Origin of the sequence: Serratia liquefaciens (assembly GCF_027594825.1) — a bacterium.
Classification (GTDB): Bacteria; Pseudomonadota; Gammaproteobacteria; order Enterobacterales; family Enterobacteriaceae; genus Serratia; species Serratia liquefaciens_A.
The window spans coordinates 115,343-230,685 of the sequence record NZ_CP088930.1; the positions used below are offsets into that span (position 1 = coordinate 115,343).

A 115,343-nucleotide genomic window follows, 5' to 3' on the forward strand; every position below is an offset into this window, starting at 1 on the left:
TGCGTTGCCATAAGGTGGCGTAGCCAATAGTGCTTGAGTAGGACAGGTGAAAATAATGGATTAACACGGCAGGCAAAGCGGGCAGCGCTTCGCCTGCTGATATTGACTCAGGGCAGTGGCCAATCGGTAGGAGTATTGCTGACGACCTCGACATACATGTCCCAGGCGTGGGACCAGAATTGCGTAAAGCCTTCCTGACTGAAGCTAATACCCATCAGGCCCATCACAAACCAGCAGGTGGTGAACAACCCGAGGCTGCTGAACATAAATGCCATGCCGTTGCGGCTGGTCTTACGGCAAACGACGTTTAGCTGGCTGGCCATAAACATCATAACGGCGCTAAGCAACTCCCAGCGCATCATAATAAAACCTGTGGCAATGGCACTCATCGAACGGGATCCTTGGTGATAAAGCTGCTCCCGGCGAGCGGCCGGAAGGTCAGGGCAATGGGTGAAAATAGTGTGATCTGCGTCACATTGTAGCACTGGGGTAAATCGCTGCTCAATCCCTGAGCGGGAGAAAAATCGCCATTTGGTAACATTCCAACATGCTGAAACATTTATGCCATTTCATTAGCAACCTTTTAATGGGGAGCGCAAACCAATAACGCTATGCTTGCCGACTTTTCACTGCCCTGATTTATCTTGGGAAAATGTGACGTCTGACAGGTAACTCGCCACGTATGGCCCTATTAAAAGATAAAATTCGCGACCATTCCGCCGAAGAAATGTTGTTTATACGCCGCGCCGGCGTGGCAATGGTGTTGGTCGTCGCCTGTTTCGGCGTGCTGATCCTCAACCTGTACCGCCTGCAGGTAAAACAGCATGCGTTCTACCAGACGCGTTCCAACCAGAACGACATCAAGATGGTGCCGATTGCCCCCAGTCGCGGGCTGATTTTCGACCGCAATGGCATCCCGCTGGTGCGTAACATTACGCTGTACCAGATCCAGATTATCCCCAGCAAAATCGACAATATGACCGCGCTGCTGCAGGCGCTGACGCCGATTGTCGATCTGACGCCCGAAGATATCGCCGCTTTTCGCGATGATATGCACCACAACGGCCGCTACAAGCCGGTCACCTTGAAAAGCGGGCTGACGGAAACCGAGGTGGCGCGCTTTGCGGTTAATCAATACCGCTTCGACGGGGTGACGATTGACACCTATCAGCAGCGGGAATATCCCTACGGTGCCGAACTGGCCCACGTGGTAGGTTACGTGTCGAAGATCAACGATAGCGATTTGAAGCGGCTGGACAAGGCGGGCCTCAGCGAGAACTATGCCGCCGACCACAATATTGGCAAACAGGGCATCGAGGCCTATTACGAGTCAGCGCTGCACGGCACCACCGGCTATCAGGAAGTGGAGGTGGATAACCACGGCCGCGTGATACGCCTGCTGAAAGAACAACCGCCACAGGCGGGCAAAAACATATACCTGACGCTCGATCTGCCGCTGCAGCAATATATCGAATCGGTGCTCAAAGGGCAGCGTGCGGCAGTGGTGGTGGAAGACCCGCGCGACGGCGGCATTTTGGCCATGGTCTCCAGCCCCAGTTACGATCCCAACCCTTTCGTCAAGGGCATCAGCTATCCCGCGTATAAAGCGCTGCTGAGCAACCCCGACCTGCCGCTGATCAACCGCGTCACGCAGGGGCTCTATCCGCCGGCATCCACGGTGAAGCCTTACATGGCCACTTCCGCGCTGTTTGCCGGGGTGATCACCCCCAACACCACCTTCTTTGGCGCCCCGACCTGGACCTTACCGGGCACCCAACGCCGTTATCGTGACTGGCTTAAAACCGGTCACGGCATGCTGAACGTGACCAAGGCAATCGAAGAGTCCGCCGATACCTTCTTTTATCAGGTGGCGTTTGAAATGGGCATTGACCGTATTCACAGCTGGCTGAGCCAGTTTGGTTACGGTCAGGCAACCGGGATTGACCTGAACGAAGAGTATCGCGGCGTGCTGCCAAGCCGCGAATGGAAACGGCGGGTGCATAAAAAAGCCTGGTATCAGGGGGACACCATCTCGGTAGGCATCGGCCAGGGATATTGGGTGGCTACGCCGATCCAGATGGTGAAGGCGCTAACAACGCTGATCAACAACGGCAAGGTGAAAACGCCCCATTTGTTGTACTCCATGCGGCAGGGCAACCTGGTGAGCCGCTACCAGCCACCGGCAGAGAGTGCGCAGATTGGCGATGCCAAATCGCCGTACTGGGGCATTGTCCGCAATGGCATGTACGGCATGGCCAATCTGCCAAACGGCACCGGTTATAAGCTGTTCCATACTGCGCCGTATCAGATTGCCGCCAAGTCCGGGACTTCACAGGTGTTCGGTCTGAAGGAGAATCAGACTTATAACGCCAAAATGATCCCGGTGCGGCTGCGCGACCATATTTTCTATACGTTGTTCGCGCCGTATAAAAATCCGCGGGTGGCGATGGCGCTAATTCTGGAAAACGGCGGTGGTGACGGCGTGGTAGCCGGGCCGACGGCCCGGGCGATCCTCGACCATATATTTGACCCGGCCAACGTCCCACAGCCCGAGGATAACCAGAAAGTTAAACCGGAGTTAAACGACAGCGCGGATGTGCAACAGTAAACGCGTTTGTTTTTACTTTCTTACAAACTGCAATCTTCTCACTATTTCTGTCAGGGTAGACTGAAATAATCGCATAACGTTAATAAAAACGCAGGGTTAACAGTGGCGCCATCAACAAAAAAAAGCGGTAAAAATTATTCAACCCTTCGCTTTGGCTGGATTTGCGGTGGGATACTGGTCTGCTTTTTCCTGCTGGCCTTTCGGGTCGGCTATTTGCAACTGCTGGAACATCAGCAGTTGGCGGACCAGGCGGATCAGCGTTCGATCCGCACTCAGGTGTTGCCCACCAACCGGGGGATGATCACCGACCGCAACGGCGAGGCCTTGGCCGTCAGCGTGTCTTCGAAAGATATCGTGCTGGATCCCAAGCACATTCTCGACACCCATACCGATATTGGCAATGAACGCTGGCAGAGCCTGGCTAACGTGCTGAAAATGCCGCTAACCGAGGTACAAAGGCTGATCCAGGCTAACGCCCACAAGCGTTTTGTCTATCTGGCCCGCAAGGTCGAGGATGATAATGCCAATTACATCAGCAAGCTGCATTTGACCGGGGTCAGTACCGAACAGGACTTCAGCCGCTTTTACCCGATGAGCCAGGATGCCGCCGGGCTGATCGGCATTGTCGGGCAGGACAATCAGGGGCTCGAAGGGATCGAATTGGGCTTTAACCACCTGTTGCAAGGCAAGAACGGCCTGCGGGTTTACCAGAAGGACGGCAGCGGGGCGGTGATTGGCGTGATCAAGAACGTCGATCCCGTGCCGCCGCCGAATGTCACGCTGAGTATTGATAAATTCATCCAGTACGTGCTGTACGCGCAAATTCGCGACGGCGTGGTGGCAAACCAGGCCGATTCCGGCTGTGCGGTGCTGGTAAAAGTGAATACCGGTGAAGTGCTGGGGATGGCCAGCTATCCGTCATTCAACCCGAACAACTACGCCAATACTCCGGCCAAAGATATCCGCAACGTGTGCAGCAGCGACAGTTTCGAACCGGGTTCTACCGTGAAGCCGGTGGTGGTGATGGTCGGGCTGGAGCACCGGCTGATTAAGCCGGATACCGTACTGGACACCACGCCTTACCGGGTCAATGGCCATTTGATCAAAGACGTTGGCCACTGGTCGAAATTGACCATTACCGGCGTGCTGCAAAAATCGAGCGACATCGCCGTTTCACATATTGCGCTGGCGCTGCCCGCCACCGTACTGCCTGCGGTTTACAAGAGCTTTGGATTGGGCCGGCCGACTGACCTGGGCATCGGCAACGAAAGCAGCGGTTATTTGCCGCAGCACCGTGAACGCTGGGCTGACATCGAACGCGCAACCTTCTCCTTTGGTTATGGTTTGCGTGTGACCCCGTTACAGATGGCACGCGAATACGCGGCCATCGGTTCCTATGGCGTTTATCGGCCATTGTCGATCACCCGAGTGACGCCACCGGTGATGGGGCAGCGCATTTTGCCGGAAGAAACGGTAAAAACCGTGGTGCATATGATGGAAAGCGATGCCTTGCCGGGGGGCAGTGGGGTCAGCGCGGCGGTGCCGGGTTACCGTTTGGCGATTAAAACCGGTACCGCAGAGAAAATGGGCACCAACGGCAAATACGACGGCGGTTACATTAACTACACCGCCGGCGTGGCACCGGCCAGCGATCCGCAGGTGGCGCTGGTGGTGATGGTCAACAACCCGAAAGCCGGCAAGCACTTCGGTGGTTCGGTGGCTGGCCCGGTGTTCGGCAAGATCATGGCGCAGGTATTGGAACATATGAATATCTTACCTGATGCCCAGCCGTTGAACGTCGTTTCGCAGGTTAAAGGCTAACCTGATGTTCCCCCCTCTGCGGAGGGGGAACCAGTCACTTTTTCAACGTCGCAAGGTGGGCCTGTACCCATTCGACATCACGAGTGAAGTTAAGATAAATCTGGCGGTTTTATTAAAAAGGGGAATGTTTTTTAAGCGTCGATACTTTGTATGGGCGGGAATATTTATAGATAAGACAATCTGATTAATTCGATAAAATAAAAATAATCCCAAGTGCCAATTCGTGGCGAATAAAATAAATTCGGCCGGGTATCTTCTACTGAAAACTACCCGGCCTGAAAATATTAACGGCTGGTTTGGTGGCCGATGATGCCGCCCAGCGCTGCGCCGCCCAAGGTACCCAGCGTACTGCCGTCGGTCAATACTGCACCACCCAGAGCGCCGACGCCGGCACCGATAGCGGTGTTGCGATCGCGGTGCGACATATTCCCACATGCGGTGACAGAAAGCGTTGCCATGATGATAACCATCACGCCTGCGGCACGTTTAAGGTTCATAAGAGTTTCCTGATAAATTGCCTAATTAACAGACAAAGAAAGCACTGATTAATCGGCCGGTAGAAGTTGAGATGAATGTATTCTGCCGAAAGAAAATAGAACAGGTAAATATTCTTAATTTTATGACATCGAATTTTATTTAATCGCCATTTTACTTTGGGATGATGATTAAATCGCCAGCCTGTTATCTCTTAGGGCAGGTTGGATAATCCTTAAAACGCGTTAAAAATCCTAAGGCCCAGGGGTATTGGCTAATACGTGTTCTGGCCTGAATTGGCGTACGGGTACTTCAGGGTATGGTCGCCATCGTGTTGTCCCTGACAGAGAGCATTTTTTTGCATTGCGGTAATGCAACTGTGTAAGTTACATTAGCGATATTGAGTTGTGATCTGCATCACAGATTGAAATCAAGCAAAAATAACCTTAAGAAATTCCAGGGAAATTTTCCTTTCTGGGCAGGCTTTTTGCTGCTTAAAAACCAGGAGACAACGATGTTAGAAATGCTAGAGAGTTTGGCCACCGTGGTGATCATGGTACCGGTAATGATAGCCCTGTTGCTTGGCTCGATTTATGGCTTGGGCGAGCTGTTTAACCTGTTTTCTGCCGTTGGCGGGAAAAAGAGCTGACGCGGAAATAATGTTCGAGGGGCGCAATGCCCCCCGATGCAGGTTTAAAGTACCGTTGCCAGGAAATCACGCGTTCTTTGATGTACCGGTTCATCCAGCACCTGTTTTGCCGTCCCCGTTTCGACCACTTTCCCTTGATCCATAAAGATGATTTGGTCCGCCACTTCGCGGGCAAACCCTATTTCATGCGTCACCACCACCATGGTCATGCCAGAGTGCGCCAGGCCTTTCATCACCTGCAGCACTTCGCCAACCAATTCGGGATCGAGCGCAGAAGTGGGCTCGTCGAACAGTAGCACCTCTGGCGTCATCGCCAGGGCACGGGCGATCGCCACTCGCTGTTGCTGTCCACCAGAAAGCTCGCGTGGCCAGGCGTGAATGCGATGTTCCAGCCCGACGCGGGCCAGCAGCGCTTTTGCCCGTTCCACCACTAGACTTTTTTTCTCCTTTTTGACCAGCAACGGGGCCTCAGTGACGTTCTCCAGCACGGTGCGGTGCGGGAATAAATTGAACTGTTGGAACACCATACCGATGCTTTTACGCTGTTCGGCCACTTCGCGTTCCTTCAGTTCATACAGCTGGTTGCCTTTTTGGCGGTACCCTATGAGTTGCTCGCCTACCCGAATGGTTCCGCCGTCTAGTTTTTCCAGGTGATTGATGCAGCGCAGCAAGGTCGACTTCCCCGAACCGGAAGGGCCGAGGATCACCGTTACCGAGCCTGCCGGGATCTGCAGGCTGATGTTTTTCAACACTTCGGTGCCGGAAAATGACTTGCGCACCTGGTTGATCTGAATGGCGGCGCTCATGACTCTGCCTCCTGTGCCGGGCTGGATGCGGCTTTGCGGGGACGGAACAGCCAGTTGCTGCGCGCCGCCTGGCTACCACGGCCAAAATAGCGCTCAACATAGTACTGGCCGATCGACAAAATCGAGGTCATCACCAGATACCACAACGTGGCGACCAACAGCAACGGGATCACCTCGTAGGTGCGCTGATAGATGATCTGCGCCGAATAGAGCACGTCCTGCAGGGCGATCACCGAGACCACCGCCGTGGTTTTAAGCTGCCCGATCACCTCATTGCCGGCAGGGGGCAAAATGGTGCGCATGGCCTGCGGCAAAACTACGCGCCACAGGATTTGTCCACGGCGATACCCCAAGGCCTTGGCGGCCTCAAACTGGCCACTGCCGACGCTTTGGATACCGGCGCGCACAATCTCCGCCGCATAAGCCGACTGATGCATCACCAGGGCGATCACCGCCGCGCTGAAGGTACTGATGAGGGTGTTGGTAGGGGCGCTGGCCACTTCACCCAGGAAGGGGATCCACAGGCTGATGCGCGGGTAGAGTGCCGCGATGTTGTACCACAGGAAAAGCTGTACCAGCATCGGCACCGCGCGGAAAAACCAGGTATAGAACCAGCTCACCGCCACCAGCACCGGGTTGGCCGACAGACGCATCAACGCCAGCAGCACGCCTCCGGCGAAGCCGAAGATCACCGAAATCACGGTGAGCTTCAGCGTCATGATCACGCCATTGATAATCGACGCTTCGGTAAAGTTTTCCGCCACCACCGCCCATTCGAAGCGCGGGTTATGCAGCATCGAATTGGCGATGATGCCGACGATCAGCAGCACCAACAGGGCGCTGAACCAGCGCCCATAATGCCGATGACCGACGATGCGCAGTTCGGCATCACCGGCCGCTTGTGGCCCACTCATTTTGCAATCTCTTCATTGATGCCGGCGGTTTTCACCGCGCCGAAGCCGATATCCCAGCCGTCGAGGATTTTTTGGTAACTGCCGTCGGCAATCAGCGAGTTAAGCGCCGCCTGCACCGGTTTCACCAGATCGGAACCTTTCGGCAAGGCGATGGCGACCGTGGTGCCCTCAATGTTGATGTCACCGGCCAGCGCCAGCGGTTTAACGTGGGTTGCCTGATAACGCAGGCCTTCATACGGACCAAAGAACATCGGTACTCGTCCGCTGATCACCGCCTGAACACCGGCTGGACGGTCGGGGAAAATCGGAATGGTGATCGCCGGTTTTCCGCCGCTGACGCAACTGTCGCTGGCCTGCTGCAAGCGGGTGATTTGTGAGGTGCCCGCCCCGGCGCCGACGGTTTGTCCGCAAAGCTGCGCCAGCTCGGTGTAAGGGCCGAGGGCGGCATCTTTACGGGCGATTAGCGCCAGTTTTGACGCGTTGTAATAGCCGACAAAATCGACCTGTTGGAAGCGCTTCTTGTTGGCATCGATATTGGCCAGGGCAACGTCATAACGGCCGGACTTCAGGCCGGGGATGATATTGTCGAAACCGCCGGTATCCTTCCAGTGGATTGCCACGCCGAGGCGATCGGCGATGGCGCTCATCACGTCAATTTCACGCCCGGCCAGCGTTTTGTTGTCCGCCTCATAGAAAGTGGTCGGTGGCGTATTGGGGTTGGTGCCCGCCACGATGTAACCGGCTTTTTTTATTGCTTCCGGCAGGCTGTCGTGCAGTGCGGGATCTGCGCTGGCTTTTACCGCGGCGCGGAAGGGCACATCGCCTTCGGCGGCATAGCCGACGGCCAGCGGAGCCAGGGTAGCGCTGGCCAGCAGCAGGGACAGTACGGTGCGTTTGAGGTTGGTTTTCATCATGTTTCCCTGCGAATTAAGCCGATTTTACGTTAGCGAAGTTGATTGCCGGTTGCGGCAGGCCCAGGTTTTCACGCAGGGTTGAATACTGATATTCCTCGCGGAACAGGCCGCGACGGCGCAGTTCCGGGATCACCAGTTCGACGAACAGTTCCAACTGATTCGGCAATACCGCAGGCATGATGTTAAAGCCATCGGCGCCTTGCTGTTCCAGCCACAGCTGGAAGTCATCGGCGATCTCTTCGGCGGTTCCCACCACCACGCGATGCCCGCGCGACCCGGCAGCCACCGCAGCCAGTTCACGTAACGTCAGGTTTTCGCGTGCCGCGAGATCGGTCAACAGCTTCACGCGGCTTTGGCCGCCTTCGGTCGTGCCGACGTCCGGTACCGGGCCATCAAGCGGGAATCCGCTAAGATCGAAACCGAAGCGTGCCGAAAGCTGCTCGATACCGTTGTCGATGTCCACCAATTGGTTGAGTTGATACCAGGTCTCTTGCGCCTCGGCCTTGGTGCGCCCAATGATCGGCATCACGCCAGGCAGGATCAGCAGGTGATTCGGGTTGCGGCCGGCATCGGCGACAAATTTCTTCTGGCTGCGATAGAAGGCCTGGCCTTCTTCCAGCGTGGCGGCGGCGGTAAACACCACCTCGGCGGTTTCTGCGGCCAGCTGTTGTCCGGCAGGCGAAGAACCGGCTTCGATGATCACCGGGCGGCCCTGCGGCGAACGAGAAATATTCAGCGGGCCCTGCACCGAGAAGTGTTTGCCTTTGTGGTTGGCGGCGTGAATTTTCTCATCGATGGCATACTTGCCGCTTTGCTTGTCGCGCACGATGGCGTCTTCTTCCCAGCCGTCCCACAGTTTGTAGCTGGCTTCGAGAAACTCGCGCGCCACTTCATAGCGCTCGGCGTGCGAAGGCAGATCGTCACGGCTGAAGTTGCGTGCTGCGTCGCTTGAGAACGACGTCACCACGTTCCAGGCCGCGCGGCCGTGGCTGATGTGATCGATAGAGGCCATGGCGCGTGCCAGGTGGAAAGGCTGATCGAAAGTGGTGGAAGCGGTGGCCGCCAGACCGATGTGTCGAGTTCTGACCGCCAGCGCCGCCAGCAGCGTCAACGGCTCCAGGCGGGACAGGGTGGAAGGCAAACGGTGCACGCTGGTCGCCAGCGCATCGCCGACGAAGAACATATCAAAGGTGCCTTCTTCGGCCTTTTGGGCAATCCAGGTGAACCAGTCAATGTCCGTAGGTGACCCGCTGGCCCCTTCGGCACGCCAGCCGCCGACGTGATGGCCCAACGCCTGAACAAACAGGCCGAGACGTAATTGACGCGATGGTGTTGAAGGTGAAGTACTCATAATTATTCCTATATTTATTATTGGTTTAATAATTCAATTAAGCGGCTCAGCGCGGCGGGCTGCGTTAGCGCGCAGTCCTCGATCACGCGCTCACCGTTCAAATGCGGCAGCAATAGCAGGATGCTGCGCAGTTTCGCGCCGACGTCGGTCTGTCGGGCGGCGGTTTGCTTTCTTGTGACGATGTCACTTAATTGGCGGCCGTCGTGCAGCGTTAGCGTGACGCGGTGGAAGCGTAATTCCGCATCCAGCTCGTCTGGCGGTGCCGTCAGGTCTGCATGGCGTTCAACCCGTGCCGCCAGGGCTGAAATGTTTGGGTCAACGAGGGCCTCACCGTAGTGCATCAAGGGTACGGTGCCGCTGTACAACGCATCGGCGATGACATATTCCAGGCTGAAACGCGCTTCAACTCCGTTTGACGGGCGGCGAATATAGGGCGCGGTATCGGCACCGGGGGGAAAACTGACCTGGATCTTGGCGATGGCAGCGGGAATATCCCCGACGGCAATGCCTTGTTCGAGCAGGCGCTCGCGCAGGATAAATGCGGCCTCCGCTGCGCTGTGGGTGCCGCCGCAGGTGGGATAGCGTTTAAATTCCAGCCCCGGTTGCAGGATACGCCACGGCGCCCCCCAATCGGCCGTCAACAGCTCGGGCCGCTGCCGTCCGTCGCCATGCGAGCTCAACAGGCTGTCTATCACGCCTTCCGGCTGACCGGCAAAACCCAGCTGAGCCAGCAGCACGGCATTGACTGCCGCCCGAGCGGCGATCCCTGCGTGCAACGGCTTGGCGGCCGATCCGAACTGGCTGCGCAGCCCGGCGGCCTGGGTGGCAGCCAGCCCAAGGGCGACCTGCGTTTGCTGCAAGGTGAGTTGTAAATAGCGTGACGCCGCCGCAGTGGCGGCAACGGCGCCCAGGGTGGCCGTGCTGTGAAATCCCAACTGATAGTGTTGAGTACCGGCAGCCAGTCCCAGTCGTCCGGCTGCCTCTACGCCAACGACATAGGCGGTCAGTAGCGCGTCAACGTCCGGGTTATCGCCGGTCAACGCCAGCAGTGCAGAGAGCACCACCGTGCTGGGGTGCCCGCGCAGCGCGGGGTGGTAATCGTCAAAATCCAACGAATGGCTGATATAGCCGAAATAGAGCGCACGGTTTTCGGCACCGACCGGCGGGAACACTGTTTTTACCGCTGTCAGGCCGCTGTCGGTGAGTGCGCCCTGGGCGATCGGTAATGCGCAGGCGAAATAATCTATCAGCCCAAGGCGGGCGGCCGACAGGGCTGATGCTTCGGGCAGGCTGTCCAGCACCCGACGGGCAAATTGAGCGGTTATGAGCGATGACAAGATAGAAAACCTGATTTTTTATGCGGTTATGTGCCGGCCTGCGATTCAGATTTCATTGTGTGGCGATTTCATTGACCCCGAAAGAACGAACGGAAATTTCATATTTCAAAATGGAATATCACGAACGCCGTTCCCGGCAATAAAGCTGGCCCAATGCCGCATGGCATCTGGCTTAGTCATTTTAAGGCAAAGCAAAGTCGCAATTTGGCGTAAGAAAAAAGGGCGCTAAAGCGGGAACAGTTGTTCACTCAGCAGATCGATAAACACCCGCAGTCGGTGCGTGAGATGTTTACTGGGGAGCCAAAGAATTTTAAAGCTGCCAATCTATGTTTGGCAGCAGGGCATCATGCTCTCCGGTGGGGTGTTCGCGGCGCTGGCGACGGCGACGATCGCGCTTAAAATCAGGCTCTACCATCGAATGGGCGCCGCAGTGACTCACGGCGTCACTTAATCATTGCCATAACCTGTTGGAACAGGGTGCTGTGGGGATTGGCCAACTCGTTAACCAGCGTGAAATGGTTGTTGTGCCGATCTTCCAACAGCGCCACATTCAGCCCTTTTTCCCGACAGGCGGCGAAGTAAGCCAGCGTCTGGTTTCTGAACCCCTGAGTTTCTTTGGCGCCGACGTCGAGCAGGATCTGAGGCGCATTCGCCTTTTCCGGCAGCATAAACAGTGGACTGAGGGTTGCCGCCTGTTCCGGCGTCAGGCGCATCCAGTCATTGATGTAGATATCACACAGCGGTCGGATGTCGTACAGGCCGCTCAGCGCCAGCGCCCCTTTGATCACGTTGACGGGCACCTGATACCGGTGCTGCCAGTCATCGGCAATCAGCATGCCGCACAGGTGGCCGCCGGCCGAGCTGCCGCTGACAAAGATGCGTTCTGGGTCGATGCCGTATTGGCCGGCATGGTGGTAAAGCCAGGCTATTGCGCTGCGAACCTCGCGGACGATTTCTGCCAGCGTGGCTTCAGGTTGCAAGGTGTATTCCAGCGTGGCGACCGCTACGCCATGCTGGGTGAAGTTTGCCGCCATCGAACAGGCTTCTTCCTTACGCTGGGAGTGCCAATAGCCGCCGTGAATAAACACCAACAGTGGGGAAGGCTGGCGGGGGGCAGGGAATAAATCTAGGCGCTCGGCGACGCCCATCCCGTAGTGGATATCGTAAATCCCCGGCGTCTGCGCTTTGGCCTGCGCGGCCAGTTGTTCATATTGCGCCATGCAGGCGTCAAAATTTTCTACCGAGGCGCGGGCGTTGTACTGCACGGCGCGCATGGACAGATCATCAAACAGCAGGTCGATTTTCATTGTCTATCTCTCCTTGAAGGGGTCCCTCATCATCTACCTGAAGCCGTTTTGGCGTTTGCTTGTTAATGCGGGTACGAGTCCACCGTGATAAGGCGTTTGATGCACTGATAAACTGCATTTGCTGCGCCTTCCGCCTTCTCTGCGGACGGCATAGGCTACTGACAGGTTCTTTCAGGAGTCAGCAACATGAAGTCAATAACCCAACATGCCAGCCCGCCGGCCAATTTGCGTGGGATCCTCGCCAGCCTTTCTTTGTCGATGCTGGTTTCCTCGCTGGGTGCCAGCATTGCCAACGTGGGCTTGCCGACGCTGGCGCAGGCGCTCAACAGCTCTTTTCAGGCGGTGCAATGGGTAGTTATCGTCTACCTGCTGGCCGTTACCACCTCGATTATTGCCATGGGCCGTTTGGGAGACAGGATGGGGCGCCGCCGTTTGTTGCTGACAGGGATTGCCCTGTTCACCCTGGCGTCCGGATTCTGTGCTGTTGCGCCCGGCATCTGGCTATTGCTGGCGGCGCGCGTTGCTCAAGGCTTGGGGGCGGCAATCATGATGGCGATGACCATGGCGCTGGTCGGTGAGACGGTGGGTAAAGAAAATACCGGCCGTGCCATGGGGTTGCTGGGCAGCATGTCGGCCATCGGCACGGCGCTTGGCCCCTCGCTGGGGGGCGCACTGATAGTGGGTTTCGGTTGGCGGGCGATGTTTCTGGTCAACATACCGGTGGGCATAGTGGCCTTTCTGCTGGTTTATTGCTCCCTGCCGCAGGGAGAACGGCAACGGCAAAAAGAACGCGGTCGGTTTGACTGGCCGGGGACCTTACTGCTTGGGGGGACGCTGGCCTGTTATGCGCTGTCGATGACGTTGGGGCGCGGTGACTTTGGCGTCGTCAACCTGGCGTTGTTGCTGGGCGCGGCGCTGGGGATGGGGTTATTTGTCCGGTGGCAAAAGCGTACGGCGCTCCCGTTGATCCAATTGGCGCTGTTCAGCCAACCGGGGCTGAGCGTCGGGTTGGCGATGAGTGCGCTGGTAATGACCATCATGATGACGACGCTGGTGGTAGGGCCATTTTATCTGACGCATGGGCTGGGTTTGGCGGTTGGACAAGCGGGGCTGGCGATGTCGGCGGGGCCGATAGTCGCCGCGTTGCTCGGGGTACCGGCCGGTCGGTGGGTAGATCGCTTCGGGGCGCAAAGGATCACTCTGGTGGGGCTGACGACCATGGCTCTCGGGGCAGGCATCATGGCGATGATGTCGCTGAATCAGGGCGTGATCGGCTATGTGGCTCCCCTGTGCCTGATGACGCTGGGCTATGCGCTCTTTCAGGTCGCCAACAATACGGCCTTGATGAAGCATGCCGCCCCCGAGCAGCGTGGGGTGATCTCCGGCATGATCAACCTCTCGCGCAACCTTGGCTTGATCACCGGCGCCTCGGCCATGGGGGCGTTGTTTCTGATGGCAACCCACACCGGCGATATCAAGTTGGCTTCGTCACATGCCGTTGCGAATGGCATGCAGATCACCTACCTGGTCGCCGGCGCGCTGGCGGCGTTTGCGCTGGTGATGGCGGCCAGAAACGGTGGTGTCCGCCCGCCCGAGGATGATTACAGCAGGTCGCCCCGGTAGGCGATATGAATTTTTCAGCCCAGATATTCAATGATCGACAAACCGCCGTTGTAATCCGTGCTGTAAATGATCCCCTGAGCGTCGACAAAGACGTCGCACGACTGAATAACCTGCGGACGATCAGGGCGTGTGTCCATCATCCTCTGCGGCGCAGCGGGAACCAAAGCGCCGGTTTCCTTCGGTTGATAAGGGTTGCTGATGTCGTAGGCGCGAACGCCGGCATTTTGGTAAGTGGCGAAAATCAGCGTCGAACTGATAAAGCTGCCGGGACGGTTCTCATGCAGATTATGGGGCCCGAAGTGCGCGCCTTTGCTGACGTAATCGCGTTCATCCGGCTGCGGGAAGGTCGCGATGCTCACCGGGTTGGTCGGTTGGCGGATATCAAACAGCCAGATCAACTTTTCGCCGTCCTGCTGGTTGTCGAGCACCGCCTCGTCCAACACCACCAGCAGATCCCGATCCGGTAGCGGCAGTGCGGTGTGGGTGCCGCCGCCAAACGGCGGGCTCCAGTTGCGATGGGCAATTAACTGCGGTTGACTGCGATCCTTGATGTCCAACAGGGTCAGCCCCCCGTCGCGCCAGCTGGCATAGGCGGTATCGCCGCTGATGATCGCATGGTGCAGAGCGTAGCGCTTGCCCTCCGGCCAGTTGGGCGTTTCACCCCCGGCGCTGTGCATGCCCGGCAGCCACCAACGCCCGGCAATTTGCGGATGGCGAGGGTCGGCCAGATCGACGGTCAAAAAAATGTAGTCGCTATAGCCGTCGATCAGCGCCGAAACGTAAGCCCAACGACCGCCCACGTACCAGATGCGGTGCACGCCGATGCCCTCCAGCGCCAGAAAACCAATCTCCCGTGGCCGGTCCGGGGTGGAAATGTCGAAAATACGCATCCCGGCGCTCCAGCCGCGGAGATCGCTGTTAGATACGGTCTGGCTGATGGCGCGGGTGTAATAGACTTTTTCATCGGCGAAGCGGACGTCGGCAAATAAATCCCGGGCGTTAATCACCAGCAGCAAATCGTCATGCGTCTGTAAATGCACATTCCAGGTGCCGGCAGGCGCAGGGATAAAGCCGGCGGGCCGTGGGTGCTTCGCATCGCGCACGTCGACGATGGAAAACCCCTGCGAAACCATATGGCCGATATAGGCATAGCCCCGATGGACCATCACTTGCACGCCGTCCGGCCTGCCGCCCTGATCGCTGTGGCCGATCAGCCGCATATTGCGGCTGTACTCGGGCTGCTCAAGGGGTTGCGTTGCCATCTCCGCTCCTTATTTTTTAGCCTGTTGCGCTTCAAGCGTGGCGAACCAGGGGGCGATGAAATCGTCCGATTTACCCCAGTCCGGGATCACTTTCGCCAGAGAAGCGACGTTGGTGGCCTGCGGATGGCTGAGCAACAGGGCTTGCGGGATCGCCGCAGCTTTAAATTCATAGGTCGCCGGGGTTTTCTCGCCGCCAATTTTATTGGCCACCAGACGCAGGTTAACGGCGCCGATCAGCTTGGGATCAACCGCCACGCTGAGCTTCCAGGCGCTGTCTTTAGCGCGCATCAGCGCCAGATCCTGGTTGGAGATATCGATACTGTAGAGTTTGATTTCGGTGCGGCCATTCTCCTGCAGGGCCTTATAGGCACCCTGGCTAAACGCATCCCAGGTGCCCCAGATGGCATCGATTTTGCCCTTCGGGTATTTGGCCAGGATCGCGCCAATCTTGTTGGCCGTATCGCCCTGAACGTCAGAGGACACCGCACCGATGGATTCAAGCTCTTTAATGCCGGGCTGTTGTTTGAGCAGTTTCTGGTACTGCGCCTGACGCCGCTCCATGGGTGGGAACCCCGCGACCCATAGCTTGATGATATTCGCCTGACCGTTGAAATCTTTTACCAGTTGGCCAAATGAAAGATCGGTTAATGAAGCGTCGTCCTGCTGGCTGAGGGTCACGCCCGGAATTTCGCCCTGCACGGCGGTATCAAAGGCGGCCACCGCAATGCCGCTGTCGGCGATGCGTTTGAGCAGGGCGGTTGAGTAGGGATCGCGCCCCTGTGACAGAATAATGCCGTCGTATTTCTGGCTGATGGCCTGGTTGACGAAGTCCTGGAATTTGGCGTCGTCACCGTTGGTCAGGAAGGTATTGACCTGAAAGCCCAGCTTGCGGCCTTCCTGCACTGCTCCGGATACGAACTGCGTAGTATTGTCGTCCGAGCCCAAATTGCGGATCACCGCAATGCGGATCGGCCCCTGATGATTCGCTATCGCTGCCGGGATCGGGGCGGCTGTGGAGGCGGACAATGCGGGAAACACGGCGAACAGGCTTAGCGCCAGAAGTGAGGTGTTGAACAATTTCATTGAGTTTTACCCTGCATGGTTAAGCATCATTAAAAAGCGAGAGGACAATTCATCGTCACCATTGGGATGGCTTTTTATTGAAAGGATGAATTGTGGCAGCCAGTTTCCATGGCGGGCCGGCGGATGACAATGAACGAAAAAACATAAGCTAATGCAAAAGAGTATTAGTGATTGGCGTCCTCGCCCCTATGATGGCAACAGCAGATAAAATAAGGACTTGAGCATGAGTGATAACTCCATCCGCGTGGTCGCCGGCCCCGCCAACTATTTCGCTTACCCCGGAGCCATTGACCAGCTGGCGCAATTTTATTCCCCGCAGCAGCTGAGAAATGCGCTCTGGGTGTATGGCGAGCGCGCATTGGCGGCGGCAAAACCCTGGTTACCGGCGATATTCGACGATGCCGAGGCTCGTCGGGTGCTGTTTAACAGCCACTGCAGTGAGAGTACCGTGCAGGATATCGTGCGCCAGGCCGGCGCGGATCGGCAGGTGGTGATCGGCGTTGGCGGCGGTGCCGTGTTGGACACCGCCAAAGTGGTGGCCCGTCGCTTAGGGCTGCCGCTGGTGGCGATCCCGACCATTGCCGCCACCTGTGCCGCCTGGACGCCGCTCTCGGTATGGTACAACGACCAGGGGCAGGCATTGCGCTACGAGATTTTCAATGACGCCAACCATCTGGTGTTGGTAGAACCGGAAATTATCCTGCGTGCCCCGCGGGAATACTTGCTGGCCGGTATCGGCGACACCCTGGCAAAATGGTATGAAGCGGTGGTGCTTAGCCCGCAGCTGGAACGTTTGCCGTTAACCGTACAACTGGGCCTCAACACCGCACTGACGCTGCGCGACGTATTGCTCAATCAAAGCGAGGCGGCGCTACAGGCTCAGGCAGAAGGGCAGTTGCGTCAGGACTTCCTTAATGTGCTGGAGGCGATTATCGCCGGCGGTGGTTTGGTGGGCGGGCTGGGCGATCGCTATACCCGCATTGCCGCCGCGCATTCGGTGCATAACGGCCTGACCGCGCTACCGCAAACCGATGCCTTCTTGCATGGCACCAAGGTGGCGTACGGTATTCTGGTGCAGAGCGCACTGTTGGGGCAGCCGGAAACCGTGGCGCAGCTGATAGCGCTTTACCGGCGGTTGGATTTGCCGGTCAGTCTGGCAGCGTTGCAGGTGGATATTCATGATGACACGCAAATCAAACGGCTGATCGAACGCACCCTGCAACAGGGCGAGTCGATTCACCTGCTGCCGATTGCGATCAACGATTCCAGCTTGCGCGCTGCGCTTAACTTTGTGGAGTCTCAGAGCGCGTAACTGACAGGCCTGGGGGAAGCGGAATTTCCCCCGACCTGGGTTGCTCTGCATAGCCTGCCGCCGCCGCTACCGGCAGAGCTGTCGTTTACGGTACGTAAATGATCTCGAAGCTGGAGGTTTTATCGTAGTAGGGCGTCATGCCGCCATCGACGTAGAAAACCTGCAGATCATAATGATAAACCAGCTTTTTATCTGGATTAAGGATCAGATCCAGGGCCGAAACCTTGATAGTGACGTCATGATTGGGGTGGTCTTTGTTCAGCTCCAGGGTCTGGTTGTCGATATTGACCAAAATGCGTTTAATCGGACGCGGTCCCGACGGGTCATAAGCCGCACTGTCGCTTCTGAATTCAAGGGTTTTGTCGATATCCACCGGGGCGGACTGTTTGATAAAGTCGCGCACCTTGTCCTGATATTTGGCCTCCAGCGCCAACATCACCGGCAGATGGTCCGGATTGAAACCGATGAATTGCACCGCCAGATACCCTTTAAGCAGCAGGTTTTGCGGTGAGCGGTCGAATAACGCGTCCCAGATCAGCGCAAATTGCTGGGCGGGTAGCGTGAAGGAATCGACAATGCCGCTTTGCAGATTGATCAGCGCATTTTTCTCCTCGGTTTTACCCTCGGGCAACGCCAGCTGCAACGTCAGCGTGTCGGCATTGGCGAACGGCACCAGCCTGGCGTCCGCTTGCATTTGCGAAAACTGTTCTGTGGCGTTGGCAATTCGCCCCTGATTGACCTTGGGTAACAGAAAGTAGTCGAAGGTCACCTGGACTTCCCCCAGCGAGGTAGCGTGTTCAGGGGCGGAGAAAGAAATCGACAGCATGGGTTTGCCGTAGCCATCGGTGGCCAGCAGGAAGGTATCGGGCAGGTAGTAAAGGTAATTCTTGCGCACATAATCCTGATAGTAGTTGTACCACAGCTGTTGGTACTCCAGCGGCGTCAGGATCAGTTGCAGGCGCGGCGGTGGCGGCAGGATGCCCTGATAGATATACGGGTAGTAGTTTTCGGCAAAGTAGAAAATCTTGGGATCGGTGACGGTATTGGTAATGCCGTGCTCGGTTTTAATCGCGACCACCAGCGTGGTTTGCGCATCGTAGTCGGACAAGGCCCGCAGCAGGGCGTCACGCTGCTCCAGCCGCTGCAGATCAAGCTGCGCCTGGTAGCGGTTTTCCTGTGACGTCAGCAGCACCTGATCGAAGATCATCTCTTCGGCGCTGCCGAAGGCAGTAAAACTCAGCACCACATAGGGTATTTGCGGCACCTGACGGCTGAGCGCGAAGTCCAGTTTCATGCTCCAACTGGTGCCGTCGGTGCTGGTGGCAATCTGGTAGCGGGTTTCGCCTGAAACAACCTCGGTACAGACCTCGGCGGTCAGATCCTCCGCAGCCATGGGCGCAGCCCGTCGATAACGCAGCTGCTTGGCGGTGACGTCAGGAAACTGTTCGCGCGCATTCTGCAGAATAATTTGGTTCAGTGCCACCAGGTCATTGAGAAAGGTATTCATGGTTATCCTCAGTAGATTCGGTTTGGGCCAGCGTTCTGAATTGGTTCAGGCAGGAAGAGGTCCAGAGGAAGCGCCCGTCGTGCCGACGGTATAGCGGGCTTTCCAAGGGTTCCGCGGGCCATTGCCAGCGGGCCAATGCGTCAATCACGGGCGAGAGTTGCGGGATCCCCGCCTGTTTGGCGTACTCCAGGGTGGTGCGCCATTCGCCGGGGTGGGCGTAATAGGGGGTTAGCGTACTGAGCCGATCGTAACGGCCGTCGCTCCATTGCACCGCCTGATTCAGCATCTGAATAATGCGTCGGTAGGCCGGCAATACGGCACCGTTTTCGCTCGTCAGCGTATGGAGCAGGATCAGCGCGTTGGTATTCACACAGCAATCCAGTTGGCGGATGTCGTTGTCGTCCTTCATCCAGGTATAAAAACTTTGGCATTGTGCCCATTGGTGCTGTTCGGCGACCAGCCGGGGATCGACCCGGCGTACCTGATAGCCGTTCATATGTGAAATCGTCTGGCTGACCCGTGACAATGAAATGCGGCCAAACTTGTACAGCAGCTCGGTGATGATGGCGGTGTCGTCAATATCTGCGCAGATGCTCTGGTTCTCCATCCATCGCGGATGGGCGGCGCTGGGCCAAAACCTGAAGTGGAACGGGCGGGCCTCGCAAGCCAGCAAAAAATCGAGCGCTTTCTCAATAAACGGCGCGGTCTGCGGGGTGTAATCCAGGGTGCGCAACACCTGCGCAGTGACAAAAGCGTTTTCATCCTGATGCCAGCGTCCGTCCGGCGTTCGGACATGGGCGGCAAAGGCGCCGCTGGCACACTGTTGCGCCAGCAGTGTCGCCAGACCCGGTCTTCCTGCCTTGAACGCCACAGGGGCAGTTTCCAGCGGCAACGCCTCAAAGCGGGTATTTTGCGGACTGAAGGTGCAACTGGTGGCGTGATGCCCTTGCAGATCAACCGAAAAGCCGACCACGTTGAACTGCAGGTCGATCTGCTTATCCACCAGCTGTTGCAACAAGGGCAATGCCTGACCGTTTTGCGTCAACAAGGCTTGCAGCGCCGGGAATACGCGCTGGTTATCACCAAAGAAACTGGCTGCCATGGTGAACAGGGTAAAACTTTCCAGCTTGCCGTCTGGAGCGTAGACCAGGCTAAAACCGTAGGTGGTGGGTGGAAAACCCTCGTGACTCAAGGTTTGCTGCAGGGCTTGGTCCAGCAAGGGTTCCAGCGCAGAGAACAGCGCCTCGCAGCCAAAAAAGGCCATTACCGTCGCAATATCTGCGTGGGTGATGAGCGCGCTGTGCCACTGAAAGTAGTATTCGCGCGGCGAGGCCGGCCGCTCGGGATAATAGCCGGCCATCAGTAAAGATAAACCGGCTTGCCGACAGTCTTTCGTCGGGAAATCTTCCGCGTCGCCAGGCCAGGCGCAATCTTCAGGCACCTCCGAGTACACCTTGGTTTTAACCGCCTCCGGGGTATATTTTCGACCTAACCAGGAGCCGAACCTCAGAGGGAGAGCGCTTTGGCGCTGCATATGGCCTATCTCGGCAAAGCAACGTTCAGTATCAGGTTCAACAGGCGAGGCAGTGATCTTTTGGCTGTGTCGATAAAAAGCCTCGATATCGCGGTTTTCCGCGTAGCGAGGTAAAAAAGGATCCAGCGTACAGGCAAGCGCCAGCGGCTTTGATGACGAAACGGTGAACTCTAGCGGGCAACCGTTATAACCCAGCAGGCTGGTGTTAAAGGCGGCGGACAGGCAACCGGAAGCCAGGCGAGCCTGGCTGAAACGGGCGATCTCGGGCGCCAGCGTGGTCCGTAAATAGGGTGCTTTTTGGCACAGGGCGCTTACCAGGGCGTTCCATGCCGCTGGTAATACTGCATTGCGTTCGACCATCGTCAGTCACCTATGCCACGGCCGGGATAACGATGGCCGGTGGGTTTTCGCTGCCGTCTCGCGTGACGCTGTCACCGCCGACCAGCAGATAGGTGATTTTGTAATTCACCGTCCAGGGTTTCTCGGTCAGGCAGCGATACTTGAAGGTTTGCTCTTCGGTCTTATCCGAATTAAACAGGTATTTCTTGGTTTTACGGCTCTGCTTGTCGTCCAGATAAGTCAGTTCGACAATCACCTGATTGCAATTTTCCCAGGAGAATTTTCGGTCGAGGAAAATCGAGATCTCGTTGAAGGTCAACACCGAACCGGGATCCAGGTTCAGCAGGGTCGAGGCCGAAATCGACCGTGGCTGATAGCTGCTGCTGCCTTCCCAACCGGTGGTAGCAGCAGACTTGAAGGCATATTCGCTGTCGATCACAAAGCGTTCATTCGGGTCTCTACTGCGGGACATGACCTTGCTCCATTTACCGTCATCGGCAGTAAAAGGCTCGGAAGTATAAACCTGCTGGTTGTAACTGATTTTGAAGGTGGCGGCTTTAATGCCGTACTCGGCAAAGCCGTCTGGCCCCAGCACGGTGAAGTCGATTTTTTGGTAGAAAGGGTCGTTGACGTTAACTTCAATAAAGTAAGGCGGCTCCTTTTTGGCGCGCAGGATATCGCTGCCGATAAAGTTTTGCGGCACGGCAGATTGGCTGAGGGCTTTCGAGGAAATGTAGTTGAAGTTGAGGCTCTTGGTTTCTTCGATCCGCACCAGTTTTATCTCCAGAGAGGCACTGGGGAACAGCCCGCCTTTACCGCCTTCTTCTCCCTCTTTATTGCTCGAAATCAGCGAGTCCAAAATGGAGTCGCTGGCCGATTTGGCCTGGGTATTGCTGTCGTCATTAGGTTTGAGCGAGGCGGTAAAGAAGCTTTTCAGGATCTCTTCCTTGACGAATTGCAGCGCCCATTCTTTTTCTTTGGCTGCCTCTTCACTCGGCATGCTTTCGGTCACTTTGATGATCAATTTCTGATCCTGCTGCAACTTCTTGATCACGCTGTCAAATCCCAGCCAGAAACTGGCGGGGGTTTCTACCGGGATTGGGATATTGGCGCCGAATTTAAGGTCAAACTCCTTGTAGAGGCTTTCAAACTTGGCCTCGACTTCGACTTTTAACGCCGGGGTGATACCGGTAAAACCGAGGTTATAGGCCACGGCGGCCGGGGCCTGTGCCTTATTAAACGCGGTCTCGAGGATCACCGCCTGTTGCGGCGTCAGTTTGGCGCTGAAAATGGCGCTGTTATTGCCAAACAGGCTGGGGCACTGCGCGCTGATCAACTCGCCGTTGGCACTGCCCACGTCGAGCACAAAAAAGTTTACCGTACCTTTGTCATAGGGGACCTGCGCCTTACGGGCGGTTTTCGGATCAACTTTCAGTTTCCGCAGGTATTCGTTGAAGGCACTGTCCAGTTCGGCGGAATCGATGGCGGTATTCACCTCGAAGTTGAGGTAACCCCCTTGCTGGCCGGTGCCGTCGCCGGTGTACTTAATCAATGAAAAAATCGGTTTACCGTCTTTCTCTGCGATATGGATATCACCGGGTAAATACCAGAACTGATTGTCATCAGAGTCATCGGCAAAGAAGGTGATATTTTTGATGGTGGCGGTTTTTGCTCTGAGTAATAACATGGCGGTTCCTTAATTGAGGTTGGCGATATCGATATCGTCTTGAACGGTTGAGGTTTGGACGTACTCGGGTTTATCCCCTTGCCGGCCCGGTTGGTAGGTGAACCAGATCTCCAGGTCGACGCTAAGGCGTTGCGGATCGATTTGGTCGGCGCTGAACCGCTGGGGGGCGGCATCGGATTCGGTAAACTGAAAGACCTGCTGCAAGATGTCGTCATCCCCGGGCAGGTAGGCATAGCTGGCTGAAACCAGCACCATTTCGACCTGTTGCCAATCCATGTCGGCGGACAGTGTCAAGACGCGTTGGTGGTACAGGCTGGAGAACAGATACACATCCTGGCTGGTGGGTTCGCTCAATACCGCAGGGATATGGGGCGAATTGGCGGCGCAGCTGTACTCTTTGGTGACTTCAAACAGATAGAGGTCGGGGTTGGGCAGCATGACCGGATAGTTATGCTGCTGCGATGTCTCGCTAATCTGAAAACTTTTCGACAGGCTGGATGCCGGCAGCTTCATATGACGGCAGCGCAGGGTGACCAACACCGACTGGTACCAGCGCCAGTCAAATTGGCTGGCTGCCTTGATGACGAAATCATAGCGGCCATACAGCGACTCAATGTCCAGATAAACGTCATTCAATTCGGTTGGCAGAGGGCCGGAATTGACCGATCTCACGCCGCCCACCGCCTGGTTGAGATAGACGGTGAAGTCGTATTCGACCGGCCACAGCATTTTTCCGGTTTTCGGATCGGTAATGCTGGGTGACCTGAAGGTTTTAGGGCCGGTATCGTCCTTACGGAAGGTGAACTGCTTGTTGTCCTTGCCGTAACGCAAACGCACCGTGACCAGTTGGACGTTCGCATCCCACTCATCCGACAGCAGATGGACCCGAACTTCGCGGTGGGCGAAGAAGTCATCCTGCAGATCGCTCTGACCGATCACCCGATCGGCCTGATAGTCGGTACCGGCGACCAACTCGGCAAACAGTGCCTGCGGATAGAGCGAGCGTTTCACTACGGTGGTTTCGCTCAGCTTGCCGCTTAAACGTCGTTGATCAATATCCTCTACCGACAGCCGCTGCAGATAAAAACCGGGCTTTGGCTTGGCTTGTTGCGGCACATCGGCAAACACCGGGGTAAAAAACTCGCTGATCAAGATCTGCGTCAGTTCAGCCGCCGCCTGCGCAAAGTGGCCGTCGGGATCGGTGTCTCTGACTTTAATGGTCACGACTTTTTCGCTGATTAACCGCGACGAGGTTTCTTCTATATCGACGGAGAATATCAACAGGTTGAAACCGAATGACTCCTGCAGAAACTGATAAACCTGGTCCCAGCGGGCCTCCAGTTCGAAAGTGGCCGGTGGCAGCTGCTGCAGGTAGTCAATTTTATAGCTGATGGCGATGGGCGCGGTCGCGGGGGTTGCCATCAGGCTCGCCAGCAGGGCGATATCCGCCTCCGGGGGGAGTTTGGCCAGCAGGTAGCAGTTCTGTTGGTCGCTCAATGAGGTTTTGCTGGTTTGGCCGGCGACAAAGCCGGGGATGTCCAGGGTGGCGCTGCAGGCTATGGCCTGTAATGGCATTAATATCGCATCGCGAGGTATCTCCGGGCTGGCCGCTGCTGCTGCCTGCGCGGCCTCGTAGCTACTGGCCAACTGGGTTTGCAGCGACAGCATGGCATAGTAAACCGTCGCCGGCTGGCTGCTGTTACGGAAAATCTGCAGCTGGACGGCGGGCTGGTTTCCATCGATAACGCTAATGCTCGGTGCAGCCGCGCAATAGTAATAAATGGGTCTGTCCGGATCGGCTCGGATAAAACAGATGTTTTGCACTACGATTTGGCTGTTCATAGCGACAATCCCATTTGATAAAGGTGAAGGCAGGGCAAAGTTGTTTCGCCCTGCGTTTTGTACCGATTAGAACGTCACCACTACGATGGTGCTGGTGCCCGTCACGGGTTTTTCAACGGTTTTCTCCTGGTTGTCCTCGCCGTAATACACCGTGGCGATGTATTTGATCTGCGGCACGTTGTCAGCTTCGACCTGCATCAGATCAAAGGTCAGATACTGGGTGAGGGATTTAGTATCGAACTCGGTCAGCGCCAGGGATTGGGACTGCGTGAAGTTCCATTTCTGATAAAACACCACCATTTCAAAGGTGATCAGCGTGATGTCTTTCTGGCTTGGCTTAAAGATAATGGTGTACTTCTGCGCCTTCGGCAGGGCGTTGGCGACCAGGATCTGATGACCGCGGATCAGCCCATATCCCGGCAGTTGCGGGTTGGTTTCAACCCCGCTGGGAATGTAGGTCAGGCTGTCGCCGTCCAGGGCATAGTAGTCGGTGGAGAAATAAATCGGTTTATCCACGTCGACGCCAATCGGATAGATAAAGGGTCTGGGTGGCGTAGATTCATTCACCACCTGATTATCTGTCTTGAGTTTGACCCCCTTGTCCGGATCGGAGTATTGCGTTTTGATCACCACCTGGCTAAAGACTTTCCAGCCCATAGGGTTAAGTAACGTAGAGATATCGGCATAAACGATGCCGCATTCGGCCACGTTAATGGAGATAATCAAATCCTGATCGCTCTGAATTTCGCCGGAATGGTAGGGTTTGGCCTGCAGACCGGTAAAGTTGACGGTGTAGGAATACTTAAATGCACGGCCCAGTTCGGGTTTGATAAACCACTTACCGGTTTTTTTCGGGGTGCTGTCGCTCGGGGAAAACTGCAGGGTGCTCTGGTTGTCTTTATCATAGATGGCAGTCACCACGATATTGGCGACGTTATATTGCGCCAAATCGTCGGTAACGAAAAATTCAGGCTGTATGTACTGGTAGAAAGGATCGTTGAGGTCGTACTCTTTAAAGTACTCTTTCAGATTGGGTTCGCCGACGATGGATCGGATAGACGGCAACTGAGTCTGTGGGGCGATAGCGAAGGAAACCACCGAGTTTTCATCATAGACGCGGGTAAAACTTTTGGTTTCTTTGAGGCTGGATTGGAATTTATCAAAGCCGTCGGCGTCATTGAGCAATTCGAGGCTCATATCCAGCCCGGTTTGGCTGCTTAAAATCTGCTCTACCTGTTTCTGCCCCCAGGCGGTCAGACCCTCTTTCCACTTGATGTACTGGGCATCATCCATTCCCATTTCCTTGGCGGTCAACCCGACCTGAACGTCGATTTTGATGGCGCCTTTCTCGATATATTCTCGCTCAATCTTTTTCTCATCGGCCGACCAGGTGTGGTAACTGATGCTTTGCGTCACCGACTTGGTGATCTCGCTGTCGTAGCTGACGGTGACCTTGGCCGCCGGCAAAGAGGCGTCCAGGTTAAAGTCGAAGCGAATGCCCACGCTGGAGTTTTTGTCGGTGCCTTGCAGCACCTGTTCGAACAAAGTAGCGCCTTCGCCGGTCAGCGACAGGCTGAAAACGGTATTGTTATCTCCCAGGCCGGAGGGTGACAGCGTGGTCGGGATCTGGCGGTAGAATTTGTCGTTGCTGTCGAGAATCAAAGCCGCCTGTGCCGAGGTGTATCGCGGTTGCATCAGCTTGATTTTTTCGGCATTTTCCGGCAGTAGCTGAGCAAGAAACTGGTCAGGGCCCTTGTTGGGATCGTACAGGGCGACAAACTTGCTGGCCTGTTCATCGTTCAGGCCGCAGTTGCGCAGCGCGGTGTCCATAGTCGCTTTTTTGGTCGCGTTCTCGGGATCTGCCGCGTAGTCCTGTTCCGCTTTGACATACTTGACGATCAGGGCTGATTTCGCCTCCAGCTGGCTTTGGATATTGCCAAACAGCTGGGCGCGAATTTTGGCCTGCAGGTCTACCGTTGGGAACGGCAGCATCACGGTAAACTGCGCGTAGCCGCCCTGGGTGTCTTCGCTGCGATACTTGTAGAACATAAAGCTTGGACTGTTCGTATCCCTGGCGACAAACACCGGCGTTTCAGGCACCACGTAAAAAATGTCCTTGTCGAGGCTGTCTCCGTAACAGGTATAGGCGCACTCTTTAATGCCCAGGTATTTATCCGTGGGGATTTTGACCGATTGCTGCAAAGCGGTGGTTAACATAGGGTGTTCCTCTTGTTTATGTGACTACTTGTATTGCAGTTTGATGGGGCTGGCGCTGGCCTGTTGAGGGCCAGAGTCGTAGGTTTTCGGGAAAATCGACGAGGTTTTTCCTTGCCAGCGGTACTCGATTCGGCCGTTCAGTCCGGCTGAATGAGCATTGATCCACCAGTTGGCCAACCAGGGCTGGGCAGGAAACGCAAAGCTGAAGTTCTGTTTTTTACCCTGGCCGGCAGGGGTGTAACTGGCACTGCCGGAAAGGGTTTTGAAATCAGCCTTCAGGTGTTCGGCTTCAAACAGCACGCTGTAAAAACCCAGGTCTTGCGGGGTGAGTGCGATAGCGTCTTGCCAGCCGAGCGATTTTTCATAGCTGGAGTAGTCGGAAAAGGTCACTTTGAGGGTGATTTCGCTCACCGGGCTTGGCGTTTTTAAAGTCACCGGCGGGAAGCTGGGCCACTGCATAGGCGTTTGTTCACCCGCATAGCGCAGTTCGATCGACATAATGTTGAAACCATTAGGGTTGAACCCCAGGCTGACCACGCACTGCCGGTGTTTGACCGGTTTATCCGGCCTGCTGGGCTCCGGCAACGGCGTTGCCGTAAAGGTGATGATGCTGTCGGCGGGCAGTTGGCCGAGCAGGGCGGCGATATCCTGCTGCTGCGCGAGCAAATAGCTTTGCAGTACGCTATTGCTGTATTTCACGTCATAGCTGAGCTGGTTGGGGATCTCATCTATGGAGTGGATATTTCGCAGCGTGTTGCTGACCAATTGCGATGCGGTTTTCACCAGCGCGTTTCTGACCAGTTCACGGGTCTGCTCCGACGGGGCATTGTCGAACTGCTCCAGCAGCATGACCACGCCGGCGTCGATCTGTTGGTTAAGCAGAATGGCAATGGCCTCTGGCTGGCGAGCCTGTTGGTTGAAGGCCAGGGTCAAAAAGGCCACCCAGTCCGTTTCCAGGCTGGCGGTGACGCGGCTGCTGACGGTGAACTTGCTGTGCGTCACCAGGTAAACCTGGTTTTTGGCCCCGCGAACGGCATTGTCCAACAACGCTGACTCGGCATGGGTCAGCGGCATTTTTGACTGTTCAAACTCGACGTTATAACTGTCAGATTCAGGCTGGTGAGCAAAACGCAGAAACAGCGTCTGGCGAATATCGCCTTGTTCCAGACGGATCGGTTTCGGCGCAGGAATGAAATGCTGGCGGATGTAAGCCTCAATTGCCGCGGTATCGACCGGCATATTGGGGGCGATGAAGGTCGCCAGGCCGCCGCCGGGGCTGGTCAGCAAATGCAATGCGCTGACCTTGCCACCCGGAGTGTCCATTATCACCTGCGGTATGAAACTGCCGTAGGTGTAGCACTCGGCGGGCAGGCTTTGGTCGTGGAAAGCAAAGGCCCTGCCAAGCAGGAAAAAATTCTGCAATGCTTGTTGCGGGTTCAACTCATCAGTGTTCATTTTTCACCTTTGACATCAATCGTTTGATCGCCGGTCACAATCTCGGACCATGGGCTATCGTCGGTTTTGTAACGAAATCCGGCTGCAAAAATAGAGGTAACGTTCCATCGATAATCGAAGCTGTTTTGCTGGTGGGTAAAGATGTGATCCGTCGTGCGGCTTTCGTTTTGCTGCTGGAATGTCACCTTGAAAGTGGGCAGGTTGTCCGGAAAATGGACGGTGATACGCGCCTGCTGCGCACCAAATTGCGGGAAGCTGTAAGCGCCGATAGTGGTGGCTTGAGTTATCGGCATGGGCAAAGCGACAACGCCGGTGTCGCCTAGCTGGTAGGCCGTCGCTTCGGCATAGGTTTCGTCGCCGAGAATAGGGCAACTGAAATAGGAGGCGGCCGCGGTTAACGCCAAATCCTGCAGCCAGCCGGCGGAATGATAAAGCCCGCTAATTCGGCTTTGCCGGGCAAACCCCGGATCAAGGCTGATGGTCAGAAATTGGCAGGGCAGCGCGGCGTAATCCAGTACCAGCGCAGGCTTGGCGCAGGAGCGCAGTTCGCTACTCAGCTTGCGCCAACTGCCATCCTGTGAATAGTTGACCCGAATTTGGTAGAAGAAAGGCACCACTTCCAGCGCGCTGGTTTTGAAGCGGAAAATCAATCGGCTTTGATCTGGCGTCAGCATCTTCGTTTGCGTCTGCTCCACCGGGTAAATATCGCCACCCGGCAGGGTTAGCTGAATATCGACAGACACGCTGCTTTTCAACCCAAGCGGATAGGCGTAAAAGACGTCGATCTCCCGCTCACCCGAGGGCAATGGTGGGGCCGTAGAACGGTGAATAATGGCATCGGGAGTGGTTTTGACGATTTGCTGCGCAGCGGCAAAGGGATCCAGTATGAAGCACAGAGGGCGTCGACTCAGCACCAGCGAATCGAGTTTGAAAATCACCCGGCCGCCTTGATCAGGCACCGTCAGGGCAATCATTGCCGTGTTGCTGGAGGCCGGACCGGCGTAGGGAGAACCCAGCAAATTGTAAAGCCGATCAAGCAACGCCTGACTGAAAAGCAGGTTTTGTTCAGGATCCTTTGTCGGCAAAGGCGGGCTGATTTGCAGCGGTAACAAAGCAATATTTTGATAGATATATTGCGTCAACAGGCCGTAATCAAAGGCCACCCGACTGTCGTCGAGAGTTTGTGAACCTTTGACCCCGTTGGCTAAATCAAGCATCAGCGCCCTGGGATCAAATTCGACGGAATAGGCCAGACGGGGCGAGACGCCCTCAACAAACCCGTCCATACGGGCATTAAAACCGAGTGTTTCATCCTGCAGGGTTTTCTCAATCAGCTCGGTGCTGGCCGAATTGAGCAAAATAATAAATTGAGTGCACTGCGCCGAATACCAGGTGGGGTCATAGCTTTGCCCGCTGAGGGCGCTGTGATACTCAATAGGGACGTTAAACCCCAGGCTGCCGGGCAACACGGGCAGCACCTTAATGGCTTTATCCGGGTGCTGTTGTTTGAACTCCGCCAGGCTTTGCTCGCCGGCATACTGCAGTTCGACAGTGAAATTCAACCAGCCGTAGACGCTGTCGGTACTGGGACTGCGGACAATATCCAACGAGAACGCCAGTGGATCAGCAACCAGAATACTGACGGATTCGGGGTATAAAAAATAGGCGTCGTTTTGCCGATAAGTGGCAATAAACCTTTGCCTGTCGGTGACGATAATCTGCTCAAAGTCCGGGTATCCCTCATACATGAGATTATTTCCCCGCTTTATCGAGATGATTTTGATAATCCTGATGCCATTCTTTCGGCAATTTGCTCAGCACGTTAGCGGGGCGCTGATGATATTCATCCTCATAGATCCTTTGCATCTGAATATCACCCACCAGTATGCCGTTGGCATACAGGCAGTTATCGGTGTAGTGCTCGTCGTGGGAGGAAAGTTGCAGGTTGTAGACTTTCAGAACGCCCTGCTGTTGAACAATGCTAATGATTTCGCTTTCGCCATCCAGGGTGATTAATTTACTGGATGGGGTTAATTCCCGAGCTATGACCACGCCTGACGGCGTGATGAAAGGGTGGCCCAAACTGGTGGTGATATTATTTTTCTTACCCGTGCTATTGCGCACGCTAATCTTGATATAATGGTGCTCCTGGCCGCTGGTAACCGCCTCAACGCGTAGCGGTTTATTATTTTTCGATAATACAGTCTCACCAATATCTATGGCGGAAATCGGTTTTTCACTGCCATTCTGCATTAGGATTTTGCTGTCACCCGCCAGGCACCCGTACACGATACGCATCGGTTTTAATTGTACGGTATTTAAAAAACGTTGGTCCGGTTCGATTTCTTTCGGAGCATTGGTAATAAACGCAACTATGCTTTTCCCCTCAACGTTAAGAATGACCTTGAAAACATAATAGATCCATTCGCCCGAATCAAAATTGACCTGATTAAACCTCAGCCAGTCCAGGTCCCAGGAAATATTGTTGCCATTGATTCGGGTGTTAGCGGAGTTGAAAATATTATAGTTACCAAAAGGAGTGACGGGATCGCCACCCGCCCGCGTGCGGATTAGATAAATAGTATTACTGGCTTTAACCGGCTGGCCACCGCTAAGTTCAATTTGACCCAGATAGGTGATATTTCCTTTGATGGGCACTCTGACCGAGCCGTCATAGGTATTACGGTAGTCGCAGTCGGGTTCATCACGGGTTAAACAAATCTTTATTTCGTTCGGGTTGATAATACTTCGAGGCGACTCATTGTAAATATCCTTGGGATAACTCTGCGTGGTGATAATTTCTGCGCCGTATATCGTCTCTCTGTCAATCGTTTGGGCAAAGGTATAAATCACCGTGACCGGATAATCGGTAGCGATCTGGCTGCCTGGATAAACCCCATTGGCGCTGAGGGTACAGTCTGCGGCATAGACATAAGCCTGGTTGTAGTTCACCGTGCCGACATTAACCGCTTCGCCGTCAAACAGTCCCAGGGTTTGCGTCACGTTGGCGGCGGATACCGGCAGGGAGCCAATGGCGTCAGCACGGTAATTGCTGCCGTCGGTAGAATCCAGCCGCACTATGCTGTAGACCGGTTGAGCCGACCCGTTATTGGCCTCGGTCAACCGGCCGCCGCTGCGTTTTAGCCGTTTTGTTTCTTGCCAGCATTGGGTGAACTGCGGGGAGTAGCCTGAGGTGAGGCCGGCAAGTTTGAGTTGAATGTCATAAAAACTGACCAGCAAGGGATCGCCGGGCTCAATAATAAACAGTCCGGTGTTGCTATATTTGCCGATGACATTTTTGACAATACTCTTTTCATCTGACGTATAACCTTGTGTGATCATAATATCAGCACCCAATAGTATTTAGATGTAAACGCAGGGAATAACCTATGAGATTAAAAAAGAATTTGAGCTTTGCGTTTATTTACAGGTTTCTTTGCAGTAAGAATAAATAGCGCTCAGACTGTCGGAACCAAGATATTGTTCAAATTCACCGTCGGTAGGGTCGATATCAGGATCCAGCGTCATGCCATACAGCTCTTGAGCAAACATCGCTTTGGTCGCTGAAGGCTTACTTTTAAAGTAAGTTTTTAACTTTCCTTTGCTGACTTTTCGTATCCAGGCAAATTCGCCCCCCAGGGCAACTTTGCCGGTGAAGATGAAGTCTTTACTGGTATAAAAACTGATGTCGTTAGGGTAAACCTGATAACGAACAACCTGTTGGACTTCAATATTATGCAAAGTCTCTTCCCAGGTTTCTCTTTTAATGACGTTTAACGCAAAATACTTACCGTCAACCGGGCCGTCTTTTGCATCTGCGGTACCCCCAAATAACATTGGGCAGCCTCTGGCGAAGCCGGTGTTTTTTAACCCTAAAAGAATAAAATCATTATTCCCAACGGCCGCAGGGTTACTGTCGAGAATGACGTATTTTTTAATGGGCATAGTCAGGTCCTTATGCATTTTTCAGTATAAAAATAAGGTTTATTGGTCGGTTCGGGAGCGATGAATGACTCATCATCAACAATAGCAATGGCGACTAAAAAATCAACCAACACATAAAAATAAATGAAGTGTTTTAAAGTGTTTTGACAGATAGTCAAATAAATCACTGCGTTAACCGGGGCAGGAAAAAAACGTTTAAACAATCAAATAAAGAGGAGGTTGTTGTTAATTTTTTCGTTAATAAATTCTTTACTCTTATTAAATCAATGCATTGTATTCCCATTGCGTCAATATGATTTTCTTGTTATTTAAATAATGGTGAACCGTTAGCTTTGAAATTAGTTCATTGTTAGGATTTTCTTTAATCATAATGGTTGTGAATACTTAAACAAACCGTTGAGAGTGGTGAGAAAATCCACGCATTGTTCATTAATTCAGTGTGGCGTTAATGCTAAAGCTTCCGCCGGATTAGGGCGGAAAGCGTCAGAAGCCGAACGAAGGGCCAACGTGATCCGGATCCGCCAGATGGTATTGTTGTGCGCCATCTGATGTCAGACGCTGTCCACCCGAGGATTGGAGTGGGTAGGCTGGCTGGGATACTCCACCTGGTGCTTGTGCAGATAGTCACGTATCAACTGACGGATCACCTGAGAGGGGGTCACGTCCTGTTGCAGACAGAGTTCTTCCAGGGCTTTTTTCTTGTCTGGGTCGATAAGGACGGTCAGACGCGCCGTTTTCTTTTCCATGGTGGTTGCTCCAGAGGATGATAATCAAATGATCATAGCAGGGCGGCAATACCGCCTCAGCTAAAGTGCAGCCGTTCAATTTTGCGCGACAGGTAGCGAAGATCGCAGCTAAAGCTTGGTCCTACCTCTGCGGAAAGGCGGCGCAGCAGGCTGAGCGGCGTTTCGGTACTGGCAAGCGCAGCGTAGATAATCACGTTGCCGCTGGGTGCCACGCAGTACAGAACCGTGTTAAACACCCGGTGTAAGCTGTGATACAGCAGCGAGCCCTCATCCGGCACTTCATGGTAGTTCAGCACTAGCCAGCCCGGATCCGAAAGCCGGTCGGCGCACTGTGCCAAAAAGGCCTGCGTGCCCTGTTGCGGATCCATGGTAAAGGCGCTGTAGAGGTCGGAAAAAATCAGGTCATAACGCTGCTCGGCGGGGGCCCGCAAGAAATCCGCGGCATCGGCGATATGCATAGTGATGTTTTGCTCGGCAGGCAAAGTGAAGTATCGGCGGGCGACAGACACCACCGCCTGGCGCAATTCCACCACTTCCAACAGCATATTGGGATCATAGGCGTGCAGCGCCCGCACCAGGCCACCGCCGCCCAGCCCCAGGATCAGTGCAGAGGCGGGGGGCTGCCAGGCGACTGCCATCAGCATGGTTTTGATGTAGTTGTGAACCGGCACCTGCGGCTCGCTGATGCACATTTTGCTCTGTTCGCAAATGCCGTCAAAACGCAGGGTACGGTAACCCTTGTGATCGGAGACGATAATTTCGCCGCAGTGATCCCACTCCCGTGCAATGACCTGACCGCGAGGGGAGAAATCCAGGCTATTTAGCAGCTTATCAACCAAAGACATAGTAATTTCTTCAAGCCTCCATCCTAAAAAGGCAGCCTTACTTACGGGCGCACATAAATTCTGCGGTACATATCCTGCGGCCATTGACCGACGCACGGCCAGAAAATCGGGCAATGCCGGAGCGCTGTCGGACAAATGTAACTTCCATACAGAGTTGGTCACCGGGACGTGCCGAACGATAGAAACGGGCGCGATGGATGGCCGCAAAATAGTAATGCTCGCCTGGCAGCAACGGGCTGAGAAAATAATGCGCCAACAGGCCGGTGGTCTGCGCCAGCGCTTCGACCATCAACACGCCGGGAAACACCGTCATCTGATGATGGCCGGTCCAGAATGTCGGTTCGTTGGCGGTGATATTTTTGATGGCGCTAAGGCGGCCTTCGGCAATGCAAGTGCCGGCAGGCAGGATGCGGTCAACCAGCAGACAGGGAAAACGGTGTGGCAGGATAGATTGAACATCCTGGTACTGCAGGGGATTACCATTTAGCGGCATGTGTGTTTCGGATCCTGTCAGCGGGACAAAGCTCAGCTTGCGTGGGCCTCTGTGCCGGTCGAAGTGTAATAACATTATAATGTTATTATCATCAGATGCACCAAATGAAAGCCGCCTGGGTTGAAAAACAGCGAATAACGTCAGCCGATTCAAACGCCAGTAAGCACAACTCGTTGAAGAAATTGCGTGTTTTGAGGGGGAGAGGGCTAACCGCCAGCAGGAGACTGGCGGCCAAGGGGGATCAGTTTTTGTAGCGCGTCAGCTTATCGAGGTAACCCATCACAAAAGCCGAAAGAACAAAGGTCAGGTGGATGATCACATACCACATCAGTTTGTTGTCCGGCACGTTTTTGGCGTCCATAAACACCCGCAGCAGGTGAATGGAGGAAATGGCGACAATTGACGCGGCAACCTTGTTTTTTAATGAGGTGGCATCCATCTTGCCCAGCCAGCTCAGTTTCTCTTTGTTTTCGCTGATATCCAGCTGCGAAACAAAATTTTCATAGCCCGAGAACATCACCATCACCAGCAGGCCACCCACCAGCGCCATATCGACCAGCGAGAGCAGCGTCAGAACCAGATCCGCTTCGGCTATGGAGAAAATGTTCGGCAGAACATGCAGTATCTCCTGGAAAAATTTAATCGACAGCGCCAGCAAGGCCAGGGACAGGCCGAAGTAAACCGGAGCAAGTAGCCAACGGGAGGCGTACATGGCATTTTCTAGAAAGCGTTCCATAGTCATCTGAGTTCGTTACAAAAAGTGGGGTACAGTATAACGCAAGAGGCCCGCCCAAAAGCAAGAGAGCCCGTGAGGATTGAAAGGGGACTTCGCAGAGCCATGTGAAAGAAATATGCCCCTTTAATGACTGCGTGTTTTTAAGCTATTTACTCCACGAAAAAATATTTTATCAATATATATTGAGCTATTTGAAAATCAGACTAGCCTTTAAATGCTGCATAGTGATATTGCAGTGGTTTTTTATATCGCGAGCGAATTATATATAACGGAAATGAATTAACCTAATGGAGATGGATATGGATAATTCCCTAAATGGAAAAACCAACGGTTGGGATAGTGTTAATGATTTGCTGAATTACCATAATAGAGGCAATGGTTCAACCATCAATAATAAGCCTTCTTTTGATATAGAAGCGGCAGGCGAGCAAATAGCGCGTAGTGAACAAACCTGGAATGGTACTCACGTCATCGGCCAAGGTGCCACGGTCACTTACTCCTTCCCGGATTGGGATTATAATAAGAGCAATTTAAATGGTCGCTTTGAAAGCCAGGATACCGGGCTTAGCGCCTTTACTGCCGCTCAAAAAGCACAGGCCAAGCTTTCCCTGCAGTCTTGGGCCGATGTGGCCAACCTTAATTTCGTCGAAGTAGCCCCGGGGCAGAAGTCCAACATTACCTTCGGCAATTATGAAGGCGACGGCCAGGCTTATGCGATTAAACCTTTTACCGGCGCAGGTAAAGATTATCGCGGGCACAATACCGACGGTCAAAGCTGGTTCAATATCAATTACGATTATGCAGATCCTCGTGACGGGGTTTATGCCAATTTGCACCCTGAACTGGGCAACTATGGCCGCCTGAGTATCACCCATGAATTGGGGCACACTTTGGGGTTGGATCACCCTGGGGTTTATAATGCCGGACAAAGCCCGAGCTACGCCAAGGCTACCTACGCCGAAGACACTCGCATGTTCAGCCTGATGAGCTATTGGGATGAATCTGTCACCGGCGGCGATCACGGCGGTTATTATGCCGCGGCTCCGCTGGTCGATGATATTGCTGCCATTCAGTATTTATATGGCGCCAATACCACCACGCGCACCGGTGACACGGTATATGGATTCAACTCTAATTCCGGCAGAGACTTCTACACCGCGACGGACAGCAGCCAGAAACTGATTTTCTCCGTCTGGGATGCGGGCGGTAACGACACCCTTGATTTTTCAGGGTATACGCAAGACCAACGCATTAATCTGACCGAAGGCTCTTTCTCTGACGTTGGCGGGTTGACGGGCAACATTTCCATCGCCGTAGGCGCCGTCATCGAAAACGCCATTGGCGGTTCGGGGAATGACGTCATTGTCGGCAACGACGCCGCCAATATTCTTCAGGGTGGCGCGGGGAACGACGTTATTTACGGTGGCGGCGGCCAGGATCAGTTATCCGGTGGCAGCGGCAGTGATATTTTTGTTTTCTCCGCCGTGAGCGATTCACCGTTCAAAGCACCGGATAAGATCCTCGACTTTGAAACCGGTATCGACAAGATTGACCTGTCTTTCTTTAATCAGGGCGAGAATGGCGCAGGATTTATTCATTTCGTTGACAGTTTCAGCGGTCAGGCTGGCGAGGCAACCCTGACTTACCATGCACAAAATGATTTTAGTGAATTGGCGTTGAATATAAGTGGCCATGCGACACCGGACTTCCTGGTGAATATCGTAGGCCAGGCAAATACCGCCACTGATTTTATTGTTTAATTCTGTCACGGTGGGCTATGCCCACCGCTTTATTACGGCTTTTATTCCCCCATGCTCCACAATGCCTCTGCGCCATGTCGGCTGCCGACGCCGCTTTGTAAGGATTTCGTAAGCGGTTTGGAAATATCTCATCAATGTATTTAATAAGGTTATAACGACGTTGCTTATGGTATGCATTGTCATTATTATCAATTTACTGAGTCTGCGAAGAAAGACCTTTATTTTACCATTATTAATTTCTCTTAATCCCTTTTGACTCGGTTAAACCCGAGTGGCGAAGCAACTGCGAGCAAATACTAATAATTAATGCAGGGCTAACACATGTGCAGAACTTTTAATTGCCGGGGAATTATCGGGCATTCCGCCTTATGGGGCGCGTTAATCGCCAGCGCCTTTAACGCCAATGCCGAAGTTAAGAAAACCTCATTAGAAAAGACCACGCAAAGTGAAGAGGAAATAACGGTGGTGGCGCCGGCTATTGAAAACAAATCCGGAACAATCACCACAATTACCGCGCAGGACATGCAGAAAAAAGGGGGTAATGATTTCGGTTCGATTATGCGTTACGAACCCTTGATCAGTGCCACCGGCGTCAGCGGGGGCTCATCATCGGGGAAAAGCGGTTTCGATCGCAGTGGGTATACCGGTTATAACATCCGTGGCCTGGAGAGCAATCGCGTCGGATTGGACGTCGACGGCATTCCACAGCCTGATGCCACTGGCCGCAGCTACGTCAGCCGCGCCGGGCTCAATACCTTTGGAATCGGCAGGGACTATATCGACCCTTACATGTACGGCCAGGTGGAGATCGAATCGGGCGCAACCTCGATTGAACGCAGTAATACCTCTATTGGCGGCGCCGTTTCATTTTTACCGAAATCAGCCGATCAGTACCTGTCCCCCACCAAACAGACCTACTTTGGTTATCAGAGCGATTACGATTCGTCTAATCGCAGCTGGCACAATGGCATTACCGCCGCTGCGGGCGATGAACAACTGCGCGGGGTGTTTGTTTACAGTCGCCGTGACGGCCAGGAAACGCGCAATAACAGCGGCACCCACCAGGCCTATCCGGCTAACTGGCACACCAATGCGCTGATGGCCTCCGGTATCTGGCAACCGAACGACGAGCACAAACTCACCGGCACGGTGGATTATTATGACAAAACCAACCATACCCATTACGACAGTTGGAACTCGGCCGGCAGTGCCATTCTGGGGACCGCCCAACAGCAAAGCAATACGCGCCGTTGGGGAGTGAGCCTGAAAGATGAATGGACGCCGTACAACGATTTTGTCGATACCCTGACCTCAAAAGTCTATTACCAACAGACTCAGGCGCATGACAACACCTATATGCCCACCAGCACTGGCAGCATGGAGCGGGTGTACTCCGACTACAACGTCAACACCTATGGTTTTGAAAGCCAGATAGCCAAAACATGGGGACGGCATACGCTGAGCGGGGGACTCAATGCAAGGTTGACCGATACCGAGCGACCGTTCCGTGAAGAGCCAGCACCCAGTGCATTTACCGCCATCATGCAGCCGGAATCCGACAGTCGCAGCTATGTGCTGGGCGGTTTTGTGCAGGACAGGATCCAGTTCGATCTCGACGGGCACGGTTTTGCCGTGGTACCGGGCGTACGCGTGGCTCACCAAAGCACCAAGCCGCAAAACCTGAGCAGCCTGACGACCGGCAGCACGGTGCTGACGGAGTCCGAGTTGGAAACGCTGTACGGCAAAAGCAACACCGATACCCAGGTCCTGCCGTCACTCAGCTTCCAGTACAATCTGACGCCGACGCTGATGACTTATCTCCAGTACAAACGCGGTGCGCAGTTCCCTAACGCCAGCCAACTTTATGGCTCATGGAACCTCGGCTCCAGCTACGCAGGCACCGCACAGTATGCGTTGATCGGCAACGCCGATCTGAATACCGAGACCAGCAATAACCTGGAATGGGGCGTGAAAGGAGATGTTGTCGAAGGCGTGACCCTGCGCACCTCGCTGTTCTACAACACCTATAAAAACTTCATTGCTTATACCCGCTACCAGCGTGCCAGCAGTCCGGACAAGTTTGCTAACGTGCCGTCCAATATCTACACCATCTATCAGGCAGAAAACCGCGACAAGGCCTATATCTACGGTGGTGAAATCAGCACCCGGCTGAATTTTGGCACCTGGTTTGAGCAGGTTAATGGCCTGAGCGCCAACTTTGCCCTGGGGTATAACCAGGGCAAGTCCAAGTCCAGTTACTCCGGCGATAAATATGTCGATATCGACAGCGTCGCGCCAATGAAGGCCATTGTCGGCGTGGCGTGGGACGATCCGGCAAAACGCTACGGCGCGGCGGTGACCGCGACCTTCGTTAAAGGCAAGCAGGCAACGGCCACCAACCGTGAAAGCTACAACAACGCCAGCGGCAGTACGCTCACCGACGCAACCACGGAATATTTGCGCGTGCCGGGTTATGGCCTGGTGGATATGTCCGCCTACTGGCAGGTGGCCCGTAATGTGAAGCTGAGCGGCGGTGTGTATAACATCACCGACAGAAAATACCGTGACTACCTGAGCAGCCGCGAACTCACGGACTCGACCCAACAGGATGCTTACGACAATGCGTTGGCCGTTATGCCGGGAAGAACTTTCCAGTTAGGCGTAAACGTGGATTTCTAAGCCCATCCTGCGGATGAACCCTTAACGTTCCTTATGCCGCCTTTCGTCAGCGAAGGGCGGCTATGTCATTCATCCCCCGTTGAAGGAGACACCCAATGAAACTGTGGATTATCGGCTTGCTGGCGCTGCCGTTTTCGGCCTTCGCCAACGAACGCGTGATTTCGATTGGCGGAGATATCACGGAGATTGTTTATGCGCTTGGCGCCCAGCAAAGCTTGGTCGCACGCGACAGCACCAGTCTGCAACCGCCGCAGGCCACGGAGCTGCCTAATGTCGGTTATATGCGGCTGCTCAACGCCGAAGGGATCCTGGCGATGAAACCCACGCTGGTGATCGCCAGCATGCTGTCGCAACCCTCGTTGGCATTGCAGCAGGTTGAGCAGGCCGGGGTAAAAGTCGTCACCGTGACAGGCAAACCCGAGCTGAGCGCGATCGACGAAAAAATAGCCGTGATCGCCGCCACCCTGGGCCGCGAAAAAGAGGGGAAAGCCCTGCAGGCAGAGTTGGATCGCCAGCTCGCCGCGATGCCGACGAACCCTTTGCCGGTCAAGGTGCTGTTTATCATGGCTCACACTGGGATCACGGCCATGGGTGCAGGCAGCGGCACCGCCGCCGATGGCGCCATTCGCAGCGCCGGGCTGCAAAATGCCATGGGCGGCGTAGCACGTTATCAATCGTTAACCCAGGAGGGCCTGGTGGCTGCTGCGCCGCAGTTGCTGGTGATAGGCAAAGGCAGTTTGCAACGAATGGGCGGAGAAGCGAACATCTGGGCGCTGCCCGGATTGGCTTTTACCCCGGCGGGTCAACAAAGACGTCTGTTGGTGATTGATGATAATGCACTGCTGAGTTTTGGCCTGGCCATGCCGGCGGCCATCGGCCAACTGCGGCAGGCGGCTCAAGCCGTAACCCCTTAACCTTTCTTACCTTTATTGTCTAGGTGCCCTAATGAGCGCTCGGGGAAACAATGGTCGCGCAAGCGCTGTTTCAATGCCGCCGCATCCGGAAAGCCGCCCTCGATTTTACGATCCCAAAGTACCACGTCGTCGACGGTGATTTCATAAATGCCACCGGTACCGGGCACCAGCGTGACGGCAGCTAAATCGGTGCTAAAGGTGTGGAGCAACTCTTGCGCCATCCACGCCGCACGTAGCAGCCAGTTGCACTGCGAACAATAGTGAATAGTAACAACAGGGGATGTTTTCATTGGCAGAACCTGAGCGGCGAGCGAGAACCTGCATCATCGAACGCCGCCGCAGTGCTGTCAAGCCGACATCCTTAGGGACGCAGCGAGGTCAAATCAATCTGCCACTTGTTGATTTTATTGTACAAGGTGGTGCGCGAAAGCCCGAGCAGACGAGCCGCCTGTCGCAGATTACCGTTACTGGACTCAATGATCTGAATGATATGGGCGCGTTCATTGTCCTCCAGACGGCTTGAGGGGATGGCTTCCTGTTCAGGAAAAGCTTGGGCGATCTCCCTGGGCAGATCATCCACGTCGATCAGCAACCCTTCGCACAGGTTCACCATCCGCTCCACCAGGTTTTCCAATTCACGCACGTTGCCGGGCCAGTGCCAGGCGTTAAGGCACACCATGGCCTGCGGCGAGACCTGCGGCGGGATCTTTTTCATCCGCGTACTCAGTTTGTGAATAAAGCCGTTGACCAGCCCGGCGATATCTTCCCGACGTTCACGCAGGGGCGGAACGGGGAGGGAAAGGACGTTCAGGCGGTAATAAAGGTCGCGACGAAATGCACCGTTCTCCACGGCCTGCAGCAAATCGCAGTGGGTAGCAGCAATAATTCGCACATTCACTTTGACCGGATGTGCCGCGCCAATCCGCAACACTTCGCCTTCCTGCAACACCCGCAGCAGGCTGGTTTGCGCATCCAACGGCATTTCACCGATTTCGTCGAGTAGCAGCGTGCCGCCGTCCGCCAGTTCGAATTTGCCTGCCGAACCGCCACGCCGCGATCCGGTAAAGGCGCCATCGACGTAGCCAAACAGCTCGCTTTGCACCAGATCGCGCGGCAAGGCGCCGCAGTTGACCGCGACAAAGGGTTCGTTGCAGCGCTCACCGCCGTTGTGGATTGCCTGAGCGAACAGCTCCTTGCCGGTGCCGCTTTCCCCCGTCAGCAAGACCGTACTGTCACTGCGGCTGCAGGTGCGCGCCTGTACGATCGCCTCCCGCATACGGCTGGAATGGCCGAAGATCATCTCGAAGGTGTAGCTGGCGCTCACGCCCATGACTCGTCGGGTGATGGCGCGGATACGCTGATTTTCACGCAGGGAGAGCACCCGGCCATTATCCGGCGCAGGCATCAGCGAAATCACGCAGCAGAGGGCCGGCTTGCCGACGGGCATAAAGACCATTTCGCGATCGTTGCAAAACGGCATGGTTAACAACGATCCGGATTGGGGACGCAACAGCTCATCAATCGGCGTATCGCCGGGCTCCAACCCGCCAAAAATTTGGCGAGCATAGCGGTTGACCGTTTTCAGCCGGCCGTGGCCATCGCAGACCATCACGCCTTCATTCAGGGTTTCCAAAATGGACTGTTGCTCGGCCAGCAGCCGGTGCAGCTTGAGCTGCTGACCGATGGCTTCCGCCGCCGCCTGCACGGTACCCAGAGTGTGGGCATTGAAATTATCCGGCGTGGCGGTGAGCGTCAGCACGCCAATCATGACGCCTTCGGCGTTGCGCACCGGCGCGGCGGCGCATTGGCGATGTCGTTGCCGCAGGCCCATTTTCCAGTTTTCACCGCTGAGCACATACACCAGCCGCTGTTCCAGCAGGCAGCGTGCGGTGCAGTTGGTGCCCTGAACCTCTTCACACAAGATGCTGCCGATCGGCGTCATGTCCGCGCCACAGTAGTGAAGGGTGACGCCATGGGCATCGGTCAGGTTGATGTGACCGTCGGGATTATAGGCCAGCAGGTTTTCCATAATGCTGCGCGCCACGGCAATCAGCTCGGCATTGTGCGCCAGGATCGCCAGCAGTTGGTCAGCCGGCGGGGCGTGATAGACAAATTCATCCGGGTCGATGCCGTATTCCCGCGAGCGCCGCCAGGATTGCAGAATCGACTTGCGTATCCAACCAGGCTGTCCGCCTTCATTAAACGCCTGCCATCCTTGCCAAAACAGGCTGTCCCATTCACCGGATTCCGCCCCTTCAGGCAGGCTGAATATCGGATCGCTCTCGTCTTTGATCGGCATCAGGCCGGCGGCTGTCTGCATGGTGCGCCCCGCTGTTTGGAATGTAATGTTCATTTTATTGACATGTGAAATTGACATGTCAATTTAGTTGTCACTTTGTTGTGCCTATCTGTGCAACGTCTCACAAATTCCGCGTGTTTTGAGCTGGCATCCCCTTTGCAATACCCAGGGTGAACCTCGTTGCCCAATAGGGCGTTACCTCACATAAGGAATCACTATGAGTCATTCATCCCAACCCCTGCGTGTTGGTTTGATCGGTGCCGGCAGAATGGGCACTTTCCATGCGGAGTCGCTGGCACGGCGCGTACCGGGGGCGGTGTTGGCGGCGGTGGCCGATCCTCTGCCGGGCGCAGCTCAACGGCTGGCTGAGCGCTTGGGCGTTGAAGCCTACAGCGATTTGCAGGCGATGCTGGACAACCCGGCAATTGATGCGGTGGTAATAGCTTCTCCGGCACGAACCCATGCGGAGTGGGTAATTGCAGCGGCAAAGGCCGGCAAGCATGTGTTCTGCGAAAAGCCGATGGCCATCACGCTGGATGAGGCAGACAGTGTCATTGCTGCCGCAAAACGGGCGGGGGTGGTTTTACAGGTCGGCTTTAATCGCCGTTTTGTCAGCGGATTTGCCGCCGCTATCTCCGCCGTGAAGGCGGGTGAGAATGGCACCACGCAGTTGTCCCGTTCGGTGACGCGCGACCCCTTGCTACGGGATCCGGCGCCTATCCCGGCGTGGACCATCTTTCTAGAAACCTTGATTCATGATTTCGATACCTTACTGCATTTCAACCCTGGCGCCAGGCCGGTAGAGGTTTATGCGTTGGCGGATGCCCTGGTGCGGCCGGACTTCAAAGACCAAGGGCTGCTGGACACCGCCGTGGTCACCCTTCGCTTTGACAACGGGGCTATCGCCACCGCCGAAGCCAATTTCCAGGCGGTGTACGGTTACGACGTGCGCGGCGAGGTGTTTGGCAGCAAAGGCATGTTGCAGGCGGGCAATATCAACCTGAACAACTGCGTGCGTTATCACGCCGGAGGCATCGCCATAGAAACGTCGCGGCAGGATACCGATCTGTTGCGTGACGCCTACGTGGCGGAGTTGACCGAATTCGCCCAGAGCATCCGGCAAGGTTGCAGTCCGCGTGCTACCGGACAAGATGCGCGCAATGCGCTGGCAATAGCCTTGGCCTGTATCGAGTCGGTGCAGCAGGGCAAACCGGTCAAGCTGGAGGGGCAATGATGGCGAGTTATCAGCTTTCCGCGTGTGCCGAAATGGTATTTCTCGATCTGCCCTTTGCCGAGCGCGTGGCGCGTATCGATGCGCTAGGGTTTGGCGTTGAAATGTGGAACTGGGCCAATAAAGACCTTGATGCTTTGGCCGCCAGCGGGGCGCGCTTCACGTCAATGACCGGTTATCTCAGCGGTAACCTGACCGACGACGAGGAGATTGCCCAATTGTTGCACACCGCCGAGCAGTCATTGGCCGTCGCACAACGTTTGAATTGCCCGAGCCTGAATCTTCACGGCACCGGGCTGGATCCCCAGGGGTTACCGGTGAAACCGGTGGCGGTGGTAACCGGTGCGATGTGGCTCAAGGCGGCCGACACGCTAAGCCGGTTGGCGTACATGGCGGAGCGGGCCGGGAAAGTCTTCACGCTGGAAAACCTCAATTTGCCGCGCGACCACCCCGGCACGCCCTTCGCCAAAGCCTGCGATACCCTGGCTCTGGTGGAGGCGGTAAACCGCCCAGGCCTGAAGATGAATCTCGATCTTTACCATGCGCAGATTGGCGAAGGGGATCTTATCGAACTGATCCGTCGCTGTGGCCCGGCAATAGGGGAAATCCAGGTGGCGGACGTGCCGGGGCGGCAACAGCCTGGTACCGGTGAAATCAATTACCGCGCCATCGCACGCACGTTAGAAGACATCGGTTATCAGGGCGTGGTGGCGATGGAAGGGTGGGCATCCGGTGACAGCACCGACGCGCTGTTACAGTTCCGCGACCATTTTACCCGATAGCCTGAACACATCCGGGCAGGGTCGGTGCCCGGCAGGCAAAAATGATGCGTTGATTTTAATAATAAATAAACCTCAACCTACAGGATGTCATCATGAAAACCAAAAGCTGGCTACTGATACTGCTGAGCATCGTCATGAGCTTCAGCGCCCAGGCGAAAACCTACAAGGTCGGCGTCGCGCTGGCCAATTTCGATCTTAACTTTGTCTCTATTTTGCGTTCACAGATGGTGAGTGAACTTAAGCAGTTGGGCATGGACGGCCAGTTTGTCGATGCCAAAGGGGACGTGGCGCTGCAGGTGCAGCAGGTGGACGATTTTATCAACCTCGGGGTGGACGCCATTATCCTCAATCCGGTTGATACCCAGGGGGTGAAGCCGATGATGGACGCGGCCGAAAGGGCCAATATTCCGCTGATTTTCGTCAACCGCAAACCGGAGGTAAAACTGGCCAAGGACATGGCGTACGTGGGGTCGGACTCTGCGGCCGGTGGAGAAATGCAGATGGAAGCCTTGGCGAAAAAGATGAACTACCGCGGTAACGTGGCGATCCTGATGGGGGCGCTGGCCAACGAAGAGGCGCGCGAGCGCACCCGCGCTGTGGAAGCGGTGATCGCCAAATATAAAGAGATGAAGGTGCTGGAGAAACAGACCGCCAAATGGCAGCGCAATGAGGCGGTGGATGTGGTGTCCGGTTGGCTGCTGAACGGTCGCCCGATTGACGCGATTGCCGCCAACAACGATGAAATGGCGATTGGGGCCATCATGGCGTTGAATCAGGCCAAAAACAAAACCATTCTGGTGGCGGGTATCGACGGCACGCCGGACGGTCAGCAGTTCATTAAAAACGGCGGCATGACGTTGACCATTTTCCAGGATGCCAAAGGGCAGGCCATCGGGGCCGTGCAGGTGACCAGGGCGCTGTTGGAAAAACAGCAGGTCGAGCCCTATAACTGGGTGCCTTACAAAACCATCACACAGCAGAATTTGGCGGAGTTCCAGGCGGTTAATCAGAAGTAGGCAGGGGACGGCGGCCGGAAAGTTGAATGGGAATTATTTTCAATTTCCGGTCGTTGTGCCATAGTGAAAACCCTGCTCCTCGTACACATCATGACAACCATGCCGATACCCCTAGAGCAACACCCGCAACCGGGACCTGAACGTCTGAAATTCGCGCCGCACATCATGCTGCACAGCGGCACCTGGCTGGAACAGCAATCACAATGGGAAGAGGATCCGTTGATCGACGGCATCAAGCTGGCGTTGGTCCACAGCGGCCAAATGCAATGCCGGGTTGCAGGACAGGCCATGCGGCATATTGCCGAGCCTTCGCTTTGCGCATTTGGCAACCTGGGTGACAACGGGGTAATACACCGTTTCCAGCGCGATATCCCGTTGCGCTACACCATTTTGCAACTGGAGAGCGACGGACAGGATCAGCATGCCGAAATGTTTCCCGCCGCGCTGAAATATCGGGCGGGACAGCCGCCGAAAATGCTGATAGGCCCTGCGCCAAAACGACTGCTGGCATTGTCCGCACAGATAGCGACCTGCCCATTGCATGGTGCCACGCGCGATCTGTATCTGGCCGGTAAGGCGATGGAACTGATCGCCATGAGCCTGCACCACTTGTCGGATGCTCCCGTGCAGGACATCACCGAACTGCGGCTCTCGCATGCCGATATTGAACGTCTCCACGCCGCGCGCGATCTGCTGATTGCCGACCTGCCAAATCCCCCCGGGCTGGACAGTCTGGCGGCGCAGGCGGGCATTAATACCCGCAAATTGACCCAGGGTTTCCGCCAGGTTTTTGGCGCCAGCGTGTACGCCTGGCTACAGGAGTATCGTTTACAGCAGGCGCACCGCATGCTCAGTGCCGAAGAGGCGAATGTTTCGACCATTGCCTACCGCGTGGGCTACAGTCCGGCGCATTTCTCCATCGCCTTTCGCAGACGCTTCGGCGTCTCCCCCAGCACTCTGGTGGCGCGCTGACCGGTGGCCTAAACAAAAAGTCGCGCTGGCGAAAGCATCCTTACCTGAGCCTCCCCGCAATTCCGTTATCGTAAGGCACGGAATTTTGTGGAGTGATAACGATGGAAGGGGCATTACACCTCTTGTTGCGGCCTTATTATCGCCCGCTGGGGGCGGCTGTGTTTTTGCAGGCGCTGGCGGGCATCTGTTCACTGGTGCCCTGGATCCTGCTGGGGTATATCGCCGCCAGAGATCAAACCCTGGGCGACATGAGGGTGCTGTGGCCCATCGCCATCAGCGGTTTGCTTTGGCTGCTGGGCCAGACACTGGCTTTGTATCTCACGCATCGGGTAGACGCCGGGCTTTGCCATCAACTGCGTTTGAAATTGGCAACCAAATTGCAGCGTCTGCCGCTGAACTGGTTTGTTCATCAGGGCGAGGACGGCGTAGCCCGTTACGTTGAACAGGACGTGCGGGCGCTGCATCAGTTGGTCGCCCATGCGCCGACGGATCTGGTGAATTTGCTGGTCGTCCCGCTGGTGGCGTTGGGTTATTTGTTGACGCTGAACCTGTCGCTGGCGCTGTTTGTCCTGTTGCCCCTTGGTGCCGCCGTGGGGTTGTTTATGGCTATGCGTGCTTCTCGTTTTCGTAGTGCTGTCGAACAGCGCGACCGTACGATGGAGCATATGCTGGAAAGCTATGGCTCGCTGGCCAGTCACCCGGTAGCGGTACGGCAGTATCCACAGGCCGGGGTGCAGGCTCAGGCTCAGGCGGCAAGCGAACTGTTTGCTGCCGCATTCAGCCATTGGGTGCAACGCATCGGCGGTTTCAGCGCCGGTACGCAACTGCTGCTGGGGGCACCGCTACTGGCTGTCTGGGCGATCGCCGGCGCGCTGGGGTTAGGTCACAGTCTGCTGCCTGCCGCGCAATTGTGCGTGTTTTTGTTGATGGTCAAAGCCATTGCCGCACCGTTGCAGGCGATGGGACACGGCGGCGATGCCCTGCGCAGCGCCAGGCAGGCAGCGGCTCGGCTGAATGCATTGTTGGCGATGCCAGAGATGACGGAAGGCACGCAGCAACCTGATCTGGCCGCACCGGCCAATATCGACGTGCGTGAACTCGACTTTTCTTACGCCGGTCAGCCCGTCCTGCGGAACATCAGCTTTGTGCTGCCCGCCGGCAGCGTCACCGCGATTGTTGGGCCATCAGGGGCGGGGAAAAGCAGTTTATTGCTGCTGTTGGCGCGCTTTATGGATCCGGATCGCGGGCAGATCCTCGTCGGTGGTCAACCTTTGGACAGCTTATCCGACGCCGGGCGGTTCCGGCTGATCACGCCGGTGTTGCAGCAAGGCTGTGCGCTGTCGCAGCCGCTGGATCAAAACATCGCGCTCTACCGCCCGGATGCCGAACCGGCCGCCATTCACGCCGCGGCCAGGGCCGCCTGTTTGCACGAGGAAATCATGGCGCGCCCGTTGGGTTACCAGAGCATACCCGGTAAAGACATTCAGCTATCTGGCGGGGAACTGCAACGCCTGTCCATTGCCCGCGCCTTGTTGTCTCCGGCGCCCATTCTGCTGCTGGATGAACCTACCTCGGCGCTCGATCCGCAAACCGCCGTTGCCTTGCTGGGGCGGTTACGCCAGCGCGCTGGGACCACCGTGATCGTCAGCCACCGACTGGCTGATGTCATCGATGCCGATTGCATTCTGGTGCTGGAGCGCGGGCAACTGGTCGCCCGCGGTAACCATCGGCAACTGCTTGCCGCCGGCGGGCTTTACCGCCGCCTGTGGGACAGTCAGGGAGACACCTATGGCTATTAAGCTGGCACGCCTGAGATTTCTTACGCCGCAGGATCGCGCGAGGTTGACGAAAACGCTGCTGTGGATGACGGCATGCGCGGTGCTGGACGGTATCGCCGGCCTGATGCTGTTGCCGCTGATTGTCGCCTGGTTTAGTGGCAACGCTGAACAGGTCTGGTCGGCGTTATGGCCGCTGTTGGCGACTACGGCGCTTTATGGCGTAGTGATGTTCGTGGCTACGCTAAAAGGGTATCTGGCGGGCAGCACCCTGGTACGGGTGCTGATCGGGGCACTGGTTCACCATATTCCCCGCATTCCCGCCAACTTGCTTGATCGGGTGCAACTGCCCGGCCTGGTGCGGGGACCGGTGCTGACCGCCATGGCGATCCCGGCGCATTTACTGGCGCCGCTGATTGCCGCGGTGGTGACCCCGGCAACGGTGATTGTCGGTTTGGCGTTTATTGATCTGCCGCTGGCCGGGTGTCTGTCGGGCGCAGCGGTGCTGTTGGGGTTGTGGCTGCGCTGGGGAGGGCGGCGCACCCTGGTGCTGGAAGAGCAGCACCATCAGTCTGAACGCAAAAGTGCCGCCCAGTTGGCGGAGTTTGGACAGCAGCAGGCCTTGTTGCGTACTGCGGGGTTGAATCAGCAGAGCGGGCAACGACTGGTGCAGGCGCTGGTCGCTCAATACCGTAACGTCATGCAGCTTCAGCGGCGCTCACTGCCTGTCGCATTGGCTTTTGCCGGTGCGGTTCAGGGAGTGTTTCTGTTGGTGCTGCTACTGGGAGCCTGGCGTGTGGGCAGTGGCGAACTGACGACACCGCTGTGGATCGCCGAAATGGTGCTGTTGGTGCGCTTTATCGAGCCTCTGTCGACCATGACGCATCTCGGCCAGTCGCTGCGCAATGCCTGGCAGGCGCTAACGCAGGTGCTGCGAGTCCTGGAAACGCCGGCGCTGCAGTTTACGCAACCGGGTGAAACCCCTGCGGACAGCCATGTGCTGGTGCGAAAGGTTGGCTATCGCCTGCCTGACGGTACAAGCCTGCTCAGCGAGATCGACCTGGATATTCCGCCGGGCCGATTACTGGCGATCGTTGGCCCCTCCGGCGCGGGTAAAAGTACCTTGTTGGGGCTGCTGGCGCGCAATGCCGACGCCACCGAGGGCCAGATCCTCATTGGCGGGGCAGACATCCGCCAGTTGGGCGAGCAGACGCTGGCGAACTGGCGCAACCTGCTGATGCAAGATACGCCCCTGTTTCAGGGCAGTATCCGCTGGAACCTGCAATTGGCCAGTCCGGCGTTAAAAGAATATGAAATGCAGGAGGCGCTGTCCGCAGTGGGCCTGCTACAGGAGATCGCCCGCTTGCCGCAAGGGCTGGATAGTCAGGTTGGCGTGGGGGGCGCGGCACTGTCCGGGGGGCAAAGGCTGCGTCTCTGCCTGGCGCGTAGCCTGTGCGCCAGAACGCCAATCTTGCTGTTGGATGAGCCGACTGCCAGCCTGGATTCGCTCAGCGCCAGCCGTGTCATGGCATTGTTGGCCCGTCAACGCGGGCGGACCAGCTGCATTTACGTCACGCATAATCCTCGGTTGGCGGCGCAGGCAGACTGCATCGCCATTGTGGCGGCAGGGCGGTTACGTCGCAGCGGCAGCCATGCGCAGTTGCTGGCGCAAGACAGCTGGTACCGTGAGTTCTGTGCTGAAAACAGCGTAGAAGCTTAAAAGGCTCTGGTCGCAGTTGCTGCGGCCAGAGCCTGCCGAAAGTCATTATCAGGCCGTCACGCGTGGGGCGGTTTTGGCGAACAACCTCATTGCCAGCCCGCCGGCTGCCGTCAGCGTGGCCAACGTTACTACGCCAGGCCAGCCGGCAGTTTCCAGGATCTTGCTGCCCAGAGCGGCACCGCTTGCCATGCCGATAAACACCAGCGTAAACATGATGGCGTTAAGGCGGCTGCGGGCGGCCGGATTGATGGCGTAAATAATGGTTTGATGGGCGACCAGCGTGGCCTGGATGCCGAGATCAAAACCTACCGCGCTTAGGGCAATCAACGCCAGTTGAGCGGGGAGCGGCAGCAATGGCAGCAGGAACATCAGCGCAAAAGAAACCACCACCATGGCAGCGCCGATCTTAGTGACATAGTCCGGCCCGTGACGATCGGCCAGCATGCCTGCCAGAGGTGCTGCCAGAGCGCCTGCCGCACCGGCCAAACCAAAAGCCCCGGCGACGGCGCTACCCAACTGATACCGTTCCGCCAGCATCACTGCCAGCGTAGACCAGAAAGCGCTGAACGCGATCGACAGCAAGCCTTGCGCCAGCGCAGCACGCCGCAGCTCCGGGTAATCTGCCCACAATTGGCCAAATGAACGCAACAACGCCGGGTAGCTGAGGGAAGTATTGGGTTTTAAACGGGGCAATACGGCCCCGATGGCAAAGCTGATGGCCAACACCGCCACGGCCGCCAGCAGATAAACGCTGCGCCAGCCGAAATATTCCGCCACCACGCCGCTGAACACGCGCGAAAGCAAAATACCCGCCAGCAGCCCGGTCATCACGGTCCCCACAGTTTTGCCCCGATTAGCGTCGGTTGCCAGCGTTGCGGCCGCCGGGATAATGTCCTGCGCCACCGTCGCAGCCAAGCCGATAGCCAGGCTGCTGAGCAGCAGCAGCGGGAATGAGGATGAAAAACCGCAAAACAGCAGGGTAAGGGCCAGCAGCATGCCTTTTATGCGGATGATCTGAAGACGATCGTGACGATCGCCCAGCGGAGCCAACAACAGGATCCCAAGTGCGTAGCCTGCCTGGGTCAGCGTAGGTACCCAGCCGGCGTCACTGACTCCGGCATGGAACGCATCTCCCATAATCCCCAGCATCGGCTGGCTATAGTAAATGGACGCTACGCTAAGACCGGCGCCGGTCGCCAGCAGAAAGACAACTTTGGCGGAAAGCGCATGGGCCGGTGTGGCGCCGGTATTATTGGCTGGTGAAATCAGGGTCATGGTGATTATCCCATAGAGGTAAAGTGCGCTTATTTTTGCCAGTATTTGCCGCAAACTGTAGCCCCCGAACGGGTAGAACTGTTATACGTAATGCGTATGAATAAAAACTCATTTCCCAATGGCGATCGCATAGCCATGATGCAAACCTTGGTACGCATCGTAGACAGCGGCAGTCTTTCTGCCGCTGCGGCGCAAATGCAGACCTCACAGCCCACCGTTAGCCGGCGCCTGCAGGTACTGGAACAACTGTTGGGCGTTAAATTAATCCAGCGCACCACCCACAGTATGAAACTGACGGATGACGGAGAACGTTGTTATCAGCATGCGCGCAAGCTGATAGAGCAGTGGCAAATCATGGAGGATGAGCTGCGCGGCGTACGCGATGAGCCGGTCGGTGTATTACGGGTGCGTGCACCGCATGCCTTCGGTCAGGATCAGCTGATTGGGCCGCTGGGTGACTATTTGCAACGTTATCGCCAGACCAGCGTGGAGTGGACGCTTAACGACCACTCGCCGGATTTTATCCCCGAAGGCGTGGACTGCGCGATCCACGTGGGTGCCGTGACCGATCCTTCGGTGGTGGCGGTATTGCTGGCGGAAGTGCCGCGCATTGTGGTGGCCGCGCCTGACTTATTGGCCAGCCAGCCCCCGCTGACGCAGGTGGGCGATTTAGCACGGTTGCCCTGGCTGGCGTTGAATAGCTTTTACCGTAACGAAGTCACCCTGACCCACAGGGATAGCGGTGAAGCCTATCGTTTTGACATTGCCCCAAGATTAAGCACCGACAGTCTCTATGCGGTACGTAAAGCCGCGTTGAACGGCGTAGGGGTGGCGATGTTGTCCTCCTGGGTGGTCAAACAGGATCTGGAGCAGGGCGCTCTTATTGCTTTAATGCCAACCTGGCGTGCCGCGCCCTTGCCGATTTATCTGCTTTATCCGTACGCCAGCTATTATCCCGCCCGGCTGCGTAAATTCCTCGAGCTGATGAAAGAGGTGATGCCGCGTATCACCGGCGCAAATGCGCCAACGACCTAAAAGCGCGTACAGCGGAATTTGTCGTTAGCGGAGCGATATACAGCGCAAATCTGGAGTGTCGGCGCGTGGATTCAACCTGATTGGCGGCGGTATCTGTTTGATAATCGAAGCAACAGTGACCGTCCCTTTCAATCGAGAGAATCGCCATGCACTTTACTCAAGCCATTGCCAGACTCCCTGCCGACAGCTGCGGCAGCGGACAAACTACCGCCCAATTGGGCGCGCCGGATATCGCGGCCACCGGCCGTCAGTTTTTGGCCTATGTGGACACCTTGCTCCGCCTGGGGCTAAAAGTGACAGTGTTACCGGCAGCCCCCGCATTCCCGGATGCACACTTTGTTGAAGACACGGCGGTGGTGATGCCTGAATTGGCGGTGATCACCCATCCGGGCGCGCCTAGCCGTCAGGGCGAGGTAGCGACCATTGCGCCATTGTTTGAAGGCGTGCGGCCAGTGGTGCGCATGAGCCAGCGCGGTCATCTGGACGGGGGGGATGTGCTGCTGGTCGATCGCCAGTTTTTCGTCGGTCTGACGGCCCGTACCGATGAAGCCGGCATCGGCGAATTCGCTGCGGCAGTGGAGCCCTACGGCTATCGGGTGACGGCGATTGAAGTCAGCGCCGGTCTGCACCTGAAGTCCATCGTTAATTACGTTGGCCGCAATACCTTGTTGCTGACCGAAGACTACCAACAGCATCCTGCTTTTAGCGGATTCAGTTCGATCGTGATCCCGGAAGAAGAGTCCTACGCCGGCAATACGCTGTGGATTAACGATACGCTGATTACCCCGCGCGGTTACCCGCACACGCTCGCACAAATTGAAAAATTGGCTATGCCGATTGTCCAGCTTGATACCAGTGAATTTAAAAAAATGGACGGCGGCCTGACCTGCCTGTCACTTCGTTTCTAATCTTTTCTTTTACCGGGGATCTCAGCCATGAAAAAAACATTAGCGGTTTTACTGACCAGCCTGGCGTTGGGCGGCCCTGCGGCGGCTCAGGCCTTCGACACCATCAGCTTTGGCGTTGACGGTGGCTACCCGCCGTTTGACGTGCTCGCGCCCAACGGCGAGATCACCGGTTTTGATATCGATATCGCCAATGCGCTCTGTACTCATCTGCATGCCAAATGCGTGTTCGTCAAACAACCCTTCGAAAGCATGATTGCCGCGCTCAATGCCCATAAGTTCGATGCCATTATCGCTTCGCTGACCATCACCGATGAGCGCAAAAAGGAAGTGGATTTCACCGATCGTTATTACCGCAGTTCCGCCCAGTTGGTGGCGCGTAAAGGCAGCGCTTTACTGCCTGACGTTGCCAGCCTGAAAGGCAAAACCGTCGGCGTGCAGACCGGCTCGATACACGAAGCCTACGCGAAACAACATTGGGGTGGAAAAGGGGTGAAAATTGTTTCTTACGCCAACCAGGATAATGTCTATCTGGATTTGATGTCCGGCCGCATTAATGCGTCGTTGCAGGACAATACTCAGGCCGCAAGCAGCTTTATCGATACCCCGCGCGGGCAGAAATTTGCCTTTGCCGGTCCGGTGATTGAGGACAGCAGCATTTCCTCCGACGTCGGCATCGCGGTGGGCAAAGACAACCCGGCGCTGCGTGACGCGCTTAACGGTGCGATCAAGGCCATTCGCGCCGACGGCACTTACGAAGCCATCCAGAAAAAATATTTCAGCTTCGATATTTACGGTAACTAAACCGGCTCGTTAATGCCGGCTGGCCCGGCAATCTGTCAAGTATGGGAGGCCAGGTATGGTCACAGAGTATTTGCCGTTGCTGGCGCAGGGGGCGGCGATGTCGCTGTGCGTCATGCTGGTATCACTGGCGGTGGCGCTGGCGCTTGGACTGGTCAATGCACTGATCAAACTCTTTGGTCCGCGCTGGCTGCGCTGGGTTTCAACCGGCTACACCACGCTGGTGCGCGGTATCCCCGAACTGGTGATTATGCTGCTGTTGTTCTTTGGCGGTGAGATGCTGGTCAACGGAGCCCTCGGTCTGCTTGGGCTGGGGCCGCTGCGGTTTAACACCTTTATCTCCGGGGTGTTGGCGATTGGCTTCGTGTTTGGCGCTTACTATACCGAAACCTTCCGTGGCGCGTTTCTTACCGTGGAGCGTGGCCAACTGGAGGCTGCGATGGCCTATGGTATGAGCCCAGGCCAGGTATTTAGCCGTGTTCTGTTACCCCAAATGCTGAGTTTTGCGATCCCCGGCATCAACAACAACTGGCTTGGGTTGATGAAGGCCTCGGCGCTGGTGTCGATCCTCGGTCTGGAGGACATGGTATGGCTGGCAGAGCAGGCCGGGCGCGCCACGCAAAAGCCATTCCTGTTTTATTTCCTGGTGGCGCTGATTTATATGGCGATCACGGCGATTTCCAGTTGGGGCTTTAGCCGGCTGTCGCGGCGATACGCCTTGGCTTCCTCCAATGCAGGAGCCCGCTGATGAACCTGCAAAATATGCTGGAAGCCGCACCGAGTTTTCTGTGGAGTGACGGCTCCGACGTCACTGGGTTAGCGATGACCGCCAAACTGTTTTTGTTGTCGGTCGTCCCCGGCTTATTGCTGGCGATGTTAATGGCGATAGGTCAGGTTTACGGCCCACGCCCGCTGTCTTATCTGATCCGCAGCGTGACCTACTTTTTCCGCAGTACGCCGCTGTACCTGCAATTGATGCTGATTTATTACGGCCTGTCGCAGTTTGACGTGGTGCAGCTGGGTTGGCAGGACGATCAGCCTTTCTGGCTGCTGTTTCGCGACGCGACCTTCTGCGCCACGCTGGCGTTGGTGCTCAATACCAGTGCCTACGTCGCGCAGCTGCTGGCCGGCATGATGGAAACCTTTCCGCGCCAGGAGTGGATTGCCGGTGAAGCCTATGGCATGAGCCAGCGGCAGATCATCCAGCGGTTGGTGCTGCCGGCCACGCTACGGCGCGGCATTCCTGCACTCAACAACGAGATGGTGTTCTTGCTGCATGCCACTTCGCTGGCCAGCACGGTCACGCTGCTGGATATCACCGGCGTGGCACGGGCACTTTATGCCGCCACCTATTCGCCATTTATTCCCTTTTTGATGGCGGCGGCGCTGTACCTGCTGTGCACCTTCCTGCTGATATTTCTGTTTTCGCGGGCGGAGCGGCGTTGGTTGGGGTTTGTCCGTCGAGATTAAGGGCGTTCAGGAGCGCTTAATGGATTGCAGTTCGGTCAGGGTGACGATTTTATCCACCCGGAATTTCTTGCTGGTCAGCCAGCTGTCGGCCAGCAACCGGTAGTTTTCCATGCTGCGGCAGCCAATGCGCACCAGAAAATCGAAGTTGCCGCTGACCAGCCAGCAATCCAGCACTTCCGGGGTATTACGCATCTCCTGCTCAAACGCCGGTTGGGAATGACCGTGGTCGGCCAGCGCGATCTGCGCCTGGATCACGAACGCATGCTCCGGCTCCGGCAGCTCGATGATGGCACTGTAGCCGCGGATAATGCCGTCGCGCTCCAGCCCACGAACCCGTTCCAGACAGGGGCGCGCGGTCAGGTTGACCTGCTCGGACAGCTTTTGATAGGAAATGCGGCCATCCCGGCACAGTATTTCAAGGATTTTTTTGTCGATGCGATCAAGCCGGGCTTTCTTTTCCACAGATAGGGCGTCCAATGAAAAGTAAACATCATAAGTTACCTGAACATGCCCTGGGGGGGCAGCGCCAATTCACCAGTTTTCATTTCGGCCAGCCGGGTAAAGGCGAAAAAATTTACCTGCAGGCCGGTCTGCATGCCGATGAACTGCCCGGCATGCTGGTGCTGCATTATCTTAAAAGATTACTCAGCCAGGCGGAACGGCGTGGTGAGCTGCAAAGCGAAATAATCCTGGTGCCGCTGGCCAACCCCCCGGGGCTGGCGCAGGTGCTGCTCAACGGTGGCGTGGGGCGCTTCGATCTGGTCAGCGGCCGCAACTTCAATCGCGATTTTCCCGATCTGGCGCGTCTGTTGCAAAACCACGATTTTAGCGCCTCGCAACCTCTTCAGCCGCAAGTCCGGGCCGCGATGCGTACCGTTTTGCAAGCCATGACCGAGGGCAGTGAAGTCACGGCACTGCGTCGCCAATTGCTGCTGTTGGCCTGTGATGCCGATGTGGTGCTGGATCTTCACTGTGACGATCGCGCCATCCTGCATATGTACGCCGATCCGGCTTGGGAACATCAGGCCGAAGTTCTGGCCCGTTTTATGGACATTGAGGCGGTACTGCTTTCGCAAGACAGCGGTGGCGGTTCATTTGATGAAGCCTGCGGTTTGCCCTGGCTTCGACTGGCGCAACAGCATCCTGCCCTAAGCCAGCTCAAACCGGGCTGCATGGCGGTTACGCTGGAGTTACGCGGACAACGGGATATCAGCCATGAATTGGCCAGCGGTGACGCAGAACGCCTGTACCGTTATTTACAGCACCGAGGCGCCGTTGCCGGACCCGCTCCGGCGATACCGCAACGCGAAGTGGCGATGCTGCCGTTTGCCGCCGGGGAGATTGTCCACGCCCCCGCCAGCGGCATTTTGCTGCTGTTGCGCCAGCCAGGAGAGTGGGTGGAGGCGGATGAAGCGGTGGCAGAAATCATCGACCCGATCACCGATACGGTAAAAGCGGTGCGAGCCAGCGCGGGCGGGCTGATTTATGCCTGCCGACAAGCGCCTTTTGTCACCCTGGGGGCCGAGGTGATGAAGATTGCCGGCAAGACCCTCTACCCGGGGGGCGGAGGCCTGGCGTTCTGAGGACGGTGCAGCTATCGCACTAACGTACGACTGATTTCTGGCCCGAAACCGGTAATCGAAAGGCTGTCGCCATCCAGTTCTACCACGGCGAACGGCAGCAGTTCATCGCCATCCACCATGCCCTTCAGGGTAATAAAGTCGGTATTCCCCATCCGCACATAATCGCCCAAATGGTAATGACCGGCAAAATAGGCGCGTACCTGATAACGGCACAACAGAGTGACCAGGGCGTCGCAGTTCCACAGGTTATGTTCATTGTCTGGCGCCAGCGGGTAATGGCCGAATACCAACACCTTTTCTCCCTGTTTCTGTGCGTCCGCCAGGCTGCACTCCAGCCAGCGAAGTTGCTCATCGCCGACGGCGCCGTTCCAGCTTTGCGCCTGCGGTTGATGCTCGGCGCGGATCCTGGCCAGCAGGTGCTGGGCCTGGGCATACTCGTCGCCGTTAGCCTGATTGCAATACAGGCTGAGATCATTGCCGTCGATCACGATGAAACGGTAGCCCTTCAGGCTGAACTGGTAGTAGTGCTTCGGCAACGCCAGCGCAGGAGAATGCGCCGCCAAATGGCAGGAAATGACATCCGCATCATGGTTACCCATAACCACGGCATGCGGGTGACGTAATTGCTGATACACCGGCAACAAATCGGCGTAGCTGTCCCAGTCCCGATCAACCAAATCACCCAGCGTGGCGACAAAGGCCAGCGGTAAGTCATTAAGCTGGGTGATGGCCTGGCTCAACTTGCGCAGGCTGTTACGGTAGTAACGGTTGTATTCGAAGTTGGGGTCGGCGTTGGCATACTGAGGATCCGCTATCAGCCCAAAGCGCAGCTTCTCTGGTTGCCCGGATTGTTCAGTAAATTGCGGCGCCCGATAAAGCGTACTGACGGCCCCCAGGGCCAGGGTTTGTGCAGCTGTGAGGTGTGAAGTCATGGGTTACCTGCTCAGCGCTAGCGAATGCCGGCGCGCATAAAGGATTGAACAAACTGACGTTGAAACACCAGAAACAAGATCAGCAAAGGCACGGACGTCATCAGCGTCGCCGCACCGATCAGCGCCCATTGCACGCCTTGCTCCGGCGCAGAGAACAGCTGCAGCCCAACGGTCAGTGGTCGTACATTGACCGAGTCGGTAATAACCAGCGGCCAGAGAAAGTCATTCCAGTGGAAGCTTATCGACACCAGCGCAAAAGCGACATACACCGGTTTCGCCAGCGGAATATAGATGCGGCGCAGAATGTAAAACCGACTGGCGCCTTCGACAATCGCCGCTTCTTCCAGCACCAGTGGGATGCTTTTGAAGGTTTGTCGCAACAGGAAAATAGCGAACGCCGAAGCAAAGTAAGGCAGGGCGATCCCCAATAGCGTATCGCGCAAGCCCAGCGAGCCAATGGTTTGATAATTGTTCAGAATGAGGACATCCGGGCTGATCATCAACTGCAGCAAGACCAGGGCAAACAGAATGCCGGCCCCTTTAAGCCTGAAACGCACCAGCGCATAGGCTGCCATGGTGGCCAGGATCAGTTGGCAAACCACGATCAGCAGCACCAGCAAAATGGTATTAAGAAAATAGCGGCCAAAGGGCGCTGCATGCCAGGCATTGATAAAGTTCTGCGTGGTCAAAGGGGCAAAGAGTGAAAAGCCTCCCTGTTCGCCTACCGGGTGAATGGCGATCCAGCCGGCCACCAGGATCGGCAAGATCCACAGCAGGGCAACGGCCCAGGTGAGCAAGCCCCAACCCATACGGCGTAGTGAAACTTTTTTCGGCGTTGACGCGGCGATGGAAAGGCTCATTGATAGTGGGCTCGCTTATCCAGCAGATTGAATTTAATTAACGCGATACTGGCTAAAATGACCAGCAGCACCACGGTCATTGCCGAAGCATAGGGCAGGTCCCAATAGCTGAACGCCGTCCTGTAGATGTAAAACAGCAGCAGGCTGGTGCTGTTGTCGGGGCCGCCGTTGGTCATGGCTATCACCTGATCGACAATGCGAAAGGCGTTCATTGAAGCGTTGATCAGAATAAACAGCGTGGTGGGCATCAGCAGCGGCCATTGGATGCGGCGGAAAAAATAGCCGCGTGATGCCCCTTCGATTTCGGCAGCTTCGGCAAGTTTGGGATCAATTTGCTGCAGTGCCGCCAGGTAAAAAATCATGAAGAAACCGGCCTCGCGCCACACCGATACCGCCATCAGGCAATAAAGCGCAGACTGCGGGTCACCCAGCCAGTTAACCGCAGGCAGCGAAAACAGCGCCAATAGCTGATTCAACAACCCCACCTGCGGGGTATAGAAAAACAACCACAGATTGGCGATCGCCACCATCGGCAGCAATGAAGGAATAAAAAAGGCGGCACGAACGAACGCGGTACCGCGCAGGCGTCGGTTGACCGCCAGGGCCATCAGCAGTGCCAAGCCCACCGCCAGCGGAATGGTGATGGCCGCATACAGCAGGTTATTGCGCAGCGACAGAATAAAGGTCTCGTCATCCAGCAATGCGAGGTAGTTATCCAGCCCGATGAACTGGGCCGGGCGGTTGTTGTGCGCCGCGCTGAATACGCTTTCCCATACCGTGGCCAACGCCGGATAATGGGTAAAGGTAATCAGAAAAATCAAAGCCGGCAGCACCAGCAAATAGCCATAAAGCTGCAAGGTAAAACGATGCCGGCGGGCGGTGTACAAGGCAGAATGCGATGGGGTCATGCCTGCCTCGATTATTGGTAGCGTTGCAATAAACGGTCAGCCTGTTTCTGCGCGTTTTCCAGCGCCTGCGACGGCGTTTTACTCTGCGTCACGGCGGCTTCCACGGCGCGGTTCAGCAATTCCTGAATTTGCACACTGTTATAGGTGGACAGCTCCGGCTGCGAGTATTTTAACTGCTCGCGAGCTACGGTCGCCTGTGGCACCTTGGCGGCATACTCTTTCATGGTCGCGGTTTCCCAGGCTGCCGGTGAAGTTGCAACATACCCGGTGGCGATGCTCCAGCGGGCCGCTTGCTCCGGTGCGGATAACCATTGCATAAAGGTCACGGCGGCTTTTTGCTGCGCCGGGCTGGTGCCGTTAAACAGATACAGGTTACCGCCGCCGGTCGGGCTGCCGCGCTGGGTTTTCTCCGGCAGCATGGCGACGCCGAACGGGAACTTGGCATTTTCGCGTACCGTGGTCAGGTTGCCGGTGGTGGTGACCATCATGGCGGTTTTACCGTCGATAAAGTCCTGCGGCGTGGTGCTCCAGGTAATGGCGCCTTTGGGCGAAACGCCATATTTTTGTGCCAGATCGGTCAGCCAGGTTAAGGCTTCAACGTTGGCCGGGGTGTTGAAGGTCACCGCCGTTCCCTTGCCGTTATCCAAATGGCTGCCGTTGGTGGCGGCAATGCCCTGGAAGGTCCAGTAGCCGATTGGGGTGGACGGGATCTCAATGCCCCACTGTTTAACTTCGTTGCCGCTGCGCACCACCAGTTTCTGGCCAAAATCAACCACCTGCTGCCAGTTGGCCGGTGGCGTATCACCCTCCAACCCGGCTTGCTGAAACGCCTGTTTATTCCAGTACAGCACCACGGTAGAACGCTGGAATGGGATCCCCCACACCTTATTCTGGATTTTGCGAATAAACGCCGGGTAGAAACCGTCGATCCAGGCCTTGCCGGCTTGATCGTCAGCCAGATCGCTGACCGGCAAGATAGCCCCGGCGTCGATCAGAGAATACGCTTCGATATCCCCGATGACGGCGATTTGCGGTGCATTTCCGCCGCGAAAGGCGGTTAATGCTTTGGTCACCGTGGTGGCATAGTCACCGGTATAGACCGGCTGAATGCTGATGTCCGGGTGCAGCTTTTCAAAATCTGCGACCAGCCCTTCAACGGTGTGGCTGATTTTGCCGCCGACGGCGATCGGATAGTACATTTGCAGCTTAACGGCATCCGCCGCCAGGACAGAAACGGAAACGCCGGCCAACAGCAGGGTGGCAGCGCTTAGTTTAAATAAACGGAGCGAGACAGACATGGAATTCCCCTGAAATAAAGTGATGTTTTTGATTATTGAATTGCGTATTGCTGTGTCACGGTTTGAAAAGTGTGTTCCCTGTGGTGGCAACGCTCACCATTGCTGGAGGAAAACAGGTACTGTGCGCGCTCATCCCATTGCAGGCCGACCAGGCTGCCTTCGGAAAAACGTTGCATTCCGGGCGTTTTCACCGTGATCGGTTCTTGCAGCGCAGGCAGATGGCAAACGACGAGCGTATCGGCACCCATATATTCGTAGCTGATGATTTGGCCGGTGAGATTGCCGCTGCCGGGCGCGCACAGACCGATCTCTTCGGCGCGAATGCCCAGGCTCAATACCGTCTCCTGGCGGTCTGACAGCACCGGAAGAGGGGCGTTGCCAATGTGATGACCATCGCCTTTGCGCGTTAAAGGCAAGATATTCATCGGCGGTGCGCCAATGAACTGTGCGGCAAAAATGCTGGCGGGATTGTTATAAAGGTTGTCTGGCGTATCGTGCTGCTCAATTCGACCATCGTTGAGCAGTATTATCTTGTCCGCCATGCTCATGGCTTCGGTTTGATCATGGGTGACATACAGCATGGTCAACCCCAGCTTGCGTTGCAGCGCGCGAATTTCACGGCGCATGCTCTGACGCAGTTTGGCGTCCAGATTGGATAACGGTTCATCCATCAGGCACAGTTTGTTTTGGGCTATCACCGCGCGCCCTAATGCCACGCGCTGTTGTTGCCCACCGGAAAGCTGGGACGGCAGGCGATCCAGCAAGGGTTCGAGCTCCATCAGCTTACTGATGTCCGCCAGGCGCGAGGCAAAGTGCTGTTTGTCCTCTCCACGGGCCCGCAGGCCAAACAGCAAATTCTCCCGCACGCTGAGGTGGGGAAATAGCGCGTAAGACTGGAAAACCATCGAGAGTTTGCGCTGCGAAGGCGGCAGGGCGGTCACATCACGTTGCTGGATGGCAATCGTACCGCTGTCGGCGGACTCAAGGCCGGCCAGGGTACGCAGCAGGGTAGATTTTCCACAGCCGGATGGCCCCAGTAGCGCGACAAAATCGCCTTCCTGCACTTCAAAACTGATGTTATCCAGTGCGGTTTTATCGCCCCAGGTTTTCGTGATGTTGCTCAGTGATAAATAGCTCATAGCGCTTCTTGAATTGGCATGTTGTGCCCACCCTAGCTGCTGAGTATTTATCTGGTATGAATAATTGATGACAGTTAAGTGTCGACGGATCGTCCTCCGGAGGGGAAAGATGGCTTGCGGACCGCGGTCCATGTTAAATTTGTGCCAGGTAACTCTGTATCCCTGATCACAAAGAGAATTTAACATGAAGATCGGTCATTTATATCCCATCACGAAGGATGTTGCCTCCAAGCCCAGCAACGTGGTTATGCGACTGCGGGCTATTGAATATCAGCGATAACCGTTCCGCCCCGAAGAAGCCAGACGCTATGCGTACAGCCAAACCGCGCCGCCCGCACGGGCGATGGGTTTACTACATCCTGCATGAAGATATTCTGTGGCCCTGCCCGGTAAAGTGGGAATGGGAAAGCAGTTACCATGCCTGGTTGCCTTTTTACTATTCGCCAACGTTGGAATTCGTTGCCGGTAACCCCGCCAAGGCCACAAAAATCACTAAAACCAAACGTTAATCATTATTTCCGTTTCAGAACCGCAATCGCGCTGGCTGATATTAAATATTTGTTTTTAAAGAAAACCCCGCATTTCTTGCCCTCAGGGTTATGAGTAACTACATTAACAACTGTACTTCAACTCACCTGAGGAGAGATATCCTATGAAAGCAGCCGTAGTGACTAAAAACCACAGTGTCGATATTCAGGATAAACAGCTTCGCCCACTGAAATACGGTGAGGCGGCGCTGAAAATGGAGTGTTGCGGCGTTTGCCATACCGATCTTCACGTCAAAAATGGCGATTTTGGCGAAGTGCCCGGTATCACCCTGGGGCATGAAGGGATTGGGGTCGTCACCGCCGTAGGTGAAGGTGTCACCTCGTTGAAAGTCGGGGATCGTACCAGCGTCGCCTGGTTCTATCAGGGATGCGGCCATTGCGAATATTGCGTCAATGGTAACGAAACGCTGTGCCGCTCGGTGAAAAATGCCGGTTACAGCGTTGACGGCGGCATGGCGGAAGAGTGCATCGTAGTGGCGGATTATGCGGTCAAGGTGCCGGATGGCCTGGACTCCTTTGCAGCCAGCAGCATTACCTGTGCCGGCGTCACTACCTATAAGGCGGTGAAAATTTCCGACATCAAACCGGGACAGTGGATCGCGATTTACGGCCTGGGCGGTTTGGGGAATCTGGCATTGCAGTATGCCAAGAACGTGTTCAACGCCAAAGTGATCGCCATTGACGTCAATCAGGGCCAGTTGGATTTCGCCAAAGAAATTGGCGCCGATCTGGTCATCAACTCCAAAACTGAAAACGCCGAAGAAATCATTCAGCAAAAAGTCGGTGGCGCGCATGCTGCCGTGGTCACCGCAGTGGCGCGTTCAGCCTTTAATTCCGCGGTCAATGCGGTTCGCGCAGGGGGCAAAGTGGTCGCCGTGGGGCTACCGCCAGAAAGTATGGACCTGAGCATTCCGCGCCTGGTGCTAGACGGTATTCAGGTGGTGGGATCGCTGGTAGGGACCCGTGAAGACCTTAAAGAAGCTTTCCAGTTTGCCGCCGAAGGCAAAGTGACGCCGAAAGTGACCAAGCGTCCGTTGGGCGACATCAACGCGATCTTCGAAGAGATGAAGTCGGGCACTATTCGTGGCCGCATGGTTATCGATCTTTCCGCATCATAATCCCGCGCAAATAACTAAGGCCACCTCGGTGGCCTTAGTGGTTGTGACAAGTGCTCTGTTGTTTAATGGTAGGGGCGCTGCATGCTACGCCCAAAGCATAATCAATGAGTTAAATCGGGTCGAACATGTCCGACCCCTACCGGATTAACCTTTTCACGATTTGTCAGCACGCAGAAAGGCCATCCAGCTTTCAGTAACGCGAAAGAATCAAAACAGCCCGAGCGGTTTACTGTCGTAACTGACCAACAGGTTTTTGACCTGCTGGTAATGCGACAGCGCTACCTTGTGGGTCTCGCGGCCGACGCCGGAGTTTTTGTAACCGCCGAAGGCAGCATGCGCCGGATAGAGGTGATAACAGTTGGTCCACACGCGGCCGGCCTTGATGGCGCGCCCCATGCGATAGGCGCGATTAACGTCGCGGGTCCACAAACCGGCACCCAGCCCGAACTCACTGTCGTTGGCCAATGCCAGGGCTTCGGCTTCGTCTTTAAAAGTGGTCACGCCGATCACCGGTCCGAAGATCTCTTCACGGAAGAAACGCATGCTGTTATTGCCGGTAATCAAGGTGGGTTGCAGATAAAAACCGCTCTGCAAGGTTTGCTCATGACTGGCGCGCTCGCCGCCGGCAATGATTTTCCCGCCTTCGTTTTTAGCGATCTCGATGTAAGACAGGATCTTGTCGAACTGCTGCTGAGACGCCTGGGCACCGATCATGGTGTCGGTGTCAAAGGGGTCACCCTGGCGAATGGTAGTGATGCGCGCCAGCACTTTTTCCATAAATTGCGGGTAAATCGACTCCTGAATCAGGGCGCGCGAAGGGCAGGTACAGACTTCACCCTGGTTGAAGAAGCCAAGAATGAGCCCCTCAACCGCCTTGTCGATGAATTCTGGTTCCGCCTGCATGATGTCTTCAAAGAAGATGTTCGGCGATTTGCCGCCCAGCTCCACGGTGCTGGGAATGATATTTTCCGCCGCGCAGGCCAGAATATGGCGGCCTACCGGGGTTGAGCCGGTAAAGGCAATTTTGTCGATACGCTTGCTGGTTGCCAATGCCTCACCGGCTTCTTTACCGAAACCGTGAACCACATTGAGCACGCCCGGCGGCAGCAAGTCACCTATCATTTCCAGCAGCACGCAGATGCTGAGCGGGGTTTGCTCCGCCGGTTTAAGCACCACGCAGTTGCCGGCGGCCAGCGCCGGGGCCAGTTTCCAGGCGGCCATCAGCAGCGGGAAGTTCCAGGGAATAATCTGCCCAACCACGCCAAGCGGTTCATAAATATGGTAGGCCACGGTGTTTTGATCGATCTCTGCGGCGGTGCCTTCCTGCGCACGCAAACAGCCGGCGAAATAGCGGAAGTGGTCGATCGCCAGCGGAATGTCCGCGTTCAGCGTTTCACGGATCGGTTTGCCGTTGTCCCAGCTTTCGGTCAGTGCCAGCAATTCGAGCTTTGACTCCATACGATCGGCGATCGCCAGCAGCACATTAGACCTTTCCTGAACGCTGGCTTTCCCCCAGGTTTCGGCTGCAGCATGCGCCGCATCCAGCGCTTGTTCGATATCTTTCGCGTCGGAACGCGGGAATTCGGCGACAGTCTGACCTGTCATCGGGGAGGTGTCGGTGAAGTAGTTGCCTGAAACGGGTTCGACAAATTTGCCGCCAATGTAGTTGCCGTAGCGCTGTTTGAAAGAGACCAACGAGCCTGGCAAACCGGGATGAACGTATTTCATGTAACACCTCTCATGGGAACGGAGACTGTAAGGGTGGTGCCTGATTGCCGGCACTCTACAGACACCTAAGCATTGCCCATGCCACATTGATGAAAAGCTGCGTCACACAAATAAATAATATAACTATATCAATATATTAAAGATTAATAATAACTACCAATGCCAATAAAGCCACTGGCTTACTATTCATTTCTATTGTTTTTTGTGTTCCATGTCGCAACGCATGGGACACATTCATGATACAAAAATGCAACACTTTAATTGGCGGGAGTTGGGTATGCTGCATAAAGACCAGACCACCCAGACCGGGTGTCTCTCTGACGACGATCGCCTGTCACTCTCCGGCCCCCTGTCCGAATCCTGGTCACGCAGCCGGCACTATGGCCTCAAGCGAAGCGACGATCATGTTCCTTTTATCCGGCCGACGCTATTGAAAGAAGTGCGCGGGCAAAACGGTTGGGTTGCGCAGCTCGCGCGGCCGCTGCTCGAGCGCTTGGGCAGTGAAATCAACCGCCAACCCTCCATTGTGGTGGTGTCCGACGCCGGTGGTCTGGTACTGGAAACCTGCGGAAACACGCACTTTTTGCGTAAGGCATCGCGGGTCTCTCTGGCACCAGGCAATCTGTGGGGCGAGCAGGAGCGTGGCACCAATGCCATCGGTACCGCTTTGGCAATGGGGGCACTGTGCGAAGTCAATGGCGACGAGCATTTTCTCAATCAGAATGCCGGGCTTTACTGCTCCGCCGCGCCGATATATCGCCCCGACGGCCTGATCGCCGGCGTATTGGATATCTCTACGCCAGCCCAACACCCTTACAGCGAAGCAGGTTCGTTGATTCTGCAGGCTGTCCGGCACATTGAACATCAATGGGTGAAAAGTTGTGTCACCGACCGTCATTGGACACTGCGCCTGCACAGCGATGCGCGGGTTCTCGGCAGCGCTCATGAGATGATATTGGTGTTTCGCGATGAAATTCTCACCGCGGCCAACCGATTAGCGATGCAGGAATTCAATCTCAGCGCGGCGGCCTTTGGGGCGATGGACTTTGCCACGCTGTTTCCGGAAATGTCCCTTCAGACCCTGAATGCGCCACGACAGACTTTGGCAGTGAATAATCGTCACTATTATTCACTGTTGCAGATGCCGGAGCGCCCAACGCAGTACGTCAGGCCGCTGCTGCAGCCTTATGATCGTGACGGTGCCGACCGGCAGAAAGCCCTGCGTATTCTTAATGCCGGGCTGGCGCTATGCATTAGCGGGGAAACCGGGTGCGGCAAAGAATATTTCAGCCAGCGTTTGTTCGAGGAAAGCCACCGGCGGCAGGGCAACTTTGTGGCAATCAACTGTGCAGCCCTGCCGGAAAGCCTGATCGAGTCCGAGCTTTTTGGCTATGCGCCAGGAGCTTTTACCGGCGCCAGCAGCAAAGGCTACGTCGGCAAGATCAGAGAGGCCGACGGTGGCGTGTTGTTCCTCGATGAGATTGGCGATATGCCATTGAGTTTGCAGACCCGGTTATTGCGGGTACTGCAGGAAAAGACGGTCACGCCGCTCGGCAGCCGCGTCAGCTATGCGGTTGATTTCTCACTTATCTGTGCCACCCACCAGGATCTGGAACAGCGGGTGACGGCAGGGGCATTCCGCGAAGACTTGCTGTACCGCATACAGGAATTCAGCCTGCGCATATTGCCGCTGCGGCAGCGCGCTCACGTTGATCGTTTCATCCTCAATCTCTGGCGCGAATTGGGTGGTGATGCGCGGGGTATCAGACTGGCGCCGGACGCTATCGCGGCCTTGGCCGGTTATTCCTGGCCCGGTAATGTGCGGCAGCTGTTGAGCTCTTTGAAAGTGCTGCTGGCTTTGACCGATGACGGCAACCTGATCAGGCTTGAGGATCTGCCGGAGCAGTTTCATCTGCTTGCTCGCCCCGTAGCGCCGCAGAGCGTATCGGTGGACATGTTGGAGGCCATTCGAAACGCCAGGGGCAATATCAGCCTGGCGGCGAAACGCCTGGGGATCTCGCGCAGTACGCTTTACCGCAAGATGGAGAAACATCGCACCGAGAACTGACAAAACGGGGCCCATTCAGGGCCCCGCCAGACTGCTGACAAACACTCTAAAAGGCTAACCGGTAGGGGGCCGACCCGATTTAACTCATTGATTATGCTATTGGGTGCAGCATGCTGCGCCCCTACCATTAACCACAGAGCACTTTGTCTGCGGCCTCTCGGGGCCCATTCAGGACCCCGCGTGGTGATTATTTATCGCCCAATCCCTGTGGGTTGATTTCGGATTGTTCGATTTTCTCGTCGCTTTCCGCCCAGCGATCCAACACCTTCAGGTAACTGCCGTTGGCAATAGCGCTATTGAGCGAAGCCTGCACCGCATCTACCAAACCATTGCCTTTCTTCAGCGTGACGGCAATGTTGGCGCTGCGCGGCCAACCCCCCGGCACGATGCCGACCAACCGGGTTTTACCGGTCAGTTTCGCCTGATAAGCACCGGACACATTCGGCCCGAAGGTCGCATCCGCACGACCGGACTGGATGGCCAGCGTCGACGCCGCCTTGTCGGTGACATAAATCGGCTGAAGGGCAGGTAACCCCTTGGCCTGATTCTCTTTATCCCAGGCCAGCAGCACGGCTTCCTGATTGGTGCCGGAGTCTACGATAATCTTTTTGCCGGCAATGTCCGGTGCCGATTTTATCGAGGTGATCTTACTGTCGGATTTCACGTAGAAGCCCAATGTATCCTGGCGATAGGTGGCGAAGTCGAATTTGGTTTTACGTTCCTGAGTGACGGTAATGTTGTAAACCGCGGCGTCGTATTTACCTGAGGTGACGCCTAACGGCCAGTCTTCCCATGAAGTCGGCACCAGTTTCAGTTTCAACCCCAGCCCGTCGGCAACCAGCCTGGCAATATCCGACTCGCTGCCAATCACCGTTTTATTGTCGCGGGCGTACAGACCGAACGGTGGGCCGCTGCCCAGGATCGCGACGGCTACGGTCAGGGTTCCCGGTTCAACAAATTTGAACCCGGCGGGGATCTTGGCCGCAGCCTCCGGATCCTTCTGGGTATGAATAGGGGTTTCGTTGGCGATCAGGTCCAGACCCGGTGCGGCATGTGCCAGCGCGGAAAGGCTCAGGAGTGCCGCCGCTGCGGTGAGTTTTGCGCTATGTATCATTATTATTACCTGCATTATTATGTTGTTGAGGCGGTCAACTCACTATCCTTCAAGCCGCTAAATCTGTGAACGAACAAAATTGGCTAACTAATTTTAGAAACGGTCAGGTTACAAAGGAGGGGGAGTACTCGGTGAGCGTGAAGGGCTTAAACGTCGAGATTTTTGCGCATGAAAGCATTTTGCAGCACTACGCCACGCAAGACCGGACTTTTCCGTTCAACGACCTCAAATCCCTGGCGGATAAAGAAGGGTTCTGCGGTTTTGCTGACGTTCGAGGTCAGCTCATTTAGCCCCAGCCGTCTGGCTTCTTCGTGAATACGCTTCATCAATAAAGTCCCAACGCCTTGTCGGGCATAGGCGCCGGATACAAAGAAATGATCGATATAGCCGTCAGGTTGGAGATCGGCATAGCCAACGATTTCTTTATCAATCTCAACGACAAAGGGGCGTAAATTTCTCATGTGTGCCGCCCAAAGCTGTTGATCAATATCGGCGGGAGCCCAGGCATTGACCTGTTCAGCGGTGTAGTCGCGTGATGCGATCTTATGTACCGCAGAGAAAAAAACGCGAAACAGCGCAATTTCGTCACCCGTTATGAACTGTCGAATCATCATTATTTCCCTAAAAAGTACCGGAAAGTATTGTACCTGCTCAGGAGTTTGAAAGGATATTTTCTCGTAGCATATTGATTACTTTGGCTGCTTCGACGGCCTGGCTGAACAGAAATCCTTGCCCCAGGTGATAGCCGGAATCACGCAGCGTTTGCCGCTGTAGCTCGGTTTCAATGCCTTCCGCAATAATATCAATGGATAATTTCTGCCCCAAAATACCCATGCTTTCCACGATGCCCAAAATCGCCGGTTCGTTATTCATGCGGCGGATGAAATCCCGATCCAACTTGATGCAGTCCAGAGGGTAGTCCATCAGGTGTGTAAAGGAGGAATGCCCGGTGCCAAAGTCATCAAGCGCGATCCTGATCCCCATTTCCTTAAGCATTTGCAAAGCGCGCAGCACATACTTCGAACCGTGCTTGTTGAATGCATGTTCAGTGACCTCCAGCTCGATAAGATGGTGGGGGATGCGAAACATTTGCAGACGCCGCAGGAAAGTTTCAGCGTAGTTATCACGTAAAAACTCGATAGGTGCGGCATTCAAAGACACCGGCAACACCTCAACGCCAGATGCGATCCAGCCGGCGATATCGGCAAAAACCTTCATCTGCATGGTTTCGCTGATCTTGGTTGCCAATTCGTAATCGTTGAATGCTTCGACGACGGTTTCGGGCATCCTCATGCCCTGTTGCGGACAATACCAGCGCAGCAGCGCCTCGAAGCCCACAATGGCGCCGGTTGCCAGGCTGACCTTGGGTTGGTAGCTGGGGCGGATTTGATTATCGCGGACTATCTGCCGCGCGTGATGAAGCTGCGCCGCACGCTCTTTTGCCTTATCCATCATCTGTGGGTGAAACATATAAACGCCGCCCCGCCCGCCGTCCTTGAGCTCATACAGGGCGGTATCGGCACATTTCATCAGTTCCGAGGCGTCGCGGGCATCCTGCGGATAGCGTGCGCAGCCGATGCTCATACCGCAATGCAGCGTTTTACCGCCATGGGTAATCGGTGACTCGAGCTGCATCAGAAAGGTATTGGCGATTTTGTAAATATCCTGCTCGTTTTCAACGTCGCCTATCACAATCGCAAACTCATCGCCGCCCAAACGGGAAACGAACGAGTTTGGATTTAAATAAGCCGTCAGCCGGCGGGACAAGACGCGTAGCAGATGATCGCCGGCGGCGTGCCCAAGGGTGTCGTTAACCAGTTTAAAATGGTCGAGGTCCAGCAAAATCAACCCGAGGGATTTATTGCTGCTCAGGGCTCGCTTCATTTCCTGTTTTAATTTTTTGTTGAATAACCGCCGGTTGGGCAAGCCGGTCAGTTCGTCGTATTCACTGGCGATCAGCAAACGTTTTTCCGCTATTCGCTGAGAGCTGACGTCGCGCGAGACGCACAATATATTTTCTATTCGATCCTCGTTATCGAAGACCGGGCTGAGAATATTGTCCCAATGCTGCAGCTTGCCGTCAGGCGTAGCGCTAAGGCCGGCGAAGCGGGCGTTTTTACCGGTTAGCACTTTACGCAGCGCTTTTTTGCCGCGCGAGCGCACTTCGGGTTGCAGCAGATTCAGCCAGGGCATGCCAAATTGCGGTTGGTGCTCACCTATGCCCAGAGCGACGCTGCCGGCTCTGTTCATGTGCAGCAGCGTGCCGTCATTATTAATGACCTTGATGCAGTCGACGCTGGCATCAAGCATGTTTTTCTGCGCGGCCAGCGTGGTGGAAATGCGCTGTTTCTCCAATACGGAATCATGGATATCGGTGCCACTCAGATACCAGTGTATTTCCTCAGTATCAGGCATTTTATTTGCGCCAAACGACAGTAAAAACCAGCGGTATTCACCGTTGTATTGCCGCAGGCGAGCTTCATTGACGAAATAGCTAGCCGTGGCTATTGCCTGCTGCCATAGCGGTTCGATCTGGGGGTATTCGGCAGGGTGCAAGGCTTTCAACCAGCAAGTGCCTGGGTTATCAGATGAGGAGAGGCCGGTATATTCACACCAAAGCTTATTGAAATGTCCCCCGAGGCTATTACCCATGCCAATGAGATTAGGTAAACCATTAAAAATTTCATTAGCCATATCCACAGGCGGTTTTTCATCACTGCGCTCGGGTAGAACACTCATTCGTCATTTCCTCTGAAAACCACCTGTCATTTATGCTAGCCAATAAAAAGCCTGCGGGTGGAAATATTCAATAGCCGTTTCTGCGCGATAAAAAAGCCGCCAGAGAGAATGAGATATAAAGTCGGTTAACACATTAGGAATACTCTCGTATTTCCGCCTTTTAATGAGCCAGTTTAATTAGGTATTGGCTATTAAACCGTTGCCCGCGAATATAAAAAAGCCCCCGCAGTGAGGCGGGGGCTGGCGATCATAACCTGTGGTTAGATTTATTTATCAAGTGCATAGGCAATCACGTAATCGCCACGGTCTGGCGACTGACGAGCGCCACCGGCGGAAATCACGATGTATTGCTTACCGGTGGTCGGTGAAACATAACTCATTGGCGTGCCGCCGCTGCCGACAGGCAAGCGCGCTTTCCACACTTCTTTACCGGTGGAAGAGTCAAAGGCCCGCAGGTAGTAATCCTGAGTGCCGGCAATGAACACCAGGCCGCCCTGAGTCGCCAGCGTGCCGCCGAGCGTCGGCATGCCCACCGGCATTGGCGCACGCATTTTGATGCCGAATGGCCCGGTATCCTGAACCGTACCGGCCGGGACTTGCCACACCACTTTCTGCGTTTTCAGATCGATCGCCGACAGGGTACCAAACGGCGGTTTCTGGCAAGGAATGCCCAGAGGTGACATGAAACGGTTTTTGTTAACGCCGTAAGGCGTGCCTTTTAACGGCACCGCACCCATACCGGCATTGACCGATTCACCGCCATTGCTGGCCGGGGTATTGGCATCGGTTTTTTGCGGGATCATTTGTACCCACAGGCCCAAACGCATGTCGTTGGCGAAGATGTAATGGTTGTTCGGATCGGTCGACAGGCCACCCCAGTTCATGCCGCCCAAAGAGCCAGGGAAGCTGAGAGAGATATCGGTGTCCGGTGCGGTAAACAGGCCGTCGTAGCGCATGGATTTGAAGCTGATGCGACACATCAACTGATCAAACGGCGTGGCGCCCCACATGTCGGACTCGGTCAGTTTTTCGGCGCCAATCTGCGGCATGCCAACGGAGAAGGGTTGAGTCGCCGAGTATTGCTCACCGGGGATGGTGCGGGTTTTCACCGGCAGCTCTTTCACTTCGGTCAAAGGCTTACCGGTATGGCGATCCAACACGAAGATCTGACCGGTTTTGGCACCAATGACCAGGGCCGGTTTGGTGGTACCGTCCTTCATTGGGAAGTCGATCAGGCTGGGCTGCATCGGCAGGTCGAAATCCCACAGGTCGTTATGAACGGTCTGATAAACCCACTTCTCTTTGCCGGTGGTGGCGTCCAACGCCAGGATAGAAGCGCCGTATTTGTGATCCAACGCGTTACGGTTAGCGCCCCACAGATCCACCGAGGAGCTGCCCATCGGCAAGAACACGGTGTTCATCGCCGGGTCGTAGGACATCGGTGCCCAGGAATTTGGCGTGCTGCGGACAAAGGTCTGGCCGGGTTTTAAAGCTGAGTTTGGATCCTGATTACCCGGGTCGAACGCCCAGCGCATCGCGCCGGTGATCACGTCAAAACCGCGCAGCACGCCGCCAGGCATATCAGTTTGTACGTTATCGGCTACGCGGCCGCCGACCACAACGGTAGTGCCCGCCAGCGTAGGGGCAGAAGTCAGCTGATATTTCGGATCGGCGGCATCGCCCAGACCGACTTTCAGATCAACCACGCCCTGGTTGCCGAAGTTCTGACAGAATTCACCGTTATCGGCGTTGATTGCCACCAGGCGCGCATCGATGGTGTTCATCAGAATACGGCGCTGGCAACTGTCGCCTGCAGCCAGGGTGACCGGCGTAGCGGGCGTAGAGCCAGGTACGGTCGGCTGTTGCAGGGGCTTGGCAACATCAAAGTAGGCCAGGCCACGGCAACGGTTCCAGACCTGGGATTTCGCGTTGATTTCACGTTTCCAGATCTCTTTACCGCTGTCGGCATCGACGGCAATCACGTTGTTATGCGGCGTGCACAGGAAGATACGGTTGCCGATTTGCAACGGCGTTTGCTGATCTTCAGCGCCGTTGCCATCCGGGCTCAACGGAGTATCGCCGGTGTGGAAGGTCCAGGCGACCTTCAGTTCTTTTACGTTGTCCCGGGTGATTTGGTCCAGCGCCACAAAGCGGCTGCCGCCCGGGGTATTGCCGTAGTTATCCCAATCTTTTTGTTGTTTGCTTTTATCCACCGGGATCAGCGGCAACGGCTCGCCGCTGAAAGCCACGGTAGGGTGTGGCTGGAACATCTGCACAAAGGTGCCGATCATGCCAACGGCCAATACCGCACTTAGCAGGTAAGACAGTTTTGCCAACGGCGTTTTGCCTTCTGGCTTACGCAGTGCCGGCCAGCTCAGGAAGGTCAACAGCATCAAACCGGCAGGGACCATCAGCCGCGAAACCAATGGCCAGAAATCGAAGCCGGCATCAACCACCGACCAAACCAGCGTGCCGACAAACACCAGCAGGAACAGCGGCACGGCCGAAGATTTGCGACGGAAGAATTGCACGGCGGAAAGCAGGGTAACGATACCGGCAATCAGAAAGTAGCTGCTGCCCCCCAGCGAAACCAGCTTACCGCCGGCAATGGCAAAGAATAGGCCGACAACGGTAAGGATTACCCCTAATAAACAACACCATAGTTTAAGTTTTATACCCGGACGGGCATTTGATTCAGGCATGTCTGAAAGACTCCAAGATAATGTTTTTCTTCATGTTTACCTCGAGTGATCGCGTCCGTGCCGTTCCCTGGTGGAGTGAAAGCAGAGCGTAAATCAAACGATGGAATGTCGATATTGTACCATTTGATTCATTATAAAGTTAAGGATATGTTGCCTGCTAACTAAATTCTTAGCCCGAATTGCAACAACTGCGGGGCGCTGAGGGTGGCTTGGTTCAGACTACGACCGAGTGAACGTGGTGCATTGCCCAGAATGGAAATATGAGGCTGCGAATATTTAATAAACCATAAAAATAAAGTGGATAATAAAATCTTGGCGAGTTTTATACCAAAGGGTGTACGGCTATTATTTATTATTGAGTTAGTGGGTTTTCATTAGCGGAATTTTTGATTTCTTTAGTTACATAAGGTTATAGAAATTAACTCATTACGTTAACATTAGTATTCCACTATGCAGTGCTTCGATTGATTGGGCGTCATCGTTTTACTGTACTGCATAGTGGGCACTATTAAAGCATTATTAATCTTAAAGCAGAAAACCCATAGAACCGCCATCCTCTAATAAATCTCCCGCTATCAATAACCTGTGAATTTTATCGTCCCTCGTCGCCGACAATCGAGATATACCCGTACCAGTCGCGATGGATGCCGTTGTGATGGATAGAGCAAGCTAAGCGTTTGTTCTGGCAACGGGTGAGAAGGTAAGACTGCGCACAAACGGCCGGCGGCGATCTCCTTGTTCGCCATAAAGGGCGGTAACTCAGTGACCGCCTGACCCGCGACGGCTCTGCTGCGTAAAAGTGCGTAATCGTTCGCCACCAGTACCGCTTTCGGCTCAAGATAAAAGAATTTGATTCACAGGTCGTGGCGATCCAGTTCATTGATGATGGTACTGATACCAGTACCGATTGTGGGGTGGGTACTATGGTCATCATCCTGTCAGCTGTAGCACAGACAGAACGTCAGCGAATACTGGAACGAACGAATGAAGGGCGGCGGGAAGCTCGATTGAAAGGTGTAAAGTTCGGTCGAAAGCGGTTAATAGACAGAGCCCTAATATCCAAATAGCCAGCTAACCAAACAAACGGTTAAAAATGCAGGTATAATTGAATGTATTGTGTTTAACCAATTGTATTTTCCACTCAAAACTCTAAATATAATAAACCACATGACATAAATAAAAATAATATAAATAACGTTCATAATAGAATTCCTTTAATGGCAAACAGTGCATCTTTGCTTCATGTTTGGACAACATCCATTGCTGATAACGATAACTATTATCGTTATGTTTGTGCGGATTTTGCCATCTGTTTACAAATTGTCAATTATTGAAAGCAAAGGATACATCATGACGGCTTAAGTTGAGGGCAAGAAAGAGACAAGCGGCACAGTTTGAGGTGGTGGTGATTGATACCGGTGAAATTGCAGAACAAATACGGGGTGTAGCACCGGAAGGTGTAGATGTAGCCCTTGAGCAGACCAGACCATGCCGTCGCTGTGGGTGAAAACCTTCGACTTTGACGATGTCGCCAACGCTCACCGCATGATCGAGAATGACCGTGCACAGGGCAAACTGGTGGTTCGCGTCTGAGGCCAGCAGGCCCATCGATGGGCAAAAAACAGTGAGGAAGCCTGCAACAGGCTTCCTCATTGGCCTTACTGTTCTGAAAGCTCAAGATCGGCAATAACCGGCAGGTGATCGCTTGCCGTTGACCAGGTAAATTCAGGCGTATTATGTGGAATATCCACATTCTTCACGTTCCACTTTTGACCTTTAAATGTGAAGATATGGTCTATATCAATCGCGGGGTTAACCGCTGGCCAACTGCGAGTATCGGTTCCTTCTTTCACAACTTCATTGAAAAAATAACGTATTTCTTTCAATGGCTGTTCATCTTGCGTCGAGTTGAAGTCGCCGGCGAGGATCTTAATCGAGGAGGCAATATCTTTGAAATCAGAAGCGGCATCGCCAATGCTCAAATCCAACAGGTAGCGTGCTTGTTCAGTGCGTATCGCCGGATCTTTTTGCCAGTCGAGATGGGTGACCATAATGATTGGCGCTGAATCAAACCCGGGAACCTCAACCTGCGCCAGTAATGTGACGCGTTGCTCGGCATCACCCGATGGCAATTTAACCACCTGTGAATGCAGAATTTTGTATTTGGAAAGCAGTCCTACGCCATACTCGCCGCCATCGAAATCAAGCGCTTTGCCAAAGGCATAATGCATTTTATTGGCATCAGCGATTTTTTTAAGCTGATCGATTTTTTGACTGCGCAGTGTCTTATTATCCACTTCCTGGATCGCGATAATATCCGCATCTATTTTTTTAATGGCCGAATTAAGTGCGGTGAAATCGGAGACGGCAGAAGAAGCTTCATTTTTACCGATGTTATAGGTGGCTATCTTCAAATGCGGTTTATCCTGCGAGAAAACCTTGTCTGGCACGCCACCTTTTTGAACGGCAAGTATTTCATTACCCGCAAGTTTGTCGCTTGCTTGTACGCTGGCGATAAGACTGCCCAGCGCCATCATGGTGAATATAACTGTTTTTTTCATGTCACCTAATCTCCCCGTAAAATAGAATTCCTGGCAGAGAATACAGAAGAAAGGGGGCGGTTATCGTGACACCTGACTCAAACTTCCGACGCGATGAAAATTAACACTTGAATGGCCGCTGGCGCAGTGCTCTTCAGGTCGCTAACGTGGCAAAGCGTTGTTGAACCACCTTCAGCACCCACTGCCGCAGCCAGCGATGGGCTGGGTCGGCCTCCAAACGCGGGTGCCACATCTGCGAAACGGTGATGCTTTGGGTTTTTACCGGCAGTTCAAACATATAAAGCGCAGTGCCCACCGGTTGATTGATCAGGAATGAAGCAGGGACCAGCGCCACCAGATCGGACGCCTGAGCCACCGCCAGCGCGGCGGGAAAACTCGGCACCACGGCGGCGACTTTTCGTTCCAACCCCAATTCAGCCAATCCCTGATCTACCGGGCCGGTGACCAGCCCACGGCGTGATGCGACCACATGACCACATTCGGCATAGGCTCGCGCGGTGATTTCGGCTTCCTGCTCCAACGGATGGCCCTTTCTGACCACTGCGACGAATCGGTCGCGGAACAGCGCCTGCAGGCGGATTTCCGGCCCCATGTCCCCCAAAACGCCGACTTCCAAATCAACCCGTCCTTCACGCAAATGCCGGGAGCTCTTTTCCGGTTTTGGCGCAAAACAGAGTCTCACCAACGGGGCTGCCGTTGCCACGGCGGAGATCAGTGCGGCGCCGAACGCCTCGACAAAGCCCTCGTTGGCGCGCAGGGTAAATGTCCGTTCCAGCGTTGATAAACTCAGTTCTGATAGCGAAGGGCGCAGTATCGAACGCGCCTCAAATACGGTGTTTTGCGTACGTTCGCGAATCTCTTCGGCATAGGGAGTGAGTACCATATTGCGCCCGGCCCTTACCAGTAAGGGATCTCCGGTGACTGCCCGCAGTCGGCCAAGCGTACGGCTCATGGCCGAGGCGCTGAGGTTTAGGCGGCGTGCAGCTTCGGCCACGCTGCCCAGCGTAAGCAACGCATCGAGCGCAATCAGTAAATTGAGATCGGGTTCTGACATGTCGGGGATCCTGGTTTATTGATAGGAGAGGCGTCCGATGCAGGTGATAAGTGCAAATGCTGCGTCTTCCGCAATCTATTCAGCATAGTTATATTTTTTAGCGCACATGACAACGAAAACACAGAGGAATACTTTCATGCAAACACCGTCAAAACAGCAACAGACCGTCCTGCTCATTGGTGCATCCCGGGGATTGGGCTTCGCGATGACAGAAGAGTTTCTGCAACGTGGTGACAAAGTAATCGCTACCGGTCGCGAGTCCTCTAAGGACAATCTTCTTCGCCTGGCGGAAAAGTTTCCGCACCTGCTGGAAGTTGAAACGGCCGATATTACCGCGCCCGAACAGATTAGCGCCTTGCGTGAGCGATTGAAGGATCGCCAGATTGACCTGCTTTTTGTTAACGCCGGGGTGAAAAACGACGATCGTGAAACCGTGGCGGACGTCTCGACCGAAGAATTCACCCGGGTAATGGTGACCAATGCGCTGAGCCCTATGCGGGTCATCGAGAGCTTTAAAGATCTGGTAGTCGAATGCGGAACCCTCGGCGTGATGTCATCCGGGCAGGGCAGCCTTACCAATAACACCAATGGCAATTTCGAAGTCTATCGGGCCAGCAAATCTGCGCTAAATATGTTGATGCGCAGCTTCGCGGCGCGTCACCACGACGACTCTCGCACCTTGCTGCTGATGGCTCCTGGTTGGGTACGCACCGAGTTGGGTGGTCCGCAAGGGCGATTGAGCATCGACGAAAGCATTCCGGCACTGCTTGATACCATGGCGGCCTACCGAGGGCGTTCCGGCTTACATTATCTTGATTATCTCGGCAGAGTGGTTCCCTGGTAATTGGCTGGATATTTCGGGCTAAAGTGATTGCGTAGCCCACGCGTTATCATTAGTTTTATCTGCCATTACTCAATGCGTTAAGGAAATACCTGATGCTGAAAGAAAACTTCAATGAGCTGCAAATCTTCCTGGTGGTTGCCAGGGAGAAAAGCTTTACCAAAGCGGCGGCCAAGCTGGGGGTTTCTCAGTCGGCATTGAGCCATGCGGTGAAGGCATTAGAGCAACGTTTAAATACGCGTCTGCTGACCCGAACCACCCGCAGCGTCGCCCCAACGGAGGTCGGGGAGAAGTTAATCGCCTGTCTTGAGCCACGGCTTGCCGATCTTGAGCATGAACTTGAAATCCTGCTCCAACCAAATGGCACCGCTTCAGGCAATATCAGACTTTCCGCCGGGGAGCATGCAGCGCGCTGCCTGATGTGGCCAAAGCTAAAACCTTTTCTTCGGCAATACCCTGAAATTAATGTCGAACTGGTGGTGGATAATGGGTTCGTTGACATTGTAGAAGGGCGTTTCGATGCCGGTATTCGCCTTGGCGAAAGCGTAGATAAGGACATGATTGCGGTAAAAATTGGGCCGGACATGCGAATGGTGGTTGTGGGGGCGCCGGCTTACTTTGCCGAACACGGGATCCCGCAGACGCCTCATGAGTTGCAACAGCATCGTTGCATCAACATGCGACTTCCTACCGCCGGTGGGTTATACCACTGGGAGTTTGAGAAAGACGGCAAGCCGTTGCGCGTGAAAGTGGAAGGGCAACTGACATTTAATCTGTTGGCAGAGAGAATCGACGCGGCGTCGTCAGGGTTTGGTATCGCCTGCGTACCGGAAGATATGATTCAAAACGAAGTGAAATCAGGAGAGCTTATCCAGATTCTGGACGAGTGGTGCCCGACATTTCCCGGTTACTACCTCTATTATCCCAGCCGGAGGCAGCATCCTCCGGCGTTTGCCTTGTTGATTGATGCTCTGCGCCATTAACATTTTGGGGCCGGCGCCCCCCTTAGTGCTACGCCGGCCGTGGTTCACCTAAACATCAAGTTTTCGGCCCGTCAACCATTCCACCATAGCGGGATCGCGATGAGAGAAGAAGGCGCTGGATGCCGTATCCAAAGCGGTAATCTTCTCCATTTCTTCTTCGCTGAGCTCGAAGTCCAGAATATTGATATTTTCTTCCATTCGTTCCCTGCGGACAGATTTTGCCAACGAGATGATATCGCGTTGATAAATCCAGCGCAGAACCACCTGGCCGACACTCTTACCCCGTTTTTCAGCCATGGCGGTTAATAACGGGTGCTGAAACAGGCCATTTTTCCCTTCAGCGAATGGCGCCCACGCTTCGGGCTGTATTCCCCGACTTTTCATCCACGGCACCGCATGCAGTTGTTGGTTAAACGGGTTCACTTCAATCTGGTTCACTGCCGGAACGACCTTGTTGAATGCGATCAGATCCGCGAGCCGGTCCGGATGAAAGTTGCTGACGCCAATGGCACGGATTTTCCCCGCCTGGTGCAACTCCTCCATCGCCCGCCATGCGCCATGAACATCGCCATAGGGCTGGTGGATCAAATAGAGATCCACATAGTCAAGCTGCAGGCGATTCAGTGAGCGTTCAAACTGTGCCTTCGCCCCTTCATAGTGGGTGTCCTGCAACCACAACTTGGTGGTTACAAACAGCGCTTCACGTTCCACACCGCTTTGCTTAAGGGCATTGCCCACCTGGGTTTCATTCTGATAGGAGGCGGCGGTATCAATCAGGCGATAGCCGGACTCAATGGCGTCGATAACGGCGCGTTCGCATTCCTTGGCGTCCGTCATCTGGAAGACACCAAAACCCCGTTTGGGCATTTCGACCCCGTTGTTCAGCTGCACTGTTTGCATGTCGTTATCCTTCTGCTTTTGTGTGAAGAAAGCATAGCGCAGACTGATTTATTCGATTAGACGGAGTAAATGGATAGGGTTAATCAGCAAGGTTCATTAATCGAACCTTGCTGCAGCGGTGACAGATTACTGAAGGTGCTTTTCCTGCAGGAATTTACTGACCTGATCGGCGATTTGAACATTGTTCAGATCCGAAAAGGGGAAGTGCGTATTTCCTTTAATACCGACTTCGGGAAGGTGGATGACGGTGACATCGCCACCCTGTTTGTTTACCACGTCCTGCCAGCGGCGAGCCATCGCCAGCCTGACTCTCCAACTGTCCTGTGCCGGCATGGCGACCGGTTTGTCAGGAATGTTGTCCCCATAAAAAATCAGGATTGGGATTTTAATCAGGGCGGCAAATTGCGTCCTGTTTACCGGTTCGCCTTTTAGCGTATCGAAAGCACTGGGCATCGGTGCCGGTAATTCACTCTCAGGGAAGACGAAGCCGCTCCCCGGCTCAAAGGCGACAATCGCTTTCACCTTGGGATTTTTCATTGCGGTATACCATCCCGGCCCGCCCCCCTGGGAATGAGTGAACAGGATGGCAGGGCCGGTTTTATCTACCACCGCCGACATGGCGTCAGAAATGACGTTACTGTCAAAGGGGCCGGTGTTCGGCGTCATCTGACGGAAATATTGGTTTAATGCGGCTTTATCTTGCGGGAACTGAACTCCTTTGAAATAGTCCGGCCAGATGCCGACGCGAAACTGATTGAACCACAGCTGCTCATCGGCTTTCGGTGCCAAAGCGGCTTCGACCATGCTTCGTCCTGCATTGCCACGGCGGGGCTGATCGACTAAATAGGTCGAAAAACCGCGACGTAAGAAAATAGTCTGAAATCCTTCTCGCCCATCCGGCGTACTTTCCCAGGTGCGTGAGGATTGTCCCGCACCGTGAAGCATGATTATCGGATATTTATGGGGATGCTCAGGAATTTGATAGAAAACAGCAGCATGATCACCATGATAAGTTTGCCCCGCGGGATCCAGGGGTTTTTGGGCATCGAAGTCCCCTGGAGCTGTGGCTACAGAGCCTCCGGCCGCGAAGCTGCCTTGCTCACGAATAACCAGAGGTTCCGCATTAACATAGGGGGAAATGAAACTGCCGACCATGACGCATAAGGCCCAGGTTTTTAATATTGTCTTCAAAATAACTCCTCTGTTTCCTATTACCGCCGCTCTACTTTTAAATGGCGTTTATCCGACGTGGTCCAGTGCCTGTTTCAATGCCTGCTCGGCACGGGCCGCCATGCCGGATTCACCGTTGTCGCGCAGTATCTGTACCAGTTGTCGAAGTTGCTCTTTGCTCAATCCTACTCTCAGACTGGCGCGCATATGAGAGAGCAGTTGAGCTTCCACGCCAGGCGTGGCAGCCAATGCTCCCACGGTTGCCAATTCACGGCTCTGCCAGTCCAAATTGTCCCGTGCAAAAATATCGCCAAATAAATGCATCTGCAGGAACTGATTGATGATTGGTGCAAATTCGAAAAGTGGCCCTTGTACCGGCCCGCCGGAAATTTGGGTCTGGTTAGCGATACCGGTCTGGCGAAGCGCATCGCCTACGGGAATTTTGTTGGCCGGATCTTTTCCTTGAACGTCATTTATGCCACGCTGTTTACGTGCTTCTATTACTTTCATTAACTCATTCAGAGCATTGAGGCTGCGGGGGAATCCGGTATAGGCGTACAGTTGAACGAGGATTTCTTTGGTTTCGTTTACTGATAGCCCTGAATCCAGCCCCTGATTAAGCGAGGTATTCAGTTTTTCCATATTACTGGTCGCCATAAATGCCGCGATTAACGGAATGCTTTGCTGACGAGCAGAGAGGGTTTTTGAAACGGCCTGCGGCTGGTGCATTTCTGATGTTCCTCGTTTTGCCGGTGCGCCAAATGCCGCCAGGTTACAGCCAAAAACCAATAACGCAGCGGCGGTGAACGTTTTAACGCGCGTGGTATTCTTCATCAGTCACTTTCTCCATCCATTCAACATTGCTGCCCGCCACGTTACCGGTCACAGCCAGATGCGTCATCGCACTGTCCGGGGTTGCGCCATGCCAGTGTTTAGCGCCGGCAGGGCACGACACCACATCGCCGGGGCGAATAATCTGTATCGGTTGGCCTTCCTGCTGGGTCAAACCCACTCCAGAAGTGACAATCAGCCGCTGACCTGCGGGATGAGTGTGCCAGGCTGAACGTGCACCCGGTTCGAAGGTGACGTAGGCAGCGGAGACGTTAATTTGTTTATCCGCGGTGAAGAGTGGATCCACGCGGACACGCCCGGTAAAGTTTTCTTGCGGCCCCAAAAAGGTTTTTTGGCTGCCAGCCGACGCGACAGTGGCGGTGGGGCCAGGCTCCTGTGCAACAGAATTAAAGGTAATAAGACCAAATATCAGCCCGATAGCGCGGGGTGTATTGAACATATGGATGTATCCCTCAGTTAAAACCAACGCGGTTTTGCAATGATTTTAATCAGCGGCGCATGTCCTCAGGCTGACCATTTCCTGACAATGTTGTCAGCTACGACGGAAATATTTTTCTCTGTGCCGACTTAGGCTCTGACTTCCAGGATATAACCCATGCCGCGAACAGTGTGTAATAACTTAACCTCGAATGGCGTATCAATTTTTGCTCGCAACCGTTTTATTGCCACTTCAACCACGTTGGCATCACTGTCGAAATTCATATCCCAGATCTGCTCGGCAATCATCATTTTCGACATAATTTCGCCCTGATGACGAGCCAGTAAACTGAGCAAAGAAAACTCTTTGCTGCTCAGTTCCAAGCGAATATTGGCCCGAAACACCCGGCGAGCCAGAATATCAATATGCAGATCGTGGAGCTTCAATTGCGTAATATCTAATCCGTCACTCCCCCAGCGACGAACTAAAGCCTGAATACGGGCGACCAGCTCAATCAATGAGAAGGGTTTCGGCAGATAATCATCCGCGCCCAGACGAAGGCCTTTGACTCGTTCATCGACCGAACCTCGAGCGGAGAGCATCAGTATTGGCGTTTGTTTCCGGGAACGAATGCTTTCCAGCACGCGATAACCATCCATTCCCGGCAGCATGACATCCAGAATGATGGCGTCGTAGTCATATTCGAGCGCATAGTGCAGACCCTCAGGCCCCTCTGCGGAGACATCCACGATAAAGCCTGATTCCGCCAAAGCATGCCTGATATAAGAAGCCGTCTTTTCTTCATCCTCGACCAATAACAAACGCATTGCTCATATATCCTTATTTTGGAAGATTTGTTTTTTCATTACTGTCAGCGATTACCCGGCTTCTCAGTAATAACATGGCTACTAACTGACAAAATTGTTATTAAGTGGTCATGCTGCGGTCAGTTTCATCGCCCTATGCTGGGGTGGAAATATTTACCCGGTGCCTTTCGGTGTGCTTAAAAATTTATCTTCAGGAGGGAATGTGAATTTCACGATATTAAATGCCATGCTTCTGGCCGCTGTGGCCGGGTTTTCCGTCTCTGTTAACGCTGCAGACTACAAACAAAACCCTTATACCCTGGCGTATGAAGGTGCCATCACCGAGAATGTTCAGGGCAAGATCAATATTCGTCCGGTGAAATACAATCTTCATGGCATTCAGATCGCGGCAAACGTCTATATTCCTGCCAATTACGATCCTGCCAAAAAATATCAGGCTATCGTCGTTGCCCACCCTAATGGGGGAGTAAAAGAGCAAGTGGCTGGGCTCTACGCACAGCGCTTGGCAGAGCATGGCTTCATTACCATCGCTGCGGATGCTGCCTATCAGGGGGCCAGCGGTGGTTTGCCGCGCAGTGTCGACAAACCCGCCAACCGTATTGAAGATATCCATGGCATGGCCGACTTCCTTAGTCAGTATCCCGGTGTCGACGCCGAACGTATTGGTTTGCTGGGCATTTGCGGTGGCGGTGGTTACTCGCTGAAAGCGGCGCAAACGGATAAGCGTTTTAAAGCCCTGGCGACGATAAGCATGTTTGATTCTGGCCTGGTGCGTCGCAACGGTTATCAAAATTCTCAAATCTCCAGCATTCAGGAACGTTTGACGCAGGCTTCGTTAGCCCGGGCGAAAGAAGCAACGACCGGTGAAATCACATATACGGGCGATGCCAAACTGACGGAAGAGCAAATTGCCAGGCTCCCATTTGACCTTTATCGCCAGGGTTTTGAGTACTACGGCAAAACCCATGCGCACCCGAACTCCACATTTCGTTATACTTTCAGCAGCCTGCTTGACTTGATGAGTTTCGATGCCCAAAGCAATATGGATCTGATTAATCAACCCCTCCTAATGATCGCCGGCACCCAGGCAGATTCGCTTTACATGACCGAATCCGCTTTTCCCAAAGCTATCAATGCGAAGAGTAAAGAGCTGTTTCTTATTGAGGGCGCAACGCATATTGAAACCTATTGGGTTCCAAACTATGTCGCTCAGGCCATGAATAAACTCGATGCCTTCTTCAACAAAAATATCTGACCCGCTGGGCAGTGCAGCAACCGATAACAAAACCAGTGAAGGCCAGTTTTAGGGGGTTCTCTCTGAGCGTTCTAAACAGGAGTCAGCGAGGTTATATTACCGATAAGATCCACAGGGATAATCCCTCCAGAGCGCATAGGGACTATGAATGAGATTCATTAATCTTGGTTTGTCGAGGGGGATGGATGAGAGCAATGACGACGTCATTCGTTGGTGATTAGGGCGGCCAGTGATATTCATGGGTTTTAAAGCCATGTCCAACAAAAAAGCCGATAACAGGCTAATGTTATCGGCTTTTGGCTGCCGGTCAGGGCAGTGCGGGCGGATTAGGCGGCAGGCAACTGCTGCGCGGTTTTTTCCACCAGCGCCAGCAGGACTTTGATATCGTCCAGGCTGACCGTAGGGTTCAACAACGTCATTTTCAGGCAGGTCACGCCGTCAAACTCGGTGACCCCGACGTTGGCGCGGCCAGATTCCAGCAACGCATCGCCAATCCGTTGGTTCAGCAATGCCACGGCGGCATCGCCGGCGGTGGCTAACTGTTGCGGACGGTAGCGGAACAGCACGCTGGCCAGCTGTGGCTGCATGACCAGTTCCAGCGCCGGTTGATCGCCGATGTAGTGAGCCACCTGTTGCGCCAGCGTTACGCCGTGATCGATGATCGCCGCATATTGCTCCTGGCCCAAAGCTTCCAGCCCCATCCACAGTTTCAACGCATCAAAACGGCGGGTGGTCTGCAAGGATTTGGACACCAGGTTAGGCACGCCCTGAGCTTCATCGAACTCGGAGTTCAGGTAGGCCGCCTGATAACGCATCAGTTCATAGTGACGGGCTTCTTTCAGCAAGAAAGCGCCGCAGCTGATGGTCTGGAAGAATTGTTTGTGGAAGTCCAGAGTGACGGAATCCACCAATTCAATGCCATCCAGATAGTCGCGGTATTTCTCGGAAAGCAGCAGGGCACCGCCCCAGGCCGCATCGACATGCACCCAGATCTGGTGTTCCGCCGCCAACTGCGCAATGCCGCGCAGCGGGTCGATAGCCCCGGCATCCGTGGTACCTGCGGTTGCGACGATCGCCAGGATCTGCTCGCCATTGGCCTTGGCCTGCGCCAGTTTTTCGGCCAAATCGGTCAGATCCATACGCGCAAATCGATCGGTTTTCACCAGCGTGACGGATTGGTAACCCAGGCCGAGTAAAGCCATGTTCTTTTGCACCGAGAAGTGGGCATTTTCAGAACATAACACTTTAATCTTTCTCAGATTACCCACCAGGCCATCCTGCTGCACCGAGTGACCCTGTTTGGCGAAGAAGGCATCTCGTGCCAACATCAGCCCCATCAGGTTGCTCTGGGTACCGCCACTGGTGAACACCCCGGCATCGCCCGGTTGATAACCTACCTGGGTACGCAACCATTCGATCAGCTTCATCTCGATGAGGGTTGCTGACGGGCTTTGATCCCAAGAGTCCATGCTCTGGTTGGTGGCGTTGATCAACACTTCGGCAGCCTGGCTGATCACCAGGCTAGGGCAATGCAAATGCGCGACGCACTGCGGATGATGCACCGACAGGCTGTCTTTTAAAAAGTACTCAATGGCGCGTTCGATCGCGACCTGGTTGCCCAGGCCCTGAGGGGTAAAGTCAAGCTTGATACGTTCACGCAGCTCGGCAACGGTTTTCCCCTGATACATCTCGGGTTGTTGCAGCCACTGCACCACGGCCTGACTGCTCTGTTCGATCGCTTGCTGGTACGCCTCGGTGCTTTGCGCTGAGGCGGCCAGAATCGGGTTTAACCGGGACATCGACTTCACTCCACATCCACCGGCTTGATGCCGGCGGCTAACAGGGCCTGTTCAAATTTATCCAGGAAGATACCCAGTTCGTCGTTGGTGATCAGCAGGGAAGGCAGCAGACGCAGCACGCAGCCATTACGGCCGCCGCGCTCCAGGATCAGGCCGGCTTCGAAGCATTTCTTCTGCAGCAGGGCGGAGAGCTGGCCGTCAGCCGGGTAGCAGCCCATGTGATCCTGTGCTTCGTTCGGTTTCACAATTTCCAAACCGATCATCAGACCCAGCCCCCGCACGTGACCAATCACCGGATAACGTTTTTGCAGCTCGGCCAGCTTGGCTTTCAGCCATTCGCCTTGCACGGCGACCTTTTCGGCCACCTGGTTATCTTTGAGGTGTTGCAGGGTGGTCAGGCCGGTAGCCATCGCCAGTTGGTTGCCGCGGAAAGTACCGGTATGGTGACCAGGTTCCCAGGCGTCGAACTGTTTCTTGATACCCAATACCGCCAGAGGCAAACCGCCGCCAACCGCTTTGGACATCACGATGATGTCCGGCTCAATGCCCGCGTGTTCAAAGGCGAACAGCTTGCCGGTACGGGCGAAACCAGCCTGAACTTCGTCGATAATCAGCAAAATGCCGTGTTCCTGCGTGACTTTGCGAATACGCTGCAGCCACTCGACCGGGGCCGGGTTAACGCCGCCTTCGCCCTGAACGGCTTCCAGAATGACCGCTGCAGGCTTGCGCACGCCGCTTTCGACGTCATTGATCAGGTTTTCGAAATAGTAGGTCAGCGCCTTGACCCCGGCTTCGCCACCGATGCCGAGTGGGCAGCGGTATTCGTGCGGGTAAGGCATAAACTGGACTTCCGGCATCATGCCGTTGATGGCTTCTTTCGGCGACAGGTTGCCCGTGACCGCCAGTGCACCATGGGTCATGCCGTGGTAACCACCGGAGAAGCTGATCACGCCGGTGCGACCGGTGTGCTTTTTCGCCAGTTTCAGCGCGGCTTCTACCGCATCTGCGCCCGAAGGGCCACAGAACTGCAGGCAGTATTCCTGGCCCTGGCCTGGCAATAAAGAGAGTAAATAAGCGGAGAACTCATCTTTCAACGGCGTTGTAAGATCGAGGGTATGTAACGGCAAGCCGCTGGTAATGACATTTTGGATGCTTTGGAGGACGTCAGGATGGTTATGACCCAGAGCCAGCGTACCCGCACCAGCCAGGCAATCAAGATATTGATTATTCTCAACATCCGTGATCCAAACGCCTTGGGCTTTCGCAATTGCCAACGGCAATTTACGGGGGTAACTCCTGACATTCGATTCAAATTCAGCTTGTCGCGCCAAATATGTTTCGTTATTTACATTTTCTAAATTCACACCGAAATTATCAATACGGACTTTATCCGTCATCATATCTCTCCTACAACTGGGGGTATCAATGACGCCCTAGTTGAATTATTGAATTGAACAATTAACTACCGTGAGAAAAACGGGCCCAATATATGGCTTTTTACCCCCCGGCTCAATAGTTATTTGGCCGGGGGCAATTTATTGTTTTTCCAATAAAAATCAATAAATTGCTTGTTTTATGGCCAATAATGGCACGCTTCAAGGGCGATTGGGGGCTTGACAAGGCACAAAAAACCTCCTCAAAAAAAGTAAGGGTACCGGCCCAATGCGTTTATTTTGAAGGCAATTTTAGAAGGAGGGGTAAGATCGTCACGGCGCAATTTTTGAAGCAGTGAATTATTATAAATAAATCTTTGCTTATAAATTAACCGAATTTAGCGAGCGTACAGATTATTGCTTTCGACGGTAACCAGATAATTACCATGGAATTTCGCCATGACGGTCAAAAAAACCGCCGGTTGGGCCATCCTTGGCGAGGGAGGCCAGCGCCACGATAGCATCGGTTCCCTCGGTTATCGTCTGGCAGCCCAGGGGGTTGAGATCGGTTTGGGTAAAGCCCGGGTTAACGGCGTTAATCTTGATTTTCGGCAACGCCTTGGCGTATTGGGTCACCAGCATGTTGAGCGCCGCTTTTGAAGAGGGATAGGCCAGCTGCAGTATTCTGGACTCGAAGGAGCCGCCTTTGCCGGTCATGGTATGAAATGACCCCAGCGAGCTGGACACCATCACCACTCTGGGGTTGGCGGCGGCTTGCAGCAGGGGGAGAAAGGCCTGCATCATGCGAACCACGCCAAAAACCTGAGTCTGGTAGATTTCCGTCAGGGCTACGGCGCAGGTTTCCCTCGGGTGTCCCCAGGGGCCAGACACGCCGGCGTTATTGATCAGGACATCAAGGCGATCGTGTACCTTGCTGAAATCCGCCGCCGCCTGCCGCACTGACTCCTCGGAAATCACATCGATTATCAACAATTCTGCATGCAGGCCTTTCAGAGCCAGCTGTTGAATGGCCTGCTCGCCGCGCAGGGGATCCCGCGCGCCGAGGACTACGTGCCACCCACACCCGGCAAGACGCCGGGCGGTTTCATGACCCAGGCCCCTGTTGGCACCCGTAATCAATACGGTGGTTGTCATGGTTATGCCTTGCTCGACAAAATCATGTCTGCGGCTTTTTCACCGATCATAATGCTGGGAGCATTGGTGTTGCCGGTAGGAATGACCGGCATCACCGAGGCGTCGATCACACGCAGGCCAGACAGACCGTGCACGCGCAATTGCGGATCAACCACCGCCATGTTGTCGGTCCCCATGCGTGCCGTACCGACCTGATGGTGGTAGGAAGCGGTCATTCGGCGGATGTAATCGCGCATTTTATCGCGGTTGTTCACGCCTTCCATGCCCATCTCTTTGCCGCGCCACGGCGCCAATGCGGTTTGCTTCATCACTTCGCGCAACAGCAGGGCCTTGTCGGTCATGACCTCCAGATCCTGATCTTCAGAATAGACACGCGGATCCATCAATGGGGGTTGCAGCGGATCGAGCGAGTTGAGCCACAGACGACCGCGACTGATGGGCCGTACCAGACCTGGGGTGACAGTGTAACCCTGAGTGACGCCCGGCATGAACGGCATGGTGAACAGCAGGGACTGGGTGTCAGGCGCCGAGAGCGCCGGGGCTGACTTATGGAAAATCTGCGCTTCGATACCGGAGGCCAAACCGACCGCCACCGGCTGCGGCGAAGACCAAACCATAGGACACACCAGGTGATCGTGCAGGTTTTCACCCACGCCAGGCAGGTTGACCAGGGTCTTGATGCCCATTTTCTCCAGCTGTTCGGCTGGGCCGATGCCGGAGTGCAGCAGAATGGAAGGGCTCATCAGGGAACCGGCGCACAGCAGCACCTCATGGCGGGCCTCGATGCGATAATCGGTGCCGCGATGCACAAAGTGTACTCCGGTAATGTGATCGCCCTGGTTGAGCAGCTTCAATACTCGCGCTTCGGTGATCACCGACAGGTTATCCGCTCCACGGATGGCGTCGCCGTAGCAGACCCAGGCGCTGGCCCGTTTGCCGTCTGGCGTCATGGTGTACTGCGGGAAACTGACGCCGGTGGAGTCCTGGCCGTCGTTGTAATCCTGCACCCGTCGCAGCCCGGCCTGTTGTCCGGCCTCGACAAAGGCGTGGGCCAATGGCGTCATGGCGGGGCGAGAGACCTGCAGCAGCCCCCCGGTGGCATGCAGGTTGGACAAGCCATCGATATTGCAGTTTTCCGCTTTGCGGAAATAAGGCAGCACGTCCTTCCAGCTCCAGCCGGTGGCCCCCATCGCCGCCCAGTTGTCGTAATCGGCAGGCAGGCCGCGCACGTACATCATGCCGTTGATTGAACTGGAGCCGCCCAAGGTTTTGCCGCGCGGCCAGTAAATATCCTGTTTGCCGGCGTAAATCTGCGGCTGGGTGGAGAAGCCCCAGTCAACGGCGGAATGCCACAGCGCCATGGCCTCCGGCGGGTTATGAATGGCCGGCATATCGTCGCGTGGGCCGGCTTCCAGCAGCAGGACCTTTAATCCGGCATCAACCAGCCGGCGGGTCACCACCGATCCGGCCGAGCCGGCGCCGATAATAATGTAGTCGTATTTTTTGTCGTCGCCTCCGATCCCGGTGCTGCGCGGGGCCGGCTGGCGGGCATAGCCGGAGAATGGCAGTGCGGCCGCAGCGCTCATCGCCAGACTGGCGGCAATGAACCGACGGCGGCCGGCGTCGGTCTGTAGTTTATCTTGTTTCATGACGATCCCTTTTTATTGGTTTGGACGCGCGGGCTTAGTGAGCGTCGACGTCTTTCAGAGCAATCCAGGTGGCTTTCATTTCGCCGTATTGCCGCATCGCATGTAACGACAGGTCGCGGCCGATGCCTGACTGTTTGAAACCGCCGAAAGGCGAGAGAATATCGCGGGTCAGGAAGTGATTGACCCAGACGGTTCCCGCTTCCAGTTGGCGGGCGACGCGGTGAACTTTAGCGATATCCGGCGTCCAGAATCCGGCGGTTAAGCCGTATTCGCTGTCATTTGCCAACCGAATGGCGTCTTCTTCGTCTTCAAAAGCGATGACCGAAGCGACCGGGCCGAAGATTTCGTTTTGCGAGGCGGTCATGGCCGGCGTGGCGTTGTCGATCACCGTCGGCCAGAAGAAATGCCCGCCCGGCACGACGCTGTCGTCCGCATCGCCACCACAGACGATGCTGGCGCCTTCATCACGCGCGGAGTCGACATAACGCAGGACATTGGCCTGATGCCTGGCATCAATCAGTGGCCCCATCATGGTTGCGGGATCGAGTGGATGCCCCGGCTTCCAGCGGTTCACCTCTTCAATCAGCAGCGCGACAAACTGCTCTTTGATGGATGCCTGCACCAGCAGGCGAGTCCCCGAAGCACAGACCGCACCCTGATTGGCGCAAAAGCCCAAGGCGGCAAAACGTGCTGCACGTGCCAGATCCGGCGTATCGGCAAAAATGATATGCGCGTTCTTACCGCCGCCTTCGAGGTAGGTGCGTTTCATGTTGGACTGCCCGGCATAGATCAGCAGTTGTTTGGCCACCTGGGTGGAGCCGGTAAAGGCCATCACCCGCACGGAGGGGTGCAGCGCCAATGCCTGACCGACCTGAGCGCCGCCGGTCACCACGTTGAATACGCCATCGGGGATACCGGCCTGTTGCGCCAGCTGTGCCAGCCGAATGCCGGTTAACGGCGCTTTTTCAGAAGGTTTGAACACCACCGAGTTACCCATTGCCAGCGCCGGCGCAATCTTCCAGCAGGCAATCATCAGCGGGTTGTTCCACGGCGTCATCACCGCCACCACGCCCAAGGCCTGGTAGGTGATCATGCCGTGGAAGCTGTCGCTGGTAGGGGCGATTTCACCGGCAATCTTGTCGATCGCCTCGGCGTAGTAACGCAGTGCGAGTTGCACGTCCTGCATATCCATATCCAGCGACTCATGGATGGTTTTACCGGTATCCAGACTTTCCAGCAGCGCCAGTTCTTCTTGATGCTGACCAACCAAATCGGCCAAACGCAGCAGGGCGGCTTTGCGCAGCGATGGCGACTGGTCACGCCAAACGCCCGACGCGAACGTGCGGGCCGCAGCTGCGACGGCCCGATCCACGGTGGCGGCGTCGCAGTCGGCAATCGCCGCTAACAGCCGACCGTCGATCGGGCTGGTGTCGGCAAAAGTGGCGCCGTCGGCAGAGTCCTGATACTGACCGTCAATATAGGCGCGCCCTTCGATTTGCAGTGCGTTTGCCTGCTGCTGCCATTGTTCAAAAGTTTTCGTCTGGCTACTCATAGGGAGTCCTTGTTTCAGTCTGTGGGGATCCTCTTTCGAGGGATAAAGCTAAACTAGCTGTGGTCAGGCTGAACAAACAGAGGGCTTGCCGTATCACACTGGTGCCGAACAGGCACCAATGGATAACGTATATTGTGCTAGCGACCAGCATGCTGAAGGGATCTGAATGTGGACATGATGAATGCATTACGCATATTCAATGCGGTGGTTAAAGGCGGCAATTTTACGGCTGCTTCCGAAGCGCTTGATCTTTCGCGCCCACGAGTGAGCAAAAGTATTGCCGAGCTGGAGCAGCATTTCGGCGTGCGCTTGCTGCATCGGACCACGCGATCGATGACGCTGACGGAGGCCGGGCGGGAATGTTACGAATACAGCCAGCGAATTACCGGCGAATGCGAGGCGTTGGAAGCCTATATGGGCAATCAGGGTCAGCCCGCAGGCACTTTGCGCATCAGTGCGCCACACCCTTATTGTCGGGCTGAACTGGCAACAATAGTGGCAGGTTATCAGCGTCGTTATCCGCGGGTAGCGGTGGAGTTCTGCCTCAGTGACCAGTTGGTTAACCTGATCGATCAGGGGATTGATGTGGCGATCCGCGTGGCCAATCTGTCGGATTCGTCTCTGGTGGCGCGCAAGCTGTGTGAAATACCCCGAATACTCTGCGCGTCGCCAGACTATTTAAAACACCATGGCACCCCGGATTCCCCACAGGCGTTGCGAGAGCACAATTGTCTGGTCTATTCACTGTTGCCCCGTGCGGAACAATGGGAATACCTGGATGAGGAGGGGCGTCTGGTCGAAGTGCCGGTATGCGGATCGTTGCGTGCCAACAGTGGTGATGCCTTATTGGCCAGCGCGCTGGAGGGCAGAGGCATTATTCTTGAGCCGGAGTTCGTGGTGAGAGAAGCGTTAGCCAGCGGCGCGCTGATCAGGTTGATGAGGGATTACACCTGGAGCCACCGCTCGCTGTACGTGGTCTATGTTAACCGGCGCTATCTGCCGGTTAACATTCGCAGTTTTGTCGATTTTGTCGCGGAGTATTATCGGCAATCCAGGTTACCGTCGGGCCAGAAACTTACGGATACCCCGCCGGTTGCCTGAATGCAGGGCTACTCTGCGTCGTACTTGAAGCGCGCGGCTTCGGCTATCAGCTCCCGCGCCAGCGTTTCATCCGCCAACGCGTCCAGCAACAGCAGGTTAAGGCGAGTCAAAAATAGCGCCAGGGACTCGCCGGCAAAGGGTTCGGCGGCCTGATAGAACTGGCTGTACAGCTCATCGAGCTGCTGTTCGGTCAATTTAGCCTGCATTTTTTGCTCCTTGGTTATCATTCTGCCAGCCGCTGGCCCGCATTATGGCCCGCTCGATGATGGCAAAGTCCGTACCATCGCTCTGCGTCCAGCGCCAGCAGACGTGCCCATCCGGTCGAATCAGATAAAGCGCGCCGGCGGGGCCGCTGTAGGCCGCATGCACCTGCCCATCAGGATCTTCCACCGACCCGGCCGCGCCGGTTTGCGGTTGCCCAGGTCGCCCCACAGTGACCACGCGCAGCAACGGATGCTCGCTGATTTCTGCAGCGGCGGTCCCGTCCTGAGCCGGAAAGCGCAGCAGGGTGAACAGTCGCGCATCCAGCAATTGTGTCAGGTGGCTTGGCTCACCGTTCAGTAACAGAGGGAATTCCGGCAATACCGCGCCGAGCTTGGGGCCGGGAACCTCGCAAGCCGCTGCCGTCGGGGTATTTAAAGGTGAATCCCCATAGCAGATGCTGTGGGTCTGACGGGGATTGATCAGCGTGGAAAACTGCGGATGGCGCGCCGCCAGCGACAGTACCGCATTACGCAGCGTGTTGCCGGCTGGGGTCGCCGGGCACATAAACTCGGCGCTGCGGCTGGCTTGTCCGGCATTTTCACGCCAGGCCTTCTGACGTTCGCTGGAGTAACTGGCCAATAGCGACGGCGGCGCCAACCCTTTCAGCACGTAGGCCAGCTTCCAGCCGAGGTTATAGGCATCGTCCAGCCCACCGTTAAGCCCACGTACGCCGAAGATCGGCACTACGTGCGCCGCATCGCCGACGAACAGCACTCGCCCGTGGTGATAGTTGTCCAGCGACAGCGCTTTGGCGTTGTACATGCTGATCCAAATCGGACGCCATTTTCCTTTTTCACCGACCATGTCGAGAAAACTCTCAACCACCGGCAGCACGTTTTCCGGCTTGAGGCCTTCTTCGTCGCTGACGCCGTCTTCCAGCAGGTAATCAATGCGCCAGATGTTGTCCGGCTGACGGTGCATCCACATTGGGCCAGGGCGCAGGGCGGTTTCAAACCACACCCGTCGTTCTGCCGGAGTTTCGCTTTCCAGCTCGATATCCACGATGGCAAAGCGTCCATGGTGCACGTCCCCTTGCAGATGCAGGCCCATTTGTTCCCGCACCCGACTGCGGCCGCCGTCGCAGGCTATCACCCAGTCGGCCTCCAACTGGTAGTCTACGCCGACGGCATTGAGTGACAATGTCACGCCATTGTCATGATGTACCAGGCTCTGCAGTTCGGTACCCCAGCGCAGTTCGATCAGATCATCATGGCGCAGCACCTCATCCAGCAGAAATTGCTCGATATAGTACTGCTGCAGGTTGATCATTGCCGGAAACTGCTGGTTGTCATCCAGCAACATGTCGAACTGCATCACCATCTCGCCCTGATAAAAGCTGCGGCCACGGGTCCAGGCCAGGCCCTTGCCGACAAAGGTGTCTGCCAGCCCCAGCTTGTCGAGGATCTCCAGGCTGCGGCGGGAGATGCACGCCGCCCGGCTGCCGGTGCAGACCTGGGTATCATTCTCCACCATCAAAGAAGCGATGCCTTGTTTCGCCAATGCCAGCGCCAGCGATAAGCCCACCGGCCCACCGCCGACAATCACCACCCGGTGCCGATGTTGTTCGCGGTTATCGTGCAGCGACGGCAGCTTGACCGCATATTGTTGATAGCGGAATTCACCTATCACGTTTTCTTGTTGCATAGAGATTCTCCTTGTCGTTGCCGGTTACTCCGCCGCAGGGGCGATCAACTCAGAAAAGGGATGCCGGATCTGGCCCGCCTGCATCGGCATTACCCAATCGGGCAGCTGCTGCGTGATTTCCACGTCCATCAGCACCGCTTTTTCAATAAAATGCGCCAGATGCTCCATCGCTTCGGGTCGGGCATCGTGCAACACCATCACCGTCCAGGGCTGATTGGCGATATCTTCCAGCGCGCGCGCCACCCAGGCGTCGGTTGGCAGTTCCCAATCCCGCGGTACCGAGTTCCACAGCACCAGGCTGAACCCTTGCTGTTGCAGCACCTCAACCGCTTCCTGATTCAACACGTGCGGTCCGAGGATCCCTTTGCCGGCATAGGGGCGAAACAGCGGCGGCGACTCGGCGTATTGGCCTAGTCGGGCTTGGCCTTCGGTAATTTCGTGCCGAGCGAACCCCGGAGCCCCCAGCCCCAGTGGCAAAGAGTGGGTCAGGGTATGAATGCCGACCCGGTGCCCGGCGTCCTTCACCGATTTAACCAGGGCTTCACCGCCAGGCGCGGAGATCTTCTCGCCGATAGGGAAGAAGTTGGCCAAAATTCGGAACTCCTTCAGCGTTTTCAGCACCAGCGGAGTCCCCTGGGGATGGGGACCGTTATCAAAGGTCAAGGTGAGTTTTTTATGCATGTTCCTGCTCCTGAGAAGTGGCCAGCATCAAATCAACTGCGCGCTCTGCCACCATGATAGTCGGTGCATTGGTATTGCCCGCCGGGATACGCGGGAAAATAGATGCATCAGCGATGCGCACTCCCGCCACGCCGCGCAGGCGGAGTGCCAGATCCACCACGGAAGTCGCGGGATCTGCCCCCATGCGGCAGGTACCGGTAGGGTGATACTCGGTTTTGCCATGCTCACGCACGAACGACGCCAGCTGTTCATCGCTGTTCAAATTCGGCGCGGGCAACAGAACCCGGTCAATCAGTGACGCCAACGCGGGGGCCTGGAACAGCTGCAAGCCCAGGCGTACCGCTCTGACCTGCGCTGCGACATCCTCCGGGGTGCCCATGTAATTGAGGCTGATCTGCGGTAATGAACGAGGATTACCGTCACGTAACCGGACTTCCCCCTGCGCCAGTGGCCGCAGGTGCGCCAACTTGAGGGATAAGGCATGTTGGTTTTGCGCCTGTTTTCCCTTGTCGTCGACGTTATCCGACGCCGCCAGTCCCATCAGTTGCACATCTGGCCGATCGTCGTCGCCGGTGGCGAAAAAACCGCCGCATTCCAGCAGGTTGGAGGCGCAGATACCGCGTTTGAACAGCAGCCATTCCAGTCCGTTCGCCAACGCCTTCAGGCCTTTGTCTTGCCCGAGCAGGCTAATCGGCTTTCGCAGGCTGGCAATCACCGAAAAATGCAGGTGATCCTGCAGGCGTTGGCCGACCAGAGGGCTGTCGACCTGGAGTTTGATGCCGACTTCGCGCAGATGCTCTGCCGGGCCGATGCCGGACAGCATCAACAGTTTTGGCGTACCGATGGCGCCGGCGCATAACACCACTTCCCGGCTGGCCAGCGCCTGTTGGCGTTTCCCCTCGGCGTCGGTAAATACCACGCCGGTGGCACGATCCTGTTCCAGCAACAGGCGTTCAACCAGGACGCCGGTCATCACCTGGAGATTCGCGTGTTGGCGCACCGGCGCCAGATAGGCCACCGAGGTGCTGCAGCGATGCCCCTGATAGGTAGTGGTTTGGTAGAAGCCGATGCCTTGCTGGCTGGCGCCGTTAAAGTCATTGAGATAGGGATAGCCCAGTTCCTGACCGGCTTTAACGATGGCGTAGCTGAGCGGATGGCGATAGCCGGAGTCGCTGACTTTCAGGTGACCGCTATCGCCGTGATAGTCGTCGTGCAGGCTCTGGTTGCATTCCGACCTGATAAAGTAGGGCAGTACATCGCGATAGCCCCAGCCGGTACACCCTTCCTGCGTTTCCCAGTCGTCATAATCCTGGGCATGGCCACGGACATAGAGCTGCCCGTTCACCGAGCTGCCGCCGCCCAGCACTCGCCCTTGTGGAATGCCTATCGCCCGGTTGCCCATATGGGGTTCGGCATCGCTTTGATAGGGCCAGACCAGTTTACCGACAATTTCCGGAAATCCGGCCGGCATACGGATAAACAGGCCTTTGTCTTCCGGCCCGGCCTCCAGCAGCAAAATGCGCGCCGAGGTTCTTTCCGCCAGCAAACCGGCAACCACGCAACCGGCAGAACCACCGCCGACCACAATGTAGTCGTACCTTTCATTCTCTTTCATGCTCTCTCCGTGCAGATGAGGGGGAAATATTGCGATGGAAGAAAAAATATATTTTTTAATATAAAGAATATTTTTTGTTGATGTCACTATTTTTTGTCGATAGCATGACATTTATGCAACATCGCACGGCTCAGTCATGGGCTGCCTCGCAAGAAGGAGAAAACGGTTATGGATGTGAAACTGGCTGATAAACGCGCTCTGGTATGCGCCTCCAGCAGTGGCTTGGGTTATGCCTGCGCCGCCGCGCTGCTCAGGGAAGGGGTCAGCGTTTGGATAAATGGCCGTGACGAGGAACGCTTGCTGGCTGCACAGCAGCGGCTGAAAGCGGAGACCGGCGGGCGCGTGTTCACCGTCGCCGGTGATATCACCCGCCCGGAGGGGCGCGAGGCCTTGCTGGCCGCCTGTCCAAACGCGGATATTCTGGTCAACAATAATGCCGGGCCGCCGCCGGGGAACTTCTTTGAGTTTGACGAGCAGACCTGGCTGTCGGCGCTGCAGGGGAACTTACTGGCACCGCTGATGTTGATCCGTGCTTTGGTGCCGGGGATGCGCGAGCGGAAATTTGGTCGCATCATCAATATCACCTCGGCCATGGTCAGTACGCCGCGTGCGCACATGACGCTTTCCGCTGCGTCTCGCGCCGGTCTGACGGCCGCCTGTAAAGGGCTATCCCGCGAATGTATTGCCGACAACGTCACCATCAATAATCTGCTGCCGGAACGTTTTGATACTCCTCGCCAGCAGCAGATGGCGCAGGTGGCCATGAAACAGAGCGGCATCACCTTCGAGCAGGCGCGTCAGCGCCAGATTGACTCCATTCCCGCCGGACGCATGGGCATGCCTGCCGAATTCGGTGCCGCCTGCGTTTACCTGTGCAGCGACCTGAGCGGGTTTATTACCGGACAAAACATGCACCTGGACGGCGGCGCCTATCCAGCGTTGTTATAACCGTACAACGAGAAAAACAGCGAATGAACAGCAAACAGACAGAGAACCTGCAATTGCAGAACGGTACTTTCAAAAGCCTGAGCGGTGCCGCCGTGGCGCTGATCCGTCGTCGGATTATCAACGGTGAATACTCGCCGGGCAGCAAACTGGTGATCGGCAATATCGCCGCTGAACTGGACATCAGCCCAGGGCTGGTGCGTGAGGCGCTGTCGCGGTTGGTGACGGAAGGGCTGGTGACCGCCCACGAGCAACGCGGTTTTCGTGCCAGTGAGGTGTCGCTCAGCGAACTGAAAGACATTACCGCCAATCGACAACTGATCGAAACCCATGCATTGCGGTTAGCGATTGCCAACGGCGATGCCGAATGGGAAGCGGGGATTATCGCCGCTTTTCACCGACTGACACGCTGCCCACGCATGGATGACGAAGACCACTCGGCGAACTGGAGCCAGCTCCATTACAGCTTTCATCGCAGCCTGCTGATGGCCTGCAATTCGCCGTGGATGCTGCGCTTTTCCGATTTGCTGTTCGACCAGTCGGAGCGCTATCGCCGCCTGCGGTTCGGTTATGAGCTGGAAGGAATGGATGCACCGCGGGATGTCGACGGTGAGCATCAGGCCATCATGGATGCGGTGCTGGCACGCGACGCCGACCGCGCCGTCGAACTGCTCAGCCAGCACTACCAAAGCACCGTGCAGCGGATCATCAAACAGGCCGACAGCACCGCATTCAACGGCGAGGCAGCGCACCCGGAGGCCAAATGAAGATCGTCAGTTTTATTAGCCAGGGGCGTGCAGGCTATGGCCTGTTGCGCGGAGACGACGAGATTGTCGACTGCAGCCTGTCATTGCCTTATCCGGACGTGCGCAGCGCGCTAGCCGCCGGCAGTTTTAACGTGTTCCAGCCGTTTGTGAATGCGCCGGCCACCCTGAGGGCCAGCGAGGTCAGTTGGTTGCCGCCGGTGCCCAACCCGGACAAAATTATCTGCGTGGGGCTCAATTACCGCCCGCACCTGCTGGAAACCGGCCGTGCTGAGCCCGATAGGCCAACGCTGTTTTTGCGGTTGCCTTCCTCGCAGATCGGGCATCAGCAGCCGCTGCTGGCTCCGCCGGAGTCGACTCAATTTGACTATGAAGGCGAGCTGGCCGTGGTGATCGGCAAAGGAGGGCGCCGCATTGCCCAGCGCGATGCCATGCAGCATATCGCCGGTTATGCCTGCTACAACGACGGCAGCGTGCGCGACTGGCAGCGACACAGCTCGCAATTCACCCCCGGTAAAAACTTCCGCCACACCGCGGCTTTTGGCCCCTGGCTGGTCAGTGCCGACGACATTCCCGATCCGCGTGCGCTAACGCTGGAAACCCGTCTCAACGGGCAGGTGATGCAACAGGCCTGTGTCGATGACCTGATTTTCTCGATCCCGGCGCTGATCGAGTATTGCTCGGCATTTACCGATCTGCTGCCGGGCGATGTATTGGTGACCGGTACGCCAGGTGGCGTTGGCGCATTCCGACAGCCACCGGTCTGGATGAAGGCAGGGGATCGGGTGGAGGTCGAGATTGCCGGCATCGGTACCCTGAGTAACCCAGTGATTGACGACGCCTGAGGGCGTTAAAGGACTCTTTTCCGACAAACGAGGTGGATTACGATGGCTGATATCAAAGTGCTTCCACAGGTTTCCGCCTTTCTGGCGCAGGAACATGGGCAGTTTATCGATGGACAATTGATCCCGGCAGCGGGCGGACAACGCTTGCCGGTGGTCAATCCGGCCAACGGTCAGGCGATCGCCGGTGTGGCTTGCGCCACGGCCGACGAAGTGGAGCAGGCGATGCAATCGGCTGACCGGGCGTTGAAGGGCGAATGGGGGCAAAGCCTGCCGGCCCAGCGTCAGCAGATACTGCTACGCTTTGCCGATCTGCTCGAGGCCCACAGAGAGGAGATCGCCCAGTTAGAAACCCTGACCAACGGCAAGCTGATCGGCTCTTCCAGGCTGTTTGAGGTTGACCATACCTGCGTTTTCATTCGTTATTACGCCGGTTGGGCCACCAAACTGCACGGTGAAACCCTTGCACCGTCAATCCCTTCTTTCAACGGCGAGCGATATACCGCAATGACTTACCGCGAGCCGGTCGGCGTGGTGGCGGCCATTATTCCCTGGAATTTCCCGGTGATGATCGCCATTTGGAAAATTGCAGCCGCCTTGTGCACCGGGTGTTGCATCGTGGTCAAACCCAGTGAGTTTGCACCTTTGACCCTGCTGCGTTTGGCGCAGTTGGCCCATCAGGCCGGGGTGCCTACGGGCGTGTTCAACGTGGTCAATGGCGAACGCCAGGTGGGGCAGTGGCTGATCGAGCATCCACGGGTCAATAAGGTCAGTTTCACCGGTTCGGTTCCGGCCGGTATCGCCATAGGTCAGGCGGCGATAAAAGCCGATTTGACCCGCATCACCCTGGAGCTGGGGGGAAAAAACCCGGCGGCGTTTCTTGCCGACGTTGATAGCCAGAAAGCGGTGGACGGCATTATGCTCGCCGGGCTGGTACATCAGGGGCAGGTCTGTTCCTCTGCCGAACGCTTTTATATTCATGCGTCGCGTTTCGACGAGATTGTCGAGCAGGTCATCGCCCGGGTAGAGGCGTTGCAAATAGGTTCGCCGATGGACGAAGCCACGCAGTACGGTCCGTTGGCTAACCAGGCGCATTTTAACCGCATCAAGGCAATGTTTGAACAGGCGCACAGCCATGATCAGGTCCTCAGTGGCGGTACGGTGCTGGACGGAGAGGGGTTCTATGTGACCCCGACGGTGATCCGTGCCACCGGTCAGGACGATCCGCTGATGCGTGAAGAAGCCTTCGCCGGCGTGCTGAGCTTTATGCCGTTTGATGATGAAGAGCAACTCATGCATTTGATGAATGATTCGTCCTATGGCCTGTCCGCCAGTATCTGGACCAATGATTTCAGCAAGGCGATGGATTTGATGCGGCGGATTGAAGCCGGGATGGTGTGGGTAAATTCGCACACCATTATGGATCCGGCGGTGCCGTTCGGCGGGATGAAAGCCTCGGGTATTGGCCGCGAGTTCGGCAGCGCGTTTATCGAGTCCTATACCGAACTTAAATCCGTCATCATGTGCTACTGAATCCCACGGAAACGGGGCCTCGGCCCCGCTAAGGAATCACAATGACCACATTGCCCCTCACCGAATACGATCCGCCATTTTCCATTACCCGCGCCAGCCATCTGGTGCTGACTTCGCGTGATCTGGCCGCCAGTGAACTGTTTTACACCCAGGTGATCGGCATGGTGCTGACCCATCGGGAAGAGGACCGGCTCTATTTGCGCGGGCTGGAAGAGGCTTGCCACCACAGTCTGGTTATCAAGCTCAGCAAGGCAGAGCCCCACTGCGAACGCGTTGGCCTGCGTGTTTTTCGTGAAAAAGATCTGGAGTTGGCCAAGCTGTTTTTCGACCGCCAAGGGTTGGAGAACTGTTGGGTGGAAGTGCCTTTTCAGGGGCGAACCCTGCATTTCACCGATCCGACCGGTACGCTGATCGAACTGTGCGCCTCAATGCCCGTGGTGCCGCGTTTGCACCATCAGGTGCATCTGTACCGTGGCGGCAGCGCCCAACGGCTGGATCACTTCCAGTTGCATACTCCCCACGTGCAGCGGGCCGCAGAGTTTTACATGACGAAGCTGGGCTTCCGCGCCACAGACATCTATTTTAATGAAGGTGGAATGGGGGCCGCATTTTTACAACGCAAAGGCAACACGCAGGATCTGGTGTACCTGCATGGCCCCGGCCCGCGTCTGCATCACTTCGGTTATACCATTCCCGATTCGCAAGAGATCCTGCGTGCCTGCGACACTGCCGGTAATCTGGGCTTCGGCAGCAGCATTGAACGCGGGCCGGGCAGGCACGGTATGGGCCACGTCCTGTATGTTTATCTGCGGGATCCGGACGGACATCGTATCGAGCTGCACAACACCCCTTATCAGATAATCGATATTGAGCTGGAAACCAATATTCTTGCACCCGATCAGCGCCAGCAGCTGCTGCCCTGGGGGCTGCCGCCGCAGCGCAAATGGGTTGCCGAAGCCAGCGCGTTTGCCGATACCCCGGTTGAGCCGAGCGGCGAAGGTTATCCGCTGGTGCTGGAAGAGTACTTATCCCGCCAATAGGGCCCGATGCCCGAACCCTGCCAGGGAAACCCTTGGATAGCCTTGTGCCCGGAAACTCTCCGGGCAATAACATCGGCCTTTACTTCCCTTTTTTTTCAACCAATATGATCCGACTGAAATGACAGTCGGAGCCGCCGTGGCTCCGTTTATCCACAGCGCTGTTGTTGTGGCACAAGGCATCGATACGGATATCCCGCCACGATGCCGAATGACGAACCGGAGATGTTATGGCTAATCCCTATCGCGAACTTCTGACTACGCCCGGCGTAGGGGGGTTAGTGATTGCGAGCTCGGTTGCCCGTTTGCCGCAGGCGATGATCGGCATCGGTATTATCACCATGCTGGTACAGCAGAGCGGTCACTATTGGTTGGCGGGTGCGGTAGCCGGTATATTTACGCTGGCGAACGCGCTCATTGGTCCGCAAGTATCGAAGCTGGTCGATCGGCTTGGCCAGAACAGGGTGCTTCCCTGGGTCACCGCGTTCAGCATCACCATGCTGCTGGCGTTGATAACCGCTGCGCATATGCGCGCCCCAGTCCCGTTGCTGTGTATCCTCGCCATGCTGGCCGGCACTATGCCAAGCATGCCGGCGATGATAAGAGCGAGATGGACACAGCTTTTTCGGGGTAAGCCGCAACTCCACACCGCCTTCTCGCTGGATACGGTGCTGACGGAGCTGACCTTCGTTATTGGCCCCCCTTTATCTATTGGCTTGAGCACCGGCATTGCCGCCGAGGCCGGGCCCCTTGCCGCGATAGTGTTGCTGGTGATTGGCGTGACGGCTTTTCTTCTGCAACGACAGACGGCGCCCAAAGTGATCAAAAACACCACGGAGCACCGCGGCTCGACTTTGCGTATCCCGGGCCTCGGCACCATCGTGCTGGCACTTTTAGCCATGGGGGTGATTGGCGGGTCTATCGATGTGGCGGTAGTCGCTTTCGCCAACGCACAAGGGTGGCCGACGGCCGCCAGTTTGATCCTGGCAGCCTACGCGCTCGGTTCCATGGTTGCCGGTCTGGCTTTCGGCGCGATCAGGGTGACCTTGCCAATAGAGCGTCAGTTCTTTATTGGGGTACTGCTAACGGCGGCAACGTCCGTGTTGCCGCTTCTTTCTGCGGACGTTTACATCCTGATGGCAACCATTTTCGTGGCGGGCATGTCCTTTGCTCCCACCATGGTAGTAGTGATGAACCTTGGCACTATTCTGGTACCACCGTCCAGGCTCACCGAAGGGCTGACATGGATGACCACCGGCATCAGCATCGGCGTGGCGCTGGGTGCCGCGCTGGCGGGGCTGGTCATCGACGTTTATGGCGCACGCGCAGGTTTCGGCATCGCCATTGCTGCAGGAATTGTGATGACGGTTATCGTGCTTCTCGGCCGACGTACGCTCCACGCGGCTTCGATGCCCCAGGGGGGAGCAACCTTCTCTTAATGCGGCGGCAGCCCGGTCATCCCTGGCTGCCGTAAACATACTAGACGCTTAACGAATCATAATTTTTGCGGCGGTAGTTAAGCGCGGACAAGATCCACAGCACCACAAACAGCACGATAGCGGCGTAACCGACGCTGCCCAGGTTGTCATTGAGCATCTCGACGCCTCGCCACAGCCCACCCTGTAACCTCAGCTTATCGGCCAGCAGCCCCAAGCCTTCCAGCCCGCCGATCACCACAGCGATAACCACGCTGGTTGCGGTGATGGTCATGTTGTAATACAGCTTGCGGATCGGCTTATTGAACGCCCAACCGTAAGCGCCGACCATCACAAAATTATCCAGTGAGTCAATCAACGCCATGCCGCTGGCAAACAGCAGCGGGAACACCATAATTGACCACACCGACATGCCGGATGTGGCACCGGTAGCGGAGATCCCGAGCAGGCCCACCTCGGTAGCCGTATCAAAACCCAAGCCAAATAAAAAACCGACTAAATACATATGCCAGCTTTTATTCACCAGATTAAAAGCAAAGCGGTACAAGCGAGTCATTACGCCGCCGCTGCCGCTCACCAGCAGGGCCACGTCCTGCTCCACCAGGGTTTCACCGCGCTTCACTCGGCGGAAAATACGGTAAACGTCGCGAAAAATCAGCCAGTTCAACAACGCCATCACCAGTAAGAACAGGGAGGAGATCAGCGTGCCCAAAGTGGCGCCATACTGATGCAACCAGCCGATGCGATCGCCAAAAGCCAATGAGGTAGCGGCAATCGCGATGCAGGCCAATACCACAATGCTGGAATGCCCCAGAGAGAAGAAGGCCCCGACGGAAACCGGGCGTTGGCCTTGTTGCATCAGCTTGCGGGTGACGTTATCGATGGCGGCGATGTGGTCGGCATCCACCGCATGGCGCAGTCCGTAACCGTAAGCCAGCAGCGCGGCGGCAATCAGGGCCGGGTGATGATGAAAGGCAGCAAAGGCCGCACCCCATGCCAGCAGGTTTAGCGCCACTAACGTCAACAACAGCCAAAAGGCGCGGGTATGGGTATGGAAAAACTCGCGGTTTAACATGTTACATCCTGTTGGGTTTGGAAGGGTAAACGTGCCATGGGGATATGCTGCGCACAGGCGACCAGCGCCTGACCGAATGCCAAGCCGCCATCGCCCGCCGGCAGTTGTAGTGGCAACAGCACCTGCAACGGGGCCAGATGATGCTGCAGCCGTTGGCGTAACAGACGGTTGTGCAGTACGCCACCGCTTAACGCCACGTGCCGGAGGTTATGCTCGGCGGCAAAATGTTTGGCCAGGCCGGCAAATCCCTGCGCCAGAGCATCATGGAACGCCCAGGCGCGTTGAGCGGTTGGCGCTTGCCAGGCCAGCCACTGCCGCCAGAACATGCCCAAATCTAGCTGCTCTTCGCAACGTGGCAGCGTAACCGGATGGGAGCAAGGGCCGCTTTGGTGGGCCAGCGCCTCAAAAATACTGGCGGCTTCACCCTCCCAACTTTGCCGTTCAGGCGCACATCCCAGCGCGGCGGCGGCCGCGTCAAACAGACGGCCACAGGAGGAGGCCAGCGGTGCATTGATGCCGGCGTTAATGGCCTGGAGCAGAGGGCGCCAGGCCCGAGTCAATAGCCGTTCGGCCTGTGGGCTGCTTTGCCAGTCAGGCACGAAGCGTGAAAAATGCGCCAACTGATTGCGCCAGGGTTGCTGCGCGGCCAGATCGCCACCGGGCAGCGCCACCGCAGGCAATCCCCCCAGATGACGACAGCGACGGTAATCGACCAGCAGGCATTCACCGCCCCACAGGACGCCGTCCTGCCCGTACCCCAGCCCATCCAGCGCCAGGCCGATAACCGCTCCGCCTTCCAGTGGCCAATGGTGTTCGGCCAGGCACGCGGCCAAATGCGCATGATGGTGCAGCACCGGGGTCACCGGCAGTCTCTGCCGGGCGGCCCATTGGTGACTGACGTAACCCGGATGAGCGTCGCTGGCCAACCGCTGCGGCTGGCAATGGTACAACGCCATAAAATGCGCCATGGCTTGCTGCCACTGTTGCTGAATATCTTCCTGTTGCAGATCGCCAAAATGTGAACTGAGCACGGCTTTATTTCCCTGCAGCAGGCAAAAGGTATTTTTGCGATCCCCGCCCACGGCCAATAGCGGGGGTTGTGCAGGGAAGCCAGGAGGCAATGGCAGGGCATCTGGAACAAACCCGCGCGCCCGACGTAGCATTTCATGGCCATCAGGCAGCAGGCGCACCAGCGAATCATCGGCACGCTGCAAGATTTCGCGATCGTGCAGCAACCACAGATCGGCAATGCCGGCCAAATCAGCCAAAGCCTGGCTATTGGTTAATGCCGGAGCCCGGCCGCTGGCATTGCCGGAGGTCATTACCAGGGGGCGTTGTATCTCCTGCATCAGTAAATGGTGAAGGGGATTGGCGGGTAACATCAGGCCCACTTCGTTCAACTGCGGGGCGATAGCCTCAGACAGCGGCGAATGGGGCGAGTGGGGCACCAGCACGATAGGCGCGGCAGCTGACGCCAGCAAAGTCTGCGCGCGGGCCAGATCAATGCCATTGGTGCAGCGAGCCAGCCAGTCGATATTTGGCAGCATCACCGCCAGAGGTTTGCCGGGGCGCCGTTTGCGTAGCCGCAGGCGTGCTACGGCCTGAGTCTGGGTAGCATCGCAAGCCAGGTGAAAACCGCCCAGCCCTTTGATGGCCACAATCTGCCCGGCGGCCAACGCGGCTACCGCCTGTTGCAGGGCATCTTCCCCCTGATGCTGAGGTTGCCCCTGAACGGTGAAACTGAACAGCTGAGGGCCGCAGTCGCTACAGGCGACCGGTTGAGCATGAAAACGCCGGTCGTGCGCCGAACGGTACTCTTGGGCGCAGGGCGAGCAGAGAGGGAACGGCGCCATGCTGGTTGCCGGGCGATCGTAAGGCATGGCACGAATAATGGTGAAGCGCGGACCGCAGTGCGTGCAATTGATAAAAGGGTAGCGGTAACGCCGATCCTGCGGATCGTTCATTTCCTGCAGACACTTTGGACAGGTCGCGGCGTCGGGAACAATCTGGGTCGTCATCGCACCGTATTGGCTGGCGCGGATGCGAAAATCATCGGGCTTTTTCAGCCAGGTAAAGGGCCGTTGGCGAATGTTGTCGATCTGCGCCAAAGGCGGCGCCTGCTGGCACAGCAAATGCAGCAACACCTCAAGATCGACGGGGTGCACCAGCCGAATCTCCACCCCGGCGCTGTCGTTCCAGACTTCGCCACGTAGATTGAGCTGATTGGCCAGCTGCCAGACAAAAGGCCGAAAGCCGACGCCCTGTACTTTGCCGCTGATACGCAGCAGCAGCCCCGGATAGGACATGGTTTATTACCCTCTGTGGGTTTTGTAGGGGCGCTGCATGCTGCGCCGGTGTTAATCGGTGCGACAGCGCCCCCTACAAGCTTTACATCACGTCTTCTGCGGCGCGGCGCAGGCGAGCTTTCATATCGCTGTAGCTTTGCTGCGCATAGTTTTCCGCCCAGTGCTGGTCGGTAATCGCCTCCAGTTTTACCGCACAGTATTTGGTTTCCGGCGTTTTGGAGATCGGATCCAGGTTTTCCTGCGTCAGTTCGTTACAGGCGCCAATCCACCACTGGTAGGTCATATACACCGCACCCAGGTTAATACGCTCGTTATAGTTGGCACGGCTGATCACCTTGCCGCGGCGTGAGGCAACCCACACCAGTTGCTGGTCGGCAATGCCCAGTGCGGCGGCATCCTGAGGATTGATCTGCACGAAGCCGGGCTCATCCGCCAGCGTTTGCAAGGCGGCACAGTTGCCGGTCATCGAACGGCAGGAGTAATGCCCAACCTCACGCACGGTACAGAGCACCAGTGGGTAAGCGGCATCCGGGATCTCGGCCGGCGCACGCCAGGTGGTCGCGAACAATTGGCCTTTGCCGGACGGCGTGGTGAACTGGTTACCCTGATACAGGTACGGCGTCCCCTGGCTTTCCAGCGAAGTGCAAGGCCATTGCACGTGACCGAGCTCGCCCATTTTTTCGTAAGTGGCGCCGTAAAACAGCGGGCAAAGTTCGCGCATTTCGTCCCAGATCTGCTGGTTATCCTCGTAGTGCATCGGATACCCCATTTCACTGGCCAACAGGCTGATGATTTCCCAGTCGCGCTTGACGTTGTACTGCGGCTCAATGGCTTTTTCGAAACGCTGGAACCCGCGATCGGCACAGGAGAAGACGCCGCCATGCTCGCCCCAGGAAGTGGCCGGCAAGATCACATCCGCCTGTTCGGCGGTTTTGGTCATAAAGATGTCTTGCACCACCACAAATTCCAGCGCTTCGAACGCGCTGCGCACCAGGCTCAGATCGGCCTCGGTCTGCAAGGGATCTTCCCCCATGATGTAGTAGGCCTTCACTTTGCCTTCATGCACCAGGTGCGGGATTTCGGTGATGCGATAGCCGACGTTCGGATCCATTTTTGCGGCGTCAATTCCCCAGACAGTGGCGAATTTGGCGCGCACGGCAGCATCGGTGACCGCCTGATAGCCAGGGAATTCATTGGGCAGCACGCCCATGTCGCAGGCTCCCTGCACATTGTTCTGTCCACGTACCGGGCCGACACCCACGTTGGCACGGCCCAAATTGCCGGTAAGCAGCGCCAGGCTGGCGAGGCCTTTGACCACGTCAACCGCCTGGCCGAATTGGGTCACGCCCATACCCCACATGATGGTGGCTGAAGGGGCGCTGGCATAGGTGCGCATGGCCTGACGGATCTGCTGAGCGGTAACGCCGGTCAGGTGTTCCACCGCTTCTGGCGCATAGTCCGCCAGCTGCTGCCGGTAGGCCTCGAAACCCTCGGTGTATTTCGCCACGTAATCGCGGTCATAGAGGTTTTCTTCAATCAGCACGTAGGCGAACGCATTCACCAGCGCCATGTTGCAGCCGTTCTTGATCTGCAAATGCTGGTCGGCAATACGTGCAGTTTCTATCCGGCGCGGATCGCACACGACGATCTGCGCGCCTTTCTCTTTAGCCTTCAGTACCCGGCGAGCCACGATGGGGTGCGAGTCGGCACAGTTGTAACCGATAATCAGCAGGCACTTGGAGTTTTCGATATCGCCAATAGAGTTACTCATGGCGCCGTTACCCAGCGTGGCCTGCAAACCCGCGACGGACGGACCATGGCAGACGCGGGCGCAGCAGTCGACGTTATTGGTGCCGATCACCGCACGGGCGAATTTCTGCATCACATAGTTGGTTTCATTGCCGGTCCCGCGTGAGGAGCCGGTGTGCATGATGGAGCTGGCACCGTGCTGGTCTTTAATCTGCTGTAGCCGCTGCGCGGTATAGCTGATCGCTTCATCCCAACTGACGGCCTCAAACTTGCCGCCTTTCTGCCGCCGGATCAGCGGCTGACTCAGACGCGGGGTCAACAGTTTGGTGTCGTTCAGGAAGTCCCAGCCGTAATAGCCTTTCAGACAGAGTTCACCCTGATTGGTCACGCCGTCAGCCGCCTCGGCGCGAATGATTTTGCCGTTATCGACCACCAGTTTCATTTTGCAGCCTGCACCGCAGTAAGGGCAGACGGTTGTGATTTTTTTCATCGGTTCAGTTCCTAAAACAGTGACGACATAGTGTCGAGCGCGGCGCGGCGGCGCTTCTCGGCGTTCATTTCCTGCAGCATGTTGCGATCGACGCAGTGCAACGCATTGGTTGGGCAGGTTTCCATGCAGGCCGGGCCGCTGTCGCGACCGATGCACAGGTCACATTTATGGGCTTCGGCTTTCTCGGTGGTGGCGCTCATCATGGCGCCGTTCTGGCGGACCACCGGGCGGGTGATCACTTCCATGGCGCCGTAGGGACAGGCCACTACGCAGGTTTTGCAGCCGATGCAGCGTTCCTGCATCACCAGTACCATGCCGTTGGTGCGGCTGATGGCGCCGTTCGGACAGACGTTGGAGCAGGGGGCGTCCTCGCATTGGCGGCAAAGCACGGCGGTGCTGACGTTGACGCCTTTAATCACGTGCAGGCGGGGGGCAAAGCTGGTGGCGTTCAACGCCGAAATATCCTGGTTTTCGCTGTGCGCCATCACGCAGGCAATTTCACAGGTACGGCAGCCGATGCATTTTTTGGGATCGGCGATGATAAACCGGTTCATCAATAACTCCTGGATTACCCTTCATCCGGGTATGGCAAAAGAGAGGTTGTGGCTCTGGTTAGGCATAAAACATGCCAACCTTGAAAATGCTTAAAAAGCAGAGGGTTAGATTTTTATGGCGCCGGGGTCGACAGCAGGTCGACAGAAATGACGATGCCGCGTCAGACATTCGTCACCTCCAGCTGCGGATAACCGCCATTGTCTGCCCAGTGAAACAGGCGTTGATGGAGCACCGTCACCGCCTGTTTCACCGCCGCGCCAATCGGGTAATAAAACGCCACCACTTCGGGCTGAATGCCGATAAAGGTAATTTCCGGGATGTCTTCTCGCAGTTGGTCGATCAGGAAGTTGAGCGGCAGGTTATGCGTTGTCATGATGAACATGGCGGCAATGTCTTTTTCGTCGATCACCCGGGTTTCTCCCGGCGCGAGCCCCATGTCGGTGGCATCGACGATCACCAGGCGGTCTGGGCGCAGCTCGCGAATATGCCCAATGTCATTTTCCGGTGCCGCGCCGCCGTCAATCACCTGCCAGCCAGCGGGAGGCTGACTGGCGCAGAGTTCAGCCAGCAGTGGCCCGGCACCGTCATCTCCCATCATGCAGTTGCCCACACACAATAAAACGTCAGTCATCATGCCTCCGGACCATCAGGTAAATGGCGGGTTCGTTTTCAATCGATTGCAGCAGGGCGATCAGCTTTTGACTCCAGCTCTGCTGTTCCGCATTCATTCGCGGAGCCGCACGGCTCAACGCCGTAGCCAACAGGTGGGTATGGCCGTTGTCGATACAGATTTCGCCAAACCGATCGACCCCTTCCAGTTTGCGCCGTGCGGTGCTGCCTGCCGGCAACTGCGCTATCCAGGCGTGGAACCCCGCCAGCGGGCAACTGAGTTTGGCTTCCAGACAGTCGATCACCCCCAGATGGTGGCCGATCGCCAGGCTGTAATAGATCACCTCCTGGGCCTTCGGCGGGGCCTTTTTTTCCTGCACAAACTTGCGGCTAAGGGAGTAAAACACCACCTGACCTTGGGAAGCTGTCATAACCGCAGCTCCCCACGCAGCACCCGTTGATAAATGCCCTGCAGGTTGCCGACGATCTCATTCAGGCGCAGGTCATCTTGCTGGTGCAGATAGGCGGCAATACGCTGTTCGACCGGTTCTGGAGCGTCTGCTGCCAGCAGTTGCATAAACTGGTCGGCGATTTGGCGACCGTAACGGTAACCGGCCATACGCCGGGCTTCGCGATCCAGCAGCACTCGCAGCGGCTGGGGCAGTTGCGGGTGCAACAGGCGCGTAGCTTCACCGTCGGTTTCGTCATGCTGGTGGCCTTTGATTTTCTGATCCAACAGGCCCAACGCCATGGCAAAACCGTAAATGGTCGCCGCCGGCGTCGGCGGGCAGCCGGGAATGTAAACATCGACCGGAACTATGCGATCGGTGCCGCCCCACACGCAGTAAAGATCGTGGAAGATACCGCCGCTGTTGCCGCAGGCACCGTAGGAGATGCTGATTTTAGGATCGGGTGAGGCCTGCCAGGCGCGGATCGCTGGAATGCGCATGGCGCGGGTCACTGCACCGGTAAACAGCAAAATATCGGCATGTCTGGGGGAAGGCACCACTTTGATCCCGAAACGTTCCGCGTCGAACAGCGGTGAAATGGCGGCGAAAATCTCAATTTCGCAGCCATTACAGCCACCGCAGTCCACCCGATAGACATAGGCCGAGCGGCGGATATCCTGCAGCAGGGTGGTTTTCAGCTTGGCGATGCTGTCGTCGAGGGTGATTGGCACCGGCAGGCCATTTTCATCGCGTGGGCCAATCAATGGTGAATTCATGAGATGACCTCCCGGGTCAAATGGCGGCCGATATCAATACGATCGGCCTGGGTCAGGTTTTGCTGCTGTTTGCAGGCCGGGCAGGTCTCAAACTGCGCACGACGAGTAGCCGCCTCCGAGCTGCTCAACCCGAGCAACGCCATGGCATAATCAATTTCCTTTTGCGCCGCATAGGGTTTGCCGCACTGTCGGCAATGGCAAATGGCGAAATCGGCCTGTTCGTACAAGTCCTCTTTACGCCACACCGCCAGTTCGAACTGCTGCGAAAGCCGAATGGCGGCGGTTGGGCACACCTCCTCACAGCGGGCGCAAAAGATGCAGCGGCCAAGAAACAGCTGCCAGCGCAAGGTGCCGGTGTTGAGATCGGGAGTCATGCTCAACGCGTTGGACGGACAGGCGTTGGCGCAGGCACCGCAGGCTATGCACTGCTGCGGCGTGTATTCGGGCTTGCCGCGAAAGTTCGGGTCAATGGCCAACGGCCGGGCCGGATAGGCGACGGTGGCCGGGCCGGTCTTCAGCACTTTCTTAATCAGTTTCAGCATGATGGGCTCCGGTTAGAACGGCTTGTTTTTCCGCTCGATGCCATAACGCTCAATCTCTTTGTACGGCACGATGATGGACTGACGCTTGCGTACGTCGACGATGGTCATGCGATCGGTGCAGGAGTAGCAGGGATCCAGGCTGCCGATGATCAGCGGGGCGTCGGATACCGTATTGCCGCGCAGCATGTAACGCAGAGTGGGCCAATTGGCGTAGGTCGCGGCACGGCAGCGCCAGCGGAACAGTTTCTGGTTGTCGCCGGTCATGCTCCAGTGGATATCATCGCCGCGCGGCGCTTCGGCAAAGCCCAGGGCAAAACGGTGCGGAATATAGGTGAATCCGTCCACCGCCAGCGGTCCGCCCGGCAAGCTTTGCAAACCGAATTCGATAATGCCGAGCGAGTTGAACACTTCGTGAATGCGCACCTTCAGGCGGGAATAGACGTCGCAGCCGTCCTCCACGCACAACTCCACCGGCAGTTTGGCGTAGCCGGCAAACGGATGGTCGATGCGGGTATCGCGACGGTGGCCGCTGCCGCGGATCATCGGCCCCACGTTGCTGTAATCGCGAGCCACCTGGGGATCGAGACGCCCAACCCCGACGCTGCGTTGTTCGGTGTTGGGCGTACTGAGCAAGATATCCACCAGATCCACCAGTTCGCTGCGCATTTGCGCGGCCAGCTTCAGGGTTTGCAGCATGTCCTCTTTCAAAATATCGCGGCGGATACCGCCAATCAGGTTCAAACCATAGGTTTTGCGCGCGCCGGTCAGTATTTCGGCCATCTTCATCGACTGTTCACGCACGCGGAAGAACTGCATGAAACCGGAATCGAAGCCGACAAAATGGCAGGCCAGGCCAAGATTCAACAGGTGGCTGTGCAGGCGTTCTACCTCCAGCAGGATCGAACGGATCATCTGGGCGCGTTCCGGCACCTGAATGCCCATCGCATTTTCGACCGAGCTGGTGTAGGCCACGCTGTGGGTAAAGCCGCAAATGCCGCACACCCGGTCCGACAGAAAGGTGACTTCGTTATAGCCCATGCGGGTTTCAGCCAGTTTTTCCATCCCGCGGTGCACGTAGAACAAGCGGTAGTCGGCGTCGATGATGTCTTCTCCATCGACAAACAAGCGAAAGTGACCGGGTTCGTCCGAGGTGATGTGCAACGGACCAATCGGCACCACGTTGGCTTTGGCACCGGCCAGGCTCTCAAACGGATAGGTTTCCACATCGGTGGTGGGCGCGGGGCGTTGACGATAGTCCATCGCGTCTTTGCGCAGCGGGTAGAGATCGTCCGGCCAGTCGTCAGGCAGCACCAGCCGCCGCTCATCCGGCAATCCCACCGGATGCAGGCCATACATGTCGCGGACTTCGCGTTCTCCCCATACGGCTGCCGGGACGCGCGGCGTGACAGAAGGGAACTCCAGCGTTTGGGCATCCACTTCGGCGCGCACCGTGATCCAGCATTTGGTGCCTTGCTCCATCGACAGAACGTAATACAGCGCGTAATGGCCGCACAGCGTGCGCTCGTCGTTACCGAACAGCACCGATAACCAACCGCCTTGCTGGTAATAAAGCCATTCAACTACTTCCGGCAGCGCGTTGAGCTTGACGGTGACGGTCAACTGATCGGCGGTTTGCCATTCGGCTGCCAGCATGGCCGCCGGGAATTGTTGCTGCAACGCCGCCAGATAGTGCTGGCCTTGATGTTCGTTAGTCATTATTGATTGCCTTTGTCATTATTCAGCCGACGACCAGCCAGGAAACCAGCGCCAGAAAAGCCAGTCCAAAACCGGCCCAGGTGGTACGGGCCGTTTTCAGGAAGCGCAAACGTGCCACGCTATTTTCGATAATCGCGATCAGCGTCAGCGCGCACAGCAGCTTGAACAGCGCCAGGACCAGCGCTGCCAACAGGTGAACGGCGGTGAACTGTGCCGCTTGCCCCCAGGGCAGAAACACGCCGAGGAACAGCTGCAGCACCACCAATTGTTTGAGGCTGATGCCCCATTTCATAATGCCTAGCTCGGCACCGGAATATTCCGTCAGCGGGCCTTCCTGCAGCTCTTGCTCGGCTTCCGCCAGGTCAAAAGGCAGCTTGCCCATCTCGATATAGGTGGCGAACGCACAGGCCAAAGCGGCCAACAGCAGCGGCAGCCAGGCGTGGTGTGGCAACGCCAGCAGGCTCTGCACCATGGCGCTTAACTGGGTCGAACCGGCCACCAGGGCGGTCACCCACAGTCCCAACAGCAGGATGGGTTCGACCAGAATGCCCAACACCGCTTCGCGGCTGGCGCCGATGGCGGTAAAGGGACTGCCGGTATCCAGACCGGCAATGGCAAAAACAAAGCGCACCACGGCGAACAGATAG

The 115,343-nt window shown here is 55.9% G+C and carries 100 protein-coding genes and 1 pseudogene (2 of these 101 running past the window's edge); 37 read left to right on the forward strand and 64 right to left on the reverse strand.

All coding sequences use genetic code 11. The annotated features are described in order from the left end of the window. Positions 1 to 23, forward strand: the 3' portion of a protein-coding gene (locus LQ945_RS00520) for an oligopeptide/dipeptide ABC transporter ATP-binding protein (RefSeq protein WP_270102022.1). It extends 925 nt beyond the left edge of the window; the window shows 23 of its 948 coding nt (coding positions 926-948); its start codon lies off the left edge, out of view; its stop codon occupies positions 21 to 23. An 84-nt stretch (positions 24 to 107) separates the two neighbouring features. Here the strand turns inward: LQ945_RS00520 and LQ945_RS00525 are convergent, their stop codons facing one another. Beyond that, positions 108 to 389 carry a YjcB family protein gene (locus LQ945_RS00525; protein ID WP_020826830.1) on the reverse strand — a complete coding sequence of 94 codons (282 nt, stop codon included), beginning with the start codon at positions 387 to 389 and terminating at the stop codon, positions 108 to 110. 293 nt (positions 390 to 682) lie between these two features. Here LQ945_RS00525 and mrdA point away from each other — a divergent pair, with 293 nt between their 5' ends. Next, on the forward strand, positions 683 to 2,608 hold the full coding sequence (gene mrdA / locus LQ945_RS00530; RefSeq protein WP_270102023.1) for a penicillin-binding protein 2: 1,926 nt from the start codon (positions 683 to 685) through the stop codon (positions 2,606 to 2,608). A gap of 102 nt (positions 2,609 to 2,710) precedes the next feature. Beyond that, entirely contained in the window at positions 2,711 to 4,429 is a 1,719-nt protein-coding gene (locus LQ945_RS00535) for a penicillin-binding transpeptidase domain-containing protein (protein WP_262239886.1), read from the forward strand. Between the two features lie 284 nt (positions 4,430 to 4,713). On the opposite strand, the gene osmB is transcribed toward LQ945_RS00535, so the two are convergent. After that, complete coding sequence (gene osmB, locus LQ945_RS00540; RefSeq protein WP_020826833.1) at positions 4,714 to 4,926, reverse strand: osmotically-inducible lipoprotein OsmB; 213 nt, start codon at positions 4,924 to 4,926, stop codon at positions 4,714 to 4,716. Between the two features lie 491 nt (positions 4,927 to 5,417). Here osmB and LQ945_RS00545 point away from each other — a divergent pair, with 491 nt between their 5' ends. Next, entirely contained in the window at positions 5,418 to 5,552 is a 135-nt protein-coding gene (locus LQ945_RS00545; RefSeq protein WP_044550993.1) for an AcrZ family multidrug efflux pump-associated protein, read from the forward strand. A 44-nt stretch (positions 5,553 to 5,596) separates the two neighbouring features. Here the strand turns inward: LQ945_RS00545 and LQ945_RS00550 are convergent, their stop codons facing one another. Genes LQ945_RS00550 through LQ945_RS00570 form a run of 5 tightly spaced genes read right to left on the reverse strand, consistent with a single transcriptional unit; the run spans position 5,597 to position 10,874 of the window. Continuing rightward, positions 5,597 to 6,358 carry an amino acid ABC transporter ATP-binding protein gene (locus tag LQ945_RS00550; protein WP_020826835.1) on the reverse strand — a complete coding sequence of 254 codons (762 nt, stop codon included), beginning with the start codon at positions 6,356 to 6,358 and terminating at the stop codon, positions 5,597 to 5,599. Further along, the gene (locus LQ945_RS00555; RefSeq protein WP_270102024.1) at positions 6,355 to 7,272 is read right to left on the reverse strand and encodes an amino acid ABC transporter permease; all 918 of its coding nucleotides are present in this window, start codon (positions 7,270 to 7,272) and stop codon (positions 6,355 to 6,357) included. The genes LQ945_RS00550 and LQ945_RS00555 overlap by 4 nt, the downstream gene beginning before the upstream one ends. Further along, entirely contained in the window at positions 7,269 to 8,183 is a 915-nt protein-coding gene (locus LQ945_RS00560) for an ABC transporter substrate-binding protein (protein WP_270103030.1), read from the reverse strand. The genes LQ945_RS00555 and LQ945_RS00560 overlap by 4 nt, the downstream gene beginning before the upstream one ends. Positions 8,184 to 8,199: 16 nt before the next feature. Next, positions 8,200 to 9,537: an LLM class flavin-dependent oxidoreductase gene (locus LQ945_RS00565; RefSeq protein WP_270102025.1), complete on the reverse strand. Its 1,338-nt coding sequence runs from the start codon at positions 9,535 to 9,537 to the stop codon at positions 8,200 to 8,202. A gap of 17 nt (positions 9,538 to 9,554) precedes the next feature. After that, on the reverse strand, positions 9,555 to 10,874 hold the full coding sequence (locus tag LQ945_RS00570) for an MmgE/PrpD family protein (protein ID WP_044551001.1): 1,320 nt from the start codon (positions 10,872 to 10,874) through the stop codon (positions 9,555 to 9,557). Here LQ945_RS00570 and LQ945_RS00575 point away from each other — a divergent pair. Beyond that, on the forward strand, positions 10,861 to 11,103 hold the full coding sequence (locus LQ945_RS00575; protein WP_156033818.1) for a hypothetical protein: 243 nt from the start codon (positions 10,861 to 10,863) through the stop codon (positions 11,101 to 11,103). The two genes, LQ945_RS00570 and LQ945_RS00575, sit on opposite strands and share 14 nt — an antisense overlap. A 214-nt stretch (positions 11,104 to 11,317) precedes the next feature. On the opposite strand, the gene LQ945_RS00580 is transcribed toward LQ945_RS00575, so the two are convergent. Then, positions 11,318 to 12,181 (reverse strand): alpha/beta hydrolase, encoded by an 864-nt coding sequence (locus LQ945_RS00580; RefSeq protein ID WP_044551002.1) that lies wholly within the window; start codon positions 12,179 to 12,181, stop codon positions 11,318 to 11,320. Between the two features lie 186 nt (positions 12,182 to 12,367). On the opposite strand from LQ945_RS00580, the gene LQ945_RS00585 reads away from it, so the two are divergent. Beyond that, positions 12,368 to 13,804 carry an MFS transporter gene (locus LQ945_RS00585; RefSeq protein WP_044551004.1) on the forward strand — a complete coding sequence of 479 codons (1,437 nt, stop codon included), beginning with the start codon at positions 12,368 to 12,370 and terminating at the stop codon, positions 13,802 to 13,804. Between the two features lie 14 nt (positions 13,805 to 13,818). Here LQ945_RS00585 and LQ945_RS00590 read toward each other — a convergent pair whose 3' ends face one another. Beyond that, positions 13,819 to 15,066, reverse strand: a complete 1,248-nt coding sequence (locus tag LQ945_RS00590) for an LVIVD repeat-containing protein (protein ID WP_269934595.1) — start codon at positions 15,064 to 15,066, stop codon at positions 13,819 to 13,821. Positions 15,067 to 15,075: 9 nt separating this feature from the next. Beyond that, complete coding sequence (locus LQ945_RS00595) at positions 15,076 to 16,149, reverse strand: sugar ABC transporter substrate-binding protein (protein ID WP_269934596.1); 1,074 nt, start codon at positions 16,147 to 16,149, stop codon at positions 15,076 to 15,078. A 223-nt stretch (positions 16,150 to 16,372) separates the two neighbouring features. Between LQ945_RS00595 and LQ945_RS00600 the strand changes: the two genes are divergently transcribed. Beyond that, positions 16,373 to 17,461 carry an oxidoreductase gene (locus LQ945_RS00600; protein ID WP_270102026.1) on the forward strand — a complete coding sequence of 363 codons (1,089 nt, stop codon included), beginning with the start codon at positions 16,373 to 16,375 and terminating at the stop codon, positions 17,459 to 17,461. Between the two features lie 85 nt (positions 17,462 to 17,546). Here LQ945_RS00600 and LQ945_RS00605 read toward each other — a convergent pair whose 3' ends face one another. The 13 genes from LQ945_RS00605 to LQ945_RS00665 all read right to left on the reverse strand — a co-directional run bounded on the left by LQ945_RS00605 (position 17,547) and on the right by LQ945_RS00665 (position 34,807). Next, a complete protein-coding gene (locus LQ945_RS00605) occupies positions 17,547 to 18,968 on the reverse strand; it encodes a hypothetical protein (RefSeq protein WP_270102027.1) in 1,422 nt (473 codons plus the stop codon). After that, entirely contained in the window at positions 18,949 to 20,862 is a 1,914-nt protein-coding gene (locus LQ945_RS00610) for a hypothetical protein (RefSeq protein WP_270102028.1), read from the reverse strand. The genes LQ945_RS00605 and LQ945_RS00610 overlap by 20 nt, the downstream gene beginning before the upstream one ends. 10 nt (positions 20,863 to 20,872) lie before the next feature. Beyond that, positions 20,873 to 22,528, reverse strand: a complete 1,656-nt coding sequence (locus tag LQ945_RS00615) for a hypothetical protein (RefSeq protein WP_270102029.1) — start codon at positions 22,526 to 22,528, stop codon at positions 20,873 to 20,875. 9 nt (positions 22,529 to 22,537) lie between these two features. Beyond that, on the reverse strand, positions 22,538 to 24,370 hold the full coding sequence (locus LQ945_RS00620; protein WP_270102030.1) for a hypothetical protein: 1,833 nt from the start codon (positions 24,368 to 24,370) through the stop codon (positions 22,538 to 22,540). Positions 24,371 to 24,436: 66 nt separating this feature from the next. After that, positions 24,437 to 26,587 carry a hypothetical protein gene (locus LQ945_RS00625; protein ID WP_270102031.1) on the reverse strand — a complete coding sequence of 717 codons (2,151 nt, stop codon included), beginning with the start codon at positions 26,585 to 26,587 and terminating at the stop codon, positions 24,437 to 24,439. 24 nt (positions 26,588 to 26,611) lie between these two features. After that, complete coding sequence (locus tag LQ945_RS00630; protein WP_270102032.1) at positions 26,612 to 28,042, reverse strand: hypothetical protein; 1,431 nt, start codon at positions 28,040 to 28,042, stop codon at positions 26,612 to 26,614. After that, entirely contained in the window at positions 28,039 to 29,790 is a 1,752-nt protein-coding gene (locus tag LQ945_RS00635; RefSeq protein WP_270102033.1) for a hypothetical protein, read from the reverse strand. Before LQ945_RS00635 ends, LQ945_RS00630 begins: the two co-directional genes overlap by 4 nt. A gap of 4 nt (positions 29,791 to 29,794) precedes the next feature. Beyond that, positions 29,795 to 31,384 (reverse strand): Hint domain-containing protein, encoded by a 1,590-nt coding sequence (locus LQ945_RS00640; RefSeq protein ID WP_270102034.1) that lies wholly within the window; start codon positions 31,382 to 31,384, stop codon positions 29,795 to 29,797. 78 nt (positions 31,385 to 31,462) lie between these two features. Continuing rightward, entirely contained in the window at positions 31,463 to 31,987 is a 525-nt protein-coding gene (locus LQ945_RS00645) for a hypothetical protein (RefSeq protein WP_044551028.1), read from the reverse strand. Between the two features lie 551 nt (positions 31,988 to 32,538). Then, positions 32,539 to 32,733: a ribbon-helix-helix protein, CopG family gene (locus LQ945_RS00650; protein WP_270102035.1), complete on the reverse strand. Its 195-nt coding sequence runs from the start codon at positions 32,731 to 32,733 to the stop codon at positions 32,539 to 32,541. A 56-nt stretch (positions 32,734 to 32,789) separates the two neighbouring features. After that, entirely contained in the window at positions 32,790 to 33,578 is a 789-nt protein-coding gene (locus LQ945_RS00655) for a spermidine synthase (RefSeq protein WP_270102036.1), read from the reverse strand. Between the two features lie 37 nt (positions 33,579 to 33,615). Beyond that, positions 33,616 to 34,071, reverse strand: a complete 456-nt coding sequence (fabZ, locus tag LQ945_RS00660; protein ID WP_020826847.1) for a 3-hydroxyacyl-ACP dehydratase FabZ — start codon at positions 34,069 to 34,071, stop codon at positions 33,616 to 33,618. Positions 34,072 to 34,312: 241 nt separating this feature from the next. After that, positions 34,313 to 34,807, reverse strand: a complete 495-nt coding sequence (locus LQ945_RS00665; RefSeq protein WP_044551034.1) for a TIGR00645 family protein — start codon at positions 34,805 to 34,807, stop codon at positions 34,313 to 34,315. Between the two features lie 299 nt (positions 34,808 to 35,106). On the opposite strand from LQ945_RS00665, the gene LQ945_RS00670 reads away from it, so the two are divergent. The 3 genes from LQ945_RS00670 to LQ945_RS00680 all read left to right on the forward strand — a co-directional run bounded on the left by LQ945_RS00670 (position 35,107) and on the right by LQ945_RS00680 (position 40,160). Continuing rightward, positions 35,107 to 36,567 (forward strand): serralysin family metalloprotease, encoded by a 1,461-nt coding sequence (locus LQ945_RS00670; RefSeq protein ID WP_270102037.1) that lies wholly within the window; start codon positions 35,107 to 35,109, stop codon positions 36,565 to 36,567. A gap of 321 nt (positions 36,568 to 36,888) precedes the next feature. Continuing rightward, positions 36,889 to 39,246 carry a TonB-dependent receptor domain-containing protein gene (locus LQ945_RS00675; RefSeq protein ID WP_270102038.1) on the forward strand — a complete coding sequence of 786 codons (2,358 nt, stop codon included), beginning with the start codon at positions 36,889 to 36,891 and terminating at the stop codon, positions 39,244 to 39,246. 95 nt (positions 39,247 to 39,341) lie between these two features. Continuing rightward, positions 39,342 to 40,160 (forward strand): heme/hemin ABC transporter substrate-binding protein, encoded by an 819-nt coding sequence (locus LQ945_RS00680; RefSeq protein ID WP_270102039.1) that lies wholly within the window; start codon positions 39,342 to 39,344, stop codon positions 40,158 to 40,160. Here LQ945_RS00680 and LQ945_RS00685 read toward each other — a convergent pair. Together LQ945_RS00685 and LQ945_RS00690 are read right to left on the reverse strand one after the other, a co-directional pair. Continuing rightward, on the reverse strand, positions 40,157 to 40,450 hold the full coding sequence (locus LQ945_RS00685; protein WP_270102040.1) for a SelT/SelW/SelH family protein: 294 nt from the start codon (positions 40,448 to 40,450) through the stop codon (positions 40,157 to 40,159). The genes LQ945_RS00680 and LQ945_RS00685 overlap by 4 nt on opposite strands. A gap of 71 nt (positions 40,451 to 40,521) precedes the next feature. Further along, complete coding sequence (locus LQ945_RS00690) at positions 40,522 to 42,480, reverse strand: sigma-54-dependent Fis family transcriptional regulator (RefSeq protein WP_270102041.1); 1,959 nt, start codon at positions 42,478 to 42,480, stop codon at positions 40,522 to 40,524. Between the two features lie 196 nt (positions 42,481 to 42,676). On the opposite strand from LQ945_RS00690, the gene LQ945_RS00695 reads away from it, so the two are divergent. The 6 genes from LQ945_RS00695 (at position 42,677) to LQ945_RS00720 (ending at position 49,955) form a co-directional block, all read left to right on the forward strand. Beyond that, the gene (locus tag LQ945_RS00695) at positions 42,677 to 43,693 is read left to right on the forward strand and encodes a Gfo/Idh/MocA family oxidoreductase (RefSeq protein WP_270102042.1); all 1,017 of its coding nucleotides are present in this window, start codon (positions 42,677 to 42,679) and stop codon (positions 43,691 to 43,693) included. Next, entirely contained in the window at positions 43,693 to 44,472 is a 780-nt protein-coding gene (locus LQ945_RS00700; RefSeq protein WP_270103031.1) for a TIM barrel protein, read from the forward strand. The genes LQ945_RS00695 and LQ945_RS00700 overlap by 1 nt, the downstream gene beginning before the upstream one ends. Before the next feature lie 92 nt (positions 44,473 to 44,564). Next, entirely contained in the window at positions 44,565 to 45,488 is a 924-nt protein-coding gene (locus LQ945_RS00705; protein ID WP_270102043.1) for a substrate-binding domain-containing protein, read from the forward strand. A gap of 99 nt (positions 45,489 to 45,587) precedes the next feature. Continuing rightward, complete coding sequence (locus LQ945_RS00710) at positions 45,588 to 46,460, forward strand: helix-turn-helix transcriptional regulator (protein ID WP_044551051.1); 873 nt, start codon at positions 45,588 to 45,590, stop codon at positions 46,458 to 46,460. Between the two features lie 101 nt (positions 46,461 to 46,561). Continuing rightward, positions 46,562 to 48,259: an ABC transporter ATP-binding protein gene (locus tag LQ945_RS00715; RefSeq protein ID WP_270102044.1), complete on the forward strand. Its 1,698-nt coding sequence runs from the start codon at positions 46,562 to 46,564 to the stop codon at positions 48,257 to 48,259. Next, positions 48,249 to 49,955 (forward strand): ABC transporter ATP-binding protein, encoded by a 1,707-nt coding sequence (locus tag LQ945_RS00720; protein ID WP_270102045.1) that lies wholly within the window; start codon positions 48,249 to 48,251, stop codon positions 49,953 to 49,955. The genes LQ945_RS00715 and LQ945_RS00720 overlap by 11 nt, the downstream gene beginning before the upstream one ends. Before the next feature lie 48 nt (positions 49,956 to 50,003). Here LQ945_RS00720 and LQ945_RS00725 read toward each other — a convergent pair whose 3' ends face one another. Continuing rightward, entirely contained in the window at positions 50,004 to 51,230 is a 1,227-nt protein-coding gene (locus LQ945_RS00725) for an MFS transporter (protein WP_270102046.1), read from the reverse strand. Positions 51,231 to 51,326: 96 nt separating this feature from the next. Between LQ945_RS00725 and LQ945_RS00730 the strand changes: the two genes are divergently transcribed. From LQ945_RS00730 to LQ945_RS00750, 5 genes are all read left to right on the forward strand, one after another. Then, positions 51,327 to 52,265: a LysR family transcriptional regulator gene (locus LQ945_RS00730; protein ID WP_270102047.1), complete on the forward strand. Its 939-nt coding sequence runs from the start codon at positions 51,327 to 51,329 to the stop codon at positions 52,263 to 52,265. A gap of 146 nt (positions 52,266 to 52,411) precedes the next feature. Beyond that, positions 52,412 to 53,173, forward strand: coding sequence for a dimethylarginine dimethylaminohydrolase family protein (locus tag LQ945_RS00735; RefSeq protein ID WP_044551060.1), 762 nt, complete (start codon positions 52,412 to 52,414; stop codon positions 53,171 to 53,173). 27 nt (positions 53,174 to 53,200) lie between these two features. After that, positions 53,201 to 53,974: an ABC transporter substrate-binding protein gene (locus tag LQ945_RS00740; RefSeq protein ID WP_269934617.1), complete on the forward strand. Its 774-nt coding sequence runs from the start codon at positions 53,201 to 53,203 to the stop codon at positions 53,972 to 53,974. 55 nt (positions 53,975 to 54,029) lie between these two features. Continuing rightward, positions 54,030 to 54,719: an ABC transporter permease gene (locus LQ945_RS00745; protein WP_270102048.1), complete on the forward strand. Its 690-nt coding sequence runs from the start codon at positions 54,030 to 54,032 to the stop codon at positions 54,717 to 54,719. Next, positions 54,719 to 55,441, forward strand: coding sequence for an ABC transporter permease (locus LQ945_RS00750; RefSeq protein WP_044551065.1), 723 nt, complete (start codon positions 54,719 to 54,721; stop codon positions 55,439 to 55,441). Before LQ945_RS00745 ends, LQ945_RS00750 begins: the two co-directional genes overlap by 1 nt. A 6-nt stretch (positions 55,442 to 55,447) precedes the next feature. On the opposite strand, the gene LQ945_RS00755 is transcribed toward LQ945_RS00750, so the two are convergent. Continuing rightward, a complete protein-coding gene (locus LQ945_RS00755) occupies positions 55,448 to 55,903 on the reverse strand; it encodes an Lrp/AsnC family transcriptional regulator (RefSeq protein ID WP_020826863.1) in 456 nt (151 codons plus the stop codon). Positions 55,904 to 55,917: 14 nt separating this feature from the next. Here LQ945_RS00755 and LQ945_RS00760 point away from each other — a divergent pair, with 14 nt between their 5' ends. Beyond that, positions 55,918 to 57,024 (forward strand): succinylglutamate desuccinylase/aspartoacylase family protein, encoded by a 1,107-nt coding sequence (locus LQ945_RS00760; protein WP_270102049.1) that lies wholly within the window; start codon positions 55,918 to 55,920, stop codon positions 57,022 to 57,024. A gap of 11 nt (positions 57,025 to 57,035) precedes the next feature. Here the strand turns inward: LQ945_RS00760 and LQ945_RS00765 are convergent, their stop codons facing one another. From LQ945_RS00765 to LQ945_RS00785, 5 genes are read right to left on the reverse strand one after another with little or no spacing between them, the layout of a single operon-like run. Further along, entirely contained in the window at positions 57,036 to 57,956 is a 921-nt protein-coding gene (locus LQ945_RS00765; protein WP_270102050.1) for a metallophosphoesterase, read from the reverse strand. A 17-nt stretch (positions 57,957 to 57,973) separates the two neighbouring features. Then, positions 57,974 to 58,765 (reverse strand): carbohydrate ABC transporter permease, encoded by a 792-nt coding sequence (locus LQ945_RS00770; RefSeq protein WP_270103032.1) that lies wholly within the window; start codon positions 58,763 to 58,765, stop codon positions 57,974 to 57,976. Positions 58,766 to 58,812: 47 nt separating this feature from the next. Next, the gene (locus tag LQ945_RS00775) at positions 58,813 to 59,724 is read right to left on the reverse strand and encodes a carbohydrate ABC transporter permease (RefSeq protein WP_270102051.1); all 912 of its coding nucleotides are present in this window, start codon (positions 59,722 to 59,724) and stop codon (positions 58,813 to 58,815) included. An 11-nt stretch (positions 59,725 to 59,735) separates the two neighbouring features. Continuing rightward, a complete protein-coding gene (locus LQ945_RS00780) occupies positions 59,736 to 61,022 on the reverse strand; it encodes an ABC transporter substrate-binding protein (protein WP_270102052.1) in 1,287 nt (428 codons plus the stop codon). Between the two features lie 32 nt (positions 61,023 to 61,054). Further along, on the reverse strand, positions 61,055 to 62,161 hold the full coding sequence (locus tag LQ945_RS00785) for an ABC transporter ATP-binding protein (protein WP_270102053.1): 1,107 nt from the start codon (positions 62,159 to 62,161) through the stop codon (positions 61,055 to 61,057). Positions 62,162 to 62,469: 308 nt separating this feature from the next. Between LQ945_RS00785 and LQ945_RS00790 the strand changes: the two genes are divergently transcribed. Then, positions 62,470 to 62,670, forward strand: a complete 201-nt coding sequence (locus LQ945_RS00790) for a hypothetical protein (protein ID WP_017892824.1) — start codon at positions 62,470 to 62,472, stop codon at positions 62,668 to 62,670. A gap of 143 nt (positions 62,671 to 62,813) precedes the next feature. Next, on the forward strand, positions 62,814 to 63,827 hold the full coding sequence (gene adhP / locus LQ945_RS00795; RefSeq protein ID WP_044551077.1) for an alcohol dehydrogenase AdhP: 1,014 nt from the start codon (positions 62,814 to 62,816) through the stop codon (positions 63,825 to 63,827). Between the two features lie 207 nt (positions 63,828 to 64,034). Here adhP and LQ945_RS00800 read toward each other — a convergent pair whose 3' ends face one another. Then, positions 64,035 to 65,555 (reverse strand): aldehyde dehydrogenase family protein, encoded by a 1,521-nt coding sequence (locus LQ945_RS00800; protein WP_020826870.1) that lies wholly within the window; start codon positions 65,553 to 65,555, stop codon positions 64,035 to 64,037. 277 nt (positions 65,556 to 65,832) lie between these two features. Between LQ945_RS00800 and LQ945_RS00805 the strand changes: the two genes are divergently transcribed. Then, on the forward strand, positions 65,833 to 67,623 hold the full coding sequence (locus LQ945_RS00805) for a sigma-54-dependent Fis family transcriptional regulator (RefSeq protein ID WP_270102054.1): 1,791 nt from the start codon (positions 65,833 to 65,835) through the stop codon (positions 67,621 to 67,623). A gap of 187 nt (positions 67,624 to 67,810) precedes the next feature. Here the strand turns inward: LQ945_RS00805 and LQ945_RS00810 are convergent, their stop codons facing one another. The 5 genes from LQ945_RS00810 to LQ945_RS24870 form a co-directional block, all read right to left on the reverse strand. Next, complete coding sequence (locus tag LQ945_RS00810) at positions 67,811 to 68,737, reverse strand: ABC transporter substrate-binding protein (protein WP_197022767.1); 927 nt, start codon at positions 68,735 to 68,737, stop codon at positions 67,811 to 67,813. A gap of 146 nt (positions 68,738 to 68,883) precedes the next feature. Continuing rightward, entirely contained in the window at positions 68,884 to 69,351 is a 468-nt protein-coding gene (locus LQ945_RS00815; RefSeq protein ID WP_269934625.1) for a GNAT family N-acetyltransferase, read from the reverse strand. A gap of 37 nt (positions 69,352 to 69,388) precedes the next feature. Further along, positions 69,389 to 71,476: an EAL domain-containing protein gene (locus LQ945_RS00820; RefSeq protein ID WP_269934626.1), complete on the reverse strand. Its 2,088-nt coding sequence runs from the start codon at positions 71,474 to 71,476 to the stop codon at positions 69,389 to 69,391. 266 nt (positions 71,477 to 71,742) lie between these two features. After that, positions 71,743 to 74,178 (reverse strand): glucose/quinate/shikimate family membrane-bound PQQ-dependent dehydrogenase, encoded by a 2,436-nt coding sequence (locus LQ945_RS00825; protein ID WP_270102055.1) that lies wholly within the window; start codon positions 74,176 to 74,178, stop codon positions 71,743 to 71,745. Between the two features lie 575 nt (positions 74,179 to 74,753). Then, on the reverse strand, positions 74,754 to 74,996 hold the full coding sequence (locus tag LQ945_RS24870) for a LysR substrate-binding domain-containing protein (protein WP_420136172.1): 243 nt from the start codon (positions 74,994 to 74,996) through the stop codon (positions 74,754 to 74,756). Positions 74,997 to 75,017: 21 nt separating this feature from the next. Between LQ945_RS24870 and LQ945_RS00830 the strand changes: the two are divergent. Both LQ945_RS00830 and LQ945_RS00835 read left to right on the forward strand, forming a co-directional pair. Further along, positions 75,018 to 75,227: pseudogene (locus LQ945_RS00830) on the forward strand (recombinase family protein); the annotation flags it as partial. Between the two features lie 439 nt (positions 75,228 to 75,666). Further along, entirely contained in the window at positions 75,667 to 75,771 is a 105-nt protein-coding gene (locus tag LQ945_RS00835; RefSeq protein ID WP_270102056.1) for a zinc-binding dehydrogenase, read from the forward strand. A gap of 65 nt (positions 75,772 to 75,836) precedes the next feature. Here the strand turns inward: LQ945_RS00835 and LQ945_RS00840 are convergent, their stop codons facing one another. Both LQ945_RS00840 and LQ945_RS00845 read right to left on the reverse strand, forming a co-directional pair. Then, positions 75,837 to 76,739: an endonuclease/exonuclease/phosphatase family protein gene (locus LQ945_RS00840; RefSeq protein ID WP_270102057.1), complete on the reverse strand. Its 903-nt coding sequence runs from the start codon at positions 76,737 to 76,739 to the stop codon at positions 75,837 to 75,839. A 133-nt stretch (positions 76,740 to 76,872) separates the two neighbouring features. Further along, positions 76,873 to 77,793: a LysR family transcriptional regulator gene (locus LQ945_RS00845; protein WP_270102058.1), complete on the reverse strand. Its 921-nt coding sequence runs from the start codon at positions 77,791 to 77,793 to the stop codon at positions 76,873 to 76,875. Positions 77,794 to 77,929: 136 nt separating this feature from the next. Here LQ945_RS00845 and LQ945_RS00850 point away from each other — a divergent pair, with 136 nt between their 5' ends. Both LQ945_RS00850 and LQ945_RS00855 read left to right on the forward strand, forming a co-directional pair. Continuing rightward, positions 77,930 to 78,637 (forward strand): SDR family NAD(P)-dependent oxidoreductase, encoded by a 708-nt coding sequence (locus LQ945_RS00850; protein ID WP_269934630.1) that lies wholly within the window; start codon positions 77,930 to 77,932, stop codon positions 78,635 to 78,637. Positions 78,638 to 78,729: 92 nt separating this feature from the next. Further along, positions 78,730 to 79,617, forward strand: coding sequence for a LysR family transcriptional regulator (locus LQ945_RS00855; RefSeq protein ID WP_270102059.1), 888 nt, complete (start codon positions 78,730 to 78,732; stop codon positions 79,615 to 79,617). Between the two features lie 48 nt (positions 79,618 to 79,665). On the opposite strand, the gene LQ945_RS00860 is transcribed toward LQ945_RS00855, so the two are convergent. The 5 genes from LQ945_RS00860 to LQ945_RS00880 all read right to left on the reverse strand — a co-directional run bounded on the left by LQ945_RS00860 (position 79,666) and on the right by LQ945_RS00880 (position 83,784). Further along, positions 79,666 to 80,517: an aldo/keto reductase gene (locus tag LQ945_RS00860; protein ID WP_270102060.1), complete on the reverse strand. Its 852-nt coding sequence runs from the start codon at positions 80,515 to 80,517 to the stop codon at positions 79,666 to 79,668. 126 nt (positions 80,518 to 80,643) lie between these two features. Next, complete coding sequence (locus tag LQ945_RS00865; RefSeq protein ID WP_269934632.1) at positions 80,644 to 81,708, reverse strand: alpha/beta hydrolase; 1,065 nt, start codon at positions 81,706 to 81,708, stop codon at positions 80,644 to 80,646. 48 nt (positions 81,709 to 81,756) lie between these two features. Continuing rightward, positions 81,757 to 82,521 (reverse strand): carboxymuconolactone decarboxylase family protein, encoded by a 765-nt coding sequence (locus LQ945_RS00870; RefSeq protein WP_270102061.1) that lies wholly within the window; start codon positions 82,519 to 82,521, stop codon positions 81,757 to 81,759. Continuing rightward, positions 82,499 to 82,978 carry a cupin domain-containing protein gene (locus LQ945_RS00875; RefSeq protein WP_270102062.1) on the reverse strand — a complete coding sequence of 160 codons (480 nt, stop codon included), beginning with the start codon at positions 82,976 to 82,978 and terminating at the stop codon, positions 82,499 to 82,501. The genes LQ945_RS00870 and LQ945_RS00875 overlap by 23 nt, the downstream gene beginning before the upstream one ends. 128 nt (positions 82,979 to 83,106) lie before the next feature. Continuing rightward, positions 83,107 to 83,784, reverse strand: a complete 678-nt coding sequence (locus tag LQ945_RS00880) for a heavy metal response regulator transcription factor (protein WP_269934635.1) — start codon at positions 83,782 to 83,784, stop codon at positions 83,107 to 83,109. Positions 83,785 to 84,010: 226 nt separating this feature from the next. Here LQ945_RS00880 and LQ945_RS00885 point away from each other — a divergent pair, with 226 nt between their 5' ends. Next, positions 84,011 to 85,039: an alpha/beta hydrolase gene (locus LQ945_RS00885; RefSeq protein ID WP_420136194.1), complete on the forward strand. Its 1,029-nt coding sequence runs from the start codon at positions 84,011 to 84,013 to the stop codon at positions 85,037 to 85,039. A gap of 326 nt (positions 85,040 to 85,365) precedes the next feature. Here the strand turns inward: LQ945_RS00885 and LQ945_RS00890 are convergent, their stop codons facing one another. From LQ945_RS00890 to LQ945_RS00910, 5 genes are all read right to left on the reverse strand, one after another. Next, positions 85,366 to 86,838, reverse strand: coding sequence for a pyridoxal phosphate-dependent decarboxylase family protein (locus LQ945_RS00890; RefSeq protein WP_270102064.1), 1,473 nt, complete (start codon positions 86,836 to 86,838; stop codon positions 85,366 to 85,368). A gap of 5 nt (positions 86,839 to 86,843) precedes the next feature. Beyond that, the gene (locus LQ945_RS00895; RefSeq protein WP_182825599.1) at positions 86,844 to 88,235 is read right to left on the reverse strand and encodes a diaminobutyrate--2-oxoglutarate transaminase; all 1,392 of its coding nucleotides are present in this window, start codon (positions 88,233 to 88,235) and stop codon (positions 86,844 to 86,846) included. Positions 88,236 to 88,652: 417 nt separating this feature from the next. After that, the gene (locus LQ945_RS00900; RefSeq protein ID WP_270102065.1) at positions 88,653 to 89,366 is read right to left on the reverse strand and encodes an SDR family NAD(P)-dependent oxidoreductase; all 714 of its coding nucleotides are present in this window, start codon (positions 89,364 to 89,366) and stop codon (positions 88,653 to 88,655) included. A gap of 2 nt (positions 89,367 to 89,368) precedes the next feature. Beyond that, on the reverse strand, positions 89,369 to 91,015 hold the full coding sequence (locus LQ945_RS00905; protein ID WP_270102066.1) for a GMC family oxidoreductase: 1,647 nt from the start codon (positions 91,013 to 91,015) through the stop codon (positions 89,369 to 89,371). A 34-nt stretch (positions 91,016 to 91,049) separates the two neighbouring features. Beyond that, a complete protein-coding gene (locus tag LQ945_RS00910; RefSeq protein WP_270102067.1) occupies positions 91,050 to 92,567 on the reverse strand; it encodes an aldehyde dehydrogenase family protein in 1,518 nt (505 codons plus the stop codon). 174 nt (positions 92,568 to 92,741) lie between these two features. On the opposite strand from LQ945_RS00910, the gene LQ945_RS00915 reads away from it, so the two are divergent. After that, the gene (locus tag LQ945_RS00915; RefSeq protein ID WP_270102068.1) at positions 92,742 to 93,668 is read left to right on the forward strand and encodes a LysR family transcriptional regulator; all 927 of its coding nucleotides are present in this window, start codon (positions 92,742 to 92,744) and stop codon (positions 93,666 to 93,668) included. Between the two features lie 8 nt (positions 93,669 to 93,676). On the opposite strand, the gene LQ945_RS00920 is transcribed toward LQ945_RS00915, so the two are convergent. Genes LQ945_RS00920 through LQ945_RS00935 form a run of 4 tightly spaced genes read right to left on the reverse strand, consistent with a single transcriptional unit; the run spans position 93,677 to position 97,872 of the window. After that, positions 93,677 to 93,874: a hypothetical protein gene (locus LQ945_RS00920; protein WP_269934641.1), complete on the reverse strand. Its 198-nt coding sequence runs from the start codon at positions 93,872 to 93,874 to the stop codon at positions 93,677 to 93,679. Next, the gene (locus tag LQ945_RS00925) at positions 93,864 to 95,576 is read right to left on the reverse strand and encodes an FAD-dependent monooxygenase (protein WP_270102069.1); all 1,713 of its coding nucleotides are present in this window, start codon (positions 95,574 to 95,576) and stop codon (positions 93,864 to 93,866) included. The genes LQ945_RS00920 and LQ945_RS00925 overlap by 11 nt, the downstream gene beginning before the upstream one ends. 24 nt (positions 95,577 to 95,600) lie before the next feature. Beyond that, positions 95,601 to 96,257, reverse strand: a complete 657-nt coding sequence (locus LQ945_RS00930; RefSeq protein WP_270102070.1) for a polysaccharide deacetylase family protein — start codon at positions 96,255 to 96,257, stop codon at positions 95,601 to 95,603. Beyond that, positions 96,250 to 97,872 (reverse strand): GMC family oxidoreductase, encoded by a 1,623-nt coding sequence (locus tag LQ945_RS00935; RefSeq protein ID WP_270102071.1) that lies wholly within the window; start codon positions 97,870 to 97,872, stop codon positions 96,250 to 96,252. The genes LQ945_RS00930 and LQ945_RS00935 overlap by 8 nt, the downstream gene beginning before the upstream one ends. Before the next feature lie 168 nt (positions 97,873 to 98,040). Between LQ945_RS00935 and LQ945_RS00940 the strand changes: the two genes are divergently transcribed. From LQ945_RS00940 to LQ945_RS00965, 6 genes are all read left to right on the forward strand, one after another. After that, entirely contained in the window at positions 98,041 to 98,820 is a 780-nt protein-coding gene (locus LQ945_RS00940) for an SDR family oxidoreductase (RefSeq protein ID WP_044551112.1), read from the forward strand. Between the two features lie 23 nt (positions 98,821 to 98,843). After that, on the forward strand, positions 98,844 to 99,584 hold the full coding sequence (locus tag LQ945_RS00945; RefSeq protein ID WP_044551114.1) for a GntR family transcriptional regulator: 741 nt from the start codon (positions 98,844 to 98,846) through the stop codon (positions 99,582 to 99,584). Further along, positions 99,581 to 100,426, forward strand: a complete 846-nt coding sequence (locus LQ945_RS00950; protein ID WP_270102072.1) for a fumarylacetoacetate hydrolase family protein — start codon at positions 99,581 to 99,583, stop codon at positions 100,424 to 100,426. The genes LQ945_RS00945 and LQ945_RS00950 overlap by 4 nt, the downstream gene beginning before the upstream one ends. Positions 100,427 to 100,468: 42 nt before the next feature. Beyond that, entirely contained in the window at positions 100,469 to 101,956 is a 1,488-nt protein-coding gene (locus LQ945_RS00955; RefSeq protein ID WP_270102073.1) for an aldehyde dehydrogenase family protein, read from the forward strand. 41 nt (positions 101,957 to 101,997) lie between these two features. Then, positions 101,998 to 102,996, forward strand: a complete 999-nt coding sequence (locus LQ945_RS00960) for a VOC family protein (RefSeq protein WP_269934648.1) — start codon at positions 101,998 to 102,000, stop codon at positions 102,994 to 102,996. A gap of 227 nt (positions 102,997 to 103,223) precedes the next feature. Continuing rightward, positions 103,224 to 104,432 carry an MFS transporter gene (locus tag LQ945_RS00965; protein ID WP_269935609.1) on the forward strand — a complete coding sequence of 403 codons (1,209 nt, stop codon included), beginning with the start codon at positions 103,224 to 103,226 and terminating at the stop codon, positions 104,430 to 104,432. 40 nt (positions 104,433 to 104,472) lie between these two features. On the opposite strand, the gene LQ945_RS00970 is transcribed toward LQ945_RS00965, so the two are convergent. From LQ945_RS00970 to LQ945_RS01015, 10 genes are all read right to left on the reverse strand, one after another. Next, positions 104,473 to 105,504: a HoxN/HupN/NixA family nickel/cobalt transporter gene (locus LQ945_RS00970; protein ID WP_270102074.1), complete on the reverse strand. Its 1,032-nt coding sequence runs from the start codon at positions 105,502 to 105,504 to the stop codon at positions 104,473 to 104,475. Further along, positions 105,498 to 107,810, reverse strand: coding sequence for a carbamoyltransferase HypF (gene hypF, locus LQ945_RS00975; RefSeq protein ID WP_270102075.1), 2,313 nt, complete (start codon positions 107,808 to 107,810; stop codon positions 105,498 to 105,500). The genes LQ945_RS00970 and hypF overlap by 7 nt, the downstream gene beginning before the upstream one ends. Before the next feature lie 82 nt (positions 107,811 to 107,892). Further along, a complete protein-coding gene (gene fdhF, locus LQ945_RS00980) occupies positions 107,893 to 110,049 on the reverse strand; it encodes a formate dehydrogenase subunit alpha (protein WP_270102076.1) in 2,157 nt (718 codons plus the stop codon). 11 nt (positions 110,050 to 110,060) lie between these two features. Then, positions 110,061 to 110,603, reverse strand: a complete 543-nt coding sequence (gene hydN, locus LQ945_RS00985) for an electron transport protein HydN (protein WP_269935605.1) — start codon at positions 110,601 to 110,603, stop codon at positions 110,061 to 110,063. Positions 110,604 to 110,764: 161 nt separating this feature from the next. Then, a complete protein-coding gene (gene hycI, locus LQ945_RS00990) occupies positions 110,765 to 111,235 on the reverse strand; it encodes a hydrogenase maturation peptidase HycI (protein ID WP_044551130.1) in 471 nt (156 codons plus the stop codon). Continuing rightward, positions 111,228 to 111,644 (reverse strand): formate hydrogenlyase maturation HycH family protein, encoded by a 417-nt coding sequence (locus tag LQ945_RS00995; protein WP_270102077.1) that lies wholly within the window; start codon positions 111,642 to 111,644, stop codon positions 111,228 to 111,230. Before LQ945_RS00995 ends, hycI begins: the two co-directional genes overlap by 8 nt. Beyond that, entirely contained in the window at positions 111,641 to 112,438 is a 798-nt protein-coding gene (locus tag LQ945_RS01000; RefSeq protein ID WP_182825279.1) for an NADH-quinone oxidoreductase subunit B family protein, read from the reverse strand. Before LQ945_RS01000 ends, LQ945_RS00995 begins: the two co-directional genes overlap by 4 nt. Further along, the gene (locus LQ945_RS01005; RefSeq protein WP_182825281.1) at positions 112,435 to 112,980 is read right to left on the reverse strand and encodes a formate hydrogenlyase complex iron-sulfur subunit; all 546 of its coding nucleotides are present in this window, start codon (positions 112,978 to 112,980) and stop codon (positions 112,435 to 112,437) included. The genes LQ945_RS01000 and LQ945_RS01005 overlap by 4 nt, the downstream gene beginning before the upstream one ends. Positions 112,981 to 112,992: 12 nt before the next feature. Beyond that, on the reverse strand, positions 112,993 to 114,696 hold the full coding sequence (locus LQ945_RS01010; protein ID WP_270102078.1) for an NADH-quinone oxidoreductase subunit C: 1,704 nt from the start codon (positions 114,694 to 114,696) through the stop codon (positions 112,993 to 112,995). Between the two features lie 22 nt (positions 114,697 to 114,718). Beyond that, on the reverse strand, positions 114,719 to 115,343 hold the 3' portion of the coding sequence (locus LQ945_RS01015) for a respiratory chain complex I subunit 1 family protein (protein WP_270102079.1). The gene runs 311 nt beyond the window's last position; the window shows 625 of its 936 coding nt (coding positions 312-936); its start codon lies off the right edge, out of view — the gene reads right to left on this strand; it ends in the stop codon at positions 114,719 to 114,721.

Excerpts from the sequence above, each read along its gene's own strand:
- LQ945_RS00735 (WP_044551060.1), top strand. The coding sequence starts at position 52,412 with ATGCACTTTACTCAAGCCATTGCCAGACTCCCTGCCGACAGCTGCGGC.
- LQ945_RS00730 (WP_270102047.1), top strand. The coding sequence starts at position 51,327 with ATGAATAAAAACTCATTTCCCAATGGCGATCGCATAGCCATGATGCAA.
- LQ945_RS00940 (WP_044551112.1), top strand. The coding sequence starts at position 98,041 with ATGGATGTGAAACTGGCTGATAAACGCGCTCTGGTATGCGCCTCCAGC.
- fabZ (WP_020826847.1), bottom strand. The coding sequence starts at position 34,071 with ATGCCGCTAAATGGTAATCCCCTGCAGTACCAGGATGTTCAATCTATC.
- LQ945_RS00525 (WP_020826830.1), bottom strand. The coding sequence starts at position 389 with ATGAGTGCCATTGCCACAGGTTTTATTATGATGCGCTGGGAGTTGCTT.
- LQ945_RS00575 (WP_156033818.1), top strand. The coding sequence starts at position 10,861 with ATGAGCGATGACAAGATAGAAAACCTGATTTTTTATGCGGTTATGTGC.
- LQ945_RS00655 (WP_270102036.1), bottom strand. The coding sequence starts at position 33,578 with ATGTCTTTGGTTGATAAGCTGCTAAATAGCCTGGATTTCTCCCCTCGC.
- LQ945_RS00760 (WP_270102049.1), top strand. The coding sequence starts at position 55,918 with ATGAAAAGTAAACATCATAAGTTACCTGAACATGCCCTGGGGGGGCAG.
- LQ945_RS00555 (WP_270102024.1), bottom strand. The coding sequence starts at position 7,272 with ATGAGTGGGCCACAAGCGGCCGGTGATGCCGAACTGCGCATCGTCGGT.
- LQ945_RS00710 (WP_044551051.1), top strand. The coding sequence starts at position 45,588 with ATGCCGATACCCCTAGAGCAACACCCGCAACCGGGACCTGAACGTCTG.
- LQ945_RS00615 (WP_270102029.1), bottom strand. The coding sequence starts at position 22,528 with ATGTTATTACTCAGAGCAAAAACCGCCACCATCAAAAATATCACCTTC.
- LQ945_RS00955 (WP_270102073.1), top strand. The coding sequence starts at position 100,469 with ATGGCTGATATCAAAGTGCTTCCACAGGTTTCCGCCTTTCTGGCGCAG.
- LQ945_RS00915 (WP_270102068.1), top strand. The coding sequence starts at position 92,742 with ATGATGAATGCATTACGCATATTCAATGCGGTGGTTAAAGGCGGCAAT.
- LQ945_RS00945 (WP_044551114.1), top strand. The coding sequence starts at position 98,844 with ATGAACAGCAAACAGACAGAGAACCTGCAATTGCAGAACGGTACTTTC.
- LQ945_RS00855 (WP_270102059.1), top strand. The coding sequence starts at position 78,730 with ATGCTGAAAGAAAACTTCAATGAGCTGCAAATCTTCCTGGTGGTTGCC.
- LQ945_RS00860 (WP_270102060.1), bottom strand. The coding sequence starts at position 80,517 with ATGCAAACAGTGCAGCTGAACAACGGGGTCGAAATGCCCAAACGGGGT.
- adhP (WP_044551077.1), top strand. The coding sequence starts at position 62,814 with ATGAAAGCAGCCGTAGTGACTAAAAACCACAGTGTCGATATTCAGGAT.
- LQ945_RS00920 (WP_269934641.1), bottom strand. The coding sequence starts at position 93,874 with ATGCAGGCTAAATTGACCGAACAGCAGCTCGATGAGCTGTACAGCCAG.
- LQ945_RS00905 (WP_270102066.1), bottom strand. The coding sequence starts at position 91,015 with ATGAAACAAGATAAACTACAGACCGACGCCGGCCGCCGTCGGTTCATT.
- LQ945_RS00790 (WP_017892824.1), top strand. The coding sequence starts at position 62,470 with ATGCGTACAGCCAAACCGCGCCGCCCGCACGGGCGATGGGTTTACTAC.
- LQ945_RS00665 (WP_044551034.1), bottom strand. The coding sequence starts at position 34,807 with ATGGAACGCTTTCTAGAAAATGCCATGTACGCCTCCCGTTGGCTACTT.
- LQ945_RS00780 (WP_270102052.1), bottom strand. The coding sequence starts at position 61,022 with ATGTCTGTCTCGCTCCGTTTATTTAAACTAAGCGCTGCCACCCTGCTG.
- LQ945_RS00690 (WP_270102041.1), bottom strand. The coding sequence starts at position 42,480 with ATGCAGACAGCCGCCGGCCTGATGCCGATCAAAGACGAGAGCGATCCG.
- LQ945_RS00970 (WP_270102074.1), bottom strand. The coding sequence starts at position 105,504 with ATGTTAAACCGCGAGTTTTTCCATACCCATACCCGCGCCTTTTGGCTG.
- LQ945_RS00595 (WP_269934596.1), bottom strand. The coding sequence starts at position 16,149 with ATGAAATTGTTCAACACCTCACTTCTGGCGCTAAGCCTGTTCGCCGTG.
- LQ945_RS00585 (WP_044551004.1), top strand. The coding sequence starts at position 12,368 with ATGAAGTCAATAACCCAACATGCCAGCCCGCCGGCCAATTTGCGTGGG.
- LQ945_RS00620 (WP_270102030.1), bottom strand. The coding sequence starts at position 24,370 with ATGAACAGCCAAATCGTAGTGCAAAACATCTGTTTTATCCGAGCCGAT.
- LQ945_RS00770 (WP_270103032.1), bottom strand. The coding sequence starts at position 58,765 with ATGGGTTGGGGCTTGCTCACCTGGGCCGTTGCCCTGCTGTGGATCTTG.
- LQ945_RS00590 (WP_269934595.1), bottom strand. The coding sequence starts at position 15,066 with ATGGCAACGCAACCCCTTGAGCAGCCCGAGTACAGCCGCAATATGCGG.
- LQ945_RS00800 (WP_020826870.1), bottom strand. The coding sequence starts at position 65,555 with ATGAAATACGTTCATCCCGGTTTGCCAGGCTCGTTGGTCTCTTTCAAA.
- LQ945_RS00715 (WP_270102044.1), top strand. The coding sequence starts at position 46,562 with ATGGAAGGGGCATTACACCTCTTGTTGCGGCCTTATTATCGCCCGCTG.
- LQ945_RS00740 (WP_269934617.1), top strand. The coding sequence starts at position 53,201 with ATGAAAAAAACATTAGCGGTTTTACTGACCAGCCTGGCGTTGGGCGGC.
- LQ945_RS00935 (WP_270102071.1), bottom strand. The coding sequence starts at position 97,872 with ATGAAAGAGAATGAAAGGTACGACTACATTGTGGTCGGCGGTGGTTCT.
- LQ945_RS00815 (WP_269934625.1), bottom strand. The coding sequence starts at position 69,351 with ATGATGATTCGACAGTTCATAACGGGTGACGAAATTGCGCTGTTTCGC.
- LQ945_RS00885 (WP_420136194.1), top strand. The coding sequence starts at position 84,011 with ATGCTTCTGGCCGCTGTGGCCGGGTTTTCCGTCTCTGTTAACGCTGCA.
- LQ945_RS00875 (WP_270102062.1), bottom strand. The coding sequence starts at position 82,978 with ATGTTCAATACACCCCGCGCTATCGGGCTGATATTTGGTCTTATTACC.
- LQ945_RS00580 (WP_044551002.1), bottom strand. The coding sequence starts at position 12,181 with ATGAAAATCGACCTGCTGTTTGATGATCTGTCCATGCGCGCCGTGCAG.
- LQ945_RS00645 (WP_044551028.1), bottom strand. The coding sequence starts at position 31,987 with ATGCCCATTAAAAAATACGTCATTCTCGACAGTAACCCTGCGGCCGTT.
- LQ945_RS01010 (WP_270102078.1), bottom strand. The coding sequence starts at position 114,696 with ATGACTAACGAACATCAAGGCCAGCACTATCTGGCGGCGTTGCAGCAA.
- LQ945_RS00910 (WP_270102067.1), bottom strand. The coding sequence starts at position 92,567 with ATGAGTAGCCAGACGAAAACTTTTGAACAATGGCAGCAGCAGGCAAAC.
- LQ945_RS00775 (WP_270102051.1), bottom strand. The coding sequence starts at position 59,724 with ATGACCCCATCGCATTCTGCCTTGTACACCGCCCGCCGGCATCGTTTT.
- fdhF (WP_270102076.1), bottom strand. The coding sequence starts at position 110,049 with ATGAAAAAAATCACAACCGTCTGCCCTTACTGCGGTGCAGGCTGCAAA.
- LQ945_RS00640 (WP_270102034.1), bottom strand. The coding sequence starts at position 31,384 with ATGATCACACAAGGTTATACGTCAGATGAAAAGAGTATTGTCAAAAAT.
- LQ945_RS00810 (WP_197022767.1), bottom strand. The coding sequence starts at position 68,737 with ATGATACATAGCGCAAAACTCACCGCAGCGGCGGCACTCCTGAGCCTT.
- LQ945_RS00825 (WP_270102055.1), bottom strand. The coding sequence starts at position 74,178 with ATGCCTGAATCAAATGCCCGTCCGGGTATAAAACTTAAACTATGGTGT.
- mrdA (WP_270102023.1), top strand. The coding sequence starts at position 683 with ATGGCCCTATTAAAAGATAAAATTCGCGACCATTCCGCCGAAGAAATG.
- LQ945_RS00670 (WP_270102037.1), top strand. The coding sequence starts at position 35,107 with ATGGATAATTCCCTAAATGGAAAAACCAACGGTTGGGATAGTGTTAAT.
- LQ945_RS00750 (WP_044551065.1), top strand. The coding sequence starts at position 54,719 with ATGAACCTGCAAAATATGCTGGAAGCCGCACCGAGTTTTCTGTGGAGT.
- LQ945_RS00820 (WP_269934626.1), bottom strand. The coding sequence starts at position 71,476 with ATGAGTGTTCTACCCGAGCGCAGTGATGAAAAACCGCCTGTGGATATG.
- LQ945_RS00965 (WP_269935609.1), top strand. The coding sequence starts at position 103,224 with ATGGCTAATCCCTATCGCGAACTTCTGACTACGCCCGGCGTAGGGGGG.
- LQ945_RS00700 (WP_270103031.1), top strand. The coding sequence starts at position 43,693 with ATGGCGAGTTATCAGCTTTCCGCGTGTGCCGAAATGGTATTTCTCGAT.
- LQ945_RS00805 (WP_270102054.1), top strand. The coding sequence starts at position 65,833 with ATGCTGCATAAAGACCAGACCACCCAGACCGGGTGTCTCTCTGACGAC.
- LQ945_RS00745 (WP_270102048.1), top strand. The coding sequence starts at position 54,030 with ATGGTCACAGAGTATTTGCCGTTGCTGGCGCAGGGGGCGGCGATGTCG.
- LQ945_RS00680 (WP_270102039.1), top strand. The coding sequence starts at position 39,342 with ATGAAACTGTGGATTATCGGCTTGCTGGCGCTGCCGTTTTCGGCCTTC.
- LQ945_RS00925 (WP_270102069.1), bottom strand. The coding sequence starts at position 95,576 with ATGCAACAAGAAAACGTGATAGGTGAATTCCGCTATCAACAATATGCG.
- hycI (WP_044551130.1), bottom strand. The coding sequence starts at position 111,235 with ATGACTGACGTTTTATTGTGTGTGGGCAACTGCATGATGGGAGATGAC.
- LQ945_RS00545 (WP_044550993.1), top strand. The coding sequence starts at position 5,418 with ATGTTAGAAATGCTAGAGAGTTTGGCCACCGTGGTGATCATGGTACCG.
- LQ945_RS01005 (WP_182825281.1), bottom strand. The coding sequence starts at position 112,980 with ATGCTGAAACTGATTAAGAAAGTGCTGAAGACCGGCCCGGCCACCGTC.
- LQ945_RS00625 (WP_270102031.1), bottom strand. The coding sequence starts at position 26,587 with ATGTTAACCACCGCTTTGCAGCAATCGGTCAAAATCCCCACGGATAAA.
- LQ945_RS00930 (WP_270102070.1), bottom strand. The coding sequence starts at position 96,257 with ATGCATAAAAAACTCACCTTGACCTTTGATAACGGTCCCCATCCCCAG.
- LQ945_RS00785 (WP_270102053.1), bottom strand. The coding sequence starts at position 62,161 with ATGAGCTATTTATCACTGAGCAACATCACGAAAACCTGGGGCGATAAA.
- hydN (WP_269935605.1), bottom strand. The coding sequence starts at position 110,603 with ATGAACCGGTTTATCATCGCCGATCCCAAAAAATGCATCGGCTGCCGT.
- LQ945_RS00850 (WP_269934630.1), top strand. The coding sequence starts at position 77,930 with ATGCAAACACCGTCAAAACAGCAACAGACCGTCCTGCTCATTGGTGCA.
- LQ945_RS00550 (WP_020826835.1), bottom strand. The coding sequence starts at position 6,358 with ATGAGCGCCGCCATTCAGATCAACCAGGTGCGCAAGTCATTTTCCGGC.
- LQ945_RS01000 (WP_182825279.1), bottom strand. The coding sequence starts at position 112,438 with ATGAATTCACCATTGATTGGCCCACGCGATGAAAATGGCCTGCCGGTG.
- LQ945_RS00705 (WP_270102043.1), top strand. The coding sequence starts at position 44,565 with ATGAAAACCAAAAGCTGGCTACTGATACTGCTGAGCATCGTCATGAGC.
- LQ945_RS00900 (WP_270102065.1), bottom strand. The coding sequence starts at position 89,366 with ATGACAACCACCGTATTGATTACGGGTGCCAACAGGGGCCTGGGTCAT.
- LQ945_RS00560 (WP_270103030.1), bottom strand. The coding sequence starts at position 8,183 with ATGAAAACCAACCTCAAACGCACCGTACTGTCCCTGCTGCTGGCCAGC.
- hypF (WP_270102075.1), bottom strand. The coding sequence starts at position 107,810 with ATGTCCTATCCGGGGCTGCTGCTGCGTATCAGCGGCAAAGTACAGGGC.
- LQ945_RS00960 (WP_269934648.1), top strand. The coding sequence starts at position 101,998 with ATGACCACATTGCCCCTCACCGAATACGATCCGCCATTTTCCATTACC.
- LQ945_RS00600 (WP_270102026.1), top strand. The coding sequence starts at position 16,373 with ATGAGTGATAACTCCATCCGCGTGGTCGCCGGCCCCGCCAACTATTTC.
- LQ945_RS00890 (WP_270102064.1), bottom strand. The coding sequence starts at position 86,838 with ATGTCCCGGTTAAACCCGATTCTGGCCGCCTCAGCGCAAAGCACCGAG.
- LQ945_RS00605 (WP_270102027.1), bottom strand. The coding sequence starts at position 18,968 with ATGAATACCTTTCTCAATGACCTGGTGGCACTGAACCAAATTATTCTG.
- LQ945_RS00650 (WP_270102035.1), bottom strand. The coding sequence starts at position 32,733 with ATGGAAAAGAAAACGGCGCGTCTGACCGTCCTTATCGACCCAGACAAG.
- LQ945_RS00870 (WP_270102061.1), bottom strand. The coding sequence starts at position 82,521 with ATGAAGAATACCACGCGCGTTAAAACGTTCACCGCCGCTGCGTTATTG.
- LQ945_RS00845 (WP_270102058.1), bottom strand. The coding sequence starts at position 77,793 with ATGTCAGAACCCGATCTCAATTTACTGATTGCGCTCGATGCGTTGCTT.
- LQ945_RS00685 (WP_270102040.1), bottom strand. The coding sequence starts at position 40,450 with ATGAAAACATCCCCTGTTGTTACTATTCACTATTGTTCGCAGTGCAAC.
- LQ945_RS00880 (WP_269934635.1), bottom strand. The coding sequence starts at position 83,784 with ATGCGTTTGTTATTGGTCGAGGATGAAGAAAAGACGGCTTCTTATATC.
- LQ945_RS00630 (WP_270102032.1), bottom strand. The coding sequence starts at position 28,042 with ATGAACACTGATGAGTTGAACCCGCAACAAGCATTGCAGAATTTTTTC.
- LQ945_RS00720 (WP_270102045.1), top strand. The coding sequence starts at position 48,249 with ATGGCTATTAAGCTGGCACGCCTGAGATTTCTTACGCCGCAGGATCGC.
- LQ945_RS00565 (WP_270102025.1), bottom strand. The coding sequence starts at position 9,537 with ATGAGTACTTCACCTTCAACACCATCGCGTCAATTACGTCTCGGCCTG.
- osmB (WP_020826833.1), bottom strand. The coding sequence starts at position 4,926 with ATGAACCTTAAACGTGCCGCAGGCGTGATGGTTATCATCATGGCAACG.
- LQ945_RS00835 (WP_270102056.1), top strand. The coding sequence starts at position 75,667 with ATGCCGTCGCTGTGGGTGAAAACCTTCGACTTTGACGATGTCGCCAAC.
- LQ945_RS00895 (WP_182825599.1), bottom strand. The coding sequence starts at position 88,235 with ATGACGGATAAAGTCCGTATTGATAATTTCGGTGTGAATTTAGAAAAT.
- LQ945_RS00695 (WP_270102042.1), top strand. The coding sequence starts at position 42,677 with ATGAGTCATTCATCCCAACCCCTGCGTGTTGGTTTGATCGGTGCCGGC.
- LQ945_RS00635 (WP_270102033.1), bottom strand. The coding sequence starts at position 29,790 with ATGTATGAGGGATACCCGGACTTTGAGCAGATTATCGTCACCGACAGG.
- LQ945_RS00675 (WP_270102038.1), top strand. The coding sequence starts at position 36,889 with ATGTGCAGAACTTTTAATTGCCGGGGAATTATCGGGCATTCCGCCTTA.
- LQ945_RS00610 (WP_270102028.1), bottom strand. The coding sequence starts at position 20,862 with ATGGTCGAACGCAATGCAGTATTACCAGCGGCATGGAACGCCCTGGTA.
- LQ945_RS00765 (WP_270102050.1), bottom strand. The coding sequence starts at position 57,956 with ATGACTTCACACCTCACAGCTGCACAAACCCTGGCCCTGGGGGCCGTC.
- LQ945_RS00840 (WP_270102057.1), bottom strand. The coding sequence starts at position 76,739 with ATGAAAAAAACAGTTATATTCACCATGATGGCGCTGGGCAGTCTTATC.
- LQ945_RS00950 (WP_270102072.1), top strand. The coding sequence starts at position 99,581 with ATGAAGATCGTCAGTTTTATTAGCCAGGGGCGTGCAGGCTATGGCCTG.
- LQ945_RS00995 (WP_270102077.1), bottom strand. The coding sequence starts at position 111,644 with ATGACAGCTTCCCAAGGTCAGGTGGTGTTTTACTCCCTTAGCCGCAAG.
- LQ945_RS00725 (WP_270102046.1), bottom strand. The coding sequence starts at position 51,230 with ATGACCCTGATTTCACCAGCCAATAATACCGGCGCCACACCGGCCCAT.